At 60.7% G+C, this 115,343-nt stretch carries 100 protein-coding genes and 1 tRNA gene (2 of these 101 only partly in view); 59 read left to right on the top strand and 42 right to left on the bottom strand.

What is annotated here, in order from left to right:
- The 4 genes from ACYSTU_RS10440 to ACYSTU_RS10425 all read left to right on the top strand — a co-directional run.
- Positions 1-160: the 3' end of an MFS transporter gene (locus tag ACYSTU_RS10440; protein ID WP_498998097.1), read on the top strand. Its footprint begins 1,379 nt before the window's first position; only the last 160 of its 1,539 coding nucleotides appear in the window; the start codon falls outside the window, past its left edge; the stop codon is at positions 158-160.
- Between the two features lie 27 nt (positions 161-187).
- Positions 188-1,255, top strand: a complete 1,068-nt coding sequence (locus tag ACYSTU_RS10435) for an HlyD family secretion protein (RefSeq protein ID WP_498998090.1) — start codon at positions 188-190, stop codon at positions 1,253-1,255.
- Positions 1,252-2,820, top strand: a complete 1,569-nt coding sequence (locus ACYSTU_RS10430) for an efflux transporter outer membrane subunit (RefSeq protein WP_498998087.1) — start codon at positions 1,252-1,254, stop codon at positions 2,818-2,820. The genes ACYSTU_RS10435 and ACYSTU_RS10430 overlap by 4 nt, the downstream gene beginning before the upstream one ends.
- A gap of 78 nt (positions 2,821-2,898) precedes the next feature.
- Positions 2,899-3,153 carry a DUF2789 domain-containing protein gene (locus ACYSTU_RS10425; protein ID WP_123444125.1) on the top strand — a complete coding sequence of 85 codons (255 nt, stop codon included), beginning with the start codon at positions 2,899-2,901 and terminating at the stop codon, positions 3,151-3,153.
- Here the strand turns inward: ACYSTU_RS10425 and ACYSTU_RS10420 are convergent.
- Entirely contained in the window at positions 3,141-3,422 is a 282-nt protein-coding gene (locus tag ACYSTU_RS10420; protein WP_498998080.1) for a type II toxin-antitoxin system RelE/ParE family toxin, read from the bottom strand. The two genes, ACYSTU_RS10425 and ACYSTU_RS10420, sit on opposite strands and share 13 nt — an antisense overlap.
- Positions 3,419-3,697, bottom strand: coding sequence for a hypothetical protein (locus ACYSTU_RS10415; protein ID WP_016772267.1), 279 nt, complete (start codon positions 3,695-3,697; stop codon positions 3,419-3,421). The genes ACYSTU_RS10420 and ACYSTU_RS10415 overlap by 4 nt, the downstream gene beginning before the upstream one ends.
- A 195-nt stretch (positions 3,698-3,892) precedes the next feature.
- Between ACYSTU_RS10415 and ACYSTU_RS10410 the strand changes: the two genes are divergently transcribed.
- The 11 genes from ACYSTU_RS10410 (at position 3,893) to pgaD (ending at position 18,046) form a co-directional block, all read left to right on the top strand.
- Positions 3,893-4,321, top strand: coding sequence for a MarR family winged helix-turn-helix transcriptional regulator (locus ACYSTU_RS10410; RefSeq protein ID WP_016772266.1), 429 nt, complete (start codon positions 3,893-3,895; stop codon positions 4,319-4,321).
- Positions 4,318-6,381 carry an FUSC family protein gene (locus tag ACYSTU_RS10405; RefSeq protein WP_217879115.1) on the top strand — a complete coding sequence of 688 codons (2,064 nt, stop codon included), beginning with the start codon at positions 4,318-4,320 and terminating at the stop codon, positions 6,379-6,381. The genes ACYSTU_RS10410 and ACYSTU_RS10405 overlap by 4 nt, the downstream gene beginning before the upstream one ends.
- Positions 6,378-6,587: a DUF1656 domain-containing protein gene (locus ACYSTU_RS10400; RefSeq protein ID WP_016772264.1), complete on the top strand. Its 210-nt coding sequence runs from the start codon at positions 6,378-6,380 to the stop codon at positions 6,585-6,587. Before ACYSTU_RS10405 ends, ACYSTU_RS10400 begins: the two co-directional genes overlap by 4 nt.
- Positions 6,584-7,471 (top strand): efflux RND transporter periplasmic adaptor subunit, encoded by an 888-nt coding sequence (locus ACYSTU_RS10395; RefSeq protein WP_016772263.1) that lies wholly within the window; start codon positions 6,584-6,586, stop codon positions 7,469-7,471. The genes ACYSTU_RS10400 and ACYSTU_RS10395 overlap by 4 nt, the downstream gene beginning before the upstream one ends.
- Positions 7,468-8,910 carry an efflux transporter outer membrane subunit gene (locus ACYSTU_RS10390; RefSeq protein ID WP_136494188.1) on the top strand — a complete coding sequence of 481 codons (1,443 nt, stop codon included), beginning with the start codon at positions 7,468-7,470 and terminating at the stop codon, positions 8,908-8,910. Before ACYSTU_RS10395 ends, ACYSTU_RS10390 begins: the two co-directional genes overlap by 4 nt.
- 93 nt (positions 8,911-9,003) lie before the next feature.
- Positions 9,004-9,639 (top strand): NADH:ubiquinone oxidoreductase subunit N, encoded by a 636-nt coding sequence (locus ACYSTU_RS10385; protein WP_071174014.1) that lies wholly within the window; start codon positions 9,004-9,006, stop codon positions 9,637-9,639.
- A 290-nt stretch (positions 9,640-9,929) separates the two neighbouring features.
- Positions 9,930-11,435, top strand: a complete 1,506-nt coding sequence (locus ACYSTU_RS10380) for a YdgA family protein (RefSeq protein ID WP_016772258.1) — start codon at positions 9,930-9,932, stop codon at positions 11,433-11,435.
- Positions 11,436-11,671: 236 nt separating this feature from the next.
- Positions 11,672-14,152, top strand: coding sequence for a poly-beta-1,6 N-acetyl-D-glucosamine export porin PgaA (gene pgaA, locus ACYSTU_RS10375; protein WP_498998061.1), 2,481 nt, complete (start codon positions 11,672-11,674; stop codon positions 14,150-14,152).
- A 12-nt stretch (positions 14,153-14,164) separates the two neighbouring features.
- Positions 14,165-16,162: a poly-beta-1,6-N-acetyl-D-glucosamine N-deacetylase PgaB gene (pgaB, locus tag ACYSTU_RS10370; protein ID WP_110644743.1), complete on the top strand. Its 1,998-nt coding sequence runs from the start codon at positions 14,165-14,167 to the stop codon at positions 16,160-16,162.
- 1 nt (position 16,163) lies between these two features.
- Entirely contained in the window at positions 16,164-17,519 is a 1,356-nt protein-coding gene (gene pgaC / locus ACYSTU_RS10365) for a poly-beta-1,6-N-acetyl-D-glucosamine synthase (RefSeq protein WP_056786973.1), read from the top strand.
- Positions 17,516-18,046 carry a poly-beta-1,6-N-acetyl-D-glucosamine biosynthesis protein PgaD gene (pgaD, locus tag ACYSTU_RS10360; RefSeq protein ID WP_016772255.1) on the top strand — a complete coding sequence of 177 codons (531 nt, stop codon included), beginning with the start codon at positions 17,516-17,518 and terminating at the stop codon, positions 18,044-18,046. The genes pgaC and pgaD overlap by 4 nt, the downstream gene beginning before the upstream one ends.
- Before the next feature lie 99 nt (positions 18,047-18,145).
- Here pgaD and ACYSTU_RS10355 read toward each other — a convergent pair whose 3' ends face one another.
- On the bottom strand, positions 18,146-19,669 hold the full coding sequence (locus ACYSTU_RS10355; RefSeq protein WP_498998045.1) for an FAD-dependent oxidoreductase: 1,524 nt from the start codon (positions 19,667-19,669) through the stop codon (positions 18,146-18,148).
- Between the two features lie 139 nt (positions 19,670-19,808).
- On the opposite strand from ACYSTU_RS10355, the gene ACYSTU_RS10350 reads away from it, so the two are divergent.
- Both ACYSTU_RS10350 and ACYSTU_RS10345 read left to right on the top strand, forming a co-directional pair.
- On the top strand, positions 19,809-20,369 hold the full coding sequence (locus ACYSTU_RS10350; RefSeq protein WP_016772253.1) for a YbhB/YbcL family Raf kinase inhibitor-like protein: 561 nt from the start codon (positions 19,809-19,811) through the stop codon (positions 20,367-20,369).
- 46 nt (positions 20,370-20,415) lie between these two features.
- On the top strand, positions 20,416-20,685 hold the full coding sequence (locus ACYSTU_RS10345; RefSeq protein ID WP_016772252.1) for a hypothetical protein: 270 nt from the start codon (positions 20,416-20,418) through the stop codon (positions 20,683-20,685).
- A gap of 77 nt (positions 20,686-20,762) precedes the next feature.
- On the opposite strand, the gene ACYSTU_RS10340 is transcribed toward ACYSTU_RS10345, so the two are convergent.
- Positions 20,763-20,839: transfer RNA gene (locus ACYSTU_RS10340), tRNA-Arg, on the bottom strand.
- A 432-nt stretch (positions 20,840-21,271) separates the two neighbouring features.
- On the opposite strand from ACYSTU_RS10340, the gene gabD reads away from it, so the two are divergent.
- The 3 genes from gabD (at position 21,272) to ACYSTU_RS10325 (ending at position 25,523) form a co-directional block, all read left to right on the top strand.
- Positions 21,272-22,714 (top strand): NADP-dependent succinate-semialdehyde dehydrogenase, encoded by a 1,443-nt coding sequence (gene gabD, locus ACYSTU_RS10335; RefSeq protein ID WP_024011131.1) that lies wholly within the window; start codon positions 21,272-21,274, stop codon positions 22,712-22,714.
- A gap of 185 nt (positions 22,715-22,899) precedes the next feature.
- Positions 22,900-24,177, top strand: a complete 1,278-nt coding sequence (gene gabT, locus ACYSTU_RS10330; RefSeq protein WP_016772251.1) for a 4-aminobutyrate--2-oxoglutarate transaminase — start codon at positions 22,900-22,902, stop codon at positions 24,175-24,177.
- A gap of 134 nt (positions 24,178-24,311) precedes the next feature.
- Positions 24,312-25,523: an HDOD domain-containing protein gene (locus ACYSTU_RS10325; RefSeq protein ID WP_122698857.1), complete on the top strand. Its 1,212-nt coding sequence runs from the start codon at positions 24,312-24,314 to the stop codon at positions 25,521-25,523.
- A 135-nt stretch (positions 25,524-25,658) separates the two neighbouring features.
- On the opposite strand, the gene ACYSTU_RS10320 is transcribed toward ACYSTU_RS10325, so the two are convergent.
- Positions 25,659-26,648 carry a GGDEF domain-containing protein gene (locus tag ACYSTU_RS10320; protein WP_130902991.1) on the bottom strand — a complete coding sequence of 330 codons (990 nt, stop codon included), beginning with the start codon at positions 26,646-26,648 and terminating at the stop codon, positions 25,659-25,661.
- 195 nt (positions 26,649-26,843) lie between these two features.
- Positions 26,844-28,028 (bottom strand): delta-9 fatty acid desaturase DesA, encoded by a 1,185-nt coding sequence (desA, locus tag ACYSTU_RS10315; RefSeq protein ID WP_016772248.1) that lies wholly within the window; start codon positions 28,026-28,028, stop codon positions 26,844-26,846.
- 147 nt (positions 28,029-28,175) lie between these two features.
- On the opposite strand from desA, the gene dibA reads away from it, so the two are divergent.
- From dibA to ACYSTU_RS10285, 6 genes are all read left to right on the top strand, one after another.
- Positions 28,176-30,095, top strand: a complete 1,920-nt coding sequence (gene dibA, locus ACYSTU_RS10310; protein WP_498998028.1) for a phosphodiesterase DibA — start codon at positions 28,176-28,178, stop codon at positions 30,093-30,095.
- Between the two features lie 298 nt (positions 30,096-30,393).
- Complete coding sequence (oscA, locus tag ACYSTU_RS10305; RefSeq protein ID WP_007917682.1) at positions 30,394-30,576, top strand: sulfur starvation response protein OscA; 183 nt, start codon at positions 30,394-30,396, stop codon at positions 30,574-30,576.
- A gap of 139 nt (positions 30,577-30,715) precedes the next feature.
- Positions 30,716-31,729, top strand: a complete 1,014-nt coding sequence (locus tag ACYSTU_RS10300) for a sulfate ABC transporter substrate-binding protein (RefSeq protein ID WP_498998022.1) — start codon at positions 30,716-30,718, stop codon at positions 31,727-31,729.
- Positions 31,730-31,901: 172 nt separating this feature from the next.
- Positions 31,902-32,720 (top strand): sulfate ABC transporter permease subunit CysT, encoded by an 819-nt coding sequence (cysT, locus tag ACYSTU_RS10295; RefSeq protein ID WP_016772245.1) that lies wholly within the window; start codon positions 31,902-31,904, stop codon positions 32,718-32,720.
- Between the two features lie 12 nt (positions 32,721-32,732).
- A complete protein-coding gene (cysW, locus tag ACYSTU_RS10290; protein ID WP_007917679.1) occupies positions 32,733-33,605 on the top strand; it encodes a sulfate ABC transporter permease subunit CysW in 873 nt (290 codons plus the stop codon).
- Between the two features lie 3 nt (positions 33,606-33,608).
- Positions 33,609-34,598, top strand: coding sequence for a sulfate/molybdate ABC transporter ATP-binding protein (locus tag ACYSTU_RS10285; RefSeq protein ID WP_056786991.1), 990 nt, complete (start codon positions 33,609-33,611; stop codon positions 34,596-34,598).
- Positions 34,599-34,680: 82 nt separating this feature from the next.
- Here ACYSTU_RS10285 and ACYSTU_RS10280 read toward each other — a convergent pair whose 3' ends face one another.
- On the bottom strand, positions 34,681-35,205 hold the full coding sequence (locus ACYSTU_RS10280) for an Mpo1 family 2-hydroxy fatty acid dioxygenase (protein WP_073471486.1): 525 nt from the start codon (positions 35,203-35,205) through the stop codon (positions 34,681-34,683).
- Between the two features lie 84 nt (positions 35,206-35,289).
- Between ACYSTU_RS10280 and ACYSTU_RS10275 the strand changes: the two genes are divergently transcribed.
- A complete protein-coding gene (locus ACYSTU_RS10275) occupies positions 35,290-35,967 on the top strand; it encodes a Crp/Fnr family transcriptional regulator (RefSeq protein WP_122698853.1) in 678 nt (225 codons plus the stop codon).
- A gap of 159 nt (positions 35,968-36,126) precedes the next feature.
- Here ACYSTU_RS10275 and uraH read toward each other — a convergent pair whose 3' ends face one another.
- Both uraH and ACYSTU_RS10265 read right to left on the bottom strand, forming a co-directional pair.
- A complete protein-coding gene (gene uraH, locus ACYSTU_RS10270) occupies positions 36,127-36,537 on the bottom strand; it encodes a hydroxyisourate hydrolase (RefSeq protein WP_039756340.1) in 411 nt (136 codons plus the stop codon).
- An 11-nt stretch (positions 36,538-36,548) separates the two neighbouring features.
- Entirely contained in the window at positions 36,549-37,034 is a 486-nt protein-coding gene (locus tag ACYSTU_RS10265) for a GlcG/HbpS family heme-binding protein (RefSeq protein ID WP_122611176.1), read from the bottom strand.
- Between the two features lie 136 nt (positions 37,035-37,170).
- Between ACYSTU_RS10265 and ACYSTU_RS10260 the strand changes: the two genes are divergently transcribed.
- The 4 genes from ACYSTU_RS10260 (at position 37,171) to ACYSTU_RS10245 (ending at position 40,805) form a co-directional block, all read left to right on the top strand.
- Positions 37,171-37,851, top strand: coding sequence for a heavy metal response regulator transcription factor (locus ACYSTU_RS10260; RefSeq protein ID WP_041477440.1), 681 nt, complete (start codon positions 37,171-37,173; stop codon positions 37,849-37,851).
- Positions 37,841-39,229, top strand: coding sequence for a heavy metal sensor histidine kinase (locus ACYSTU_RS10255; RefSeq protein ID WP_498998004.1), 1,389 nt, complete (start codon positions 37,841-37,843; stop codon positions 39,227-39,229). Before ACYSTU_RS10260 ends, ACYSTU_RS10255 begins: the two co-directional genes overlap by 11 nt.
- Positions 39,230-39,340: 111 nt before the next feature.
- Positions 39,341-39,589, top strand: a complete 249-nt coding sequence (locus ACYSTU_RS10250) for a helix-turn-helix domain-containing protein (RefSeq protein WP_024011140.1) — start codon at positions 39,341-39,343, stop codon at positions 39,587-39,589.
- Entirely contained in the window at positions 39,582-40,805 is a 1,224-nt protein-coding gene (locus ACYSTU_RS10245) for a type II toxin-antitoxin system HipA family toxin (protein ID WP_498998000.1), read from the top strand. Before ACYSTU_RS10250 ends, ACYSTU_RS10245 begins: the two co-directional genes overlap by 8 nt.
- 3 nt (positions 40,806-40,808) lie before the next feature.
- Here the strand turns inward: ACYSTU_RS10245 and ACYSTU_RS10240 are convergent, their stop codons facing one another.
- Positions 40,809-41,813: an AraC family transcriptional regulator gene (locus ACYSTU_RS10240; RefSeq protein ID WP_125918259.1), complete on the bottom strand. Its 1,005-nt coding sequence runs from the start codon at positions 41,811-41,813 to the stop codon at positions 40,809-40,811.
- 100 nt (positions 41,814-41,913) lie between these two features.
- Between ACYSTU_RS10240 and ACYSTU_RS10235 the strand changes: the two genes are divergently transcribed.
- A complete protein-coding gene (locus ACYSTU_RS10235) occupies positions 41,914-42,984 on the top strand; it encodes a fatty acid desaturase (RefSeq protein WP_498997995.1) in 1,071 nt (356 codons plus the stop codon).
- 178 nt (positions 42,985-43,162) lie between these two features.
- On the opposite strand, the gene ACYSTU_RS10230 is transcribed toward ACYSTU_RS10235, so the two are convergent.
- The 3 genes from ACYSTU_RS10230 to ACYSTU_RS10220 are packed head-to-tail and all read right to left on the bottom strand — an operon-like array spanning position 43,163 to position 47,198.
- Positions 43,163-44,773: an arylsulfatase gene (locus tag ACYSTU_RS10230; protein WP_498997992.1), complete on the bottom strand. Its 1,611-nt coding sequence runs from the start codon at positions 44,771-44,773 to the stop codon at positions 43,163-43,165.
- Between the two features lie 14 nt (positions 44,774-44,787).
- Positions 44,788-45,603, bottom strand: a complete 816-nt coding sequence (locus ACYSTU_RS10225) for an ABC transporter ATP-binding protein (RefSeq protein WP_498997988.1) — start codon at positions 45,601-45,603, stop codon at positions 44,788-44,790.
- Positions 45,600-47,198, bottom strand: coding sequence for an ABC transporter permease (locus ACYSTU_RS10220; protein WP_498997985.1), 1,599 nt, complete (start codon positions 47,196-47,198; stop codon positions 45,600-45,602). Before ACYSTU_RS10220 ends, ACYSTU_RS10225 begins: the two co-directional genes overlap by 4 nt.
- A gap of 397 nt (positions 47,199-47,595) precedes the next feature.
- On the opposite strand from ACYSTU_RS10220, the gene ACYSTU_RS10215 reads away from it, so the two are divergent.
- The gene (locus tag ACYSTU_RS10215) at positions 47,596-48,609 is read left to right on the top strand and encodes an ABC transporter substrate-binding protein (protein WP_110602250.1); all 1,014 of its coding nucleotides are present in this window, start codon (positions 47,596-47,598) and stop codon (positions 48,607-48,609) included.
- A gap of 143 nt (positions 48,610-48,752) precedes the next feature.
- On the opposite strand, the gene ACYSTU_RS10210 is transcribed toward ACYSTU_RS10215, so the two are convergent.
- Positions 48,753-49,673, bottom strand: coding sequence for a LysR family transcriptional regulator (locus ACYSTU_RS10210; protein WP_039756363.1), 921 nt, complete (start codon positions 49,671-49,673; stop codon positions 48,753-48,755).
- A 182-nt stretch (positions 49,674-49,855) separates the two neighbouring features.
- Between ACYSTU_RS10210 and ACYSTU_RS10205 the strand changes: the two genes are divergently transcribed.
- Positions 49,856-50,776 (top strand): TauD/TfdA dioxygenase family protein, encoded by a 921-nt coding sequence (locus ACYSTU_RS10205; RefSeq protein ID WP_024011146.1) that lies wholly within the window; start codon positions 49,856-49,858, stop codon positions 50,774-50,776.
- Positions 50,777-50,929: 153 nt separating this feature from the next.
- Here the strand turns inward: ACYSTU_RS10205 and ACYSTU_RS10200 are convergent, their stop codons facing one another.
- Entirely contained in the window at positions 50,930-52,546 is a 1,617-nt protein-coding gene (locus ACYSTU_RS10200; protein ID WP_476312179.1) for an alkaline phosphatase family protein, read from the bottom strand.
- Between the two features lie 208 nt (positions 52,547-52,754).
- On the opposite strand from ACYSTU_RS10200, the gene ACYSTU_RS10195 reads away from it, so the two are divergent.
- Complete coding sequence (locus tag ACYSTU_RS10195; RefSeq protein WP_498997971.1) at positions 52,755-53,621, top strand: hypothetical protein; 867 nt, start codon at positions 52,755-52,757, stop codon at positions 53,619-53,621.
- A gap of 75 nt (positions 53,622-53,696) precedes the next feature.
- Here the strand turns inward: ACYSTU_RS10195 and ACYSTU_RS10190 are convergent, their stop codons facing one another.
- Complete coding sequence (locus tag ACYSTU_RS10190; protein WP_498997968.1) at positions 53,697-54,641, bottom strand: LysR family transcriptional regulator; 945 nt, start codon at positions 54,639-54,641, stop codon at positions 53,697-53,699.
- A gap of 165 nt (positions 54,642-54,806) precedes the next feature.
- Between ACYSTU_RS10190 and ACYSTU_RS10185 the strand changes: the two genes are divergently transcribed.
- The 11 genes from ACYSTU_RS10185 (at position 54,807) to ACYSTU_RS10135 (ending at position 65,908) form a co-directional block, all read left to right on the top strand.
- Positions 54,807-57,167 carry a TonB-dependent receptor gene (locus ACYSTU_RS10185; protein WP_264364344.1) on the top strand — a complete coding sequence of 787 codons (2,361 nt, stop codon included), beginning with the start codon at positions 54,807-54,809 and terminating at the stop codon, positions 57,165-57,167.
- A 407-nt stretch (positions 57,168-57,574) separates the two neighbouring features.
- Positions 57,575-58,384: an energy transducer TonB gene (locus tag ACYSTU_RS10180; RefSeq protein ID WP_264364345.1), complete on the top strand. Its 810-nt coding sequence runs from the start codon at positions 57,575-57,577 to the stop codon at positions 58,382-58,384.
- Positions 58,385-58,429: 45 nt separating this feature from the next.
- Positions 58,430-59,155, top strand: coding sequence for a MotA/TolQ/ExbB proton channel family protein (locus ACYSTU_RS10175; protein WP_041477454.1), 726 nt, complete (start codon positions 58,430-58,432; stop codon positions 59,153-59,155).
- Between the two features lies 1 nt (position 59,156).
- On the top strand, positions 59,157-59,558 hold the full coding sequence (locus ACYSTU_RS10170) for an ExbD/TolR family protein (RefSeq protein WP_024011153.1): 402 nt from the start codon (positions 59,157-59,159) through the stop codon (positions 59,556-59,558).
- Between the two features lie 201 nt (positions 59,559-59,759).
- Complete coding sequence (locus ACYSTU_RS10165; RefSeq protein WP_498997957.1) at positions 59,760-60,341, top strand: alpha/beta hydrolase; 582 nt, start codon at positions 59,760-59,762, stop codon at positions 60,339-60,341.
- A 51-nt stretch (positions 60,342-60,392) separates the two neighbouring features.
- Complete coding sequence (locus ACYSTU_RS10160; protein ID WP_024011155.1) at positions 60,393-61,325, top strand: sigma 54-interacting transcriptional regulator; 933 nt, start codon at positions 60,393-60,395, stop codon at positions 61,323-61,325.
- A 167-nt stretch (positions 61,326-61,492) separates the two neighbouring features.
- Positions 61,493-62,290 carry a MetQ/NlpA family ABC transporter substrate-binding protein gene (locus ACYSTU_RS10155; RefSeq protein WP_024011156.1) on the top strand — a complete coding sequence of 266 codons (798 nt, stop codon included), beginning with the start codon at positions 61,493-61,495 and terminating at the stop codon, positions 62,288-62,290.
- A 664-nt stretch (positions 62,291-62,954) separates the two neighbouring features.
- Positions 62,955-63,620: an amino acid ABC transporter permease gene (locus ACYSTU_RS10150; protein ID WP_016772220.1), complete on the top strand. Its 666-nt coding sequence runs from the start codon at positions 62,955-62,957 to the stop codon at positions 63,618-63,620.
- On the top strand, positions 63,601-64,260 hold the full coding sequence (locus tag ACYSTU_RS10145; RefSeq protein ID WP_498997949.1) for an amino acid ABC transporter permease: 660 nt from the start codon (positions 63,601-63,603) through the stop codon (positions 64,258-64,260). The genes ACYSTU_RS10150 and ACYSTU_RS10145 overlap by 20 nt, the downstream gene beginning before the upstream one ends.
- A complete protein-coding gene (locus ACYSTU_RS10140) occupies positions 64,257-65,039 on the top strand; it encodes an amino acid ABC transporter ATP-binding protein (protein ID WP_264364350.1) in 783 nt (260 codons plus the stop codon). Before ACYSTU_RS10145 ends, ACYSTU_RS10140 begins: the two co-directional genes overlap by 4 nt.
- Entirely contained in the window at positions 65,036-65,908 is an 873-nt protein-coding gene (locus ACYSTU_RS10135; protein ID WP_498997942.1) for a transporter substrate-binding domain-containing protein, read from the top strand. Before ACYSTU_RS10140 ends, ACYSTU_RS10135 begins: the two co-directional genes overlap by 4 nt.
- 118 nt (positions 65,909-66,026) lie before the next feature.
- On the opposite strand, the gene ACYSTU_RS10130 is transcribed toward ACYSTU_RS10135, so the two are convergent.
- Positions 66,027-67,187: an AAA family ATPase gene (locus ACYSTU_RS10130; protein WP_498997939.1), complete on the bottom strand. Its 1,161-nt coding sequence runs from the start codon at positions 67,185-67,187 to the stop codon at positions 66,027-66,029.
- 146 nt (positions 67,188-67,333) lie between these two features.
- Between ACYSTU_RS10130 and ACYSTU_RS10125 the strand changes: the two genes are divergently transcribed.
- From ACYSTU_RS10125 to ACYSTU_RS10110, 4 genes are all read left to right on the top strand, one after another.
- Positions 67,334-68,437 (top strand): efflux RND transporter periplasmic adaptor subunit, encoded by a 1,104-nt coding sequence (locus ACYSTU_RS10125; protein ID WP_024011162.1) that lies wholly within the window; start codon positions 67,334-67,336, stop codon positions 68,435-68,437.
- Positions 68,434-69,498 (top strand): efflux RND transporter periplasmic adaptor subunit, encoded by a 1,065-nt coding sequence (locus tag ACYSTU_RS10120; RefSeq protein ID WP_498997935.1) that lies wholly within the window; start codon positions 68,434-68,436, stop codon positions 69,496-69,498. The genes ACYSTU_RS10125 and ACYSTU_RS10120 overlap by 4 nt, the downstream gene beginning before the upstream one ends.
- Positions 69,495-72,557, top strand: coding sequence for an efflux RND transporter permease subunit (locus tag ACYSTU_RS10115; RefSeq protein ID WP_016772213.1), 3,063 nt, complete (start codon positions 69,495-69,497; stop codon positions 72,555-72,557). Before ACYSTU_RS10120 ends, ACYSTU_RS10115 begins: the two co-directional genes overlap by 4 nt.
- A gap of 89 nt (positions 72,558-72,646) precedes the next feature.
- Positions 72,647-74,899 (top strand): glycoside hydrolase, encoded by a 2,253-nt coding sequence (locus ACYSTU_RS10110; protein ID WP_498997930.1) that lies wholly within the window; start codon positions 72,647-72,649, stop codon positions 74,897-74,899.
- A 1-nt stretch (position 74,900) separates the two neighbouring features.
- Here the strand turns inward: ACYSTU_RS10110 and ACYSTU_RS10105 are convergent, their stop codons facing one another.
- Together ACYSTU_RS10105 and ACYSTU_RS10100 are read right to left on the bottom strand one after the other, a co-directional pair.
- Entirely contained in the window at positions 74,901-75,527 is a 627-nt protein-coding gene (locus ACYSTU_RS10105; RefSeq protein WP_071174050.1) for a class I SAM-dependent methyltransferase, read from the bottom strand.
- 105 nt (positions 75,528-75,632) lie between these two features.
- The gene (locus ACYSTU_RS10100) at positions 75,633-75,989 is read right to left on the bottom strand and encodes a DUF6124 family protein (RefSeq protein WP_016772210.1); all 357 of its coding nucleotides are present in this window, start codon (positions 75,987-75,989) and stop codon (positions 75,633-75,635) included.
- 457 nt (positions 75,990-76,446) lie between these two features.
- Between ACYSTU_RS10100 and ACYSTU_RS10095 the strand changes: the two genes are divergently transcribed.
- Complete coding sequence (locus tag ACYSTU_RS10095; protein WP_498997924.1) at positions 76,447-79,254, top strand: RHS repeat domain-containing protein; 2,808 nt, start codon at positions 76,447-76,449, stop codon at positions 79,252-79,254.
- 182 nt (positions 79,255-79,436) lie between these two features.
- Here the strand turns inward: ACYSTU_RS10095 and ACYSTU_RS10090 are convergent, their stop codons facing one another.
- From ACYSTU_RS10090 to ACYSTU_RS10040, 11 genes are all read right to left on the bottom strand, one after another.
- Complete coding sequence (locus ACYSTU_RS10090; protein WP_039756400.1) at positions 79,437-80,081, bottom strand: methionine ABC transporter permease; 645 nt, start codon at positions 80,079-80,081, stop codon at positions 79,437-79,439.
- Positions 80,071-81,192 carry a methionine ABC transporter ATP-binding protein gene (locus ACYSTU_RS10085; protein ID WP_498997921.1) on the bottom strand — a complete coding sequence of 374 codons (1,122 nt, stop codon included), beginning with the start codon at positions 81,190-81,192 and terminating at the stop codon, positions 80,071-80,073. The genes ACYSTU_RS10090 and ACYSTU_RS10085 overlap by 11 nt, the downstream gene beginning before the upstream one ends.
- A gap of 2 nt (positions 81,193-81,194) precedes the next feature.
- Complete coding sequence (locus ACYSTU_RS10080) at positions 81,195-82,004, bottom strand: MetQ/NlpA family ABC transporter substrate-binding protein (RefSeq protein ID WP_016772206.1); 810 nt, start codon at positions 82,002-82,004, stop codon at positions 81,195-81,197.
- A gap of 126 nt (positions 82,005-82,130) precedes the next feature.
- Positions 82,131-83,489 (bottom strand): LLM class flavin-dependent oxidoreductase, encoded by a 1,359-nt coding sequence (locus ACYSTU_RS10075; protein WP_498997915.1) that lies wholly within the window; start codon positions 83,487-83,489, stop codon positions 82,131-82,133.
- The gene (locus ACYSTU_RS10070) at positions 83,489-84,688 is read right to left on the bottom strand and encodes an SfnB family sulfur acquisition oxidoreductase (protein ID WP_016772204.1); all 1,200 of its coding nucleotides are present in this window, start codon (positions 84,686-84,688) and stop codon (positions 83,489-83,491) included. Before ACYSTU_RS10070 ends, ACYSTU_RS10075 begins: the two co-directional genes overlap by 1 nt.
- Positions 84,689-84,715: 27 nt before the next feature.
- Positions 84,716-85,957: an SfnB family sulfur acquisition oxidoreductase gene (locus tag ACYSTU_RS10065; protein ID WP_217879140.1), complete on the bottom strand. Its 1,242-nt coding sequence runs from the start codon at positions 85,955-85,957 to the stop codon at positions 84,716-84,718.
- Between the two features lie 263 nt (positions 85,958-86,220).
- Positions 86,221-86,985 (bottom strand): hypothetical protein, encoded by a 765-nt coding sequence (locus tag ACYSTU_RS10060; protein WP_136492448.1) that lies wholly within the window; start codon positions 86,983-86,985, stop codon positions 86,221-86,223.
- 459 nt (positions 86,986-87,444) lie between these two features.
- A complete protein-coding gene (gene tcyN, locus ACYSTU_RS10055) occupies positions 87,445-88,194 on the bottom strand; it encodes an L-cystine ABC transporter ATP-binding protein TcyN (RefSeq protein WP_076565047.1) in 750 nt (249 codons plus the stop codon).
- Positions 88,195-88,198: 4 nt separating this feature from the next.
- Positions 88,199-88,864, bottom strand: a complete 666-nt coding sequence (tcyL, locus tag ACYSTU_RS10050) for a cystine ABC transporter permease (RefSeq protein WP_016772200.1) — start codon at positions 88,862-88,864, stop codon at positions 88,199-88,201.
- Entirely contained in the window at positions 88,864-89,664 is an 801-nt protein-coding gene (gene tcyJ, locus ACYSTU_RS10045; RefSeq protein ID WP_016772199.1) for a cystine ABC transporter substrate-binding protein, read from the bottom strand. The genes tcyL and tcyJ overlap by 1 nt, the downstream gene beginning before the upstream one ends.
- A gap of 347 nt (positions 89,665-90,011) precedes the next feature.
- Positions 90,012-91,010 (bottom strand): D-cysteine desulfhydrase, encoded by a 999-nt coding sequence (locus ACYSTU_RS10040; RefSeq protein ID WP_016772198.1) that lies wholly within the window; start codon positions 91,008-91,010, stop codon positions 90,012-90,014.
- A 190-nt stretch (positions 91,011-91,200) separates the two neighbouring features.
- Here ACYSTU_RS10040 and epsC point away from each other — a divergent pair, with 190 nt between their 5' ends.
- Together epsC and betT are read left to right on the top strand one after the other, a co-directional pair.
- Positions 91,201-92,127: a serine O-acetyltransferase EpsC gene (gene epsC, locus ACYSTU_RS10035; RefSeq protein ID WP_016772197.1), complete on the top strand. Its 927-nt coding sequence runs from the start codon at positions 91,201-91,203 to the stop codon at positions 92,125-92,127.
- A gap of 397 nt (positions 92,128-92,524) precedes the next feature.
- Positions 92,525-94,486, top strand: coding sequence for a choline transporter BetT (gene betT / locus ACYSTU_RS10030; protein WP_160768576.1), 1,962 nt, complete (start codon positions 92,525-92,527; stop codon positions 94,484-94,486).
- A 213-nt stretch (positions 94,487-94,699) separates the two neighbouring features.
- On the opposite strand, the gene ACYSTU_RS10025 is transcribed toward betT, so the two are convergent.
- Positions 94,700-95,737 (bottom strand): LacI family DNA-binding transcriptional regulator, encoded by a 1,038-nt coding sequence (locus ACYSTU_RS10025; RefSeq protein ID WP_016772195.1) that lies wholly within the window; start codon positions 95,735-95,737, stop codon positions 94,700-94,702.
- A gap of 203 nt (positions 95,738-95,940) precedes the next feature.
- On the opposite strand from ACYSTU_RS10025, the gene ACYSTU_RS10020 reads away from it, so the two are divergent.
- The 3 genes from ACYSTU_RS10020 (at position 95,941) to mgrA (ending at position 100,718) form a co-directional block, all read left to right on the top strand.
- Positions 95,941-98,166 carry a TonB-dependent receptor gene (locus ACYSTU_RS10020; protein ID WP_110602213.1) on the top strand — a complete coding sequence of 742 codons (2,226 nt, stop codon included), beginning with the start codon at positions 95,941-95,943 and terminating at the stop codon, positions 98,164-98,166.
- Between the two features lies 1 nt (position 98,167).
- The gene (locus tag ACYSTU_RS10015) at positions 98,168-99,487 is read left to right on the top strand and encodes an LLM class flavin-dependent oxidoreductase (RefSeq protein ID WP_498997894.1); all 1,320 of its coding nucleotides are present in this window, start codon (positions 98,168-98,170) and stop codon (positions 99,485-99,487) included.
- Between the two features lie 193 nt (positions 99,488-99,680).
- A complete protein-coding gene (gene mgrA, locus ACYSTU_RS10010) occupies positions 99,681-100,718 on the top strand; it encodes an L-glyceraldehyde 3-phosphate reductase (protein ID WP_016772192.1) in 1,038 nt (345 codons plus the stop codon).
- Between the two features lie 130 nt (positions 100,719-100,848).
- Here the strand turns inward: mgrA and tauD are convergent, their stop codons facing one another.
- From tauD to ACYSTU_RS09975, 7 genes are all read right to left on the bottom strand, one after another.
- Positions 100,849-101,691, bottom strand: coding sequence for a taurine dioxygenase (gene tauD, locus ACYSTU_RS10005; RefSeq protein ID WP_498997887.1), 843 nt, complete (start codon positions 101,689-101,691; stop codon positions 100,849-100,851).
- A 144-nt stretch (positions 101,692-101,835) separates the two neighbouring features.
- A complete protein-coding gene (gene tauC / locus ACYSTU_RS10000; protein WP_136492445.1) occupies positions 101,836-102,669 on the bottom strand; it encodes a taurine ABC transporter permease TauC in 834 nt (277 codons plus the stop codon).
- On the bottom strand, positions 102,666-103,460 hold the full coding sequence (gene tauB / locus ACYSTU_RS09995) for a taurine ABC transporter ATP-binding subunit (protein WP_110602205.1): 795 nt from the start codon (positions 103,458-103,460) through the stop codon (positions 102,666-102,668). The genes tauC and tauB overlap by 4 nt, the downstream gene beginning before the upstream one ends.
- A gap of 15 nt (positions 103,461-103,475) precedes the next feature.
- A complete protein-coding gene (gene tauA, locus ACYSTU_RS09990; RefSeq protein WP_076565061.1) occupies positions 103,476-104,453 on the bottom strand; it encodes a taurine ABC transporter substrate-binding protein in 978 nt (325 codons plus the stop codon).
- Positions 104,454-104,782: 329 nt separating this feature from the next.
- Positions 104,783-106,366, bottom strand: coding sequence for a glutamate--cysteine ligase (gene gshA, locus ACYSTU_RS09985; RefSeq protein ID WP_498997879.1), 1,584 nt, complete (start codon positions 106,364-106,366; stop codon positions 104,783-104,785).
- Between the two features lie 304 nt (positions 106,367-106,670).
- A complete protein-coding gene (locus ACYSTU_RS09980) occupies positions 106,671-107,054 on the bottom strand; it encodes a PaaI family thioesterase (RefSeq protein WP_016772188.1) in 384 nt (127 codons plus the stop codon).
- The gene (locus tag ACYSTU_RS09975) at positions 107,054-109,378 is read right to left on the bottom strand and encodes a Tex family protein (RefSeq protein WP_498997875.1); all 2,325 of its coding nucleotides are present in this window, start codon (positions 109,376-109,378) and stop codon (positions 107,054-107,056) included. The genes ACYSTU_RS09980 and ACYSTU_RS09975 overlap by 1 nt, the downstream gene beginning before the upstream one ends.
- Before the next feature lie 358 nt (positions 109,379-109,736).
- Between ACYSTU_RS09975 and ompR the strand changes: the two genes are divergently transcribed.
- Together ompR and ACYSTU_RS09965 are read left to right on the top strand one after the other, a co-directional pair.
- Entirely contained in the window at positions 109,737-110,477 is a 741-nt protein-coding gene (gene ompR, locus ACYSTU_RS09970; RefSeq protein WP_016772186.1) for an osmolarity response regulator transcription factor OmpR, read from the top strand.
- A gap of 114 nt (positions 110,478-110,591) precedes the next feature.
- Positions 110,592-111,905, top strand: a complete 1,314-nt coding sequence (locus ACYSTU_RS09965) for an ATP-binding protein (protein ID WP_016770645.1) — start codon at positions 110,592-110,594, stop codon at positions 111,903-111,905.
- Positions 111,906-112,018: 113 nt separating this feature from the next.
- Here the strand turns inward: ACYSTU_RS09965 and rimK are convergent, their stop codons facing one another.
- Genes rimK through rimA form a run of 3 tightly spaced genes read right to left on the bottom strand, consistent with a single transcriptional unit; the run spans position 112,019 to position 114,196 of the window.
- Positions 112,019-112,924, bottom strand: a complete 906-nt coding sequence (gene rimK, locus ACYSTU_RS09960; protein WP_024011184.1) for a 30S ribosomal protein S6--L-glutamate ligase — start codon at positions 112,922-112,924, stop codon at positions 112,019-112,021.
- The gene (gene rimB, locus ACYSTU_RS09955) at positions 112,921-113,400 is read right to left on the bottom strand and encodes a retropepsin-like aspartic endopeptidase RimB (protein ID WP_016772184.1); all 480 of its coding nucleotides are present in this window, start codon (positions 113,398-113,400) and stop codon (positions 112,921-112,923) included. The genes rimK and rimB overlap by 4 nt, the downstream gene beginning before the upstream one ends.
- A 16-nt stretch (positions 113,401-113,416) precedes the next feature.
- On the bottom strand, positions 113,417-114,196 hold the full coding sequence (gene rimA, locus ACYSTU_RS09950) for a S6 modification regulatory phosphodiesterase RimA (RefSeq protein ID WP_016772183.1): 780 nt from the start codon (positions 114,194-114,196) through the stop codon (positions 113,417-113,419).
- A 116-nt stretch (positions 114,197-114,312) separates the two neighbouring features.
- Between rimA and ACYSTU_RS09945 the strand changes: the two genes are divergently transcribed.
- Positions 114,313-114,720: an RNA-binding S4 domain-containing protein gene (locus ACYSTU_RS09945; protein WP_016772182.1), complete on the top strand. Its 408-nt coding sequence runs from the start codon at positions 114,313-114,315 to the stop codon at positions 114,718-114,720.
- A gap of 97 nt (positions 114,721-114,817) precedes the next feature.
- On the opposite strand, the gene ACYSTU_RS09940 is transcribed toward ACYSTU_RS09945, so the two are convergent.
- Positions 114,818-115,343, bottom strand: partial view of a phosphatase PAP2 family protein gene (locus ACYSTU_RS09940; RefSeq protein WP_016772181.1) — the 3' portion only. 275 nt of this gene lie beyond the right edge of the window; 526 of the gene's 801 nt are visible here — the last part of the coding sequence; its start codon lies beyond the right edge, outside the window — the gene reads right to left on this strand; it ends in the stop codon at positions 114,818-114,820.

The following is a 115,343-nucleotide window of genomic DNA, read 5'->3' as shown; positions in this document are numbered from 1 at the left end:
CGATCACAGCGATCCGGGCCTCGCTCACCGCGTGCATGAGCAGGCGGTGGTGCTGACTTCGTCCGATTTGTACCTGTGCATGGCCGGCGTCGCCGTGGCTTTGATCCTGCTGATTTTCTGGCTGCCGACGCGGATTTATCCGCCGCGCGCGCCGACCTGATCGCTGTACTGAAACTGAAGGTTTTTTATGACTCAATCCAAGCAAAAACTCGCGGTGGCCGTGGCTGCCGCGCTGGCGGTGGGCGTGCTGGTATATCTGGCAATGCCCGGGCTGTTCGGCCAACGCACCGAGCAAACCACCAACGACGCCTTCGTCTCCGCCGACTACACGCTGGTGGTGCCGCGCGTGGCCGGGTTCATCAAGCAGGTGCTGGTCGAAGACAACCAACAGGTCAAGGCCGGGCAGTTGCTGGCGCTGATCGATGACCGTGATCTACGCGCAGCGGCGGAAGCGGCGGATGCGCAAACCCTGGTCGCGCGGGCGCAGTTGCAGAACGCCAACGCGACTCTCGAGCGGCAGGCTTCGCTGATCGCGCAGGCGCAGGCCACCGTGGTCTCGGCCAAAGCGGAAATGGCTTTTGCGCAGCAGGAACTGAACCGCTACAACCATCTCGCCGGTGTCGGCGCTGGCACCGTGCAGAACGCGCAGCAGGCGCGCACGCGCATTGATCAGGCCTCGGCGCGCCTCGACACCGCGACCGCGAAGCTGGCGGCCGAACGCAAGCAGGTCGAGATTCTCACCGCCCAGCGCAACGCCGCCGACGGCAATCTGAAACACGCGCAGGCTGCGCTGGAGATTGCCAGTTTCAACTTGTCCTATACGCGCATCACCGCGCCGCAGGACGGCATGATCGGCGAGCGTGCGGTGCGCGTCGGCGCCTACGTCACGCCGGGCAGCAAGCTGTTGGCGGTGGTGCCGTTGCAGCAGGCCTATGTGGTGGCCAATTTTCAGGAAACCCAGTTGACCGACGTGCAGCCCGGGCAGGATGTGCAAGTCCGAGTGGATAGTCTCGGTGGCGAAGCCCTGACCGGCCGCGTCGAGAGTATTGCGCCGGCAACTGGCGTGACCTTTGCGGCGGTGAAACCGGATAACGCCACCGGTAATTTCACCAAGGTTGTGCAGCGGATTCCGGTGAAGATCGTGCTGGAACCGGGCCAGCCACTGGCTGAGCGCTTGCGGGTGGGGATGTCGGTCGAGGCGAGTATTGATACCGCCAGCTCAACGGCGTCCGGGCGCGAGGTGACGCAGCGATGATCGGTGTTGAATTGGCTGTCGCCTTCGCGAGCAGGCTCGCTCCCACATTTTTTAATGCGTTCCCCCTGTGGGAGCGAGCCTGCTCGCGAAAAAGCCAGTGGCAGCAGCTAACCTTCAGTGCCTTGCTCACAATGAGTCTCACCGCCTGCACTGTCGGCCCAGACTTCCAGAAACCCGAAGCCCCTCAGCCTGCCGACTGGGCCAAACCGAGCCAATCCGCCCCGAGCCAGGCCGTCAGCGAACCCCTGAACGAACGCTGGTGGGAAACCTTTCAGGACACGCAACTTTCCGCGCTCACCCAACGCGCGCTGAACAACAACCTCGACCTGCAGCTGGCCAGCAGCCGCCTGCAACAAAGCCGCGCCGCGCGTCAGGTGATCACCGCCGAGCGTTATCCGAACAGCACCGCCACCGGCAGCTACGGGCGCAAACGCAACAGTGGCAAAGGCTTGAACGATCCATCGGGAAATAACGGCGACGAGGCCTTCAACCTGTGGGATGCCGGCTTCTCGGCGTCATGGGAACTGGACTTCTGGGGCCGCGTGAGCCGTGAAACCGAAGCCGCTGATGCCAATCTCGAAGTGGCAGAAAACGACCGTCGTGACGTACTGCTGACCGTGCTCGCCGACACCGCGCAAAACTTCATTCAGCTGCGCGGCGTGCAGAGCACCCGCGCCGTCACCGAGCAGAACCTCGACGTCGCCCGCCACAGCCTGAAACTCTCGCAGCTGCGGCTGGCCGATGGCGTGGCCACCGATCTCGACGTCGCCGAAGCCGCCGCGCAAGTCGCCGCCATCGAGGCACGGCTGCCGGCGCTCGAGCAGCGTCAGGCGCAACTGATCAACGCGATCAGTCTGCTGATGGGCGAACCGCCGCAGGCCCTCGCTCAAGCGTTATCCACAGACGCGGCAGTGCCGCAGTCGCCACTGCAAGTCGCCATCGGCCTGCCGTCGCAATTGGCCGAACGCCGCCCGGATATCCGCCAGGCCGAAGCGCGTCTGCATGCGGCCACCGCCAACATCGGCGTGGCCAAGGGCGATTTCTATCCGCGCATTACCCTGTCCGGCAACCTCGGTTCACAGGCCATGCAACTGAGCGATTTCGGTTCATGGGGCTCGCGTGCCTTTGCCATCGGCCCGCAATTAAGCTTGCCGTTGTTCGACGGCGGACGCCTGCGCGGCATGCTGCAATTGCGTGAAGCCCAACAGCAGGAAGCGGCCATCGCCTACCAGCAAACCGTGCTGCGCGCCTGGCATGAAATCGACGATCAACTGACCGCCTACAACGCCAGCCAGCGCCGTCGCGACAGCCTCGCCGAAGCCGTGCATCAGAACCAGATCGCCCTGCGTACTGCGCAACAGCAATACGTCGAAGGCGTGGTCGATTTCGTCAACGTCCTCACCGTGCAGAGCGCCTTGCTCGCCACGCAGGAGCAATGGGTAGAAAGCTCCACCGGCGTTTCCCTGGCGATGATCGGTTTGTACAAGGCGCTGGGCGGCGGATGGCAGTCGGTCTATCCGGCAGCGCAACTGGCCGCAGGCTCACTTGACGTCGCGAGACCCTGAACCCGCCGCGACAGCTATGATCAACTCCACTGCAGCGAACGGCGCAACGCCGGACCTGAATTGCAGAGGAGTTGCATCATGGAAAATCCGCAGCACAGTCTACCGGCCCTGTTCAAACAACTCGGCCTCGATGACGATCCGACCGGCATCGACAAATTCATCGCCAGCCATTCGCCGCTCAAGCCGGATTTGCATCTGGCTGACGCGTTTTTCTGGACGGCAGGTCAGGCGCAGTTTCTGCGCGAGGAGATTCTGGATGATGCGGATTGGGCGGAAGTGGTGGATCAGTTGAATGTGATGTTGCGTAAGGGGCGGGCTGATTACTTCGGCTGAGGCCAAGTCCGTGCCGTATGCACCAGCGCCATGATCCAGACGGCATCTCTCTCCGTTTGATAGACAAGACGGTAACTGGGATGCGGAATCACCTCACGCGTACCGGCAATAATGCCGGCACGGCCAATCAACGGATTGTCGCAAAGGCGATGAACCGCTTCGCTGAAGCGCAGATCCATTTCGATGGCCGCTCTTGGGTTGGCGGCCTGCAAGTAGTCCCAAATGTCTGCACGATCCTGTGCGGCGGCTGGCGTCCATATGATTTTCATAGGTGATCTTCTGCCTGCCTGCGCTTTGCCGCGAACGCTGCTTCTACGTCTTCGTTGTTCAATCCGTCTCCGGCACGTACGGATTCCCGAGCGATTTCAACCTTGCGTTGCAGGAACGCTTCATATTCGCGGGCCTCTCGCTGGGTTTGAACATACTGACGCATCATGTCTCGCATGATTTGCGACGCCGGCCGGTGTGCCGCTTCGGCTTCCGCCATGAACTCCTCCCGCAGCTCCGGCTCCAGTTTCATTGTGAAAACGGCTTGTTTTGACATGTTGGGCTCCTGAATTTGGTGATGACAACGTATATACCTTGTCAGTATCGAAGGAGATAGCTTTGAGTCAGGTAGGGCGACTAACGGAGAGATTTGTTTCAAAACTTGACTGAAATTCCCCTCCAATGCGATATTGATAGTTAGCAAACTAACAGTGTCCGTTATCCCGTGTCCGATTCCCTCGACAGTCTCCAGATGAACATCAGCAGCGCCATGGTGGTGGCCGCCCGGCATTGGCGGAAGATCTGCCAGACCACGCTGGTCAACTATGGAATTTCCGAAGCCTGCGCCGTGCCCTTGTTGATGATCGGCCGCTTGGGCGAGGGCGTGCGTCAGGTACAAGTCGCCCAGGCTGCGGGGATGGAGAGTCCTTCGCTGGTGCGCTTGCTCGATCAGCTGTGCCACGCCGGTTACGTCTGTCGCACCGAAGATGCGCAGGATCGCCGGGCCAAGTGCCTGAGCCTGACCGATACCGGCCGCGAGCTGGTGCAAGCGGTGGAGGCCGAGCTGGTGCGCTTGCGCCACGAAGTGCTGGAAGGCATCGAACGCAGCGATCTGGAAGCTACGCTTCGGGTACTGAGGGCTTTTGAGGCGGCGAGTTCGCCTGTGGTGGTCAACTCTTGAACGGTTTTTTCACTGGCATGCCGCCGGCCCGTGACTGGTTTTACGGGGTCCGTACTTTTGCAGCGTCGATGATTGCGCTGTACATCGCCTTGCTCATGCAAATGCCGCGTCCGTATTGGGCGATGGCCACGGTGTACATTGTCTCCAGCCCGTTTCTCGGCCCGACCAGTTCAAAAGCGCTGTACCGCGCGGCGGGCACTTTCCTGGGCGCGGCGGCGGCGGTGCTGTTCGTGCCGATGTTCGTACAGAGCCCCTATGTGCTGGTGGTGGTGATCGCGTTGTGGACCGGCATTCTGCTGTTCATGTCCCTGCATCTGCGCACCGCCAACAGCTATGCGCTGATGCTGGCCGGTTACACCTTGCCGCTGATTGCCCTGCCGGTGGTCGATAATCCGCTGGCGGTGTGGGATGTGGCCGAGGCTCGTACCGAAGAGATTTTCCTTGGCATCGCCGTCGCTGCGGTGGTCGGTGCGATGTTCTGGCCGCGTCGGCTGGCGCCGGTGTTCAACGATGCCGTGAGCAAGTGGTTCGCCGATGCGACGAGCTACAGCCTGAAGTTTCTCAGCCGCGATGTGCAGCCGGAAGAAGTCACCGCGCTGCGCATGGCCATGGTCGCCAATTTCAACAGCCTCGAGTTGATGATCGGCCAGTTGCCCCACGAAGGCGCGCGGCCACAAACCGTGCGCAACACCAAGGAACTGCGCGGGCGGATGATTCACCTGTTGCCGGTGATCGATGCCCTCGAGGATTCGCTTTACGCCCTCGAACGTCGCACCCCGGAACTGGTGGAGAAATTCCAGCCGTTGCTGACCGCGACCCGGGAATGGCTGGGCCACGCGGACGCCAATCTCGAGCGCTGGCAAGCACTCAGAGATCAACTTGACGCGTTGCAACCGAGCGCCGAAGCGCTGGAGGAGCGCAAGCAGTTGCTGTTCTCCAACGCCATCTACCGCCTCGGTGAATTCATCGATCTGTGGCAGGACTGCCGCAGCCTGCAGGATGCGATTCTGTGCGAGCGCCAGGACAGCTGGCGCGCGGTGTACCGGCACTGGCGCCTGGGCCGGTTGACGCCGTTCATCGATCGCGGGCTGATGCTTTACTCGGTGACCTCGACCATTCTGGCGATCATTGTTGCTTCGGTGCTGTGGATCCTGCTCGGCTGGCCGGACGGCGGCAGCGCGGTGATCCTGGCAGCGGTGGCGTGCAGCTTCTTTGCCTCGATGGACGACCCGGCGCCGCAGATTTACCGGTTCTTTTTCTGGACCGGGATGTCGGTGCTGTTCGCCAGCCTTTACCTGTTTCTGATTCTGCCCAACCTGCACGATTTCCCGATGCTGGTGCTGGCGTTTGCCGTGCCGTTCATTTGCGTCGGCACGCTGACCGTGCAGCCGCGATTCTACCTCGGCATGCTGCTGACGCTGGTCAATACCTCGTCGTTCATCAGTATTCAGGGTGCTTACGACGCGGACTTTTTCGCCTTTGCTAACTCCAACCTCGCCGGGCCGCTGGGGCTGTTGTTCGCTTTCATCTGGACGCTGGTGGCGCGACCGTTCGGCGCCGAGCTGGCGGCCAAGCGTCTGACCCGGTTCAGCTGGAAAGACATCGTCAGCATGACCGAGCCGGCCAGTCTCGCCGAGCATCGACATTTGGGCGTGCAGTTGCTCGATCGGCTGATGCAGCACCTGCCGCGTCTGGCCCTGACCGGTCAGGACACCGGCATCGCCATGCGCGAAGTGCGTGTCGGTCTGAATATGCTCGATCTGCTTGCCTACACCCCGCGCGTCACTGGCGTGCCAAACGCCCTGCTGCGACAAGTGGTGAGCGAGGTCGGCGAGTATTTCCGCGCGTGCCTCAAAGCCGACGAACGCCTGCCGGCACCGAGCGGTCTGCTGATGACACTCGATCGTACCCGCCGAGCGCTGAACGGCCAGGGCGACGATGAAACCCGTCGACACCTTTTGCACGCCTTGAGCGGTCTGCGTCTGGCCTTGCTGCCCGGCGTCGAGTTCGTCTCCAGCGCCGAGCCCGAAGAACCGCTGCCCGATGGAGCGCCCCTATGATCGGTGATCTGGATATCAGCGGCATTTTCCTGCCGACCCTGCTGGTGCTGATGGGCATTACTTACGTGCTGTTTTTGTTGGTGCATGGCGTGCTGCAACGCCTGCACTTTTACCGTCTGGTCTGGCACCGGGCATTGTTCAACGTGGCGCTCTACGCCGTGCTGCTGTACGGCGTGGACTCACTCAGTCGATACCTGATGACATGAAAAAACCGTTTCTGACCATCGGTCGCGTGGTCCTGACCCTGCTGATCGTGACTTTTGCCGTTGTCCTCGTCTGGCGCATGGTGATGTATTACATGTTCGCGCCGTGGACGCGCGACGGCCACATTCGCGCCGACATCATCCAGATCGCCCCGGACGTGTCCGGGTTGATCCAGCAGGTCGAGGTAAAGGACAACCAGTTGATCAAGCGTGGCCAGGTGCTGTTCAGCATCGACCAGGATCGCTTCAAACTGGCCCTGCGCCAGGCCAAGGCCGCCGTTGCCGATCGCGAAGAAACCCTCGCCCAGGCCCAGCGTGAAGCCAAGCGTAACCGTGGCCTCGGCAATCTGGTGCCGGCCGAACAGCTGGAAGAAAGCCAGTCGCGCGTCGCCCGTGCACAGTCGGCATTGGCCGAAGCCTTGGTGGCGGTCGACAGTGCGCAGCTCAACCTCGATCGCTCGGTGATCCGCAGCCCGGTCGACGGTTACGTCAACGACCGCGCGCCGCGTCCGCAGGAATTCGTCACCGCCGGGCGCCCGGTGTTGTCGGTGGTCGACAGCAACTCCTTCCACATCGACGGCTATTTTGAAGAAACCAAACTCGACGGCATCCACGTCGGGCAATCGGTGGATATCCGCGTGATCGGTGACCGCGCGCGGTTGCGCGGACATGTCGAAAGTATCGTCGCCGGTATCGAAGACCGCGACCGCACCAGCGGCAGCAACCTGCTGCCCAACGTCAACCCGGCGTTCAGTTGGGTTCGCCTGGCGCAGCGGATTCCGGTGCGCATCGCTTTTGATGAGGTGCCGGCCGACTTCCGCATGATCGCCGGGCGTACCGCCACTGTGTCGATCATCGACGATCAGCATGAGGAGCCGCAGCCATGAGCAGGGCCTGGTTGATCGCCGGGTTGGGCGTGATGCTCTCGGCCTGTCAGATGATCGGCCCGGATTATCAGGTGCCCACTGACGCGGCGGTGCAGCGCAAGGATATTCAGGGTGAGCTGGCAGTCGCCGGCAAACCGGTAATCTCGGCGCCGGTGCCGGCGGACTGGTGGCGGCTGTATAAAGACCCGCGCCTCGATCAACTGGTGCAGCAGGCCATGGCGTCCAACACCGATTTGCGTGTAGCGGCGGCGAACCTGTCGCGGGCACGTGCTCAGGTGGATGAAGCCGAGGCCGCTGGTGGCTGGAGCGGCGGGGTGAAAATGGGCGCGCAACGTTTGCAGGAATCCGGTCAGGCGTTCCTGCTGCCGGAGAAAGTCCCGGTGGCCAACATTGCCGATATTGGCATCAGCGCTTCGTACCAGTTCGACCTGTGGGGCACCTTGCAACGCGGCATCGAAGCGGCCAAAGCCAATGCCGATGCGACTCAGGCCGCCGCCGACACTGCGCGTATCACCTTGGTGGCGGACGTGGTTCGTGCTTACACCCAAGTCTGCGCAGCCAACGAAGAGCGGGAAATCGCCGAGCACTCTCTCGATCTGCAATCGCAGAGCACCACGCTGATCCAGCGCCTGCGCGATGCCGGGCGGGGCGACGAGACTCAGGTCACCCGTTCGCAGACCCAATTCAAATCCCTGCGCGCCGACTTGCCGCGCTATGAAGCAGCGCGTCAGGCCGGGCTGTTCCGTCTGTCGATGCTGCTGGCCAAACCGGTCGAACAGTTGCCGGCAGGTACCGCCAGTTGCGCCGAGTTGCCGAAGATCGCGCAACTGGTGCCGGTCGGTGACGGCGCTGCGCTGCTCAAGCGCCGTCCCGACATTCGTCAGGCTGAACGGCGCCTCGCGGCGGCAACCGCCGGCATCGGCATTGCCACCGGCGAGCTGTACCCGGACATCAGCATCGGCGCGACCATCGGCACCGTCGGCATCATTGATGACCTCGGCGATCCGTCGACCAACCGCTGGGGCTTTGGCCCGTCGCTGAGCTGGAAAGTACCGACCAACGGCGCCCGTGCGCGCATTCGTGAAGCCGAGGCCAACACTCAAGGCGCGCTGGCGCATTTCGACGGCGTGGTGCTCAACGCCATCCGCGAAACGCAGACCGGTCTGGCCCAGTACAGCGCGCTGCTGCAACGCCGCGATGCGCTGGCCGAAGCCGAGCAGTCGGCCAAGCTCGCCGCCGAGCAGACGCACCGCTTCTTCCAGGCCGGCCGCGAGTCGTTCCTTGCCGACCTGCAAGCAACCCGCACCTACACCGATGTCACCGCGCAACTGGCCGCCGCCAACACCCAGGTCGCGATGAGCCAGATCGATTTGTTCCTCGCCCTGGGCGGTGGCTGGGAAAGCGGACGAACGAACACCTCGAGCGCCAGCAAACCCTGAGGCCGTTGCTATGCTTTGAAGTGTTGGAGGGGCGCCCCATGCCAAGCGCTCCTGCAATGCACATTGCTCGTGCTGGCCCAGGGGAAACCAATAATGAAAAACCCTTACGCTCTCGGCTTCTGGTGCGCTCTGGTCGCACTGGTGCTGCTCTCGGCCACGTATTTCTACGGGATCATGCTGGCCCACCAGATCGACACGGCGATGATCTTTCTCGACAGCGCCGTTGCGCTGATCGCGGTGATGGCGATCGTCGTCGTCGCGTGGACCTCGATTCAGCTGCAACGGGTCAAGAAGCGCCAGCTCGAACGGGGCCGGATGCTCGTGCTGATCTGGGACACCAAAGTCGCCCTGCGCCGGGTCGAAACGGTGTTCGACCGCTACTTCTGGGGCAGTTACTGGCAGCCCGGGCGAACCTTCGCCGAAGTCATGGGCGAGCTCACCGGCACGCCGCTGGAAAAAAGCCTCGAAGCCCTGAAGAAGCAATGCCTGGAACTCGACAAGCAGATCGCCGATGACGGCTGGCACTGGCTGAACAACGCCCGCGAGCTGTCCGACGTCGCCACGGCCATGGCCCGCGAACGCTATCAGCTGGATTTCTGCGATGTGCGGGCGGATACCACCGGCGGAGCGGTGATCGATCGCGACTTTGAAGTGCTGGTGTATACCTGGACCGCGCGGCTGAAGAGCTTTGATCATCAGCTGGATGAAATCGAGGTTCAGTATTCCTGATTTGCTGTGAATCCACCGACCTGTTCGCGAGCAGGCTCGCTCCCACAGGTACGGCACTGTCCTGGTGGGAGCGAGCCTGCTCGCGAAGAGCCCGCAAAAACACCGAAACTCTTCGCTCCTGCCGACTGTCCATTCCCCCCTTAGACACTCTTTAACCTTTAAACATTGGGCCGTCTTCCGCGCCCGGTGCTAATCTCCACCGCTTAATTGCGCACAGTCGAGCCGTGACCCGATCCCGGGTTCAAGGAAGACGACTTCATCCACAGCCACGGAAACCGATCAGGTCATTCATGAATAAATCAGCAGGCGTGCTTCTCGGAATTGTTGTTGCCATTGGCGCGATCAGCGCAGGCGGGGCCTGGTACACCGGGACCAAGATCGAAGGCGTACTGAACAACGCCGTGACCAACGCCAACAAAGAGTTGCAGACCGCCATGGCCGGCTCCAACGGCACCGCGTCGCTGGAACTGGTGTCGCTGGAACGCCACACCTTCACCAGCACCGCGCACTATCGCCTCAAGGGCGAGGGCGAGATGTTCGGCGATGCGCCGGTCGAGCTGCTGTTCGTCGACCACATCGAACACGGCCCGCTGCCGTTCTCGCGTCTGGTTTCGCTGAAGTGGCTGCCGGTCATGGCCACCAGCAACTATGAGCTGGAAAAGAGCCCGTCCACGGAAAAATGGTTCGCCGCCACCAACGGCGCCGCGCCGCTCAAGGGCGTGACCAACATCGGTTACGACGAATCGACCACCAGCACTCTGAATCTGGTGCCGTTCGAAACTGCGCTGGATGAGCAGTCGAGCCTGAAGTTTTCCGGTCTGAGCATGGACATCGCCGCCAGCGCCCAGGCGCAGAAGGTCAAGGCCGACGGCTACATGGATAACCTGAAACTGGTCACCGTGTCGGAAGACCAGGCGCCGGTGCAGGTCGAGCTCAACGGCCTGACCCTGGCCAGCAACCTCGCCAAGAGCAGCTACGGCTACTACACCGGGGAAAACACCCTGGAAGTGACCAGCAGCAAAACCACCTTCGGCGCCAAGCCGATGGTGCTGGGCGTGAAGAACTTCGAAATGAAGAACCGCACCGAAGAAAGCGGCAGCAACGCCTCGGGGCGTGCCGACTACAAAATCGGCGAAGTGACGCTCAACGACAAGAAAGTCGGTTCGGCGGCCATGGCCATGAGCCTGAAGAACCTCGACATTCCGTCGACCATGTCGCTGATGCAGATATACCAGACCAAATTGCAGCCGTACGAAAAAGCTGCCGCCGAGGCCGCTGCGCAGGGGTTGCCGGCACCGGAGCTGAATCTGACCGAAGCGGAAAACGCCCAGGTCAAAGCCGATCTGCAGAAGTTGCTGGCGGCCGGCCCGCAACTGGCGCTGGAGAATCTGTCGTTCAACACCGCCAACGGTGAAAGCCGCGCCAATCTGGTGATCGACCTGACCAAGCCGCAATCGATGGACCTGCCGCCGGATCAACTCGGCAAGCAACTGATCGCGCTGCTCGACCTGAACATTCAGGTGTCCAAGCCGATGCTCGTCGATTTGCTCAGCGTGCAGGCGCAACTCGATGGCCAGACTGACGCCAAAGCCATCGTCGATCAGTCCAAGGAAGCGGCGGACATGTTCGCCGGCATGGCGGTCGGCTCGCAATTGGCTGTCGCCGACGGCACCAACGTGGTGACCAAACTGCATTACGCGGCCAATCAGGTCGAATTCAACGGCCAGAAGATGACCGTCGAGCAGTTCATCGGCTTCCTCATGAGCAAGTTTGCCGGCGTCACCCAAGAGCAATAAGCCCACCGCGCGCCCTCCAGACGCCCGGCCCCTGTGTAAACAGGCGCCGGGCGTTTTGCTGTACGGGTTTTGTACAGACAGGCCGATTCTGAACAATTATTGCGTTGTGAAAATTCGACTACGCTTGCGTGCAGACTGCCTCACCAAGCTTGGCCGAGGGCTGTCATCGTCGGCCACCGTTACGAATGGGCAAGGAGGGCATTGCGACCCGGCTGGCCATGTAAGGATGCTGACAAATGCCGCGTATTGATGGCCCTGTATTACATCGTGGTTTGCGCCCTTTGTTCCGATTCGCCCTGTGCAGCCAGTTGCTCTGGCCAGTGCTGGCGTTGGCCGACACACCCTACGACGAGATGGTGCGCGATGCCCGCGCCGGGCACTACACGCCTGCGCTGACGGTTTTGCGTCAGGTGCCGCCGGGCCAGGCCAGCGACGGCCAGGTCAGCGATCACCTGCAAATCGCCAGTTGGGCCGGGCTCGATGCCGAAGTGGTCAAGGTCTATGAAACCCAGGGTCGCGACCGCGTCCTGCCGGTGCAGGCACTGACCGCCGCCGCGCGTGCCTATCGCAACCTCAAGCGCTGGGATCAGGCCACCCAGGTCTACAACAAAGCGCTGGCGCTGGAGCCGGACAACGCCGACCTGCAACTGGGCCTCGCGCTGACTCAGGCCGATGCCGGCAAGCCCGATCAGGCCGTCACCCGCGCGCAGGCGCTGGTCGCCGCCAAACCCGACGATCCGTCACGCCGCCTGGCCTTGGGCTATGCCCTCGGCCGCGCCGGCAAACAATACGATGCGCTGTTTGAATTCGATCAAGCCTTCATCCGCGCCGGCAACAAACCGGAAGTCGCCCGCGAGTACGTGGTCGCGCTGCAAAAGGCCCGTCTGCCTGAACCGGCGCTGCGTCTGGCCAGTCAACGTCCCGGCCTGATTGATCCGGTGACCTTGCGCCGGCTCGAAGGCGATCTCGCCGCCGAACGCGTGCGCCTTGCCGAACTGGCCACCCGCAGCGAAAAGGAACGCTATGTCATTGCCGACCGCGCGCTGGCCGATTACGACAAATTGCTCGCAACCTGGACGCCCGACGCCACTGCCCACGATGACGTGACGCGCTGGCGCATCGACCGCATGGGCGCGCTCAAGGCCCGCGCGCGCACTGCCGACGTCATCAGCGAATATCAAAAGCTGCAAGCCGAGGGCGTGGATATTCCGACTTACGCCCTGCGTTGGGTGGCGGCGTCTTATCTGGATCAACGCGAGCCTGAGATTGCCACCGATCTGTATCGCCAGGTGCTTTCGGCGCCGGACGCCGATGTCGGTGATCGTCTCGAAGACACCACTGCGCTGTACTACGCCCTGCTGGAAAGCGACCGCGCCGACGAAGCTCGCAAGGTCGCCGAGGACGCAGCGAAAGCCCAGCGTCCGCGCGTCGAACTCAAGGGTTTGCCGGTCGGCAACCCCAACGACGAATGGATGGACGCCCAGCAACTCGCCGCCCAGGCCGGCACCTACGGTTCCGATCTTCCGCACGGCGAAGAGCGTTTGCAGACGCTGGTCGATCAGGCGCCGGGCAACCTTGGCTTGCGTCTGGCCCAGGCCGATCTCTACCTCGCCCGCCAGATGCCGCGCCGCGCGGAAAGCCAGCTCAAGGAAACCGAGAGCATGGCCCCGCGCGATGCCGGCCTGGAAGTCGCTCAGGCGCGCACCGCGATGGAGTTGCAGGAGTGGCGGCAGAACGATGCGCTGGTCGACGACGTGGTCGCGCGCTATCCGGACAACCGCCAGGTGCAGCGCCTGGCTCGCGAACGGGAAGTGCATGACATGGCCGAACTGCGCGTCGAAGCCTACGGCGGCAAGGCCAACGGTGGCGGCAGCGGCGATGCCGGTGCGGTCAGCGGCAGCCGAGATTTCGGTATCCAGAGCACCCTTTACAGCCCACCGATCAACGAAGACTGGCGGGTGTTTGCCGGCGCCGGTTATGCCACCGGTGATTTCGCCGAAGGCACTGGCCACCATCGTTTCCAGCGTGTCGGCCTGGAACGGCGCACCCGTGACATGACCCTCGAAGCCGAGGTGTCGAATCACGATTACGGCTTCGGTGACAAACAAGGCGCACGCCTGGCGATAGCCCGCGACATCAACGATCACTGGCAGTACGGCGGCAGCCTCGAATACCTCTCGGCGGAAACGCCGCTGCGCGCGCTCAACAGCGACATCAAGGCCAATGGCGGCAGTGCGTTCCTGCGCTGGCGCGCCAACGAAAGCCGCGAGTGGCGCGTGTCGGTCAGCCCGTCGCACTTCAGCGATGGCAACAACCGCGTCGAAGCCTTGGTGACCGGGCGCGAGGGCATCTACACCGCGCCGAACATTCAGGTCGACGCCGGCCTGGAAGTCGGCACCAGCCACAACTCGAAATCCGACGACGTGCCGTACTTCAATCCGAAGTCGGACTTCAGTGTGATGCCGCTGGTCAACGTCAACCACGTGCTCTACCACCGCTACGAGACTTCCTGGAGCCAGCAATTCCAGGCCGGCGCGGGCACCTACAGCCAGCGCGACCACGGCACCGGCGGCATGGCATTGCTCGGTTACGGCCAACGGTACGCCTGGAACGACGTGTTCGATGTGGGCGGCATGTTCAGTGTGATCAACCGGCCTTACGACGGTGATCGGGAAACTGATCTGCGTCTGCTCGTCGACCTCACTTTCCGCTTCTAGAAGAGTTTGAAGATGCCTTTTATCTCGCGTTTCATCCTTCTGCTGGGAGCGCTGCTGATCAGCGCCTGCGCCCAGCAAGCCCCGGCCTTCGCGCCGCCCTCCGAGCGCCCGGTCGCGGCCAGTGAACAACCGTGGCCAAAAAACCATGTGCTCGGCATTGCCTACCACGATGTCGAAGACCGTGATCCCGATCAGGCCGTGGTGGCGGTGCGCACCGAGCGCATGATCGAGCAGCTCGCCTGGCTGCGCGAGAACGGCTACAAACCAGTGACCGTCGACCAGATCATGGCCGCGCGCAAGGGTGGCCCGGAGCTTCCGGCGAGAGCGGTGCTGCTCAGTTTCGACGACGGTTATGCCAGCTTCTATACCCGCGTGCTGCCGGTGCTGCGCGCCTACAACTGGCCAGCCTTGCTGGCGCCGGTGGGCACCTGGATCGACACGCCGCTCAATCAACCGGTGGATTTCGCCGGCACGCCGCGTAACCGTGACAACTTCCTGACCTGGCAGCAGATCCGCGAAATTTCCAAGTCCGGTCTGGTAGAGATCGCCGCTCACACCGATGCCAACCACAAAGGCATCCTTGGCAACCCGCAGGGCAACCTGCAGCCGGCCGCCGCGACCCGGCGTTATGACCCGGTCACCAAACGCTATGAATCCGAAGCCGATTTCCAGGCACGCATTCGTACCGACGTGAAGAACATTTCCGAGAAGATCCGCAAGGCCACCGGTTACAAACCACGGGTCTGGGTCTGGCCGTACGGCACCGCCGACGGCACCTCGCTGACCGTGGTCGGCGAGGAGGGCTATGAAATGGCCCTGACGCTGGACGACGGCCTCGACACCCTCGATAACCTGATGAGCGGGCCGCGCTTTCTCGTCGCGTCCGATCCTGACGGCGAGCATTTCGCCAACAGCATCGTCTCGGTGCAGGCCGAAGCGCCGATGCGCGTGGTGCATGTCGATCTCGACAACGTCTACGACCCGGACCCGGCCCAGCAGGACATCAACCTCGGCAAACTGGTGCAGCGCATGGCTGATCTGGGCGCCAGCACGGTGTTCCTGCAAGCCTTCGCCGATCCCAAAGGCGATGGTCTGGTGCATTCGCTGTACTTCCCCAACCGTCACTTGCCGATGCGCGCGGACCTGTTCGACCGCGTCGCCTGGCAGTTGCGCACCCGTGCCCATGTGAAAGTCTTTGCATGGATGCCGGTGCTGAGTTTCGAACTGGATTCGAAACTGCCGCGTGTAACCCGCTGGGACCCGAAAACCGCCATCACCTCGGTCGACCCGAAGCAGTACAAACGCCTGTCACCGTTCAATCCCGAAGTGCGCAAGATCATCGGTGAAATCTATGAAGACGTGGCGCGGCTGACCTCGGTCGACGGCATTCTCTACCACGACGATGCGGTGCTCTCGGATTTCGAAGACGCCAGCCCGGATGCCTTGAAGGCCTATGCCGCTCAAGGTCTGCCGGGTTCGATTGCCGCGCTGCGCGACGATCCGGCGGCGATGCAACGCTGGACGCGTTTCAAGAGCCGCTACCTGATCGACTTCACCAACGAACTGACCGCCAAGGTCCGTGCGATTCGCGGCCCGCAAGTGCTGACCGCACGCAACATCTTCGCCGAGCCGATGCTCAATCCTGAAAGCGAAGCGTGGTTCGCGCAGAACCTCGATGACTTCCTCGCCACCTACGACTGGACGGCGCCGATGGCCATGCCATTGATGGAAAAACAGACGCTGGCCGAGTCCGGCCCGTGGCTGGAAGAACTGGTTGCCACGGTGAAGAAACGTCCCGGCGCGCTCAACCGCACCGTGTTCGAATTGCAGGCGCGTGACTGGAACCAGAAGGATCAGGCCGATATCGACGCCGTGCATCTGGCGGACTGGATGGGCCGGCTCAAGCGCCAGGGCGCAACCAGTTTCGGTTACTACCCGGACAACTTCCTCGACAACCTGCCAGACCTGAAAACCGTAAGGCCTGCACTCTCCAACAAATGGAATCCATAACATGCTGGATAGACTGTTAGCCCTGCTTGTTCTGGCGATTGTCCTTGGCGTTCCGCTGGGGCTGATCTTCCTCGTGACCGGCCAGTTCCTGATGTCGTTCGTGTTCTTCTACCCATTGTTCATGTCCGGGTTGTGGATCGCCGGCGGCCTGTATTTCTGGCTGCACTGGGAGCGCCACTGGCCATGGCAGGACGACACGCTGCCGCCGCCGCTGGAAGGCGAGCCGCTGATTTCGATCCTGATTCCTTGCTACAACGAAGGCGATAACGCTGCCGATACCATTTACGCGGCGCTGGCCCAGCACTACCCGAACATCGAAGTCATCGCGATCAACGACGGCTCCAAGGACAACACCGCCGAAGTGCTCGATGCGCTGGCCAAGGAAGATCCGCGACTGCGGGTTCTGCATCTGGCGGAAAACCAGGGCAAGGCTGTGGCTCTGCGCATGGGCGCGATCGCTGCGCGCAGCGAGTATCTGGTGTGCATCGATGGCGACGCCTTGCTGGCGCCGAACACGGCGGCGTACCTGGTCGCGCCGATGCTGGATAACGCACGTCTTGGCGCAGTGACCGGCAACCCGCGGATCCGCACGCGTTCGACCTTGATCGGGCGGGTGCAGGTCGGCGAGTTCTCCTCGATCATCGGGCTGATCAAACGTACGCAACGGGTGTTCGGGCGCATCTTCACCGTCTCCGGCGTGATCGTCGCGTTCCGTCGTACTGCGCTGAACCGGGTCGGCTACTGGAGCCCGGACATGATCACCGAAGACATCGACATCAGCTGGAAGCTGCAACTGGATCACTGGAGCATCTTCTACGAACCGCGTGCGCTGTGCTGGATTCTCATGCCGGAAACCCTCGGCGGCCTGTGGAAGCAGCGTCTGCGCTGGGCTCAGGGCGGCGCCGAAGTGCTGTTCAAGAACATTCGCGGCATCTGGCAGTACCGCCATCGCTACCTGTGGCCGCTGCTGTTCGAATACTGCCTGTCCACCGGTTGGGCGTTCACTTTCCTGCTGTCGGTGATTTTCTGGGGCATGGGCAAGTTCATGGTCATGCCCGACGCGATCGCCGTCGATCACCTGATGCCGCCGGCCTTCACCGGTCTGTTGCTGGCGTTTGTCTGCCTGGTGCAGTTCGCTGTCAGCATCATCATCGATCGGCGCTATGAACCGGGTCTGGGCAAGACCATGTTCTGGGTGGTCTGGTATCCGCTGGTGTTCTGGCTCGTCAGTCTGCTGACCACCCTGGTCAGCTTCCCCAAGGTGTTGTTCAGCCAACACAAAAAACGCGCGCGCTGGGTCAGTCCTGATCGGGGTATCAAACCGCTGGGCGACGACCAGGAGGAAGTCATCAAATGAAAATTATCCGGACTCGCCAACGGCCCTTTCTGGTGGTGATCGACGTGATCCTCACCGTCCTGGCCTGGGTTGGCCTGCTGTTCCTGCTGGTACGCGGGTTATGGCCATTGATCGAAACCAGCGGCGGCCCGCGCATCGATCATTCGGCGTTCGATGCCTTGGGGACTCTGCAGGTTTATATGTGGGTGGCGCTGGTCAACGCGGTGATCCTGATCGGCTGGGCGCGTTACCAGCAACGCAAAAGCCGCAGCTTCGCCCAGCGCCGTTTGCCGTCACCGGTGATTGGCGATGAAGGTCTGAGCAAGAGTTTCAAGCTGTGCGACGAGCGTTTCCAGAAACTGCGCACGCCGGGGGTGATGACCATTCACAACGATCAGGACGGCGACATCAGCCATGTAGAAACGCATTTGTGGCCGCTTCAGCAGCAAGCACTGCCGGCGCCGCTGGCACCTTTGGAGCATCCACGGGTGATCTTTCTGCATGCCGAAGAAGACGACAGTCGCGAGCCGGTGAAACGCCTGACCTGAACTCCACACGGCCTGTGTAGGAGCTGCCGAAGGCTGCGATCTTTTGATCTTTTTCCAAAGTCAAAAATCGCAGCCTTCGGCAGCTCCTACAGGTCGTTGTCAGGCCTGGATCAGCGTCCAGGCCTCTTTCATTTGCAGAGGTTGCTTCATTCGCTCGGCCAGCAGCGCCATTGCGCGTTGCTTGTCGCAGGCCACCGCCGCAACGACGATGCCGTCTTTTGCAAACAGGCCAATGAACGGCGGCTGTTCCGGCTCACCGCTGAATTCGACCTCGTCCCATTCCTGCGCGTGACCGAGATAGTCGTAGTTCTTGCCAAAGTGGTAGGTCCAGAAAAACGGCACATCCAGATAATGTTCCTCGCCACCGAGCATGTTGGCCGCAGCGATGCGCGCGTGTTGCTGGGCCAGGCGCCAATGCTCGATACGGGTTGGCTGGCCGTTCAACGGAAACGTGGCGATATCACCGATGGCCCACAGGCCATCGCTGACGCGCATGCCGTCATCGACACGCAACGATTGGTCTTCTTCCTTGGGCAATGAGTCGAAAGGCTCGGTGGCCGGGTGAACGCCGACGCCGACGAGAACCAGATCCGCTGCCAAGCGCAGACCGTTGTCGAGCAGCACGCCCTCGACCTTGTCCTCGCCAAGGATCTGCGTAGCCTCGTGTTCGCTGATGAACTTCACCCCGTGCTCTTCGTGCAACCCGCGAATCGCCTTGCCCACGGCCTCGCCGAATTGCTTGGCAAACGGGACTGCGTGGCGTGCCAGCACGGTGACGTCGAGGCCGAACTCGCGCAGGGCTGACGCGCATTCGAGAGCAATAAAACTGTCGCCGATGATCACCGCGCGCTGGCCCGGTTGAGCGGCGTTGATGATCTGTTCAGCCTGGGCTTTCGAACGCAGGACGAAGACGTTGGCCAACTCGGCACCAGGCAGCTTCAACGGATTGGGCGCGCCACCGGTGGCGAGTACAGCGGCGTCGTAGCGCAGGATGCCGCCGTTGTTCAGATGCAGCGTTTTGCCTGGGGCGTCGAGTGAAGTTACTTCGCCTTGCACGCGCTCAATCCGTTGCGCTTGATAGAACGCCTCATCGCGTAGCGGCGGCACTTCTTTCGGTGACATCTCTCCAGCGAGAACAAATTTGCTCAACACCGTACGGTCGTAGCCCGCATCCGGTTCGCCATCGACCAGCACGATGCGCCCGCCGAAACCCTTCTCCCGCAACGCCGCCGCGCAAGCCGTGCCCGCCGCCCCGGCGCCGACCACCACGAACGTTCTTGGGTCGTCAGCGGGCGGGGTGTGCGGATCGGGCAGGGGCTGGTCATCGACCCAGACTTCATCGCCGCGCAACTCCAGCGGATAGCGTTTGAGACTGTCCAGTGATGGCGGCTCGCACAGGCCGCCGTCCTCGGCACGGTACGCGGCTTTGTGCCAGGGGCAGATCAACCTGCCGTGACACAACGCCCCCTCGGCCAACGGCGCTCCGGCGTGTGGACACAGGCCCTGAAACGCCCGCAACTCGCCGTTGGCGCGCAGCAGGACGATCTTGCAGTCGCCGATTTCGACTTGCAGGCCACGGTCTTGCGGGACATCGGCGAAGCGGGCGACACGGTGCAGGGACATTTTCGGCTTCCTCGCAGGCATTTCTCTTGTGAGTTGGCGGCGCCGCGCGAGGTTCAGCCATTTGCTACTGCCAAGGCACGAACGGTACAGCTATAGTTTGCGGGCCGACGACGGCCTCACTGCACAAGGTGCTCCCGGAATGACCCGATTGACCTCTCTCAACCCATGGCTGGCGGCCATCGCCGTGACCCTTTGCGTGCAGTTCCCGGCTCAGGCCCAGGAGCGCTTCACCCTGAGCATCCCCGGCGTGTCGGATAACCGTCTGTTCACCTCGGCCGCTGCCAGCGACGCACCCGGTTGCGGCGGCAAAAACCAGTCGCCGGCGCTGAGCTGGAACGCCGGCCCGGCCGGTACCCAGAGTTACGCCATCGTCATGCACGACCCGGATGGCCAGAAAGGCCTGGGCGTCGATCACTGGATTCACTACGGCATCAAACCCACCACCCACCAGATCGCGGCCGGCGTCGGTGCCAAATCCGCGCTCGAAGGCGTCGGCGGCACCAACAGCAAAGGCAACACCCATTACATGGGCCCATGCCCGCCAGTGGGCGACAGCGCGCACCACTACATCATCCAGATCTACGCCCTCGACCTCGCCCCGGACGCCCTGCCTGCAGGCCTGACCCGCGCCGAGCTGATGGAAAAAATCAAAGGCCATGTGCTGCGTAACAGCAGCGCGGTGCGGCGTTATCACCGCTGAGGTTCGGCCGCTCACGGGCGGCTGACTGCTCTGATTCCCCAGCCATTTGGCATTGCCCCGCGAAAACGCGCACTATCGAGCCATTGCCAATGCGCTGGAGGACACCGTGGCAGCAAAAATCGACCGCATCGCCCAGCTACTCAACTGCCCGGAAAAGGGCGAACAAATGCGGCGTGCAGTAACCGAGACACGTAAGGAATTTCTGCTGAATCAGCCGGAAGAAGACCTCGTTGAAGAAGACGAGGTATTTGACGAGGCTGAGGAGGAGGGGGATGACGACGATGAATATGACGAGTTTGACTGGACGACGGAGTGACGTCGTTCCAGCGATCTTGTCATCGCCCACAAAAAAGCCCCGGACCATCACAGTCCGGGGCTTTCTCGTTTGATTCATGGTGCACCAGGCGGGATTCGAACCCACGACCCCTGCCTTCGGAGGGCAGTACTCTATCCAGCTGAGCTACTGGTGCAGCGGGCGACATCATACCTAGGTCGGCTCGGGGCGTCCATGCCGGGTTTGGCGGGTTTTGTCAGTGTGCGTGTCGGTGCAAATCGCTGCATTCCTTAAAGCGGTAACGTCCTGCAAAACCCTCGCTTGGCGCTTTGCCGGGGTTGATCTAAGGTTTTTCCTGCGGCACGGGTTTTCAGTACGTTGATCTGAAAAGCGGCATTTTTGTTCTTTTTTTCGAACGACCTATTGTCCTTTACCCCCTTTGAACCTACGATCCGTTTGAGATTTCAAACGCTCTTTGGCGGGATGTTGCAGCGCAAGTGCGCCCGGTCGTGCACTGTTGATGCGCCACAATCCGCTCACTGATTTCCCTGACGGCAGCCTTGCGAGGCGCCTTTCTACAATCATAATTTGCTCCGCGCAGGCCGCGGTGCTGTTAAGGAAAGCCGACATGCAGCTTAAAGACACCCAGTTGTTCCGCCAGCAAGCCTTCATCGATGGCGCTTGGGTCGATGCCGACAACGGTCAGACGATCAAGGTCAACAACCCGGCCACCGGCGAAATCCTCGGCACCGTGCCGAAGATGGGCGCCGCTGAAACCCGCCGTGCCATTGAAGCCGCTGACAAAGCGCTGCCGGCCTGGCGTGCGCTGACCGCCAAAGAGCGTGCCGGCAAGCTGCGTCGCTGGTTCGAACTGATGATCGAGAACCAGGACGACCTCGCGCGCCTGATGACCCTCGAGCAAGGCAAGCCGCTGGCCGAAGCCAAGGGCGAAATCGTTTACGCCGCATCGTTCATCGAGTGGTTCGCCGAAGAAGCCAAGCGCATCTACGGTGATGTGATTCCAGGCCACCAGCCGGACAAGCGCCTGATCGTGATCAAGCAGCCGATCGGCGTCACCGCTGCGATCACCCCGTGGAACTTCCCGGCGGCAATGATCACCCGCAAGGCCGGCCCGGCGCTGGCCGCCGGTTGCACCATGGTGCTCAAGCCAGCATCGCAAACTCCATTTTCCGCTTTCGCCCTGGCCGAACTGGCCCAGCGCGCGGGCATTCCTGCGGGCGTGTTCAGCGTGGTCTCCGGCAGCGCTGGCGACATCGGCAGCGAGCTGACCAGCAACCCGATCGTGCGCAAACTGTCCTTCACCGGCTCGACCGAAATCGGTCGCCAGTTGATGGCCGAATGCGCCAAGGACATCAAGAAAGTCTCGCTGGAACTGGGCGGCAACGCGCCGTTCATCGTGTTCGACGACGCCGATCTGGATAAGGCCGTCGAAGGCGCGATCATTTCCAAGTACCGCAACAACGGCCAGACCTGCGTCTGCGCCAACCGTCTGTACATTCAGGACGCGGTCTACGATGCGTTCGCCGAGAAGCTGAAAGTGGCGGTGGCCAAACTGAAGATCGGCAACGGTCTGGAAGACGGCACCACCACCGGCCCGCTGATCGACGAAAAAGCCGTGGCCAAGGTTCAGGAACACATCGCTGATGCCGTAAGCAAAGGCGCCACCGTACTGGCGGGCGGCAAGGCGATGGAAGGCAATTTCTTCGAGCCGACCATCCTGACCAACGTGCCGAAAAACGCGGCCGTGGCCAAGGAAGAAACCTTCGGTCCGCTGGCGCCGCTGTTCCGCTTCAAAGACGAAGCCGAAGTAATCGCCATGTCCAACGACACCGAATTCGGTCTGGCTTCTTACTTCTACGCGCGTGACCTCGGCCGTGTGTTCCGTGTCGCCGAAGCGCTGGAATACGGCATGGTGGGCGTCAACACTGGGCTGATCTCCAACGAAGTCGCGCCGTTTGGCGGCATCAAGGCTTCGGGCCTGGGCCGTGAAGGCTCCAAGTACGGCATCGAAGACTACCTGGAAATCAAATACCTCTGCCTGGGCATCTAAGCCGGGAAAGGGATCGCTGCAAACGCAAAGGGCACGAGAGCGCTGTCCCTTTGCGTCGTTTCAAACGGGAATTTTCTCTGCGGCCAGGAACGCCGTGGCAGTCGATCATCGCATGCTGCCACCGCCGATTTCTCCCGCTTCATCCTTGAACCACGCCGCCCGATGAGCGGCGAATGAGGACTGTAATGAGCAAGACTAACGCTGAACTGATGGCCCGCCGCACCAATGCCGTACCTCGTGGTGTTGGCCAGATTCACCCGATCTTCGCCGAGTCGGCAAAGAACGCCACCGTGACCGACGTTGAAGGTCGTGAGTTCATCGACTTCGCCGGCGGTATCGCTGTACTGAACACCGGCCACGTGCACCCGAAAATCATCGCCGCCGTGACTGAACAGCTGAACAAGCTGACCCACACCTGCTTCCAGGTGCTGGCCTACGAACCGTACGTTGAGCTGTGCGAAAAAATCAACGCCAAGGTGCCGGGTGATTTCGCCAAGAAAACCCTGCTGGTCACCACCGGTTCCGAAGCCGTCGAAAACGCCGTGAAGATCGCCCGTGCCGCCACTGGCCGCGCTGGCGTGATTGCCTTCACCGGCGCTTACCACGGTCGCACCATGATGACCCTGGGTTTGACCGGTAAAGTTGTGCCGTACTCGGCGGGCATGGGCCTGATGCCAGGCGGCATCTTCCGCGCGTTGTACCCGAACGAACTGCACGGCGTGAGCATCGACGATTCGATCGCTTCCATCGAGCGCATTTTCAAGAACGATGCCGAGCCGAAAGACATCGCTGCAATCATCATCGAGCCGGTGCAGGGCGAAGGCGGTTTCTACGTCGCGCCGAAGGAATTCATGAAGCGTCTGCGTGCGCTGTGCGACCAGCACGGCATCCTGCTGATCGCTGACGAAGTGCAGACCGGCGCTGGCCGTACCGGCACCTTCTTCGCCATGGAACAGATGGGCGTTGCCGCCGATCTGACCACTTTCGCCAAGTCCATCGCTGGCGGCTTCCCGCTGGCCGGCGTGTGCGGCAAGGCCGAGTACATGGACGCCATCGCTCCGGGCGGTCTGGGCGGCACCTACGCCGGTAGCCCGATCGCTTGCGCCGCTGCGCTGGCAGTCATGGAAGTGTTTGAAGAAGAGCAATTGCTGGACCGCTGCAAGGCTGTCGGCGAGCGCCTGGTCACCGGTTTGAAGGCGATTCAGGCCAAGTACCCGGTCATCGGTGAAGTGCGTGCGCTGGGCGCAATGATCGCGGTCGAGCTGTTCGAAAACGGCGACAGCCACAAGCCGAACCCGACTGCCGTGGCCGCTGTGGTGGCCAAGGCGCGTGACAAGGGCCTGATCCTGCTGTCCTGCGGCACTTACGGTAACGTGCTGCGTGTGCTGGTTCCGCTGACGTCGCCGGACGAGCAACTGGACAAAGGCCTGGCGATCATCGAAGAGTGCTTCTCTGAACTCTGATCCGCTCGTGTGACCCGCTCGACAAAAACCCGCTTCGGCGGGTTTTTTTCGCTCCTTGAAACACATCGGACGGGTTTGCGCTGTATCGAATCGCCAGCATTGGCTAAGGTTCAGGCATTGCAAGGAGAGCGCGCATGACTGCCGTTGATTTACCCGCCGTACCCCGGGTGCTGATTGCCGAGGCTGATCCCTGGTCCCGTGACCTGCTCAAACAAGTGCTGCTCAATGTGCGCTGCGATGCGCGCCTGGATTTGTGTGCCGATGGCCAGCAGGCAATGTCGTTGCTCAGCGAGGTGCCCTATGACTTGGCCATCGTCGATTGGGAGCTGCCTGGCATCGACGGATTGCATGTGCTGCGCAGCGTCCGCCAGCGCAAACGCAATCCGCCGCTGCCGTTCATTCTGATGAGCAGCCGCAACGACAGCGCCAGTGTGCGCGAAGCGATTCCGCTGGCGCCGACGGCGTACCTGACCAAACCGTTGAACATGGAAGGCCTGACCGAGCGCTTGCAGGGGTTGCTGCTCAACGCTGGCGAAGCAGTGGTTTGCGAAGTGCCGGCACTGGCGCCGGGCATGACCCTGTCGGTGTTCCTTGAGCGGCGTCGCGAGCAGGCCGATGGCGCGCCGTTGATGACCGACGTGCAAGTGGCGGTCAAGCGCAGCCTCAATCCCGAGGGGCTCGACCTCAAGCTGCTGGAGGAAGAGGTCCGCACCGATCCGCAGATTACCGCCGTGCTGATCGCTGCCGCCAACAGTGCCGCGCAACACTACGGCGCGCCGGTGCAAACCCTGGCCCAGGCGCTGCACCGACTCGGCACCGGGCAGAGCATGAACCTGATTCTCGGCCTGGCGCTCAAACGCAGCGCGCGGCTCAGCGATCCATGCCTGGCGGATTACGCCGAGCGCTATTGGGGGCTGTCACTGCACACGGCGGAATACGCCCGCACGCTGGCGCGCCTGCTCGATCTGGATCAGGAGCGCTGCTATTGCGCGGGCATGCTGCATCGGCTCGGCGATCTGGCGCTGCTGCGCTGCTTGCAGGAGTGGCAACAAGCCGGCGGCGAGCTGGACGAGTTGCAGGAGGTCGGTGAAGCGCTAGCGAAGTTTGGCGCTTCTTATGGCTCGGCATTGCGCACCCGCTGGCGTCTGCCGCTGGAGTTGCGCGAGTTGATTGCTTCGGCCTACCAGCTCGGTGGTGGCGTTTACAGTCGCGAGGCGCTGGTGATGCACATGGCCGCGCAGATGGCGCGGCTGACCGAGCATGAAGGTGTCGAGGAGCTGGCGAAGAGCCGGACGGCGCGGTTGCTCAAGATCGGGCTACCGGAGTTGATGCGGATGCGCAAATGACAGATCACCACATTCCAATGTGGGAGCGAGCCTGCTCGCGAAGGCGCCAGCGCAAGCAACATTTTTGTTGAAGGTGCAGGCCTCATCGCGGGCAAGCCCGCTCCCACAGGAATTGCTGCAGCCACAAAATACGGGTCAGGCCGCAATGATCCGGTTCTTGCCCTGCCGTTTCGCCTCGTACATCGCCGCATCCGCGCGGGCGAACAGGCTGTCCAGGCTCTTGTCTTCGTCGGTGAGGTTGGTCAGACCCTGGCTAACGGTGATGCTGAATGCTTGGCCGTCGTGGTTAAAGCGCAGTCGCTGGATCTCCTGTTGCAGGCGCTCTGCCACTTGCACCGCCATCTCCGGCGCACAGCCGGGGAACACCGCGGCGAACTCCTCACCGCCAATCCGTCCGAACAGGTCGCCACGGCGCAATGAGCCGCGCCCGCATTCGGCGATCCGTTGCAGCACATTGTCGCCTTCGGGGTGGCCGTAGCTGTCGTTGATCACTTTGAAATCGTCGATGTCCAGCAGCAGGAAGGCCAGCGGTGTGCCTTGGCGGCGGGCCTCGGCGAACTCGCGGTGGGCGCATTCGAAGAAGTGGCGGCGGTTGCTGCTTTGCGTCAGCACATCGGTGGTGGCCAAGCGTTGCAGCTCGGTTTCCATGTGTTTTTTGTCGGTGATGTCTTCGGCGATGCCGACGATGATCACCGGCTGCCCGGGCTCGTCCTGGCGATTGATAAAGCATTTGTCGCTGAGCCAGCGCACCTGGCCATCGGCCGCGATGATGCGGTACTCGCGATCTTCCACCGCACCTCGGTGCAGGACTTCGGCGAGGCTCTGCTCGGCGTACTCCAGATCATCGGGGTAAATGCTGTCGCGCCATTGGTTGTAGTCCGCCAGCAGAAGCGCGGCGGAACGGCCGAAGATCCGTTCATAGGCCGGACTGACGTACAAAACCTGGCGGGTTTCCCAGTTGAAAGCCCAGAGCACGGCGTTGACGCTGACCAGCAGCGAACTGATCAATTGTTCGCGCTCGCTCAGGCGCGCGACTTCGCCCTGCGCATGCATCAGCGCCATCAGCGTTTGCGCGGCCTCTGGCCATTGGGTGTAGGTTGTGTCTTTCTGGTTGTTGTTGACCATCGGCACAAATCTCAAAGGGCGCGCCGCAATGTCGACAACGGCCACAGGACAGCCCGCCGGGATGGCGAAGTGTCTTTGAGATAGAGGATTTTCGGCGAAGTTCCCGGCCATTACCGAGTCCCGCCGGGCGGCGGGGTTAAGGAGGCGACGTGTGCAACGAGGCTGCGATCTTCGCGATCGCAGCCTCGTTGCCGGTCAGGCAGTCGCAGGACGCAGCGAGTAGGTTTTCAGCTGGTCAGCAAAGTCACGCAACGACTGAATGCCACTGGCCTCCGCCTCGTGAATCCATTCCTTGATGGCGGCCAGCATGTCGTGGCCATTGGAACTGGTCTTGACCCAGATCTGCTGCAAAGCCAGGCGTTTCTCGTAGATCACTTTCAGCGCATGGCTGTGTTCGAGCATGGTCTGGATGCGCAAGTGATGACGGTCTTCCAGCAGGCTGGTTTCCCGCGACAGCAGGCGTTTGGCCCGGTGGAACTGGTGGCGCACCGAATGATCGACCTTGGCCAGCTCTTGCTTGACCAGCGGGCCGATCACCAATTTGCGGTACTGGGCCATGATCTGGAAGCGGTTGTTGAGGATCGCCATGGCGGTGTCCATGTCCAGGCTGCCCTTGCCTTCGACGCGGTGGGCAATCGGTGCGACCCGCTGCACCTTGGCCAGGCGCAGGAAGCAGAAGACCTTGATCCACGCCCAGCCGAGGTCGAACTCCCACTTCTTCACCGACAGCTTGGCGGAGTTGGGGTAGGTGTGATGGTTGTTGTGCAGCTCTTCGCCGCCGATCAGGATGCCCCACGGCACCAGATTGGTTGCCGCGTCACGGCATTCGAAGTTGCGGTAGCCGACGGCATGGCCCAGACCGTTGATCACGCCAGCGGCCCACACCGGAATCCACATCATCTGGATCGCCCAGATGGTGATGCCGATGGTGCCGAACAGCAGCAGGTCGATTACGCCCATGATCGCCACGCCCAGCAGCGGATAGCGGCTGTAGACGTTGCGTTCGATCCAGTCTTCCGGGCAGTTCTTGCCGTAGATGCGCAGGGTTTCCGGGTTCTGCGCTTCGCTGCGATACAGCTCGGCGCCGGTGCGCAGCACGGTGGACAGGCCCTTGATGACCGGGCTGTGCGGGTCATCTTCGGTTTCGCATTTGGCGTGATGTTTGCGGTGGATGGCGGTCCACTCGCGGGTGTTCTGCGCCGTGGTCAGCCACAGCCAGAAACGGAAAAAGTGCTTGAGACCCGCATTCAGCTCGAGCGAGCGGTGGGCCGAGTAACGGTGCAGATAGACCGTGACGGCAACAATCGTCACATGGGTCATCAGCAGGGTGACCGCGACCAGTGACCAGGCCGACAAGCCAAGAAAACCTTCGTACCACATAGGCTATAGGGCCCTCGATAAAGATAAAAACAGCCGTTGCATTATCACTAAGCACACAGATAAAACCAGTCGCCCTTTCAGATAAGAAGTCGCTGAATGTTTCTTGACCTATAATTCCAACCTTTTTGTAGGGACATGGACGACCGAATGTCTGCGACTTACCGCGATGCCTTGCGTGCAGCGCTGCTCTACCTCGTACTCGCCGCCGTGTGGCTGCAGGTTTCCGATCATTTATTAAGCAGATTCTTCGATAACTCCAGTGCGCTGGCGCGCTGGCAACTGATCAACGGTTATTTGCTGGCAGCGGTCAGCGCCGGGCTGATTTTTCTCGCGCGGGCGCGGCTGTGTCGGTTTCTCGGCATCGGTGCCCGCCTGCGCGAGCGCCACAGCGACCGTGAGCGCCTGCGTCAGGCTGCCGCCGTGTTCGATTGCACCCGCGAAGGTGTGCTGGTTACCGACCATCGAGGGCTGATCGTCCACGTCAACCGCGCCTTTATCGAGATCACCGGTTATCGGCGCGACGAAGTCATCGGCCAGCAGCCCAGTCTGTTCAAGTCCGGTCATCATCCGCCGGGCTTCTATCAGGCGATGTTTGCCACCCTTGAGGCTGAAGGTGAATGGAGCGGCGAGATCTGGAACCGGCGCAAGACCGGCGAGATTTATCCACAGTGGCAGACCATTCGGGTGATTCACGATGATTTCGGCCGGCTCAGCCATTACGTGGCGGTGTTTTCCGATATCAGTGCGATCAAGGATTCCGAGTCCGAACTCAAACACTTGGCGCATCACGATCCGTTGACCGATCTGCCCAATCGCCTGCTGTTCAGCGACCGCGCCGAGCAGGCGTTGGCTTCCGCGCAGACACACAAACGTGGCTGCGCGCTGCTGATGCTCGATCTGGATCATTTCAAGATGATCAACGACAGCCTCGGGCATAACGTCGGCGACCGATTGCTCAAAGCGGTGGCGACGCGGTTGCAGGCATTGTTCGGCCCCGGCCTCACCCTCGCACGGCTCGGCGGTGACGAGTTCGCGGTGCTCGCGGAAAGTTGTCCACAGCCGGCCCAGGCCGCCGCGCTGGCGCAACGGACTCTGGACGCCTTGAAGGAGCCGGTGCTGGTAGATGGCAATCAACTGTTCATCAACGCCAGCATCGGCATCAGCCTGTTTCCCAGCGATGCCCTCAGCGCCGAGCAGTTGTTACGCAACGCCGACAGCGCGCTGTTCAAGGCCAAAAGCAGCGGACGCAATGGCTACGCGCTGTATACCGAAGAGCTGACCGCCCATGCCCAGCAACGGGTCGAAATCGCCTTCGAGCTGCGCCGTGCACTGGAGCAGGAGGAGTTGCGCGTCTACTACCAACCGGTGCATGACCTGCACAGCAGCCGTCTGATCGGCGTCGAGGCACTGGTGCGTTGGCAGCATCCACAGCGCGGTCTGGTGTCACCGGCAGAATTCATTCCGATTGCCGAGCGTACCGGGCTGATCGCCGAGATCGATGCGTGGGTGATGCAGCAGGCCTGCCGGCAGATGTGCCAATGGCAGCAGAGCGGCGTGGTGCTGGCGTTCGTCGCGGTGAATGTCTCCTCGCGGCTGTTTGCCCGGCGCGAGTTGTACCAGCAGGTGGCGCAGGTGCTCCACGACACCGGGCTGGATCCGGCGTATCTGGAGCTGGAAGTTACCGAAAGCGCGGTGATGGACGATCCCGAAGTGGCGCTGGAACAGATGCATCGCTTGCGCGAGCTGGGTGTACGTCTGGCTATTGATGATTTCGGTACTGGCTATTCGTCGCTGCTGCGGCTCAAGCGCCTGCCGGTGCAGAAGCTCAAGATCGATCAGGGCTTCGTTGCCGGGTTGCCGTGGGATGAGGATGACGTGGCAATTGTCCGGGTGATCATCGCGCTGGCGCGGAGCATGGGTATGCAGGTGCATGCCGAGGGGATCGAGCAGGCTGAGCAGGCGGCATTTCTGTTGGCGCAGGAATGCGATCTGGGGCAGGGCTACTGGTTTGGGCGGCCGGTGTCTGCGGATCGGCTTGATTGGGCGAAAACGCCATTGATAGGCTGAAAAGACCTATCTGGCTATCACCGACCTTGTGGTGAGGGGATTTATCCCCGTTGGGTCGCGTAGCGGCCCCAAGAAATGGGACTGCTACGCAGTCCAACGGGGATAAATCCCCTCGCCACAAGTTCTCTTGACGAGTTCAAATCAGCGCAAACCCCTTGCCCTCGCTCATAATGTTTTCTAGTTATATAAACATTCTTAAATAGTCTTTTTAAGAATATCCATGCCTCTCTTATATTGCTCCCACGCCGAACGCAGTGCCGCCCACTGCCAGGCAAATCCCCTTCAAAGGAGCAGCACCATGAGCGCATCCCTTCGCAGCGTTGACGGTCAGGACGAAAGCACCATCTTGCGGGAAATCCAGAGCGCCCTGCGCGATCTGCGGTTCGGCGCGGTGGAGATCACTGTGCACAACGCGCAAGTCGTACAGATCGAACGCAAAGAGAAATTCCGTTTGCAGCAACCCGGTAAGCAACCGGGCTGAAATCAAAAGATCGCAGCCTTCGGCGGCTCCTACAGGGGGCTGTGTGCAGGAGCTGGCCAAGGCGGCGATCTTTGAAACGGGACCGATTCCAGCAATACATAAGAACAAGCCACCACCAGGAATTCCAGGAGCTTTCACCATGTCGTCGATTCGCCGTTATGCTTTGGCCGCGCTGGCCAGTGCCGTTTTTGCCGGTTCCGCCGTTGCCAAGGATTACGAGCTGCTCAACGTGTCGTATGACCCGACGCGGGAGCTGTATCAGGAATACAACGCCGAATTCATCAAGTTCTGGCAGCAGGATCATGCCGGCGACACGGTGAAAATCCAGCAGTCCCATGGCGGTTCGGGCAAGCAGGGCCGTGCGGTGATCGACGGTCTGCGGGCTGACGTGGTGACCCTGGCCCTGGCTGGCGACATCGATGAAATCGCCAAGCTCGGCAAGAGCCTGCCCGCCGACTGGCAGAAGCGTCTGCCGGAAGCGAGCACGCCGTACACCTCGACCATCGTGTTCCTGGTGCGCAAGGGCAACCCGAAAGGCATCAAGGACTGGGGCGATCTGGTCAAGAACGACGTTTCGGTGATCACGCCGAATCCGAAAACCTCGGGTGGCGCGCGCTGGAACTTCCTCGCCGCTTGGGCCTATGGCCTGAAAGCCAACGGCGGAGATGAAGCCAAGGCGAAGGAATACGTACAGACTCTGTTCAAGCACGTGCCGATCCTTGACACCGGCGCCCGTGGTTCGACCATTACCTTCGTCAACAACGGTCAGGGCGACGTGTTGCTGGCCTGGGAAAACGAAGCGTTCCTGGCGCTGAAAGAAGATGGCGGCGCAGACAAGTTCGATATCGTCGTGCCGTCGCTGTCGATCCTCGCCGAACCGCCAGTGGCGGTGGTCGACAAGAACGCCGACAAGAAGGGCAACGCGCAGATCGCCGAAGCCTACCTCAAGCATCTGTACAGCCCGGCCGGCCAGGAAATCGCCGCGAAAAACTTCTATCGTCCACGTGACAAGGACGTAGCGGCCAAGTACGCCCAGCAGTTCCCGAAACTGGAACTGGTAACCATCGACAAGGACTTCGGCGGTTGGAAATCCGCGCAGCCGAAATTCTTCAACGACGGCGGCGTGTTCGACCAGATCTATCAGGCGCAGTAATCTGACTTCAGCCACACAGCAAGCCTGAAGCCAGGCGCGGCAAATGTGGGAGCGAGCCTGCTCGCGAAAGCGGAGTGTCAGACGACCTAGAGTTGATTGATACTCCCTCTTCGCGAGCAAGCTCGCTCTCACATTGATGCGTTCAGCGGAATGCTTTTAACCAGGGACTCTTATGTCGCGTCGTATCTCCCCCGTCATACCCGGCTTCGGGCTGACGCTGGGTTACACCTTGGTGTACCTCAGCCTGATTGTGCTTATCCCGCTGGCGGCGATGTTCGTCCACGCCGCCCAGCTGACCTGGGATCAGTTCTGGACGATCATCTCCGCGCCGCGTGTGCTGGCCGCTTTGAAGCTGAGCTTCGGCACCGCGCTGTGCGCGGCGATCATCAACGGCATCATCGGCACGTTGCTGGCCTGGGTGCTGGTGCGCTACACCTTCCCCGGGCGCAAGGTGATCGACGCGATGATCGATCTGCCGTTCGCCCTGCCGACCGCTGTGGCCGGTATCGCGCTGACCGCGCTGTACGCGCCGGCCGGGCTGGTCGGGCAATTTGCCGCTGACCTCGGTTTCAAGATCGCCTACACCCCGCTGGGCATCACCCTCGCACTGACCTTCGTCACGCTGCCGTTCGTGGTGCGCACGGTGCAGCCGGTGCTGGCCGATATTCCCCGTGAAGTCGAAGAAGCGGCGGCGTGCCTGGGTGCTAAGCCATGGCAGGTATTCCGCCACATTCTGGTGCCGGCCTTGCTGCCCGCCTGGCTGACCGGGTTTGCGCTGGCGTTCGCGCGTGGCGTCGGCGAGTACGGTTCGGTGATTTTCATTGCCGGCAACATGCCGATGAAAACCGAGATCCTGCCGCTGCTGATCATGGTCAAACTCGACCAGTACGATTACACCGGCGCTACCGCCATCGGCGTACTGATGCTGGTGGTTTCCTTCATCCTGTTGCTGCTGATCAACTTGCTGCAGCGGCGCATCGAAACCCCCTAAGGAGGCGCGAACATGTCCCAATCGTCCATTGCGGCCGCCTCTTCGGCCAACGCTGCGCGCCGTGGCAGTGCCACTTCGCGCAGAATCCTGATCGGTCTTGGCTGGCTGATTTTTTTCCTGTTTCTGTTGCTGCCGTTGTTCATCGTGGTGTCGCAGGGTTTGAAGAATGGCCTCGGTGCGTTCTTCACCGCGATCTTTGAGCCGGACGCGCTTTCGGCATTGAAACTCACCGTGTTCGCGGTGCTGATCTCGGTGCCGCTGAACCTGGTGTTCGGCGTCAGTGCGGCATGGTGCGTGAGCAAATACTCGTTCCGTGGCAAGAGCATGCTGGTCACGCTGATCGACTTGCCGTTCTCGGTGTCGCCGGTGATTGCCGGTCTGGTCTACGTGCTGATGTTCGGCGCTCAGGGCCTGTTCGGGCCGTGGTTGCAGGATCACGACATCCAGATCGTCTTCGCCCTGCCGGGCATTGTGCTGGCGACGATTTTCGTCACCGTGCCGTTCGTGGCCCGTGAGCTGATTCCGCTGATGCAGGAACAAGGCACCCAGGAAGAAGAGGCCGCGCGCCTGCTCGGGGCCAATGGCTGGCAGATGTTCTGGCACGTCACCGTGCCCAACATCAAGTGGGGCCTGATTTACGGCGTGGTGCTGTGCACCGCGCGGGCCATGGGTGAGTTCGGTGCGGTGTCGGTGGTTTCCGGGCACATTCGCGGGGTGACCAACACCTTGCCGCTGCACGTCGAGATCCTCTACAACGAATACAACCACGTGGCCGCGTTCGCTGTGGCAAGCCTTTTGCTGATCCTGGCGCTCTTCATCCTGCTGCTCAAGCAGTGGAGCGAAAACCGTATCAACCGCCTGCGCGCCAGCGCCGCGGAGGAATAATTCATGTCGATCGAAGTGCGTAACGTCAGCAAGAATTTCAACGCGTTCAAGGCGCTGGACAACATCAGCCTGGATATCCACAGCGGTGAGCTGGTCGCGCTGCTTGGCCCGTCGGGCTGCGGCAAAACCACCTTGCTGCGCATTATTGCCGGTCTGGAAACCCCGGATCAGGGCAACATCGTTTTTCACGGCGAGGACGTTTCCGGCCACGATGTGCGTGATCGTAACGTTGGTTTCGTGTTCCAGCATTACGCCTTGTTCCGCCACATGACGGTGTTCGACAACGTCGCGTTCGGCCTGCGCATGAAACCGAAAAACCAGCGCCCGAGCGAAAGCCAGATCGCCACCAAGGTTCACGAACTGCTGAACATGGTGCAACTGGACTGGTTGTCGGATCGCTACCCGGAGCAGTTGTCCGGTGGCCAGCGTCAGCGTATCGCGTTGGCCCGTGCTTTGGCGGTGGAGCCGAAAGTGCTGCTGCTGGATGAACCGTTCGGCGCCCTCGATGCCAAGGTGCGCAAGGAACTGCGGCGCTGGTTGGCGCGGCTGCACGAAGATATCAACCTGACTTCGGTGTTCGTGACCCACGACCAGGAAGAAGCGATGGAAGTCGCCGACCGTATCGTGGTGATGAACAAGGGTGTGATCGAGCAGATCGGCTCACCGGGCGACGTCTACGAAAACCCGGCCAGCGATTTCGTTTATCACTTCCTTGGCGACTCGAACCGCCTGCTGCTGAGCGACGACAACCATGTGCTGTTCCGCCCGCACGAAGTATCGTTGTCCAAGCATGAGCTGGAAGATCACCACGCCGCTGAAGTGCGCGATATCCGCCCGCTGGGCGCGACTACCCGGGTGACCTTGAAAGTGGAGGGGCAGACCGATCTGATCGAAGCGGAAGTGGTCAAGGATCACGACAGCCTGATCGGTCTGGCCAAGGGTGAGACCTTGTTCTTCAAGCCGAAGGTCTGGCAGAAAGTCGCCAATATTTAAAGGCAAAAGCTTCGCGAGCAGGCTCGCTCCCACAGGGAAAACTCATTCCAAATGTGGGAGCGAGCCTGTTCGCGAATACGATCTAGACAGCAGCGCGATTCGGATTGACCCGCACCACCCCCGCCCGCAACTCGATCTCTTGTTTCAATTCCTGCCGCAGCCCGAGCAAGAACGCCAGCTCGGCCACGACAAACAACGGCCCGACAATCAGCCCGCTGATGTCATCGACAAATGCTGGTTTGCGCCCTTCATAGTGATGCCCGACAAACTGGATCACCCAGCCGATCACGAACATCGCCAGGCCGCTGCTCAGCCAGACCAGGGTGCTCTGTTGCGCCAGTGCATGCCCGGCCCACACCGACAGCCCCATCAGTACGGTCATCAATACACCGAGCTTCAACTCCAGACGCAGGTAAAACCACGCCGAGGCCAGCGCCACCACAACGGCCGGAGATATCCACAGCCCGCCCAGCTCCCACTGCGGCCGTGACAGCAGCACCGCCACCGCCACCACGATCAGCGGAATGCCGATAAAGTGGCTGGCGATGTTGCGCGGGTCACGGTGGTAGGCGGCGTATTGACTGAGGTGGTCGACGAGGCTTTTCATTGTTGTTCCTCCAGTGGGGTTGAATGCATCATCCCTCGGGATCCGCGTTCGCTCTGTCGGGCAGGCGACACTCCAGGAGTGGTTATGCAAATTCGTGCACGGTTGCTCAGCGGCCAGTGGTTCAGTCATCTGCCTGCATCTTTTCAGGATAGCCTGCTGGCGTTGGCCCGGGAGCGGCGGCTGACGGCGGGGCAACGGCTGTTCCAGCGTGGCGATGCGCCGTGCGGTCTGTACGCGGTGCTCGATGGCGCAGTGCGTATCGGCGCGGTGAGCGAGCAGGGCAAGGAGGCGTTGTTGAGTCTGGTGGAGGCGCCGCACTGGTTCGGCGAAATCTGCCTGTTCGACGGTCAGCCACGTACCCATGACGCCTATGCGGTCGGGCCGTGTACCTTGCTGAATATTCCCCAGGCGGCGTTGCTCAAATTGCTCGACGAACAGCCGCAGTACTGGCGGCATCTGGCGCTGCTGATGAGCCACAAATTGCGCCTGGCCTTCATCAATCTCGAACAGCTGAGCCTGCTGCCAGCCCCGGCACGTCTGGCGCATCGCTTGCTGATGATCGCCGAAGGCTACGGCGAACTCGACGCACCGCGTCGGGTGCTGCAACTGCCGCAGGAGCAGTTGGCGGCGATGCTGTCGCTGTCGCGGCAGACCACCAATCAGATCCTCAAGGATCTGCAGGGGCAGGGGATTATCGGGTTGGCTTACGGCGAAATCGAAATCCTCGATGCCGCAAGACTGCGTGCTCTGGCCACGATCTGAAAACTGAAACCGATCCAATGTCGGAACTGGCACCTGTGGCGAGGGGATTTATCCCCGCTGGGGCGCGAAGCGGCCCTGAAAAAGGGACTGCTGCGCACTCCAGCGGGGATAAATCCCCTCACCACAAAGGCTCACTCCTACAAAGGATCTGCGTTTGGATTACGAACCGCGATAGGTCGAGAAACCGTACGGGCTCAGCAGCAGCGGGATGTGGTAGTGCTGATCTGTCTGCTTGACCTGAAAGATCACCGGAATTTCCGGGAAGAACGTCTCGTGCTTGATCTTCTGGTAGTACTCGCCGGTCTTGAACACCACGCGGTATTCACCTGCTTCAAAAGGCTGTTTGGCCGGGAAAAGCTCGGCGATCCGCCCTTGCTCGTTGGTGGTGCCTTGGGCCAGTGGTTGCCAGTTTTCGCCGACGTGTTTTTCCAAGGTGACATTGATGCCCGGTGACGGCAGGCCGTTTTCCAGGTTGAGCACGTGCACGCTCAGCGGATTGCCGGCGGCCAGCGCCAGGCTGGAAACAGCGCTCAGGCCGAGCACGGCGAGGGTCATGCGCAGGGTGGTCATGGTGTATCTCCTTAGTGGGAACGGGTGATGCTCAGGCCGGCTTTGTCGGCGGCGGCGCGGGCGCAGTTTTCGTCTTGTTCACCGCCGCCGGAACCGGCCACGCCCATGGCGCCGACCAGTTCGCTGCCGGCGAACAACGGAATGCCGCCGCCGAGCAAGAGCAATTCATCGAGGGTGTTGAGGTTGGCGGTTTCCGGGTTGCTGCGGGCGCGCTCGGCGAACAGCCGCGTCGGCGTCTTGGTCGACAGCGCGGTGTAGGCCTTGCGTTGGCTGGCGGCGGTGTTGTGCGGCCCGACGCCGTCACCACGCAACGTCACCAGCAAGTTACCGCCACGGTCGAGCACCGACACCGTGCCGGTGCAACTGCTCATCGCCTTGTCCGCCAGCCAGCGTGCGGTTTTCAGGTCGAGATCGGCGTGGCGCGGCAGTTCTGGCGTGGCACTTGCAGCGCCGCTGAGGCCGAGGATCAGGCTGGCGACAAGGTATTTGACGGTCATGTGCAGGCTCCGATTGAGAAGGTCTGCACCTTAACCGGCGCACTTCGTCAGAACCCCGTCAGGCGGATTACAAGTTTGTAATGGGCAACGGCGCCGAACACGCCTAGCCTGTGTGCCTGATCAATCGAGGTGTGCCATGCGTTTGCTGGTCGTAGAAGATGAAGCCAAAACCGCCAACTTCCTCGCCAAGGGCCTGGGCGAGTCGGGTTTCGCCGTGGATGTTGCGCTCAATGGCCTCGACGGCCGCTATTTTATCGAGCAGCAGGAATACGACCTGATCATCCTCGACGTGATGCTGCCCGGTCTAAACGGCTGGCAATTGCTCCAGCTGATCCGCCAGCGCGGCGCTACACCGGTGCTGTTTCTCACCGCCAAGGACGCCATCGAAGACCGCGTCCGTGGTCTTGAGCTGGGCGCTGATGACTACCTGCTCAAACCCTTCGCCTTCGCCGAACTGCTCGCGCGCGTGCGCACGCTGCTGCGGCGCGGGCCGATGCGCGAAGCCGAGTCGTACAGCATCGCCGACCTGGAAATCGACGTGCTGCGCCGCCGGGTCAGTCGCGGCGGCCAGCGCATTGCCCTGACCAACAAGGAATTCGCCCTGTTGCAGCTGCTCGCCAGCCGCCAGGGCGAAGTGCTTTCGCGCACGCTGATCGCCTCGCAGGTGTGGAACCTGAATTTCGACAGCGACACCAACATGGTCGAAGTCGCCGTCCGGCGTTTGCGCGCCAAGGTTGACGATCCGTACATGCCGAAACTTATCCACACCGTGCGCGGCGTCGGTTATCAACTGGAAGCGCCGGACGATGTGGAGTAAGTCGATCGCCTGGCGATTGGCGCTGGCCTTCGCCATGGTCTGCGCGCTGGTGCTGAGCGCAATCGGCGTGTTTCTCTACCGCTCGCTGGCCTCTGAATTGGCCTTTCGTGACGACATGGCCCTGCTCGGTCGCCTCGAGCAAGTGCGCGCCTTGCTCGCCGACAGCGACAGCCTCGACGCTTTGCAGGCGCGGCCACGGTTGTATCAGAACATGCTCGGTAATCTCGACAGTCTGCTGCTGGTGCGCCGGGCCGACGGCTCCAGCGTGATCGCGATCAACCCGCGCCAGCGTGAATTGCCGGCGCTCAATGCATTAGCGCGAGAGCAAATGCCAGAGCGCCGTGACGTGCTCACCTGGCAGGCCAGTGACGGCGCTGAGCTGGCCTTGCTGTCCGGCCAGGCGCAAGGCCCCAACGGTGAAACCCTCACGGTGATCGCCGGCAAAGTGCTCAGCGAGCGCGAGCAGATGCTCGGCAGTTATCGCCTGCGTCTGTATCTGTCCGTCGGCCTCGGCGCGTTGCTCGCTTTTGCTCTGGGCCTGCTGTTGCTGCGGCGTGGCTTGCAGCCCTTGCATCAGTTGAGCGAAGCGGTTCGCAGTATCGATCTGCGCAGCCTCGATCGACGCCTGCCGGTCGACGGCACGCCGAGCGAACTGCGCGAACCGGTGCACGCGCTCAACACCATGCTGGCGCGGCTGGACGACAGCGTGCAGCGCCTGTCGCAGTTCTCCGCCGACCTTGCCCACGAAATCCGCACGCCGCTGCACACCTTGCTGGCCAGCAACGGCCAGGCGCTGAACCATCCGCGCAGCACGGCCGAATATCAGGAAGTGCTGGCCTCGAACATGGAAGAGTTCGAACGGCTCAAGCGCATGGCCGAGAACCTGATGTTCCTCGCCCGCGCCGAACAGGCCGAACGTGCGCTCAATCTGCACACACTGGACTTGCGCAACGTCGGCGACGAACTCTGCGATTACTTCGAAGCCCTGGCCGATGATCGCAATCTCCAGCTGCAAAACCGCATGCACGGCGAATTGCTCGCCGACCAGCAACTGCTGCAACGCGCCCTCGGCAACCTGCTGGCCAACGCCGTACGCCACGCCGACCCCGGCACCCTGATCAGCCTGCAACGCCGTGATGAACCGGGTATGTGCTGGCTGCAAGTGCACAACCACGGCCCGGTCATCGCGCCTGAGCATCTGGGCAAACTGTTTGACCGCTTCTACCGCGTCGATCCTTCACGTGCGGAACCGGGAGATTCGGGTGGGCTGGGTTTGGCGATCGTGCAGTCGATCATGCAGTTGCATGGCGGGCAGGTGCGGGTGAGGAGTGACGCCGACGGCACTGTTTTTGAGCTGGGGTTTGTGGGGCGGTGTTAAGACGTTAGCGATGGCTGACCATCTACGCTAAGCTCATTTAATTGCATTCTTTATGATGCATTTTAATTTCTAGGTGGATTTTGCATTGTAAGCAATGCATTTGGGGCGGTGATGGAAAAAATTGGCGACTTGATTAGAAGCTTGCGTAAGGCCGAAAAGCTGTCCCAACAAGCTTTGGCGCAGCAATACGGCATGAGCCGCGCAACAATCTCGGGGATTGAAAACAACACAATCTCGGAAATCGGTTTGCGCAAAGTCGAAGCCATTCTTAACGGATTCGGCTACGAATTGGCCGCAATCCCCCGCGCCTCTCGACGTCCGACACTCGACACGCTGCGCAAGGTGAACTTCCATGACTGAGGTATTGGACCGCTTGCAAGTCTGCGTCGGCGGCCATGAGGTTGGAAGATTGGGGCGCGGGAACGCAGGTGTCGACAGCGTGTTCAGCTATCGGGACGATGCGATTGATGAAAATGCCGTTTCGCTGACCATGCCGACACGCCTGGAAAGTTATGGTTGTGAACGCGGCATCCATCCGATATTCGAGATGAACCTGCCTGAGGGTGCGTTGCGCGATGAGTTGATGCGGCGGTTCAGCAAAGCCGTGCGCGGCTTCGATGACTTCGCTTTGCTAGGTATCGTCGGCCCGCATCAACTCGGGCGTCTTTCGATCACGAGCGCATCGACAATTGATCGTCCGCCTGAAACCTCGCTCGCTGAATTATTGGTTCATGATGGTGCGCAAGGTTTGTTCGAAGATCTTTTGCAGACTTACGGGCAGTATTCCGGGGTTTCAGGCGTGCAGCCCAAAGTATTGGTGCGTGACAGTGCCGCTGCAATAGACCGACTGACGCACCGAGGCTCGACTCATCTGGTCAAAGCCTTCCGTGCCGAAGAGTATCCCGAGCTGGCAACCAACGAATTTTTCTGCATGCGCGCTGCGCAACTTTGTGGCCTCGACGTGCCGCATTTCGAACTCAGCGAGCATGGCAAATTTCTCGTCATCGAGCGTTTTGACTTGAGCGACACCGGATACCTCGGCTTCGAAGACTTTTGCGTGCTCAACGGCTGGCCGTCGAAGGCCAAATACGATGGCTCTTACGAAGGAGTCGCACGGCAGATCAAGGCGTTTGTTTCGCCCTCATTACTCAAGCGCGCACTGGAAGCTTTCTTCAAGATTGTCGTTTTATCGGCGGCATTGAAAAACGGCGATGCCCACCTGAAAAACTTTGGCGTGCTCTATGAGGATTGTGGCGAGCACTCATTGATCAGGCTGGCTCCGGCGTACGACATCATCACCACGTCGGTGTACATCAAGAGCGATAGCATGGCACTGCTGTTGGGCGGTTCGAAGGCGTGGCCCAAGCATAAAATGCTTACCAAGTTTGGTCGTACGGCCTGCAATCTAAGTGAAGCGCGTTGCAATCAGTTACTGCAAATGGTCGCGCAGGGTGTACAGCAAGCGCTGGGCGAAATGGCGGAGTACAGCGCAAATCATCCTGCCTTCGCAGAGGTGGGCGCTGCAATGATCGAACAATGGTCGGCCGGTCTGGCGCGCAGCCTGCGCAACAGTTGAAACTCAGCGCAACTGATCCCGAAACTGCCCCGGCGTCATTCCTGTCCAGCGCTTGAACGCGCGGCTGAAGCTGCTGGTGTCGGCGAACCCCAGCAGATAGCTGACTTCACTCAACGAGCACTGCGGGTCGCGCAGGTGCAGCAGCGCGAGGTTTTCACGGCTTTCGTTGAGCAGGGTGTCGAAGCGACAGCCCTCATCCGCCAGATGCCGCTGCAGGCTGCGCAGGCTCAGGTGCAAGGCCTGGGCGATGCGTTCGGCGCTCGGTTCGCCTTCGGGCAGTTGTTCTTCAATGGCATCGCGCACCTTGCGCTCCCAGGTCAGCGGTTTGAGCTGGGCGAGGGTGCGTTTGAGTACGGCTTCGTTGTGTTCGGCCAGTTCCGGGTTGGCGTCGTCGAGGTGGCTGTCGAAGTCGCCGAGGGCGAATTCCAGGCGGTCTTCGGCGGCGCAAAAATGCACCGGCGCGCGGAAGACTTTGTGCCATTGCTGGGCGTCGCTCGGTTCGGGGCGGCGCAAGTACACCGCCAATGGTGCGTAATCACGGCCGAGGCGATTGCGGCAGGTGCGCACGTAGATCGCCGCGAAGGCGTCGATGGCTTCGACGGCCGGCGCCGGGTTGCCGGGCGGGATTTTCAGGCGGAATTGATAGCGGTCTTCGCTGCGGCTCAGCTCCAGTTCCAGCGCATCGCTGACCACCGGGTGATAGCGCACGATGCGCTCGAACACCTCGCGCAAGCTGCCGCTGGCCACCAGTGCATAACCGAGCGCGTGGAAGGTGGTCGGGCTGACGAAACGCGACACGCGCAAGCCCAGCGCCGGGTCGCCGCTGGCCTGCACGGCGAGTGCCCACAGGCGCGTGGTACCGGACAGCGGATAGCGCGCATTGGGGTCGTCCATCAGCGCTGGGTCGAGCCCGGCCTGTTGGCACAAGGCAAGGCTGTCCAGCCCGAGCGCGTCGAGTTGTTTGCGCAAGGCGCGGGTCCAGCTGGCGAGGGAGGTCGGTTCCTTCATGCGGATTGGCGCGTCCGGTCAACAGGTTGGCGTTCTTGGCTAGCGCGGATCGAACCCCGGCAAGGCACGATGCATTCATCTTAGACCCGAGGATGGAAGCATGGACGGTACTTCTGCAAGCCCTGAACGACTGAATGCGGCGCAGCGCTCGGCACATATTCGCCAAGTGGTGCTGACCAAAGGTGCGCAATTGCGTGAGCGCTACCCGATTCTTCGGCATCAGGATGCCCTCGGTGCGGGGATTCTGGCGTTCGCGCTGGCCGGGATGATCGGCTCGGCGGCGCTGTACATCACTGGCCATATGGCCTGGTGGGTGTGCCTGCTGTTCAATGCTTTTTTCGCCTCGCTGACCCATGAGCTGGAACACGACCTGATCCACAGCATGTACTTCCGCAAGCAGCGCGTGCCGCACAACCTGATGATGGGCCTGGTCTGGCTGGCGCGACCGAGCACGATCAATCCGTGGATCCGTCGTCATCTGCACCTCAACCATCACAAGGTTTCCGGCACTGAAGCCGACATGGAAGAGCGCGCAATCACCAACGGCGAGCCGTGGGGTTTTGCCCGTCTGCTGATGGTTGGCGATAACGTCATGTCGGCGTTTATCCGCCTGCTCCGCGCCAGGACCTGGGCACACAAGTGGAGCATCGGCAAACGCGTGCTCAAAGTCTACGCACCGCTGGCGCTGCTGCATTGGGGCGCGTGGTATGTGTTTCTCGGCTTTCACGCGGCCAATGGCATCGCGCATTTGCTGGGCTCGCCCATCGAATGGTCGGCCACCACGCTGTCGGTGATGCAGGTGGTCGATATCGCCGCCGTGGTGATCATCGGCCCGAATGTGTTGCGCACTTTTTGCCTGCACTTCATCAGCTCGAACATGCATTACTACGGCGACGTCGAACCGGGCAATGTGCTGCAGCAATGCCAGGTGCTGAACCCTTGGTGGCTGTGGCCGTTGCAAGCGTTCTGCTTCAACTTCGGCAGCAGTCACGGGATTCATCATTTCGTGGTCAAGGAGCCGTTTTACATTCGTCAGATGACCGTGCCGGTGGCGCACAAGGTGATGCGCGAGATGGGCGTGCGCTTCAATGACTTCGGCACGTTTGGCCGGGCGAACCGGTTTGTGCGCGGAGATGAGGAAGTGGTGTCCGGGGAGGCGGTGGAGGCCTGACAGATGCCCCTCACCCTAACCCTCTCCCAGGGGAGAGGGGACTGATCTAGCTGTTTATGCTGGATACATCGACCTGAAATTTCGAGCCGACCTCAGGTTGGAAAAGCATGAAGATCTGCTCCCTTTCCCCCTCTCCCTCAGGGAGAGGGCTGGGGTGAGGGGGGCTTTTGATCTTGGTTCAATCCGGCTGAAACGGCGAAGCACTGAGGATCACTCCGGTCTCTTCCACATACCGCTGCCAATGCCCGATCAAGTCAGTGAGTTTCTGCGGCTGACTCAACGCCAGATCATGAATCTCCCCTGGATCGCTCGCCAGATCATAAAGCTGCCAGGTCGCCGGACCGACCGGTCCGGGAATCCACACCGCCTTCCACGACCCTTGGCGAATCGCCCGGCGTCCGAACAATTCCCACCCTGTCACGGTGTGTTCGTCATGCACCTGCGCGGTCTCGCCGGACAGGAAGCCCAGCCATGATTTACCGCGCAGTGGCGCCACCGCTTTGCCTTTCCACTGTTTGCCCGGATGCCGCACGCCAGCCAGATCGAGAATGGTCGGGGTGATGTCCATCACCGTGCCGAAACCATGGCTGATCTGCCCTTTCAGCGGCAGTTGCGGATAGTGCAGCAGCGCCGGCACGCGGATCCCGCCCTCGGTGGTGAAAGCCTTGAACAAGCGTGACGGCGCGGTTGCCACTTGCGCCCAGTTCGGCCCGTACCAGACGTAGGAATTGGCCCGGCCGATGTTGTCGAGGCTGTTGTCGTAATGCTGGTTGAGGTAGGTCATCAGCTCCGGGCCGAACTTGGGGAACGCTTCCAGCAGCGCGCCTTCGGCCCCGTTGTCGGACATGAACAGGATGAACGTGTTGTCGAGCTGTCCCTGCTGGCGCAGGTAATCGATGACCCGGCCGATGTTCCAGTCCATGCGCTCGACCATCGCCGCGTAGACCTCCATGGCTCGTGCGGAAATCTGCTTTTGTTCATCGCTCAACGCGTCCCACTGCGCGCTGAGCTGAATCAGCGGGTGCGGCTCGACTTCCGCGTCGATCAGGCCCAGCGCCTTGAGTTTTTCCAGGCGTTCGAGGCGCAGCACTTGCGGGCCGGCGTCATAACGGCCACGGTATTTCTCGACGATCTCGGCCGGTGCCTGCAGCGGCCAGTGCGGCGCGGAGAAGGGCAGGTAAGCGAAGAACGGCCGGGTCTGATCGCGCTCCCTGAGGTACTGCAGCAGCTTGTCGCCGAAGGCATCGGAGGAATAGAAATCCTTCGGCAACACGTCAACAAACTGATCGTCCTCGATGTACAGCGCCGGGGTGGATTTCAGCAGGCCCGGCGTTTGCTCATCGTAGGTCGGCTCGAAACCATAGTGGTTGGCAGCGCCCGGCAACAGTGAAAACGAGCGCTCGAAACCGCGCGCATGAGGCGCCAGTTCGGCCTTAAGACCGAGATGCCATTTACCACTCATCAAAGTTTGGTAACCAGCCTCACGCAGCAGCTCAGGCAGCGCGACGACGCGGTCGTTGAGGTAGCCCTCGTAACCGGGTTTGCCGATCAGTTCCGGGGTCAACGCTTCGGCCATGGTGCCAATACCGGCGATGTGGTGATCGGTGCCGGTCAGCAGCATCGAGCGCGTCGGCGAGCAGGTCGGTGCGGTGTGGAAATCGGTCAGGCGCAGGCCGTTCTCGGCCAGCGCATCGAGGTTCGGCGTAGCGATTTCGCCGCCGAACGCGCCGATGTCGGAAAAGCCCAGGTCGTCGGCCAGAATCACTAGAAAGTTGGGACGTTGCGGCATCGCGAAACTCCTGTTCAGCAGGCAATGAACGTCAGCGGCAGATCGCGGATCTGCACCGCTGCGCTCGGTTGGTAATGGTCATCACTGGTCAGCTCGTGCAGCAGTTCTTCGCGCAGCTGATGAAAGTCGTAACCGCTGCGTTGGCGCGGGTGCGGCAGGGCGATGTCGACCACTTGCTTGATCCGCCCCGGACGCGGCTCCATCACCACCACGCGGTCGGCCATAAAAATCGCTTCCTCGACATCGTGGGTCACCAGAATCGTGGTGATCTGTGCCCGCTCGCGGATCGCCAGCAGCTCGTCCTGCATTTGCTGGCGGGTCAATGCGTCGAGGGCGCCGAAGGGTTCATCAAGTAGCAGGATGCGTGGGCTGGCGACGAGGCCGCGCGCGATCGCCACGCGTTGCGCCATGCCGCCGGAGAGTTGATGCGGATAGGCCGCGGTGAAATCGCTGAGGCCGACCAGCTCGATAAAGTCTTTGATGCGTTGTTGCTTCTGCGCTCCGCTCAGCGGTTCATTGACCAGACCCAGGCCGATGTTGTCGGCGACCGTCAGCCACGGAAACAGACGATGTTCCTGGAAGACGATGCCGCGCTCGCCGCCGATGCCGCTGACGGCCTTGCCATCGACACTGATCTGCCCGCGAAACTCGGTGTCGAGGCCGACCAGCAAACGCAGCAAAGTGGATTTGCCGCAGCCGCTGGAGCCGACGATGGCGACGAACTCGCCCTCGGCAATGTCCAGGTTGAATTCGCGGATCGCCTCCAGTTCGAAACCGTTGACGGCGAAGGATTTGCCTACGTGGTTGAAGCTGACAATCGGTGCGTTCATGCGTGTCTCCAGCGGGTCGCGCGAATTTCCAGGCGTTGGCCGATCAGGTTGAGCAGGGCGCCGGTGAGGCCGACCAGCAGCATGCCGGCCATGATCAGATCCATGCGCAGCAGCTGCTGCGCGCCGATCATCTGGCTGCCGATGCCGCCATTGGACGGCATGAAGTATTCAGCGCCGATGGTGCCGAGCCAGGCGTAGATCAGGCTCAATCTGAGCCCTGCGAAGATCCCCGGCGCAGCACCGGGCAGGACCAGTCGACGCAGGCGCTGGCCGAGGCTCAGGCGCAGCACTTGCGCGGCTTCGTTGAGTTGCGGCGACAGATTGGCGATGCTGCGCTGGGTGGCGATGAACAGCGGGAAGAAGGCGGCGAGAGCGACGAACACCCACTTGGCCAGTTCGCCGAGACCGAACCACGCGGTGAGCAGTGGCACCCAGGCGAAAATCGCGATCTGCCGCAGTGCGGCGAGTGTCGGGCCGAGCAGGCGTTCGCTGAGACGTGACAGGCCGAGGAGCAAGCCCAGGGCGAAACCGAGGCCGCCACCGATCAGCAAGCCGCCCAGGGTGCGGCTCAGGCTCAGCGCCATGCCGTTGACCAGCGTACCGTCGAGCAGTCCGTCCCATGTCGTGCTCAGCACAGCCGCAGGGCTGATCAGAATATTCGCGTCGACCCAGTGCTGATCATTGGCGTGTTGCCAGAGCGCCAACAAGCCCAGCGGCAACAGCCACGGCTGCAGGCGCTGCCAGCCCTGATAGCGCGGGCCGCGTGTGATGTGCGCGGTGGCCGGGTGCGGCCAGTGCACCAGTCTGCGGTCGAGCAGACCGATGCCGCGATCCATGGCCACGCCGATCAGACCGATGACCACGATGCACACGAACACGATGTCGAGCATGAACAACTGCCGCGCCCAGACCATCAGATAGCCGATGCCTTCGCTGGAGGCCAGCAGCTCGACCGCCAGCAACGAGGTCCAGCCGGCGGCGAGTGCCAGGCGCACGCCAGCCATGAACGCCGGCAGCGCAGCGGGAAGCACCAGACGACGAATCAGCAGATGCGCCGGCAGGCGCAACACGGCGGCGGCTTCGCGCAGTTTCGGTTGTGCATCGCGTACGCCAACCAGTGTGTGCAAGGTCACCGGCACCACAATGGCCTTGATCAGCACCACCAGTTTCAGCAGTTCGCCGATGCCAAAAAACACCATGAACAGCGGAATCCACGCCAGCGTCGGCACCTGCGCCAATCCAGCGAATGTCGGAAAAACCAGGCGCACCAGACGTCGACTGAAACCCAGTGCGGCGCCAAGCACCGCGCCGGTCGAAACGCCTGCCAACAAGCCCCAGAACAACCGTTGCAGGCTGATCCACAAATGACTCCACAACTCGCCTTGGGCCAGTTCCACAGCGCTGCTCCACACCAGCGATGGCGCCGGCAGGATCTGCTCGCTCATCCACTGATTACGCGCGGCCAGCCACCACAGGACGAACAGGCTGACGGGCAACAGCCAGGGCAACAGGCGTTGATTCAGGCTCGGCCAGGTGCGACGGCTTTTCAGTGGCGGCGCGGCCAGCGGCAGGCTGAGCAGAGATTGACGGGCCATGGGTGACCTCCGTTGTCGGGTTGCATGGCGAACCGCTTTTCATGTGGGAGCGAGCCTGCTCGCGAAATGGCTGTTTTAAGGCAGCATTGATGGCGGCTGGCATGGCCTCTTCGCGAGCAGGCTCGCTCCCACATTGGGTTTCGTCATATATGAAACTGATCTAACAGCGTTGCGTTAGATGCTATCGGGAGATAAGCGAATCCATTTAAGGCTTGCCTGCTTACGCGCATCCAATGCATTCGAAGAATATTTTCGATGCTGTTAATGCATATCGCGCTGCAAGCCGCACACGCCCTCACTTAGGTCATATGGATATAAAAATGTGCATTTATAGTATTTAAGTGAAGGTATGCATCCAGCCTACTTTCGGCTCCTCAGCGATCAAGGAGCCGCACCCATGAACCTTCCCTTCAAACGAATCATCAGCCGGCTGGCCGCCCCGGCGCTTGCAGGCTTTCTTGCGCTTGGCGCCCAAGCCGAAGAACTCAAGGAAATCCGCATCGCCGTGCCCGACCTCAGCGCCGGCACTCAACACAGCGGCGGCGGCATCGTCGATGTGCTGCGCGATCAGCAGATCTTCGAAAAGGCCTTCGCCGAGCAGGGCATCAAGATCCAGTGGAGTTTCTTCAAGGGCGCCGGGCCGGTGATCAATGAGGCGTTTGCCAATGGGCAGGTCGATCTGGCCTATCTTGGCGATCTGGCCGCGATCATCGGCAAATCCAATGGTCTGGACACGCGCCTGCTCAGCGCCACGGCGCGTGGGGTCAAGCAATACCTCGGCGTGGTGCCCGGCTCGGGAATCAAGACCCTGCAGGATCTCAAGGGCAAACGCGTGGCGATCTTTCGCGGAACGGCAACGCAACTGTCGTTCGATGCGGCGCTGGCCAGTCAGGGCCTGAGCGAGAAGGATCTGAAGGTGATCAATCTGGATTTCAACGCGGCGGTCTCGGCGCTCGCGGCCAAGCAGATTGATGCCTCGTGGGGCAGCTCCGCGCTGAGTGCCTTGCAAGCCAAAGGCCTGGCGGAATTGCCGCTCAACACCAAGGACCTTGGCGGCGCTGGCAGCGTGCAGGCGGTGTTGCTGGGTAATGGCAAGTTTGTCGACGCCCATCCAGAGGTCATTGCGAAACTGCTCAAGGCGCAGCAGCAAGCGGTCGAGTGGCTGACTCAGGACAGCAACAAGGATGCGTATGTGCAGCTGGTATCAGGGCTGGCCAGTTATCCGCCGGTGATTCTGGCTCAGGATCTGAAGGACCAGAATCTCAGCGAGATTTTCCCGTCGACACTGGATCCGGTGTTCTTGAGCGGCCTGCAGGACAAGGTCGACCTGGCGGCGCAGCAGAAGCTGATCCGCAAGCCGTTCAAGGTCAGCGATTGGGTGGCGCCAGAGCTTTCTGCAGCCAGGCTTTAGATCTCCAGCGTCTTTCCAGATCGTTCCCACGCTCCGCGTGGGAATGCAGCCGAGGACGCTCCGCGTCCTTTGTGACGCAGAGCGTCACGGGTTTCATTCCCACGCAGAGCGTGGGAACGATCGGCGTGTGCCACGAAGGTTTTTCAGACGGCGACGCTGACGTCCTGCCGATCCACCGCGACCAACGTCTCGATCATTGCCCTCGCCGCCGGCGACAACCGGAATCCGGTGCGGCTGACGATGCCGCAGCGGGCGTTCATGCTTTCGAGGTTCTGCGGCAGGTTGCGCCAGTGCAACAGCACCAGCGAACCCTTGGCGACATCCTCAATAAACGCCTCCTCCGTGCCGACGCCGATTGCATTGGATTGCAGCACCACTTTGACCAGTGCCGGAAAGTGCTCGGTCTCGATGGTCGGCGAGAAATCGATGCGCCCGCTGAGGTTCGCCAGCAGCTTGCGAATGCCTGGCGGGATCAGGGTGGCGGCCAGGGGAAAGTCGAACATGTCGTTGGTCGACAGGCTTTCCTTGGCCAGCAACGGATGCCCCGGCCGGCAGAAAAACACCCCGCGCTTGGGCGTCAGCGGTTGCGTCTGGAAATTAGGGTCGGACTCGAAATGGCGGATATCGGCGATGAAGAATTCAATCTCTTCGCGGCTCAGCGCGCGGCTGAGTTTTTCCCAGTTATCCACCTGAAAACAGGTGCGCACTTTCGGATGCGCATTGATGAACTGCGCCACCGCATCGGGCACCAGTTTCACCGCTGGCGCCGGCCCGCAACCAAAATGCACTTCGCCGGCGTCAAGCTTGGTCATTTGCGTCACTTCAGCGCTGAGCAACGCTGCGCCCTGCACCAGGCTCAAGGCATGTTGCAGCACCACCTGGCCCTCGGGCGTCGGACGCAGATCCTTGTTGCCACGATCGACCAGCACGCAACCGAACTCCTGCTCCAGCCCCTGAATGCTGCGGCTGAACGCCGGTTGAGTGATGCCCATGGCGTCTGCCGCACGGACAAAACTGCGGTGTTCGTTGAGGGCGATGAAGTAGCGCAACTGGCGAAGATCCATATGCTTTTCCGGCATCCTAAAAATAGCTCGAAGGCATTTGCGACGAGGGTTGCTTGAGGTTTTAAATGCAAGCTCTTATTCCGTCAACGAAGCATATGAATATCTATTAGATGTAATTGGAATATAGATAGAGCGTTGTTTCGCTGCCGCCAAAACCGCAAACCGTCGATGAGGGTCTTCCCATGAGCAATGCCGCACTCGCCGTAAAACCCGTTTCTCACGCGCTGGAAATTCACCCGGTAGCCGGTCGTATCGGTGCCGAAATCCGCGGCGTGCATCTGTCCGGTGAGCTGGACGCCGCCACTGTCGAAGCCATCCAGCAAGCCTTGGTCGAATACAAAGTGCTGTTCTTCCGCGAGCAGACGCAACTCGACGATCAGCGTCAGGAAGCCTTCGCCCATCTGCTTGGCGAACCGGTGGCACACCCGACCGTGCCATCGCGCGAAGGCACCCGTTACCTGCTCGAGCTGGACGGCGCCGAAGGTCAGCGCGCCAACTCCTGGCACACCGACGTGACTTTCGTCGACGCTTACCCGAAAGCCTCGATCCTGCGCTCGGTGGTCGCCCCGGCCTTCGGCGGCGATACGCTGTGGGCCAACACCGCAACGGCATACAGCGGCTTGCCGAGCGAGCTGCGTGAGCTGGCCGACAAACTGACCGCTGTGCACAGCAACGAGTACGACTACGCCGGTGCGAAGCCGGACGTCTCGGCAGAGAAGCTGGAGCGCTATCGCAAAGTCTTCACCTCGACTGTCTACGAAACCGAGCACCCGGTGGTGCGCGTGCACCCGATCAGCGGCGAGAAGAGCTTGCTGCTGGGGCATTTCGTCAAACGCATCAAAGGTTATTCACAGGCAGATTCGGCACACCTGTTCGGTTTGCTGCAGAGCCATGTGATCCGCCAGGAAAACACCGTGCGCTGGCGCTGGCAGGCTGGAGATGTGGCGATCTGGGACAACCGCTCGACGCAGCATTACGCGATTGATGATTACGGCACCCAGGATCGCGTGGTGCGCCGGGTGACGCTCAAGGGCGAGGTGCCAGTGGGGGTGAGTGGGCAGCGAAGTCAGACCATCAAAGGTCCGGATATCGTCGGCGTCTGATTGGCCTCTTCGCGAGCAGGCTCGCTCCCACATTGATCGTTCCCACGCTCTGCGTGGGAATGCCTCAACGGACGCTCTGCGTCCGGTTTTGGGACGCGGAGCGTCCCGGGCTGCGTTCCCACGCGGAGCGTGGGAACGATCATTTGATCACAGCTACCACACACCAATCTGAACAACCTTCTCGGTTTCCGGCTCACCATAACGAAACCGCTGCCCGCGCAAATCGATCTCCGGATGGCTGATCGTCGTCCGCCGCTTCAATCCACGCATCCACTCAAACAGATACCCCGCATGCTCCTCGCGCATCGCCGCGTACGCCGGGTCCTCACCCAGATCATTCAGCTCCTGCGGATCATTCAACAGATCAAACAACTGCGGTCTAAACCCGTCGTACGCCAGGTATTTCCAGCGCTCGCTGCGCACCATGGTCATGCGGCACCGGTCGATCGGCTGGCCGAGGCGTTCCCGCGCCGGGGCCTGGAAGGCGTAGTCGTATTCGCTGATCGCATAGCGGCGCCAATCGGGATTTTCCCCGTGCAGCAGCGGGATCAAGGAACGCCCTTCCAGCCGGTGTTCCGCGCCCGCTAATCCCAACGCTTGAAGAAACGTCGGCAGCGCATCGATGGTTTCCGCCAGCCGCTCATCGACAGTGCCGCGAGTGACATCCGCCGCCGCCCGAGGGTCGCGCACGATCAACGGCACGCCCACCGCCTGCTCGAGCAAAAACTCCTTCTCACCGAGCCAATGATCGCCAAGGAAATCGCCGTGATCGCTGGTGAACACGATCAACGTGTCATCCCAACGCCCGTTGCTCTGCAGAAAATCGAACAGCCGCCCCAACTGATCATCCACTTGCTTGATCAGGCCCATGTACGTGGGGATGACAGTCAATCGTACTGAATCGCGGGAAAAGTTGAGGCTTTCCTCATGCTGGCGAAAGGCAATGTATACGGGGTGTTTGCTGGCTACGGAGGGCGCCGCGCGGACCGGTTGAAGAATCGATTTCGTACTGTACAAGGCGTGGTACGGTGCCGGTACGATGTAAGGCCAATGCGGTTTGATGTACGAGAGGTGTAAACACCAGGATTTCTCGCCTTGCTCAGCGATGAAGTCGATGGCCCGATTTGTAGTGTAGACAGTCTCTGAGTGTTGCTCGGGAATTCGTGCTGGCAAATTCGCATGACGCATTTTCCAGCCGCTGAGGATTTCACCGTTCTCGCCTTCGGCGGCATTCGCCCAGTCGTGCCAGGGATTGTTGCCATCGAAGCCCTGCGCGCGCAGGTATTGGGTATAGGGCGCGGATTCGCGCTTGTCGTCGAATGACGGATCGTCGGGGTAGATACCGTCGTGGCGCAGGTACGGTTCGAAGCCGACCTCATTGAGCAACTCGGCTTGCGCGCTTTGCGGGTTGATCGCCAGACGCTGCAAGGCGTCGACATTGGCCGTCGCATGGGTCTTGCCGACCAGCGCGGTGCGGATGCCGTGAGGTCGCAGGTAATCGCCGATCGTCAATTCATCCAGCGGCAACGGCACCGCGTTCCAGGCCACTTGATGGCTGCTGACATAGCGCCCGGTGTAGGCCGACATCCTTGAAGGACCGCAAATCGTGCCTTGGGTATAGGCACGGCTGAAACGCACCCCTTGAGCGGCGAGGCGATCGATATTCGGTGTATGCAGATGCGGGTGGCCGTAGCAGGACAGGTAATCGCGGCGCAGTTGATCGCACATGATGTACAGCACGTTGCGCACGGGGTTGGATGGGGTGGGCATGGAGTTCACCGGTCAGTGGGACAGGTGAGACATTTCGCTAGACGTGGGGGTGTTCGGCAAGTGCATTTGGGGAATGGGTTTTATGCAGGGAGTGCATAAAAAACTCTCCACCGATTTACCTTACTGTCACCTGTAACTTCTGACAGTAGACACTTCTTTATCCATGACCCGAGTATGAAAGCACCTCACCGCTATGGAAACTCTGGAAATGAATAAGCCTAGAGAGACAAATACGCCGACTTTACCCCCACCGACAATTCGTACGCCTCAGACTGGCGACCAGTTCCTCACAAAAAAAATCCCTGTATCAGGCTCCAGCACTTTGAAACCACCGGCGAAAGTCTGGGTGTATTTTCACAAAGGATGGTGGGAGCCCAACAGTCAGTTCGAGGTTAGGGAGGACGGAACATGGGAAGGCATCCTGGACTGGAAATTTGCCATGCCTTATGGCAGCAACAGCATCGTTGCCAGGCATGAACAGGGTATGGAATATTCTGAAGATACCGCGCCTGTCACCTTTACCATCAAGTTGCCGGTTGTTCAGTTCACTCATCCCCCTGAGGAAGGGCACGTAGGTCAAGGGACCTCTTTCGCTGGGACAGGTCAGCCTGGGGCGGACGTTACGGTGGTTATGTCCGACGACGAAAGCAAGGTGCTCGGTACCGGGCCTGTGTATTCGACATCCGAGTGGCACGTTGGCGGGAGCGGTGACGTCGTTCTTAGGCCCGGTAAGACGTGTGTCAAGGCCCAGTCATGCATGAACGGGGAATGTGTATGGACCGAAGCTCACTGTTTTTTTGTCAGGCCGTCGCAACCCACCATTCGTTTGCCATACCCAGGAGAAGTTGACTCGCATGTTGAAGTCAGCGGACTCGGTCACCCTGGCGCCTCGATGGAGGTCTGGTTGATCGGTAACCCTTCGATGAGCTTGGGCAAGGGCGTGGTGGATGATGAAAGTTGGACGTGGAACATTCCTGTCCATCTTCCAGCCGGGGATTGCGTGATTGAGGCTGTGCAGACCGTTAGCGAAGTTGCATCCGTTCCTAGCGCATCTCGCACCTATCACGTGAAGTGAATAGCAATCTGAAATTGTTGTTCCGCATGGGGCAAGCAGTGCCTTCTGCCCCCAGGTGGACCTTGGAAGTGGTGCTTAGACCGCGAGCCGATCCAGCGAGCAAACCTCCTCATCCTGCTGATCAATCGCTTTTATCTGCTCGATCATCGCCTCGGCCAGCGGCGACAGCCGATACCCCGCGCGGCTGACAATGCCATAGCGGGTGTACAGCTCCTCCAGGTCATCCGCCAGGCCTTCGATCTTCAAACAGACCAGCTCACCCTTGGCCAGATGCAGCGCATCGGAATACGCGCCGACAATTCCGATCGCCTCCGAGCGCAACACCACACTCAATAGACTCGAGCCGTTTTCGCATTCCACATTCGGGGTGAAATCCGGACGACCGCTGAGGTCGACGATGACCTTGCGCAGGTTCGGCGGGCGGATGCTGACCGCCAGTGGATAACTCAGCAATTGCTCGGCAGTGATGCGTTCAAACGCCGTCAGTGGATGCCCGGCGCGGCAGCAGAAATGCCATTTGCGTGCCCGCAAGCGGTAGGTCTGGTAATCCGGGTCGGCCTCGAATTGCCGGGTATCGGCGACGAAAAATTCGAACTCTTCGCTGAGCAGGCGTTTGCTCAGGCTCTGCCAGTCATCGACCAGAAACTGTACGCGCGCCTTCGGGTAGCGGCCGATGAATGCGCCGATCGCGCGCGGGATCAATCCACCGGCTGGCGCCGGCCCGCAACCAAAGCGCAATTCCCCGGCTTCGAGGCCATTGAACTGGCTGATCTCATTGGCCATCTGCTGCGCACCGCTGACCAGTCGCCGTGCATGTTCGAGCAGCACCTGGCCCTGTTTGGTCGGCGGCAATTCCTTGCGCCCACGGTCGACCAACTGGCAGCCGACGCTGTGTTCCAGTGTTTGGATGCTGCGGCTGAATGCCGACTGCGACAGGTTCACCGCCTGCGCGCCAGCGACAAAGCTGCGTTGCTCAACCAGAGCGATGAAGTGACGCAATTGGCGCAAGTCGATATGCATTTTTCACATAAAAAATATCCGGGAAATGCATTGGATATGCATTAGGTCGACTCCTTATAAAGGCAATCTCTTATGCAGTAAATATTTGTAAATCCATAAATAAATAACTGAAAAGAATATGCAGCACTGAAGATGTCTGTGTGTTTTTTGACCAGGAGCCGCGCCATGAGTCCGTTGAATCTCGCGTTACCCCCATCTCCCCGACGGCTCAAACGCCTGCCTTTGGCGCTGTTGCTGGCAGGCAGCGCCAGCTGGACTCACGGCTATGCCGCCGAAGCCGAAACCCCTCCGCCCGTCCCCGCAGGCACAGCGGCGGCCAACGGTTCGCAGCTGGAAACCGTGACCGTCACCACGCGCCGCCGCGAAGAAAGTTCGCAAGACGTGCCGACGCCAATGAGCGTGGTCAGTGGGCAGAATCTGGAGACGCAACGGGTTTACCGGATTCAGGACTTGCAGCAACTGGTGCCCAGCGTCAACGTCGCTTACATGCATGCGCGCCAGTCCAGCGTGTCGATCCGTGGCCTCGGTAACAACCCGGCCAGTGATGGCCTGGAAGGCAGCGTTGGCCTGTACATCGACAACGTTTATCTGGGCCGTCCGGGGATGGCGGTGTTCGATCTGATGGACATCGAGCAGCTCGAAGTCTTGCGCGGTCCGCAAGGCACGCTGTTCGGCAAGAACACCACCGCCGGGGTTATCAACATCAGCACCCGCGCGCCCAGTTTCACGCCTGAACGCAGCATCGAAACCTCGGTCGGCGAGGATGGGTACTTCCAGACCAAGGGTACGATTTCCGGACCGCTCAACGACCAGCTGGCCGGGCGCTTCTCGGCGTATCGCACGCGCAGTGACGGCGACATCAAGAACGAATACGACGGCCACGACCTCAACGGCGGCTCCCGCGAGGGCTTCCGCGCGCAGCTGTTGTTCAAGCCCAATGAAGATTTCAATCTGCGCTGGATCGGCGATTACAACGAAGAAGATTCCAGCGCCGGCACTCGCGTGTTGTACAACACAGGGCCGACCATCAACGGCGTCAACCTGTATGAATCGCGGGCCAGTGCAGCCGGGGCAACGCTGGTCAACGGCCGGCATCGCAAGGTCAATCTCGATAACGACCAGCACGTCACCGTGCATCAGGGCGGCACGTCGGTGGAAGCCAACTGGACGTTGCCGAGCGACTTCACCCTGACGTCGGTCAGCTCTTATCGTTTCTGGAATTTCACCCCGCGCAACGACGATGGCCTCAACGTGCCGGCCAGTTACAACGCCGGCGTGTCGGTGGAAGACAAACAGTATTCGCAGGAATTTCGCCTGGCCTCGCCCAAGGGTGAGTTCTTCGATTATGTGGTTGGCGCCTACTATTTCGGCTCGGATCTGGACAACAAATCCTTCTCCTATTACGGCCCGCAGGCCGACATCTGGAATGGCACCCCGGCGGGCAGCCTGGCCAATGTCACCAGCATCGGCAACGGCCATATCCAGACCGACAGTTTCGCCCTCTTTGCCCAAGGCACCTGGCACCTGAGCGAACGCCTGGATTTCACTGCCGGGGTGCGTGGCACCTATGAAGAGAAAAACGCCTCGGTCGGCCGCAACGCGCCGGTCGGCGGTGTAGCTGTGGCCGGCGCGGCAGCCAATGCGCGTCGGGGGCGTGCCGGCGTCTACGATTCCGGTGACTTGAATCAGTACAGCTCCAGCCCCTCGGGACTGCTCAACCTGAGCTATCGCATCACCGATGACGTGCTCGGTTACGCCACGCTGTCCCACGGCGAGAAATCCGGCGGGGTCAACCTCGCGGTCGGCTCCGCACCTACCGCTGGCGCCGACTCGTTACTGATCGGCACCGAGCGCGCCAACAACGCCGAACTCGGCTTCAAAAGCACCCTGTGGGATCGCCGCCTGCAACTCAACGCCAACGTATTCTGGACCCAGGTCAACGCCTACCAGACCAACGCCTATGACGCCGCCAACCGCGTGCAATACCTGACCAACGCAGGCTCGGTGCGCTCGCGTGGCATCGAGTTCGAAAGCACCTGGGTGCCGCTGCGTGGCCTGACCCTGAATTTCAACGGCTCGTACAACGACGTCAGCTACCTCTCGTACAAGGATGCACCGTGCCCGCCGGAAGTCAGCCAGGCCCCGGGTGCACCGGCCTCCTGCGATCTCAGCGGCCATCAAGTCGTCGGCGCGTCGAAATGGATCGGCAACGCCAATGGCGAATACAAATGGAATCTGGATAACGGCTTCGAACCCTACGTCACCGGCAGCTACGCGTTCCGCTCCAAAGCGGTGGGCACGGTCGAGGATTCCGATTACGGGCAGATCCCCAGTTACGCGGTGGTCAACTTTTCTACTGGCCTGCGCGGTGATTTCAATCAGGGCCAGTGGGATGTCTCGCTGTGGCTGAAAAACGCCTTCGACAAAACCTACTACACGACTCTGTGGACCGGCGGCAACGGCGGCTATGAAGGCCTGCTCGGCACGCCACGGACCCTGGGTGTTACAGGACGCTACGACTTCTGATCGGGCTATCAAGGCGCTGACCTGGAGATGGCCGTTCAACCAGTCCTCAGCGGCGCCGGCAAGCAGACGCAGCTGATCGACAGCGACGACGGCAATGGCGCATGACGTCGGCAATCAGCGAACCAAAAACAGCCTTTCAAGGCGTTAACGGATGCCGTAGCCGAATACTTTTCATGCCGTAAAAGCATGGCGTTTATGGCAGATCGCTGCAGCCCTTGTGGTGCGCGGCTTCGGTGAAAACGGGCGATTTGCATATTCCTTGAAGGCCTATGCATAACGTCAAAGATTACTTTCGGTGATAAGCGTGCAAGCCCAATGATTACCCCCATCGACTACGCCGTGGGTTCAAGAATGGCGGGTCGATCGCTTTGGCTCGTAGAACGAAAGAGACCGCAGGGAGTTGAACAATGGGCAATGTCCAAACCGCCGCCAGCGCAGGGGAATTGCTGTGGCGGCACACGCCGAGTGGCGAACTGGTCGATCTTGGCCGGCCGCACCGTGTGCCGTTGGGACAGTTGCGTTTGCAACGTGCGCCCAAGGGCATTTTGAGTCGGCGCGAAACCCTTCTGCTCGGTGTCCTCGCGCTGGTGGTGCATGGCGCGGTGATTTACTGGGTCAGCCAGAAACCGACGCCGGTGCTGCCGGTGGTGCCGCCGGAAATTCCGCCGATGACCATCGAGTTTTCACGCCCGGCTCCGCCCGCGCCGCCGGTTGATGCGCCGCCACCACCGGTGCCCGTGGTCGAGCCGCCACCGCCAGTGGAGGACGAGTTGGCGGTGAAACCGCCGCCGCCCAAGCCGATCGCCAAACCCAAACCGGTGGTGAAACTGCCGCCCAAACCCGCGCCGAAGCCGGTAGAGCAGCCGCCAGCGCCAACGAAACCGGCAGCCCCGGTCGCAGCGCCAGCGCCCCCCGCGCCACCGGCACCTGCGCCCGTTACCCCGGCTTCAGCCAATGCGGCATACCTGAAAAACCCGGCGCCGGAATATCCGTCGCTGGCCCAGCGTCGCGGTTGGGAGGGCACGGTGTTGTTACGGGTGCATGTGTTGGCCAGCGGCAAACCGGGCGAGATTCAGATTGCCAAAAGCAGTGGCCGCCAGCAGCTCGACGACGCCGCGCTCAACGCTGTGAAGCGCTGGAGCTTCGTCCCGGCCAAGCAGGGTGATGTCGCCCAGGACGGCTGGGTCAGCGTGCCCATCGATTTCAAGATTCATTAAACCGAAACCAAATTCGCGCGAAATGTTTACACGAGGGAACACATCATGACGTTACTGGCATCTCCACTGGAATCCATCGAAAGCGCGGTGATCTGGCTGCTGGTGGTTTTTTCCGTCGCCACTTGGGGCCTGGCGTTGCTCAAGGCTGTGCAGTTCGGTCGTTTGAAAGCGCAGGATCGGCGCTTTCATAAACGTTTCTGGGCGGCGTCGAGCCTGGATGCCGCGGCAGAGTTGAGCGAAACCCAGCCCGGCGCCGCAGCGCGAGTGGCGCAGGCCGGTTATGCGGCGATCCAGGTGGGCGAGGCGCCGCAGGCAAATGACCTGAGCCAGGCGATCAACCATCAGGATCGCCTCGAACGCGCCTTGCGCCAGCAGATCGTGCGCGAGCGCCGTTCGCTGGAAACCGGTCTGGCGGTGGTCGCGAGTATTGGCAGCACCTCGCCGTTCATTGGTTTGTTCGGCACGGTGTGGGGAATCATGGAAGCGTTGAAAGGCATCAGCGCCGCTGGTTCGGCAAGCCTGGAAACCGTGGCCGGCCCGATCGGTGCGGCACTGGTCGCGACTGGCGTGGGGATCGCCGTCGCGGTGCCGGCGGTGCTGGTTTACAACTACTTTCTGCGCCGTCTGAAATTGACCGCAGCGGATCTCGATGACTTCGCCCACGACTTCTACAGCCTGGCGCAGAAGAGCGCGTTCCGCGTGCTGATCCACCCGACCGCACACAAGGTGGCAACGTCGGGCAACGCGGCAAAAGTGAAGGAGGCGTCCTGATATGGCCTTCTCCACGCAAGACACGGATGAGGTGCTCAGCGAAATCAACGTGACGCCGCTGGTAGACGTGATGCTGGTGCTGCTGGTGGTGTTTATCGTCACCGCGCCGCTGCTGACCAACGCGATCCCGATCAACCTGCCGAAGACCGAAGCGGTGGCACCGGTCGAGCAGAAGGATCCGCTGGTGGTGAGCATCGACGGCGCCGGCAAGCTGTTTATCAACAAGGACCAGATTCAGCCCGACTTGCTGGAATTCAACCTCAAGTCGGCCAAGGCCAAGGACCCGGAAGTGCGCGTGCAATTGCAGGCCGATGACGGGGTGAACTACGGCGAAGTGGCGCGAGCCATGGCTTCGATCGAACGGGCGGGGATTACCAAGTTGTCGGTGATTACTGCGCGGTGACAGGTTTTTGCTTTTCCGGGGCCGTCTCCTTGGCAGGGTGCGGCCCTTTTTTTATCCCGCGTTATTGCCACAACACACTCACCCTGTGGGAACGCCTCATATGCATTATGGGTATTAATAAATAGCTTCTTATTCCTTAACGAATATAACTCCCATCCCTATACTCGACCCGGAACAGACACGCCGCAGGAGAGCTTCCCCATGCGCAACGAATCAATCCGCTACCTGATTGTGCCGGGCTGGCAAGGATCGCCAGAAGATCATTGGCAAAGCCACTGGCAGAACAGCCTGCCGAACAGCGCGCGGGTCGAGCAGACCGATTGGCTGACGCCGCGCCGTGAGGACTGGGTCGCCGCGCTGGCCGAAGCGATTGCCGCCGACAGCACGCCGGTCATTCTCATCGCTCACAGCCTCGGTTGCATCACCGTTGCTCACTGGGCGGCGACTGCGCCGTTGCAGTACCTGCGTCAGGTGCGCGGGGCGTTGCTGGTCGCGCCGGCCGATGTCGAGCGTCCTGCCTGCGCGCCAGCGCTGCGCAACTTCGCACCGATTCCGACGGACCTGTTGCCATTCCCCAGTCAGGTCGTCAGCTCCGACAACGACGCCGCCGTCAGTGCGCCGCGCGCATTGGAACTGGCGCGCAACTGGGGCGCGGAGGCGGGGATTCTCGCCGGGGCCGGGCACATCAACGTCAAGTCCGGGCATCAGCGTTGGGAGCAGGGGTTTGCCTATCTGTATCGCCTGCAAAACCGTCTGGAACATCAGGCCCGCCGTCGCGCCTGACCTTACTATTCAACGCCCCCGTCGGCTGGCGGTTTTGGGCGGGAGCCTGCCATGAGTCTCGAAACCTTCGGTCAGCCCTTGTTGACCTTTCCCGATGCGGAAAAAAGCCCCCTGAGCATTCGCGCCAAGGCGTTGGTGTTCGTCGACCCACGCTCGCGGCAATTGCGCGAGGAGTTGGAGCAGTTGGCTCCACGTTCGATTTCAGTGTTGATTCGTGGTGAGACGGGCACCGGTAAAGAGCTGCTCGCCCGGCATATCCACCGCGCCAGTGATCGCAGCGGGCTGTTCGTTTCGGTGAACTGCGGCGCGATCAGCCCGACCTACGCCGACGCCGAACTGTTCGGCTACGCCGCCGGCAGCTACAGCGGTTCGGCCAGCAGCCGCGCTGGCTGGTTCGGTTCGGCCAACGGCGGCACCTTGTACCTGGATGAGATCGGCGATCTGCCGCTGCCGATCCAGATCAAGTTGCTCGCGGCATTGGAAAACCACGAAGTCACCCGCGTCGGTGCGCATCAGCCGAGCCCTGTGGATGTGCGCCTGGTCGCGGCGACCAGCATCGATCTGGCCCAGGCCGTGGACGCCGGGAAATTCCACGAGCGACTCTATCACTACCTCAGCGAGGGTCATCTGGAGCTGCCGGCGTTGCGCGCGCGCACCGGCGACATTCTCTCGCTGGCCGAGTATTTCCTTGGCATCTACAGCCAGCGTCTCGACTTGCCCGTGCCGCTGATCAGCGAAGCCGCGCAGCACGTGCTCGAACAACACAGCTGGCCGGGCAACACTCGCGAACTGGAAAACGTCATCCACTTTGCCCTGCTGGTCAGCACCGGCGACGAAATCCTGCCGGAACATCTGAACCTGCCTGACGCGTCTGCGCCGCAGGTTCAGATCGAACGTCTGGTCAGGCAGACCCATATAGGTGGTAGCAGTGCAGAGCGTAAGGCCTTGAAAGACTGGCTGATTCGCTTGAGCGAGGCGGTGTGAGCGTTTTCTTCAACATGAACAAAATGGAATATGAAGCTGAATAAACGTTATTGTCCGGGAATAAAAAATCCGGGTATTGTCCGCCTCACGCCAGCGATATCACTTCACTGGCACACGTATTAAATGCCGTCGTCGATGACGACCGTGATTTTCGATAAGGACACTGCATGAAAAAGGTTCTGTTGTTTACCGCATTGGCGGCTGCTCTGACGGCATCTTTCGTCAACGCCGGCGAGAAACTGGTGGTTGCCGCAACGCCGGTGCCCCACGCTGAAATCCTTGAGCTGATCAAACCGACCCTGGCCAAAGAGGGCGTGGATCTGGAGATCAAGGTTTTCACCGACTATGTGCAACCGAACGTACAGGTCGGCGAGAAGCGTCTGGACGCCAACTACTTCCAGACCCTGCCGTACCTGAACAGCTTCAACCAAGGCAAATACAAGGACGACAAATCCAAGTACCTGGTGACCGTGCAGGGCGTCCACGTTGAACCGTTCGGTGGCTACTCGAGCAAGTACAAGACCCTGGCTGAACTGCCGGACGGCGCAACCATCGCCATCCCCAACGAAGGCAGCAACAGCGGCCGCGCCCTGATCCTGCTGCAGAAGGCCGGCCTGATCGAACTGAAAGATCCGAAAAACGCTCTGGCAACGCCGAAAGACATCGCCAAGAACCCGCATAACTTCAAGTTCAAGGAACTGGAATCGGCCCTGCTGCCGCGCGTTCTGAAGGAAGTTGATCTGGACATGATCAACACCAACTACGCGCTGGAAGCCAAGCTGAACCCGCAGAAAGATGCGCTGGTGATCGAAGGCGCTGACTCGCCATACGTGAACTTCCTGGTTGCCCGTGAGGACAACAAGAACAGCGACGCGATCCAGAAACTGGCCAAGGCCCTGACCAGCCCGGAAGTCAAAGCCTTCATCGAGAAGAAGTACAGCGGCGCGGTGTTGCCGGCGTTCTGATCTGACTTGAGTGAATCTGCTTCAGATGCAAAAACGCCGATGGCCTTGATGGTCATCGGCGTTTTTGTGTGTGCGTTAAAAAGCCCCTCACCCTAACCCTCTCCCAGAGGGAGAGGGAACCGATACGGGGATATTCGAGAGATACGCCGACCTGAACGTATCGCTCTGAATCCAGCATCGCTGAAGCCCAGCCAAGCCATAATCGCCAAGATCTTCCAGGTCGATGTACAACGCGAGACACCTCGGTCGGCCCCCTCTCCCTCCGGGAGAGGGCTGGGGTGAGGGGCTTTTGATTTACGCTGTGGTCTTCAACGCCCGTCTCAACGCCACCAGCAATTTCACAATGTCCTGCGGATCCAGCCGCTGCGGCACTTTTACGTCCATGTTGTTCTTCCTTGTGGTGAATGGGCCGGAGAGTCTGGCCAAAAGCTGTGGTTCCTTGGAGGTCTTTCGTGGAAAAAAGATCCGTCCTACAGCGCAAAGAAAAATAGCCGTCTTATTCCTTCCCGGCAAATCCACAGGATAGTTTTTTGGGTGATATCAATATGCTTTAAAGGTATTTAAATTATGGTTTTTATACCTATAAAGTCAGTGCCTGCCGGACGGCCATCCGCCGTCCATGGATTGCATCATCGCCGCTTACCAAGCAGCGTCAGGACGCTTCATGACTTTCGACTACGCCTTTATCCTCAGCACTCTGCCGGCTTTTCTCAAAGCCGTCGGCGTGACTCTGCAGGTCGGTTTGATTGCGATCGCCACTTCGCTGCTGGTGGCGCTGCTCAACGCGACGATTCTGGTGTTTCGCACGCCATACCTGCAAAAACTGGTCGGCCTCTACGTAGAGCTGGCGCGCAACACGCCGTTGCTGATTCAGCTGTTCTTCGTCTACTTCGCGTTGCCGGCGGTGGGGATCCAGGTTTCCGGTTTCACTGCGGCAATCATCACCATGACCTTCCTTGGTGGCGCCTATCTCACCGAAGTGCTGCGCGCCGGCATCGATGCGGTGCCCCAGGCGCAACTGGAATCCGGGCGGTCGATTGGCCTGTCCCACGGCCAGTTGCTGCGCTATGTGATCCTGCCGCAGGCGGGCATCCTCAGCTTGCCGTCGCTGTTCGCCAATTTCATCTTCCTGCTCAAGGAAACCACCGTGGTTTCGGCCGTGGCGGTGCCGGAAATCCTCTACACCACCAAGAGCTATATCGCGCTCTACTACAAAACCTACGAAATGCTCGCCGTGCTGACGCTGATCTGCGTGCTGCTGTTCTTGCCGCTGTCGCTGTTGCTCAGCCGACTGGAAAGGAGGCTCCAGCATGGCCAGTTCGGGTCTTGAGTTGCTGTGGATATCGTTGCCGCAACTGGCAAAAGGCGCCGGGCAAACCCTGTCGATCTCGTTTCTGAGCATCGCCATCAGTACGATCGGCGGTGTGCTCTACGGTGTTCTGCGCACTTTGAACGTAACGTGGTTGAACGCGATTCTGCGCATCTATCTGGAGCTGTTCCGGGCAATTCCGGTGCTGGTCTGGTTGTATCTGCTGTTCTTCGGTCTGCCGATTTTCTTCGGTCTGAGCCTGCCGAGCTTCTGGTGCGCGGTGCTGGTGCTGTCGCTGTGGGGCGCCAGCGAAGTTGGCGAGGTAGCGCGCGGTGCGCTGCATTCGTTGCCGCGCGGACAGCGTGAAGCAGGGCTGTCGATCGGCCTCAATGCAGCTCAACTCTATGGCTACGTGCTGCTGCCGCAAGCGTTCAAGCGCATGACGCCGCCGACCATCAATGTCTATACGCGGATCATCAAGACCAGTTCCCTGGCGGTGCTGATTGGCGTGGTGGATGTGATCAAGGTCGGCCAGCAGATCATCGAGCGCACCTACGAATCGGTACTGATCTACGGCGCATTATTCCTGTTTTTCTTTTTCATCTGCTACCCGCTCTCGGCCGCTTCGCGCGTGCTGGAGCGGCGCTGGACGAAAGCATGAGCGCACTGATCGAGTTTCACGGGTTCAACAAATTCTATGGCGCGCAGCAGGTGCTCGATGGCATCGACCTGCAAGTGCAGAGCGGCGAAGTGCTCGTCATTCTTGGTCCCAGCGGTTGCGGCAAAAGTACTTTGCTGCGTTGCCTCAATGGTCTGGAAGAGGCCCACAGCGGCAGCCTGAAATTCCTCGACCGAGAGCTGTTGGACAAGGCCACTGACTGGCGCGAAATTCGCCAGCAGATCGGCATGGTGTTCCAGAGTTATCACCTGTTCCCGCACATGAGCGTGCTCGACAATCTGCTGCTCGGCCCGCTCAAGGTTCAGAAGCGCCAGCGCCGCGAAGCGCAACAGCAGGCTGAAGCCCTGCTTGAGCGTGTTGGCCTGCTGGACAAGCGCGATGCTTTCCCGCGTCAGCTCTCCGGCGGCCAGCAGCAACGCATCGCCATTGTTCGCTCGCTGTGCATGAATCCACGGGTCATGCTCTTCGACGAAGTCACCGCCGCCCTCGACCCGGAAATGGTCAAGGAAGTGCTGCAAGTCATTCAGGGTCTGGCTCGCGAAGGCATGACCCTGCTGATCGTCACTCACGAAATGGCCTTCGCCCGCGCGGTGGCCGACCGCATCGTGTTCATGGATGCCGGGCGCATCCTCGAACAATCCCCCCCCGAGATTTTCTTTACGAACCCGCAAACCGCACGCGCGCAGCAGTTTCTGGAGAAGTTCTCCTTCGTTGCCACATCGCCAGAATCGAATCCGAAAAAGGAACTGGAACTGCTATGAAAACTGCCGCTTTGTTACTGCCCCTGCTCAGCCTCGCCTTGCTTGCCGGTTGCGGTAAGACCGAAGAGCCACCAAAGCCGAAAGTCGCCAGCGAAAGCCCCGCGCCCTCGGGTTATCTGGACAAGATCAAGGCCCGCGACAAATTGATCGTTGGTGTATTTACCGACAAGCCCCCGTTCGGTTTCGTCGATGAGGCCGGGCGCTACGTCGGCTTCGACACCGACATTGGCCGGCGCTTCGCCAAGGATCTGCTCGGCGACGAAAACAAGGTCGAGTTCGTCGCCGTCGAGCCGGCCAGTCGCATTCCATTTTTGCAGAGCGACAAGGTCGACCTGATCCTCGCCAACATGACCGTCACCCCGGAACGCAAGGAAGCGGTGGAATTCACCAACCCGAACCTCAAGGTGGCCGTGCAGGCGCTGGTGCCGCAGGGCAGTTCAGTGAAAAAACTGGATGATCTGGCGACGCGCACCACGATTGTCACCACCGGCACCACCGCGGATATCTGGCTGACCAAAAACCACCCGGACTGGAAACTGCTCAAGTTCGAGAAAAACTCCGAGTCGCTGCAAGCCTTGGCCAATGGTCGTGGCGATGCTTACGCGCAGGACAATCTGGTGCTGTTCAGCTGGGCCAAGCAGAACCCGGGCTATCGCGTGCTCGAGGAAAAGCTCGGAGCCGAGGCGCCGATTGCGCCGGCAGTGAAAAAGGGCAATCTCGAGTTGCGTGATTGGGTCAACAGCGAATTGGCCAGGTTGGGCGAGGAGAAATACCTGCTCAAGCTGTATGACCAATATGTGCGCAAAGAACTGAGTGATGACACCCGGCCCGAGAGTGTGATTGTTGAAGGGGGCAAGTGGCAGGGGTGATTGCCTGTTGATCGTTCCCACGCTCTGCGTGGGAATGCCTCCATGGACGCTCCGCGTCCAGTGACGCAGAGCGTCACGGGCTGCATTCCCACGCAGAGCGTGGGAACGATCGAATGGGCTAGTCTGGCCAATGCCACGCCGGCTCATCCAGCACCCGCTGCCCGACAATCCCGGTCTGGCCCAGCGTCTTCTCCAGCACGATGCAATTGCATTCCGGGTCTTCCTGCAACGCCGAGATCAGTCGCCGTGCATGTGACACCACCCACACCTGACACTGCTGCGAAGCGCGAATGATCAGCCGCGCCAGCGCCGGCAGCAGGTCCGGGTGCAGGCTGGTTTCCGGTTCGTTGAGCACCATTAGTGTCGGCGGTCGCGGTGTCAGCAACGCCGCAACCAGCAGCAGATAGCGCAAGGTTCCGTCTGACAATTCCGCCGCCGACAATGGCCGCAACAAGCCTTCCTGATAAAACTCGATAGCGAAGCGTCCACCGGCCAACGGCGCGATTTTCAGTCGCGCGCCGGGAAACGCATCGCTGATCGCCGCTGTTAACGCCTGCGGATCGCCAATCTCGATAATCGTCTGCAAGGCCGCCGCCAGATCGCGGCCGTCGTGGTGCAGCACCGGCGTGCGAGTGCCCAGTTGCGGCTGACGCACCGGCGCGTCGGCATCGCTGCGAAAGTGATCATAAAAGCGCCAGCGGCGGATGAATTCGCGCATCTGGAATACTTCCGGCGAGCTGCGCAGATTGCCGACCTGGTCGAACAGGCTGTCAAAATTCGGCGTGTGTTGCGCCAGCACATCCCAGGCGCGACCTTCGCGGGCGCGGATCATCGGACCGTTGCGATCGACCAGCAGGCTCGCCGGGCGAAACACCGGGCCGGCCCAGATGCATTCCCGCTTGATCTCCGGGTCGAGGGCAAAGCATGAAGTGCTTGGCTCCGGCAGGCCCAGGCCGATGGCGTAGCTGAAATCCTCGCCGGCGAATCCCAGTCGCAACCTTTTCACGCCGTGGCGCACCGTCGGCTCGATCGCCACCTCACCGTTGCGCATGCGTCGACTGATGGTTTCCGGTCCGGCCCAGAACGTCGAGTCCAGCCCGCCTTCACGCGCCAGCGCATTGACCACGCCGCCCTGGGCGGTTTCCGCCAGCAGGCGCAAGGCGCGATAGAGGTTGGACTTGCCGCTGCCGTTGGGCCCGGTAATCAGGTTCAGGCGCCCGAGCGGAATCACCAGTTTGTTGATTGAGCGGTAATTGGCCACCGCCAGGGTGTTGAGCATGAAATCCTTCTCCGGGTCACTGCGATACGCGGGCAGCATACCTTTAATGAGATAAATCTGGTGTTGGCGTCCGCAACCGTGGAACCCTGTTCTAAGCTCTGAAGTCGTATCGTCTCGACAGCAGCATTTAAGGCCAAGGAGTGTGCATGGCGGGTCCCGGATTGAAAGTGCTGATGGCCGTGAGCGCCATGGCGTTGCTCACCGCATGCGGCGACAAGAAACCTGCTCAGGAATACTTGCCACGAGTCTTTGTGCAAGAGGTCGAACCGGCCAACTACGCCGCCGCGGTGACCCTCACCGGTGATGTGCAGGCGCGGGTGCAGACCCAGCTGTCATTTCGCGTCGGCGGCAAGATCATCCAGCGCATGGTCGATGTCGGCGACCGCGTCACCGCCAAGCAGGTGCTGGCCAAACTCGATCCGAAAGATCTGCAGACCAACGTCGATTCCGCTCAGGCCCAGGTCGTCGCCGAACAGGCCCGCGTGAAGCAAGCGGCAGCCGCTTTCGTGCGTCAGCAAAAACTCCTGCCCAAGGGCTACACCAGCCAGAGCGAATACGATTCGGCACAAGCCGCGCTGCGCAGCAGCCAGAGCGCATTGAGCGCGGCGCAGGCGCAGCTGGCCAACGCCAAGGACCAGCTCAGCTACACCGCGCTGATCGCCGATGCACCCGGGGTGATCACCGAGCGCCAGGCCGAAGTCGGCCAAGTGGTGCAGGCCACCGCGCCGATTTTCAGCCTCGCCCGCGATGGCGACCGCGACGCGGTGTTCAATGTCTACGAATCGCTGCTGGCCGAGCGGCCGTCCGATCGCTCGATCGTGGTCAGCCTGCTCGACAACCCCGAGATCAAAACCACCGGTACCGTGCGTGAGATCACGCCATCGGTGTCGGCGCAATCGGGCACCGTGCAGGTCAAGGTCAGCCTCGACAAGCTGCCGCCGGGCATGCAGCTCGGTTCGGTGGTCAGTGCCACCGCTAAGGGCACCGGCAAATCGGCGGTGGAACTGCCCTGGTCGGCGCTGACGAAAAACATCAGCGACCCGGCGGTATGGCTGGTCGATGACAAGGGCGAGGCGCAGTTGCATACGGTCACGGTCGGCCGCTACCTGACCGGCAAAGTGATCATCAGCGAAGGCCTCAAGGGCGGCGAGAAAGTCATTGTCGCCGGCGGGCAACTGTTGCACCCCGGCATGAAAGTCGAGATTGCCGAAAACACCTACAAGGATCTGCAACCGGGAGCGCAGCCATGAAGCGCTTCGGCCTGTTGTGCATGGCGTTGCTGCTGGGCGCCTGCTCGGAAAAGGAAACCCCGCCGGAACCGGTACGTCCGGTGCTGTCGGTCACGGTCAAAGCCCTCAACGAAGAAAGCCTCGGACGCTTTGCCGGCAGCATTCAGGCGCGTTATGAGAGCAACACCGGTTTCCGCGTCGGTGGGCGCATCGCCAGCCGCAACGTCGATGTCGGCGCCGAGGTGCAGAAGGGCACCTTGCTCGCCACTCTCGACCCATCCGACCAGCAGAACCAGTTACGTTCGGCCCAGGGCGATCTGGCGAGAATCCAGGCGCAACTGATCAACGCCCAGGCCAATGCACGTCGTCAGCAAGCGCTGTTTGATCGCGGCGTCGGTGCCCAGGCGCAACTGGACGTCGCCAATACCGATCTGAAAACCACTCAGGCCTCGCTTGATCAGGCACGCGCGGCGGTCAGCCAGAGCAAGGATCAACTGAGCTACACCGAGCTGCGCTCCGATCACAAAGCCGTGGTCACCGCGTGGAACGCCGAAGCCGGGCAAGTGGTAACTGCCGGGCAACAAGTGGTGACGCTGGCGCAACCGGACATCAAGGAAGCGGTGATCGATCTGCCCGATACGCTGGTCGATCAGTTGCCCAGCGACGTGGTGTTCTCGGTGGCTGCGCAGCTCGACCCGAGCATCAACACCACGGCGATCATCCGCGAGATCGAACCCCAAGCACAAAGCGCCACGCGCACCCGCCGCGCGCGCCTGACCCTGTCGGATACGCCGGACGGTTTCCGCCTCGGCACCGCGATCAGCGTGACCCTTAGCTCGGCGATCAAACCGCGCATCGAACTGCCGCTGACGGCGTTGCAGGAAATCGACGGCAAAACCCGCATCTGGGTGATCGATACGCAAAACAAAACCGTCAACCCGCGCGACGTCAGCGTGGTCAGCCGTGGCGACAACAGCGTGGTGCTGGCCGGTGGCGTGCAGAATGGCGAGCGCGTGGTCAGCGCCGGCGTCAACAGTCTCAAACCCGGACAATCGGTAAAACTTGACGAGGACAGTCAATGAAAGGCTCTTTCAACCTCTCCGAATGGGCCCTCAAGCACCAGTCTTTCGTGTGGTACCTGATGTTCGTCGGGCTGCTGATGGGGGTGTTCTCGTACTTCAATCTCGGCCGCGAAGAAGACCCGTCGTTCACCATCAAGACCATGGTGATCCAGACCAAATGGCCGGGCGCGACCCAGGAAGAAACCCTCAAGCAGGTCACCGACCGCATCGAGAAAAAACTCGAAGAGCTCGATTCCCTCGACTACGTGAAAAGCTACACCCGCCCCGGCGAGTCGACGGTTTACGTGTACCTGCGCGACACCACCAGCGCTGAGGACATTCCGCAAATCTGGTACCAGGTGCGCAAGAAGATCGACGATATTCGCGGCCAGTTTCCCCAGGGCATTCAGGGGCCGGGGTTCAACGATGAGTTCGGTGACGTGTACGGCTCGGTCTACGCCTTCACCGCCGATGGCCTGACCATGCGCCAGTTGCGCGATTACGTGGAACAGGCGCGCGCAGAAATACGCAGCGTGCCGGGGCTGGGCAAGATCGAAATGGTCGGCCAGCAGGACGAAACGATTTACCTGAACTTCTCCACGCGCAAACTCGCCGCACTGGGTATCGACCAGCGCCAAGTGGTGCAGAGCCTGCAATCGCAGAACGCAGTGACTCCGGCCGGGGTGATCGAGGCGGGGCCGGAGCGGATCTCCGTGCGCACCTCGGGCCAGTTCGAGTCGGAGAAGGATCTGGCCGAGGTCAATCTCAAACTCAACGATCGCTTCTATCGTCTGGCCGACATCGCCGAGATCAGCCGTGGCTACGTCGACCCGGCGACACCGGAATTCCGCTTCGACGGCAAACCGGCGATCGGCCTGGCGATTGCCATGCAGAAGGGCGGCAACGTTCAGGAGTTCGGTAAGGCGCTGCACGAGCGCATCGACCAGCTCACCGCCGACTTGCCGGTGGGCGTCGGCGTGCACACCGTTTCCGATCAGGCGGTGGTGGTGGAAGAGGCCGTCGGCGGTTTCACCAGCGCACTGTTCGAAGCGGTCATCATCGTGCTGGTGGTGAGTTTCATCAGCCTCGGCGTGCGCGCCGGTCTGGTGGTGGCCTGCTCGATTCCGCTGGTGCTGGCCATGGTCTTCGTGTTCATGGAATACAGCGGCATCACCATGCAGCGGATTTCCCTCGGCGCATTGATCATTGCCCTCGGTCTGCTGGTGGACGACGCGATGATCACCGTAGAGATGATGGTCACGCGCCTGGAAATGGGCGAGAGCAAGGAGCAGGCGGCGACGTTCGCCTACACCTCGACCGCATTCCCGATGCTCACCGGTACGCTGGTGACTGTCGCCGGTTTTGTGCCCATCGGCCTCAACGCCAGTTCGGCGGGTGAATATACGTTCACGCTGTTCGCGGTGATCGCGGTGGCGATGATCGTCTCGTGGGTGGTCGCGGTGTTCTTCGCACCAGTGATCGGCGTGCACATCCTCAGCGACAAGGTGAAAGCCCACGATGCCGAGCCGGGTCGCGTCGGTCGCGCCTTCAACGGTGGTCTGTTGTGGGCCATGCGCAATCGTTGGTGGGCGATCGGCGTCACCGTGCTGTTGTTCGTGCTGGCGGTGTTCTGCATGCGCTTCGTGCAGAACCAGTTCTTCCCCGCTTCCGACCGCCCGGAAATTCTCGTCGACCTGAACCTGCCGCAAAACGCCTCGATCGACGAAACCCGCAAAGCGGTGGACAAGCTCGAAGCGACGCTCAAGGGCGACCCGGACATCGTGCGCTGGAGCACTTACATCGGTCAGGGCGCGATCCGTTTCTACCTGCCCCTTGATCAGCAATTGCAGAACCCGTACTACGCGCAGCTGGTGATCGTCAGCAAGGACTTCGAAGCCCGCGAGGCACTCAGCCAGCGCTTGCGTGAGCGGCTGCACAAAGACTTCGTCGGCATCGGCAGCTACGTGCAGGCCCTGGAAATGGGCCCGCCGGTGGGGCGTCCCATTCAGTATCGAGTCAGCGGCAAAGATGTCGATCAGGTGCGCAAACATGCCATCGACCTGGCCACTGAACTGGACAAGAACCCGCACATCGGCGAGATCATCTACGACTGGAACGAGCCGGGCAAAGTCCTGCGCATCGACATTGCCCAGGACAAGGCGCGGCAACTCGGGCTGTCCTCAGAAGATGTGGCCAACTTGATGAACAGCATTGTCAGCGGCTCGCCGTTGACCCAGGTCAATGACGACATCTACCTGATCAACGTGGTCGGTCGCGCGGTGGATTCCGAACGCGGCACGCCGGAAACCCTGCAGAACCTGCAGATCGTCACGCCGAGCGGCACCTCGATTCCGCTGCTGGCGTTCGCCACCGTGCGCTATGAACTGGAACAACCGCTAGTCTGGCGTCGCGACCGCTTGCCGACCATCACCATCAAGGCCTCGGTGCGCGACGAGATTCAGCCGACCGATCTGGTGAAATTGCTCAAGCCGTCGATCGACGCTTTTGCCTCGAAGCTGCCGGTCGGCTACAAAGTCGCCACCGGCGGTACGGTCGAGGAAAGCGGCAAGGCCCAGGGGCCGATTGCCAAGGTGCTGCCGCTGATGCTGTTCCTCATGGCGACGTTCCTGATGATTCAGTTGCACAGCGTGCAGAAGATGTTCCTGGTCGCCAGTGTTGCGCCGCTGGGGTTGATTGGTGTGGTCCTGGCGCTGGTGCCGACGGGCACGCCGATGGGCTTCGTGGCGATCCTCGGGATTCTTGCGCTGATCGGCATCATCATCCGCAACTCGGTGATTCTGGTGACGCAGATCGATGAGTTCGAGCAGAAAGGCTATGCGCCGTGGGACGCGGTCGTGGAAGCGACCGAACACCGGCGCCGGCCGATCCTGCTGACCGCAGCGGCAGCGAGCATGGGCATGATCCCGATCGCCCGCGAAGTGTTCTGGGGGCCGATGGCTTACGCAATGATTGGCGGCATCGTCGTGGCGACGCTGCTGACGCTGTTGTTTCTGCCGGCGCTGTATGTCGCCTGGTACAAGATTCGCGAGCCGCAAAAGGATGAAAAGCCGGCGCAGTGAGATAGCCCCTGCGATCTTTGGGAAAGGTCTGACTTACAGGGTGAGCTGACTGCGCTAACGTCCCTTCTTCATTCGAAGAGGGACGTGCCATGTCGACTGTTTCCGGCTGGTTACGCGGATGGTTGCTGCTCGCTGGCTTGAGCCTGTCGCCGGCAGTACTGGCCGAAGTGCTGCTGGAAAACCAGCTTTGGCGGGTGCAGGTCGATCCTGCGACGCTGGCGGTGCGCGTTGAAGTCGCCGGCGCTGCGCCGGTGCAAGCCTCGGCCGGTGTGCTGCGGCACAAGGTCAGCGACATGGTCAGGCGCGGCAATCGCATCGAATGGCAATGGGACGACGGGCGATGGTTGCTCAGTGTTGACCTGGACCAGCGTGACCTGACGTTTTCGATTACGGCTAGCTCGCCCTCGCAGATCGAGTTTATTCATCAGCCCGCCAGTGCAATGGGCCAGGCGCTGATCTGGCCGCTTGCCGAAGGGCGCTACGTGCCGCGCGGTGACCGGGTGTGGCAGAAGTTCCTGCTCGCGCAGGGCGCGCTCGATACCACCCAAGACCTGAGCCTGCCGCTTTGGGGGATGGAGTACGAGAAGTTCAGCCTGCACTGGCTGCTGACCAACCCTTACAACAACCAACTGCGCTTCAAGACCAATGGTGATGCACTGGGGCTGTCGGCCCGGCATCGATTCACATCGCTTGAACCCTCAAAACCGCTGACCTTCAGCCTGTTTCTCGGGACTCTCGATTCCTTGGCTGGGGCCAAGCGCTACAAGCAGTGGCTCATCGATAGCGATCAATTTGAAACCTTGGCGAACAAGCTGATCAAGACCCCGCAAGCCGCCAAGCTGATCGGTGCCGCGCATGTCTATCTATGGGGCAACGACCTGCTCGGCCCTGACGATGTGCGCAACTGGCCGCTGCTGATTGCCCGGTTGCGCGGCTCGGGTGTGCTGGTCAGTGAACTTCGGGCCGCGATGGATCCTGAAGCGCTGCGGTTGCTCGCCAGCGAGACCGTACTCAATCGCTATCAACAGACTGTGATGCTGCGCAGTCTCAATCGCGCGCTGAACGTTCAGGCGCGCAAAACCTGGCAGGCGCGTGCGGTACCGGACATGCAGGCGCTGGTCAACGGGTACGCCGAGGTGCGCGAGCAGCTGGCCGTTGTTCTGAAGGATACGCTGGCGCCTGATCCTGCGCGCTGGGGGCGCACCTTGTCGCGGCGAACCATTGAACGCTTGCAGGGCGCAGGACTTTCGCGTTTATGGCTTGGGCTCGGCGAGGGCTGGGAAGGTGGACTCTGGCACCCGGAGACGGTGCGCGCCGCCGTCTCTGCGGGATATCTGATTGCCCCCTATGACTCCTACGAAACCGCGTTGCGCGAGGACGAAAATCCGGACTGGGCCACCGCGCACCTCGGCGATCGGGCCAATACCGAGTGCGCGATCGTGGAGGAAAACGGTGCGCTGAAAAGCGGGTTTCAGCAGTCCGGTCACTATACCGATCCGCGATGTGTGCGACCGTTGCTTGAGCGGCGCATCGATGCAATCCAGAAGGTTGCCGGGTTCAACAGCTGGTTTCTCGATGCCTATGCCGCTGGGATGCTCTTTGACAGTTATCGTCCCGGCGCACCGATGACCCAGGCGCAGAATGCCGCGGGCAACGTCGGAGCATCGCGCTGGATCAGCGAAGTGTTGCAGCTGCCGAGCGGCTCCGAGGATGGCAATGCGGCCACCGCTCAAGGGGTTTTGTTCGCACATGGCATGCAGACGCCAGTGATCGGTTGGGGCGATCGCGACATGCATCAGCCGGGCACAGCGGACTTTTTCGTCGGCCAATGGTACCCACCGGAGCAGCCAGCGGTGTTCTTCAAACCGACCCGGTTGAAGGCTGACTACCAACGCGTTCATTTCGCCCCCGTCAGCCGTTTACCGTTGTATCAGGCGGTGTTCCACGGCTCTGTCATCACCAGTCATCACTGGTTGTTCGATAACCTGAAACTGAGCGACGTGCGGGTGGAAAACGAGCTCACCCAGTTGCTCTACAACGTACCGCCGCTGTACCACCTGAGTGCGGCCAGCCTTGATCAGCGCTTGCCGTTGATCGTGCGTCAGGATCGATTCTTTCGTCCGCTGCACGAACTTCTGGCGACGCAAGCGCTGACCGCTTTTGACTGGTTGAGCGAGGATCGCCTGGTCCAGCAGACGACGTTTGCCGACGGCACGCGACTGCTGGCCAATTTCGACGCCGCTCCACGCAATTGGCAGGGCCGGACGTTACCGGGACACAGCATGACTGCACTGTTGGCGGACGGCAGCGTCAACCGGTATCAGGTACAAGCGGCGCCCTGATTCAGACTTTGCGCCACACGCTCGCCAGCCACGGCTGCTGTTCGCGCGGCAAGCCCGCAGGCCGGTAATAATGCTCCAGCTCGACAAAACCCGCCGCCGTCAGCAACCCGCGCCAGGCCTCGAGATCGTGATACGAGCCATAGCGCGGCCCGTTCCAGCCCTCTTGGTTGTCGCCTCGCGGATTGGAACTGAACAGCACGCCACCCGGTTTCAAAGTGCCGTGCAGTTGCCGTAGCACTTGCGGCAACACCTGCAATGGCACATGAAACAGCACGGCATTGGCGAAGATGCCGTCGAAGCGCTCGGCCGGCAGATCAAGTTTCAGAAAGTCCTGCTGCCAGACTTCGCAACCGCTGTCCTGGCGGGCCATGCGCGCGAATTCCTGTGAGCCATCAAGGCCGATCGCGACGTGGCCCATGCGCGTGAAGGTTTGCAAATCCCGGCCCGGCCCGCAGCCGAAATCGAGAATCGTGAAAGGTGCTTCACCGTGAATGTGGCGCAGCAAGGCCTCGATGTTCTGGCTGACATCGTGGTCGCGCGTGCCTTCGCGGAAATCCTCAGCCACCGAGTTGTAGTGACCGAGGGTAGTGGCGGTGATCTGTTCGAGGTCGCTGGGGGTTTGCTTCATGATCGGCGCTGTATTGGCGGTGTGAGGGCGGACTATAAGCTTTTTCACCGGCAAAAAAACGCCGCCTGCGCTGGGGCCAGTGCAGGCGGCGATGGGTGCCAGGTTTCAGTGCTGCTTGGCTCCCAGACAATCGATCGAGCGGTCCATCATCGCTTTGGCCATTTCCAGCAGATGCCAGACCGAGAACACCATGGCCCGATCCGCGCCCCCGAGCTGGTCACCGCATTGATGGACGGTCACCGAAGCGCAGCGCAGCAGATCGGCAACATACAGTTGGGCGTCCTCCAGCGTCACATCTTCGCTGATGCTGTAGACGCGTTTCTGTCCAGCCAACGTGACCTGATTGCCGGCCAGATGTGAGTCGACGGCGCGGCACAGTGCAGAGCGATCCTTGAGCAAATCCTCGGTGAACCGCTTGCTTGAGGTAAGGCTGAGTGGCGGATCGGCAAGTTTCTTTTCCATGGGTAAACTCCTGACTTCAAGTGGGAGCCAACCATTTCGCGACTAAACGAGCAGGACGGCGGCTGCACGCGGATCAGTTGCCGGCCGGACAACTGAATCCAGTCACCGCAAAACAGTGACGACCGGAGATTAGCTACAGGATATTTCGGGTACAAGCGGGCAAATTATTCTAGGAATCGTCCTGCAAACCCGCGTGCTTCGGGCTGGCGAAACGACAAAAGTGGTGTAGGAAGCATCTGATTTTTGCGAAGGGCGTTGCCCAAAATACTGCGATCACATGGGCCTGGTTGATGGCCACCTGCCGCCTTCGACCTTAGCGCTTATTCAGCCCCCGCGCCAGCCTGTCTGAATGGCCGCATGGGTGCGCAAACCTGAATGCAACTGGTAGTTCTTACAGTATCGGGACGGAGAAAACTGGTTCAGTCTCAGCGTATAGACATCAGGGACTCGCGTAGCCGTGAATACCCGCCATGACACCGCCACTCCGACCTTGTCGGTCATTGACCCGCGCGCACTGGTGGTTCGCAGCGTTGCCTATTGCCGACACCCGGATAAAGCCGACATCGAATCGCGCATTACCCGGCAGATCTTTGATGAGGCGGGGCGTCAGGTAGCGTCTTGGGATCCGCGTTTGTACGGCGTTGCGCCCAAGCCGAATCTGGCCACGATCTACGCGTTGAGCGGTCAAGCGTTACTCGCAGACAGCGTCGACGCCGGTTGGCAGGTGCGGCTGTTGAATGAAGCGGGTTCGATGTGTTCCGGCTGGGATGCGCGGGGCAGTCAGAGTCATCGCCAATACGATGATCTGCAGCGACCGCTAGCCCTCACCGAGCAGGCGCACGACGGGCAGCCTCGCGTGGTCGAGCGCTGGACCTATGCAAAAGCCACCGATGATCGTGCGCTGCACAACCAGTGCGGTCGAGCGATCCGCCACGACGACCCGGCCGGCAATCGGCACTTTGATCACTATGGCCTCGGCGGTGCAGTGGTGGTGGAGTCGCGACGTTTTTTGATCGAACTCGAGACACCTGACTGGCCACTCGATCCCGACCGCCGGGATGACTATCTCGAGGAAACAACCTACGTCACCCGGCAGACTTTCACTCCAACCGGCGACTTGCAGCATCACACCGACGCGGTTGGAAACCTCAGAACGCAGCATTACAACGTCGCCGGGCAATCCTGCGCGACCTGGTTGCAGGCCGGCGAGGGCAGGCAGCCGAAGTGCCTGGTCAGCGCCATTCGCTACAACGCGCAGGGTCAGATCGAAAGCGAAACGGCCGGCAACGGAGTCATCGCCCGTGCCGAATACAGCCGCGATGACGGCCGGTTGCTCAGACTGCTCGCCAGTGTCGGCACGCACCCTCCGTTGCAGGATCTGAATTACGTCTACGATCCGGTGGGCAACGTCATCAGCCTGGAAGACAAGACTCAAGTCGTATCCTGGTTCAATAATCAGCGCATCGATCCGGTCAGTCGTTATCGCTACGACAGCCTTTATCAACTGATCGAGGCCAGTGGTTGGGAAGTCAGCCAGAACAGCCATGGTCCGGCCTTGCCGGAGCTGCTGCCCACACCACTGGACCCCAATCAACGGCGCAACTACACGCAGAAATTCGACTACGACGCAGCGGGCAACCTCATCACTCGCCAGCATAGCGGTGCGCCGGGTTTTTCGATGTACACCTCCCAGCGCAGCAACCGAAGCCTGGCGCAGCGTGACGATGGTTCTTTGCCCGGGGAATCGGAGATAGCGCTGGGATTTGATGCGGCGGGCAACCAGTTGGAGTTGCAACGCGGTCAGGCCATGTACTGGAACGTACGCAATGAGTTAAGCCGGGTTGTGTTGGTGAAGCGTGCGAATGAAAGCGATGACTACGAGTGTTATGGCTGCGACGAGCCGGGCCATCGGTTGCGTAAAACGACTGTCAGCCAAGCGTCCGGTCAGACGCTGACGGTAGAAGTTCGTTATCTGCCGGGGCTCGAGATTCATCGCGAAGTCGGTGGTGTCGAGCGACATGTCGTCAATGTCGACACCGGGCGCAATCAGGTACGACTGCTGCACTGGCCAAGCGCGGTGGACGGAGACCAACTGCGTTACAGCCTCAGTGATCATCTTGGTTCCAGCACGCTGGAATTGGATGATGGTGCGGGGATTTTGACTCAGGAGCACTATTACCCGTTTGGTGGCACCGCGTGCTGGGCGGGTAAAAATGCATTGGCGGCGAAAAACAAAACGATTCGTTACTCAGGCAAAGAGCGGGATGCGACCGGTCTTTACTATTATGGCTATCGTTATTACGCGCCGTGGTTACAGCGGTGGTTGAACTCCGATCCTCTTGGTGATATTGACGGCCCCAATCGTTATTTGTTTACGGTTAATAATCCGGTGTCCAAGTTGGACTTTTTTGGTGCGAACTCCACGCCTCCGCTTGATGTGGCTCATGCTTACGATCTCATGTTCAGTGAGGGTGAAGTATGGGACGGATTGAGTTTGGTATCTGAAAGTGGAGTTGACACGATTGCACGTGTCTCCTGTGCTAATGTTATTCTCTTGGATAGCGAGGTTGATAGTGAGCGACAAAGAAAGCTTGTTAAGAGTTTTTCGCGTTTTTCGATTGATGATTATTCAATTACGCATTTCAGTAACGCAGATTTTACTGATCAGGATGGAGTTCATTTCAAAACGTTATTCACGTTGCGAAGCGAAAGAACCAAAGAGGATTATCTGGGTAACTCAGGAACAATTAATATTTCGCGTTATGGAAATCACGATTTTGTTTTTTTTGCCCTGGACGCTGGTGCTCAGCCCCAAAAGACCACCTCAAAATTCGGGGAGTTTCGCTACCACGCATCTTTCGCAGCCTTGAATGCCAAGTATCAATATACGCATATGGAGATAGGAGACTTATTGAGACCGAACTCTCGAGATATTAGTATTGGGCGAGCCAAAAGCTTGCCTTGGTTAGCTGCCGCCAGTGACGATGAGTTAATGGATTTTAAAAATAGAGCGGGGCTTCGGCCTGACAAAGAGAAAGATTTGTTGTTTTACGGAAAGGATATGCTTCAAGGTTTGGGTTTGAAAGTTGCCGTGGATCTCGGGTCTCTGAACGATCTCGTACAGGAGGCGGTGATTGAGTGGGCTGATGGGGATCGTACAATTGATAATATAACCGAAATAATTAATGTTTTTTATCGTCCGCAAATTTTGGTTCCGGGAGGGATCAAGTTCAGGGGCGGTGAATTTATATTGCGCAAGCCTTAGAGTTCAGGTTTATTGCCTATCCGCTAGTAGTGCCCTGCTCCACTCGTTTGTCGTTGTAAGCGACGTGCACCAGCGGAGCAAAGTCGAAGATGCAAATGTTAGTTGCGGGTTTGACGTAGCAGTTGGTAGTCGGCCGGTTTTAGTGTTGGCTCACTTCACGTAGCCAACATCACAAGATTTGCTCACCGCTTATTCAGCCCCCGCGCCAGCCTGTCGCCACCCAACTGAATCACCGCCACCAGCGCCACCAGCAAGACAATTACCGTCAACATGATCTGGCTATCGAAGCGCTGATAACCGTAGCGGTAAGCGATATCCCCCAGCCCACCAGCACCAATTGCCCCAGCCATGGCCGACGAATTGATCATCGTCACCAGGGTGATGGTGAACCCGCCGACGATCCCCGGCAGCGCCTCGGGCAGCAGCACATGCCAGACGATATGCCAGCGCCGGCAACCCATGGCCTGTGCGGCTTCGATCAGACCATGATCGACCTCGCGCAGACTCACTTCGGCGATCCGCGCGAAGAACGGCGTTGCGGCGATTGTCAGCGGCACCACAGCGGCCCACACGCCATAGGTAGTGCCGACGATCAGGCGGGTGAACGGAATCAGCGCAACCATCAGGATCAGGAACGGGATCGAGCGGAACAGATTGACGAATGCACCCAGCGCACGGTTCAACAGCGGCGCCTCATAGATCCCGCCCTTGTCACTGGTGACCAGAATCACCGCCATGGGAATCCCCACCAGCAGCGCGATCAACGAGGACACGCCAACCATCAGGAAGGTGTCGATAAAACCCTGCAGCAAGCGATCAAACCACATAGCCCAATACCTCCACTCGTTGCGCCCATTGCCCGGCGCGTTCGCGCAATTGCTCGGCGCTGAACGCCGAGCCGCTGACGGCCAGTAAAAGCTGCCCCAGCGCATGACCCTGAATCCGTTCCACGCCGCCCTGAAGCAGCTTCACTCGGCCACCCAACGCCGCAAACAACGCGGCCAGATCCGGCTCATCAGCGGCACTGCCGGTGAACTGCAAACGCAATACCACCGCTGCATCAGAAGCCGTGGATTGCGCCTGCAAGCGGCTTTGCAGTTCTTCCGGCAAGGCGTGTTGCAGCGGTGCGAGCAAGGTCTGGCTGACTGCGTGTTGCGGATTGCCGAGCACTTGCCATACCGGGCCTTGCTCGACCACATGACCGTGCTCGAGCACGACGACGCGATCGCAGATCTCGCGGATCACTGCCATCTCGTGAGTGATCAGCACAATGGTCAGGCCCAGGCGGTTGTTGATCTCGCGCAACAGGCCGAGGATCGACTGCGTGGTCTCCGGATCCAGCGCCGATGTCGCCTCATCGCAGAGCAGAATGTCCGGGTCATGCACCAGCGCGCGGGCAATGCCGACACGCTGTTTCTGCCCACCGGAGAGCTGCGCCGGATAAGCCTTGTGCTTGCTGTGCAGGCCGACCAGTTCAAGCAGTTCGCGGACCTTGTTGTCGCGCTGCTCCTTCGGCACGCCGGCGACTTTCAGCGGCAACTCGACGTTCTGCCAGACGGTCTTGGCCGACATCAGATTGAAGTGCTGGAAGATCATGCCGATGCGCCGGCGCAGGGCGACGAGGCGGTCTTCATCGAACTGGCCGATATCGACCTGATCGATCAACACACGTCCTGAAGTCGGCTGTTCGAGACGATTGATCGTGCGAATCAGCGACGACTTGCCGGCGCCGCTGCGGCCGATGATGCCGAACACTTCGCCGCGTTGAATCGCCAGGTCGATGCCCTGCAAAGCCGCGACCGGACCTTGCCGGCCGTTGTAGGTTTTGCCCACGTCGATAAAGCGTACGTGGGCGCGATTCAACTCGGGGTGCAGCTCGGTTTTTTCAGCATTGTGTGGCTCTGGAAGCTCCAGTCGCCGTTGGATCGCTGCGGTCATGTTCAGCTTTCCCAGCCGGCCTGGTAGAGCTTGCCGTGGGCCTTGTCCAGTGCCGCGCGAACGGCCGGTGAATGCTGATAGATGTCGACGAACTTGATCAGGCGCGGGTCGGTTTTGCTCTTGGGCTGGATGACGAACTGGATCACGTATTCCTTGTGATCGAGACCGTCGAACAGCAGCGCCGAGCCGGCATCGAAGGTCTTCGCCAAGCGAATATAGGCTGGATAACCCTGGACCAGGTCGGCGTCGTCATAGGCGCGCACCAGTTGCACGGCTTCGACCTGAAGGATCCTGATTTTCTTCGGATTGGCGACGATGTCGTCCTCGGTGGCTTTGTAGCCGACGCCCGGTTTCAGGGTGATCAAACCGGCCTTGGCGAGCAATTGCAGACCGCGACCGCTGTTGATCGGGTCGTTGGCGATGGCGACGCTGGCGCCTTCGGGCAGTTCATCGAAGCTTTTGTATTTCTTCGAATACAGGCCGACGTTGTTGATGATCCCAGGAGCGAATGGCACCAGATCGAAACCGGACGCGGCTTTGGCATTTTCCAGGAACGGGATGTGCTGGAAGTAATTCACGTCGATGTCGCCAGCGGCGAGGCTGACGTTGGGCGCGATCCAGTCGGTGAACTCCACCAGCTCGACTTTCAGGCCCTGTTTGGAGGCTTCTTCGACGGCGGCTTCCAGCGGAATGGCGAAAGCGGCGGTGGTGCCGATTTTCAACGGGGCGTCGGCGGCGAAGATAGCCGAGCTGAACAGGCCGAAGGCCAAGGCCAGTGCTTTGACTGGGTGGGACAGGTTTTTTTTGGTCATGGTGGTTTTTCCAGTCAGTGCATAAGATTTGTGGTGTCTGTTGTGGCCTCATCGCTGGCAAGCCAGCTCCCACAGGTTTTGTGTGCGCCGCAGACCCTTGTGGGAGCTGGCTTGCCAGCGATGCTTTTAGCGTCGGTACGAAGAGCCGGTATGTTGTTCAGGCAACTGCGCCTCGCCGTGAAACAACTTCTCGCGCAAGGTCCCGCTGTCATACGCAGTCTTGTACGAGCCGCGCCGCTGCAACTCGGGAATCACCAGTTCGATGAAATCGACATAGCTTTCCGGGGTGACGATGCGGGTCAGGTTGAAGCCGTCCAGACCGGTTTCGGCGATCCACGATTCGAGTTCATCCGCCACTTGCTCGGGCGAGCCGACCACGGTGATGTAACGACCGCCGAGGGCGTGCTGGTCGAGCAATTTGCGCCGGGTCCAGTCATTGTTCTGCAGGTTTTTTGTTGCCGATTGAATGGCGTTGCTCTTCACGTACTGGATCGGTTCGTCGATTTCGTACTGGGCAAAGTCGATACCGGCGGAGGCGGAAAAATGCGCCACGCCGGCCTCGGCGCTGGCATAGCTGAGGTACTCGGCATGCTTGGCCCACGCTGCTTCTGCGGTGGCGCCAACGATTACATTGAGGCCCATGAACACCTTGATGTCTTGAGGATTGCGTCCGGCTTCGACGGCGCTGGCGCGGACGTTGTCGACCTGCACTTTGGTCGATGGTTTGTTCTGGCCGCTGATGAACACGCACTCGGCATGACGCCCGGCAAACAGCAAGCCGCGGTCGGAGCTACCGGCCTGAAACAGCACCGGCGTGCGCTGCGGTGACGGTTCGCAGAGATGATAACCCTCGACCTGATAGAACTCGCCCTGGTGCTCGACCTTGTGCACTTGGTCCGGGTTGGCGTAGATGCGCTGCTCGAGGTCGTTGCGCACCGCGCCGTTTTCCCAGCTGCCTTCCCAGAGCTTGTACAAGACCTGCAGATATTCTTCGGCCTGGTCGTAGCGGCGGTCATGTTCGACCTGCTCGTTGAGACCCATGGCTTTGGCGGCGCTGTCCAGGTAACCGGTGACGATGTTCCAGCCAACGCGGCCGCGACTCAAATGATCGAGCGTCGACATGCGTCGGGCGAACAGATACGGCGGTTCGTAAGTGAGATTGGCAGTCAGGCCAAAGCCGAGATTTTTGGTGACGGCGGCCATCGCTGAAACCAGCAGCAGCGGATCGTTGACCGGCAACTGGATCGACTCTTTCAGCGTGACGTCCACCGAGTCCTGGTAGACGTCGTAGACGCCGACGATGTCAGCGATGAACAAGCCATCGAACAATCCACGCTCAAGCAACTGCGCCAGTTCGGTCCAGTACTCGATCGTGTTGTAGCGGGTCGAGGTGTCGCGCGGATGCGTCCACAGGCCGTGATTGATGTGGCCGATGCAGTTCATGTTGAACGCGTTGAGCAGAATCTTCTTTTTCGCAGCAGTCATCAGATCGTCCCTCGCAGCGGAGGGTTTTCATCGTTGAGGTAGTAATTGCCCACGGCGTGATATTTCCAGCGCACCGGGTCGTGCAGGGTGTGCACGCGCGCGTTGCGCCAGTGCCGGTCGAGGCCGTGTTCACTCAGCGTCGCCTGGCTGCCGGCCAGTTCGAACAGCGTGCTGCCGGCGGCGAGGGAAATTTCCGTGCTGATCGCCCGCGCCTCGGCAACCGCGATCGACGCGGCGGCGACGGTTTCCGCGTTGGTTTCGGCTTGCGCGGCATCGAGGATTTCGCCGGCACGTTCGAGCAAGGCTTCGGTGGCGTGCAGCCGAATGCTCAAGTGGCCGAAGCTCTTCAATGTCAGCGGATCTTCGGTGGCCGTGTCGTTGCCGGAATCGATCCACGGACGGGTCTTGCTGCGCACGAAATGCAAGGCGTCTTCGTAAGCAGCGCGGGCAATGCCGGTGTCGATGGCGGCGTGGAGAATCTGCGCCAGCGGGCCGACCGTGGTCGGGCGCTCGAAAGCGCTCTGGAACGGCAGCACGTCTTCCGCCGCTACATACACATCTTCGAACACTACCGAGCCGCTGCCAGTGGTGCGCTGGCCGAAGCCGCTCCAGTCGTCGATCACCGTCAGGCCCTTGCTTTCGCGCGGGAGGAAGGCCAGTTGCTGTACGCCGTTTTCATCGACCACCGACGTCGGAATGCGCTGCGCGTAAATCGCCCCGGTCGAGTAGAACTTGCGACCGTTGATTCGATAACCATAACCATCACCATCGCGGGTGAGACGGGTGACGCGGTCGTGAGCGGTTCTGGTGCCCAATTCTGCCAAGGCATTGCCAAAGCGCTGGCCGGCGAGCACCTCGGCGTACAGGCGCTGTTTCTGTTCATCGCTGCCATTCACGCGCAGCACTTCCAGTGCGTAGAAATGGTTCTGCGGAATCTGCCCGAGCGAGCCGTCGGCCTGAGCGATGAGTGCGATGACTTTGCCCAGGGTGACGTTGGATACGCCCGCGCCGCCATATTCTTTCGGCACGCTGATGCCCCACAGGCCGGAGCGGGAAAACACTTCCAGCTCGGCCAATGGCAGGCGGCGTTCGCGGTCGCGCAGGGCGCTGTCGCGTTTGAAATCTTCGGCCAGGTCGCTGGCGACGATCAGGGCTTGCTCATCGCTGGTGATGAGCGCGACGTGATGGGAAAGCGTCATAGGGGGTTCTCCAGATGACTGGTCGTCTCAGATCCAGGAATGGCGAGCCGGCAAAGTGCCGTTCAGGCGATAGGCGCCGACCGTGTGATATTTCCAGCGCACCGGGTCGTGCAGGGTGTGCACGCGGGCGTTGCGCCAGTGGCGGTCGAGATTGAATTCGGCAAGGGTCGCGCGGCTGCCGGCCAGTTCGAAGAGCTTTTCGCTGGCCAGCAGCGAAATCTCGGTGGTCAGCACTTTTGCTTCGGCCACGGCGATCGAAGCGCGTGCGGCGGATTCGGCAGTCAGCGGCGCGGCGTGGACTTCATCGAGCACTTTGCCGGCCTTGCGCAGCAGCGCTTCGGCGGCGTGCAGTTCGATTTTCAGTTTGCCGATATCGGCGATCACGTAGAGGTCATCGCTGGCGCGCTCGACCTTGGCGTCGATCCATGGCCGTGCGCGGGTTTTGACGAAGTCGATGGCGTCGTCGATGGCGCCACGGGCGATGCCGGCGTCAATGGCCGCTTGAATCAGCTGCGACACTGCGCCTTGGGTGTTCGGCTTGTCGTTGATCTTCCAGTTGTCGATGACCAGGCTCGACTCGACGCGCACGTTGTTCAGCAGGATCGTGCCGCTGGCCGTGGTGCGCTGACCGAAGCCCGACCAGTCATCGACGATGCGCAAACCCGGCGTGCCGCGACGGACGAAGGCCAGCACCTGTTTACCGTCATCGTTGAGCGCTTTCACCGCGACCCAATGCGCAAACAGCGCGCCGGTGGAGTAGAACTTCTGGCCGTTGATTACGTAATCGTCGCCGTCGGCGCTGATTCGCGCCTTCAGTTCCAAGGTGTTTTTCGTGCCACGTTCCGGTCCGGCATTGCCGATGCGCCAGCCTTCCAGAACACTCTGGAACAGCTGCTTTTTCTGCGCTTCGGTAGCGGTGCCGAGCAGCAGATGGATGATGCCGAACTGGTTCTGCGGGATCTGCCCGAGCGCCGGGTCGGCGGCAGAAATGATCGCGAATACTTCGGCCAGCGTGACGAAGGAAACTTGCGGGCCACCGTACTCACGCGGGATGGCAATGCTGCCCAGACCGCTGCGGGTGAACTGTTCAATTTCCGACCAAGGCAGCTTGCGCTGCCGGTCGCGTTTGGCCGCCTGCACTCGGGCGGCTTGCGCCAGATCAAAGGCGGCCTTGATCGCTTGAGCGTCGTTGCGCAGTACTTGCGCGGGCAACAACAGCGGGGCGATGTCCAGATCGGACTGCACGTTGGCATCTGCAAGACTGGACATCAGTGCCGCTCCCTGGCTGCACGCAATGCCCTGGCGATCTGCACTGGGGTGATTGTGTTCCGGACCATACCTACCTCACATCTCATGAAAAACGTCGCGATGGCGACGATTGAAAGAATGTCCGGTGGTCCGGTGCATATACCCTAAGCGTGTATAAAAATTAAATAAACTAACTTTTAGGAATATGTATAGAAGGGTGAATGTTCGGCTTGGTTAACGAGGGTCAGGTGAGAGATAACTGACCTCCCACCCCTGAGCAGGTCTCACTTGGTAGGTGATTCAGCGGCCTTGAATTCGGGTTTCCACGGGACTTTTACGTACGGATTCACGCAACCGATTTTCAACGTGCGCGGCGGTGCCCAGCGCGAGTTGTTACCGACCCGATCGAGGATGCAGTACGTCACGTCCAGCCGCAGATCCTCGCCTGCTTCGACGATGACAGTCGGTGGTATCCAGACCTGAATCGGCAGGCCGACATCCGCTGCCGTGACTGGCGCCAGATCCATGCGCACATCGCCCCAGCGCAGGGTGATGGCGTCGTCTTCGGCCATGTTCAGATAAGGCTCGATGGTCAGCGGCACGCCGCGTTTGATCTGGCTGGGATTCACGCCCTGACGGCGAATCGCTTCGGGGATGATCACTGGTGCCAGTTGCTGATTTTCGTCTTCGCACTGCCCAGTGGGCTGGCCACCAGGGCAATCGAGTTTGACCTGCACCCGAGTCGCCGCCGACAGTGCCGGACCCTGGCCGACCTGCATCACGCGGTAGTGAATGCGCGCGGTGCCATTGGTGATGAAACTCTCCGGCACCCGCAGGCTGACCGACTCGCCCACATCGGCCGCGCTGAGGACTTTTGACGCGACATAGCATTTGTCCCAGAACAGTTCGATCAGATCGCCAACGTCCATGTCGCAGTAGGGCGGCACGTCGATGAGCAGGTGAGCTGCTGTTGCCAGGTTAATGCCGGTTTTTTGTGCGCATGCCAGCGTTGGCGCTGCAAGTTCGGGTGTATGCGAAGTGCGGGTCATCGGTTTCTCTCCTTGAAGTCTTGCAGCGAAATCCGTTTCTGGAAAAAAAAGGCGCGAATCAACTGGCAATAAAAGCGACAAGTATTTGCTCGGTATTAGTGCGGGTTATTTGAACTAAGGGGCGCCGGTTGCCGACTAGATAAAAGTCTGCGGAGAGGGGTGTCAATAGAGGGGGTTAGTTAATGCGTAAATTACAAGTTAATCAGAAAGCTCCTACGTCACCGAGGCACTAAGCCTAGGTGTAAGCGCGAAATCAGCTACAGATAAACAGCGGTTTCGCGACGTTTTGTGCGGGTTCGTTCACCGGCAAACGTATGGAAATATGACGAATCGAGAATGTGCGTCATCGTTGCGCAATGTATATCTGCGCGCACAAGTAATAAATGTTCAGAAGAATGAAATACCGGGGCAGGGATAACTTCCGTCCGTGGAAGTTGAGGGCTGTGGCAGAGAAAGTTCTCAGGCGTGATTCAGAAACTTGCTGAGAAACTGTTTGGTGCGTTCTTCTTTCGGGTTGGCAAACAGTGCCTTGGCTTCACCCTGTTCAACAATTACGCCCTTGTCGAAAAACACCACGCGATTGGCCACGTCACGGGCAAAACCCATTTCGTGGGTGACAATCACCATCGTGCGATTTTCTTCGGCAAGACCGCGAATGGTCGCCAGCACTTCACCGACCAGTTCCGGGTCGAGCGCTGAAGTCGGTTCGTCGAACAGAATCACTTCCGGCTCCATCGCCAGCGCCCGGGCAATCGCCACGCGCTGTTGCTGGCCACCGGAGAGACGGCGCGGGTAGGCGTCCTCTTTGCCGGCAAGCCCCACTTTGGTCAACAGCTTTTTACCCAGAGCAACTGCCTGGTCGCGCGGCATCTTCTTGACCACGATCGGGCCTTCGATGACGTTTTCCAGGGCGGTGCGATGGGGAAACAGGTTGAAGTTCTGGAACACGAAGCCGACGTGCTGGCGCAGGTTGCGCACCAGACTTTGCTGCTGGTTCAGCGGGCGGCTGGTATCGATTTCGATATCGCCGACCTTGATCCGGCCGCTGGTGGGTTCTTCGAGGAAATTCAGGCAACGCAGGAACGTCGTTTTCCCCGAGCCGCTGGGGCCGATGATCGCGACGACTTCGCCTTCCTTTACCTCAAGGTCGATGCCGTTGAGCACGACCTGACCCTTGAATTGCTTGGTCAGTTTTTCCACGACAATCATCGCGTCAGGACTCCTGGTCGTGCCGATTGACCCGCTCTTCCAACTTGTTCTGCAAGTGCGAAAGCACCGTGGCCAGAATCCAGTAGATCAGTGCGGCGGCAAGATACATGGTGAAGACTTCGAAAGTCCGGGCGGTAATCAGCTGCGCCTGACGGAACAGCTCCGGCACCTGAATGGTCGCGGCCAGCGCCGTGTCCTTGACCAGCGAAATGAAGCTGTTGCCCAGCGGCGGCAAGGCCGTGCGCATCGCTTGCGGCAGGATGGCCCGGCGCAGGGTCTGCGCGCGGGTCATGCCGATACTCGCAGCAGCTTCCCACTGACCGCGTTCGATCGAACCGATCGCGGCACGCAGGATTTCACAGGCGTAGGCGGCCATGTTCAGCGAGAAACCGATCAGCGCTGCTGGCAGCGGATCAAGCTCCATGCCCAATTGCGGCAAGCCGTAATAGATCACGAACAGCTGCACCAGCAACGGCGTGCCGCGAAAGAACGACACGTAGATGCGGGCCAGCCAACTGACCGATTTGAAGCGTGACAGACGCATCAGCGCGAGGCCGAAGCCCAGCAGCAGACCGAAGAACATCCCGCCGAGGCTGAGGACTACCGTGTAGTACGCGCCCTTCAACAGAAAGGGCGCGGAATCCAGCGCGAGTTGGAAAGCCTCTTCCATTATTTAGTGACGTCTGCGTTGAAGTACTTCTTCGACAGTTTCTCAAGGGTGCCGTCGGCACGCAGTTCATCCAGAGCCTTGTTCACCGCAGCCAGCAGTTCCGGCTCGCCTTTGCGCAGGGCGATACCGGATTCCTGACGCGAGAAGGCCTCACCGGCTGCGACGGTTTTCGGGGCTTTCTTGGCGTATTCGAGGGCAGCCAGACGGTCGATCAGGATGGCATCGGTACGACCGTTGTTGAGGTCGGCGAACTTGGTCGGATCATCGTCGTAGGTGCGCACGTCAGCACCCGGCACGTTGGCGCGAACCCACTGCTCGTAGTTGGTGCCCAAGCCGACACCGACTTTCTTGCCGGACAGGTCAGCGGCAGTCTTGATGTTCAGCGCCGACTCTTTGCTTTTCAGCACGAGGGCCTGGATGCCGGACACGGTGTAGGGTTCGGAGAAGTCATACTTCTTCTTGCGCTCGTCGGAGATGGTCACTTGGTTGACCACCAGATCCAGACGCTTGGATTCCAGCGCGGCGAGGATGCCGTCCCATTTGGTCGGCTGGATCTTGGCCTTGACGCCGAGCTTTTGCGCCAGCGCTTCGGACAGCTCGACTTCGAAACCGGACAGCTTGCCGTTCTCGTCGACGTAGCTGAACGGTGGGTAAGTGCCTTCCAGGCCGACGTTGAGCACGCCTTTGTCCTTGATCTGTTGCAACTGCTCACCGGCCACTGCCTGACCGATCAGGCCAGCGCTGAGCGCAAGACCCAGCGAACCGACCAGCAGAGTGCGACGTAGTGCGGAAAAATTCATGACAAGCCCCTGTGTTTTCTTATGGAAGACGCTTAAGGAATGTAGGCAAATTGGTGATTTGAACGACAGCGCTATCCTGCCTTAAAGCAGCTTAAGCGTCTCGCCCGAAATTCGCCTGCGGCGAGACTATAAGATGTCTGTTTTAGACTTGAAAATACTAGATTGTGTTTCTTTTAGGGTTTTTTGGAATATGCGTCCGTTCAGTTGTGGCGAGGGGATTTATCCCCGTTCGACTGCACAACAGTTGCAAAGTCCTGCGACGTGTACTCACTTGCGAAGGCAAGGGGCCGCTCCACGACCCAACGGGGATAAATCCCCTCGCCACAGGTATCTGCAATCTGCAGTGATCATCTTGTCAGAAAATCCTTGTAGGCAAACAACGCCGGCGCGCCGCCGGTGTGCAGGAAGATGATCGGGCCGTCATCGAAGCGCTGCCGGCCGATCCCGTCGAGCAGACCGGCCATGGCCTTGCCGGTGTAGACCGGGTCAAGCAACAGACCTTCCTGTGCGGCCAACAGTTTCACCGCCGCCAGCGTTCCGGCATTCGGCTCGCCATAACGCGGGGCGAAATATTCGTCCCACAGCTCGACCTTGAAGCTGGCCGGCAACTCGACGCCCAGCAGCTCTGCCGTGCGTTCGGCCAAACCCTGCACCTTCGGGCGCTGATCTTCTTCACTGCGCGAAACGGTCACGCCGATCACCGGCAGTTGCGGCAGCGCCTGACTCAGCGCCAGCCCCAGACCACTGTGGGTCCCGGCACTGCCCGACGCCAGCAACACAGCGGCGAAATCGAGGCCGCTGTCCTTGATCTGCTCAGCCAGCTCCAGCCCAGCGCGCACATAACCCAGAGCACCAAGGGCGTTGGAGCCGCCGATCGGCACCAGATACGGCTTCTTGCCGTTGCTGCGCAGGCGCACGGCCAGTGCGGCCAGTTGTTCGTCGGCATTATCGAGGTTGTCGACCAGTTCGACCTTGGTGTCGAACAGATCGAGCAGCAAGCGGTTGCCGTTGCCGGTGTAATTTCCGTCATCGGTGCCCAGCGGATTTTCCAGCAGCGCCACACAACCGAGGCCGAGTTTCGCCGCCAGTGCGGCGGTCTGGCGCACGTGGTTCGATTGCAGCGCACCGGCCGTGATCAGCGTGTCAGCACCTTGCGCGAGCGCGTCAGCGGCGAGATATTCGAGTTTACGCAGCTTGTTGCCGCCCATCGCCAGCGGCGTCAGGTCATCGCGTTTGATGTACACCTCGCGACCGAGCCAGGTGGACAGGCGTTCGAGTTTTTCCAGCGGCGTGGGGTGGCTCAGCAGTTCGAGACGGGGGAAGCGTTGCAGCTGTTGTTTGATCATGGGTCCGTACTGGCGCAGAAGAATGAAAGGACTATAGGCACGCGTTTTTGCCCGGGCAACCGCCAATCGCTTATAGCCAAATGGACTGAGGCCAGCACTATCGGTTCTTAATTCGTCGGCAAAGGCATGCCGTAAAGTAGGCGCCGATGACGCGGCCAGACAGTCCGGCCGCCCGTGAGGAGTCTTTACCGTGAGCGAGCGTTCCAGCCATTGGCAATTGCAGACCATCGTCAGCCAGCTGCGCAGCGCGCGGGATCAGTGGCGCGCACTGAATGGCCGGGCTTCAGGGGAGCAGGGCGGCCGCGAATTGCCATCGCGAGCGGCGATGGCGGAAATCCTCGAGGCGCTGTGTGGCGCGCTGTTCCCGATGCGTCTGGGGCCGGTCGATCTGCGTGAAGAAAGTGAAGATTTCTACGTCGGCCACACGCTTGATGTAGCGCTGAATGCCTTGCTGGCGCAGACGCGCCTGGAGTTGCGTTACGTTGCCCGCCACAGCGCGCAGGACGACAGTGAAGTCGAAACCCGCGCCATTCAGATCGTGCAGGATTTCGCCTTGGCCTTGCCGGGCCTGCGCACGCTGCTCGACACCGATGTGCTCGCGGCCTATCACGGCGACCCGGCGGCACGCAGCGTTGATGAAGTGCTGCTGTGCTATCCGGGCATTCTTGCGGTGATTCACCATCGCCTGGCGCACCATTTATACCGTGCAGGGCTGCCGCTGCTGGCGCGGATCAGCGCGGAAATCGCGCACTCGGCGACCGGCATCGATATCCACCCGGGCGCGCAGATCGGCCGCAGCTTCTTTATCGATCACGGCACCGGTGTAGTGATTGGCGAAACCGCGATCATTGGTGAGCGAGTGCGGATTTATCAGGCGGTGACCCTGGGGGCCAAGCGCTTCCCGGCGGATGAGGACGGCCAATTGCAGAAGGGCCATCCGCGTCACCCCATCGTTGAGGATGACGTGGTGATTTACGCCGGGGCGACGATTCTCGGACGGATCACCATCGGCAAGGGCTCGACCATTGGCGGCAACGTCTGGCTGACACGTAGCGTGCCGGCGGGGGCGAATCTGACGCAGGCGAATCTGCAGCATGATGACGGGACGCAGAAGTAAGTCTTGAATCTGTGTTGTTGTATCGGGCCTCTTCGCGAGCAGGCTCGCTCCCACATTGGAATGCGTTTCAGATGTGGGAGCGAGCCTGCTCGCGAGATTTCCAGGCCGGATCAAGGTAGTGGCCTTAAGCCAATTCATCAGTGAACGAATCTCTCCAAACCCGCGTCATACCCCTCTTTGGGCGCTGTAGGAAACCTACCGCCCAGCCCTGCGATTAGTCCTTACCACCCCATTCATGTTTAACTTGAACGTTCATTCAAGTTAAACCGGTGGTTCGCTGCCCGCTCACAACAGGAGGCTTGCCTTTGCTGAGTCCGATCATTTCAGCCACGTTTCAACCCTTCGAGGTGCACGTTTCATGAGTGCATCGTCTACCCCCGCCAGCGGTCTGGTACGCATGAATCCGCCGGTGTTCTACTTCGCCGCGACGGTCATTCTGCTGTTTGGTCTTGTCGTCATCGCCATCCCTGAGCAGGCCGGCGCCTGGTTGCTGGAAGCGCAAAACTGGGCGGCCAACACGGTCGGCTGGTACTACATGCTCGCGATGACCCTGTATCTGGTCTTCGTGGTGGTCACCGCCTTATCCGGCTACGGCAAGATAAAACTCGGTGCCGACCACGACGAGCCCGAATTCAGTTACCTGTCCTGGGCCGGCATGCTGTTCGCCGCCGGGATCAGCATCACGCTGTTTTTCTTCTGCGTTTCCGAACCGCTGACCCACATGCTGCAGCCGCCGCAAGGCGAGGCCGGCACGGCGGACGCGGCGCGCCAGGCCATGCAGATTCTGTTTCTGCACTGGGGCCTGCATGGTTGGGGCGTGTTCGCCTTCGTCGGCATGGCACTGGCCTATTTCGCTTATCGGCACAATCTGCCGCTGGCCCTGCGTTCGGCGCTGTATCCGCTGATCGGCAAACGCATCAACGGCCCGATCGGCTATGCGGTGGACGGCTTCGGCATCATCGCCACGGTGTTCGGTCTTGGTGCCGACATGGGCTTCGGCGTGTTGCACCTCAACTCGGGCCTGGATTATCTGTTCGGCATCGCCCACACCCAGTGGATTCAGGTCGGCCTGATCACGCTGATGATGGGCGCGGCGATCATCGTTGCGGTCTCCGGTGTCGATAAAGGCGTGCGGGTGATGTCCGACATCAACATGCTGCTGGCCTGCGGGCTGCTGCTGTTCGTGTTGTTTGCCGGGCCGACACAGCACCTGCTCAACACGCTGATCCAGAACGTCGGCGACTACCTCGGCGCCCTGCCGATGAAGAGTTTCGACCTCTACGCCTACGACAAACCGAGCGACTGGCTGGGTGGCTGGACAGTGTTCTACTGGGCCTGGTGGATTGCATGGTCGCCGTTCGTGGGCCTGTTCATCGCGCGGATCTCCCGTGGCCGCACCATCCGTGAATTCGTCTTCGGCGTGCTGTTGATCCCGCTCGGTTTCACCCTGGCGTGGATGTCGATCTTCGGCAACAGCGCCTTGGACCAGGTGCTCAATCACGGCATGAGTGCGCTGGGCATGTCGGCCATCGACAATCCGTCGATGAGCATTTATCTGCTGCTGGAAACCTACCCATGGAGCAAGACCGTCATCGCCGTGACGGTGTTCATCAGCTTCGTGTTCTTCGTGACGTCTGCGGACTCTGGCACCGTGGTGCTCTCGACCCTGTCGGCGAAGGGCGGCAACCCGGATGAAGACGGGCCGAAATGGCTGCGGGTGTTCTGGGGCGCGATGACCGCGCTGATCACCAGTGCGCTGCTGTTCTCCGGCAGCATCGATGCGCTGAAGTCGGCGGTGGTGCTGACCTCGTTGCCGTTCTCGTTGATTCTGCTGCTGATGATGTGGGGCCTGCACAAGGCGTTCTATCTGGAGTCGCAGAAGCAGATCGCGCAGCTGCATTCGCTGGCGCCGGTCTCCGGTTCGCGGCGTGGCACCGGCGGCTGGCGGCAGCGCCTGAGTCAGGCCGTGCACTTCCCGTCCCGCGACGAGGTGTACCGCTTCATGGAAAGCACAGTGCGCCCGGCAATCGAGGAAGTGACCGCCGTGTTCGTCGAAAAAGGTCTGCACGTCGTCACTCAGCCGGATCCGGCGCATGACAACGTCAGCCTGGAAATCGGTCATGGCGAGCAGCATCCGTTCATCTATCAGGTGCAGATGCGCGGCTACTTCACGCCATCGTTCGCGCGCGGCGGCATGGGTTCCAAGCAACTCAACAATCGCCGCTACTACCGCGCCGAAGTGCACTTGAGCGAGGGCAGTCAGGACTACGATCTGGTCGGCTACACCAAAGAACAGATCATCAACGACATCCTCGACCAGTACGAACGGCACATGCAGTTCCTGCATCTGGTGCGTTGATCCAACGGCTGAGCGCCGAGAGTTTTTTACGCCTCGGCGCTCAGCACTATGAACAGCACCACCGCCGCCACCGGGGCAAGCCCGCTCCCACAGGGTTTTGCGCCGTTCACAGATTTTGTATCCAACACTGAAACCTGTGGGAGCGGGCTTGCCCGCGAAGGGGCCACCTCGGTATGACCTAGAGCATAGCCAATCCAGCCCCCGCCATATTCATCAGATGCTTTCGCGCTCGATCACTTGGCATCGCAGCAGATTCAGCCGCTGCACTTTGTCGCTCGGCAACACGCCAAGGCTTTCCAGCACGCGTGTCGCGGCGAGTACACCGATCTCCAGTGCCGGTGGTTTGATCGTGCTCAGACTGGGCAATAACATCTCGGCAAACGGGTAATCGCCGAAGCCGAGCACGGCGCAGTCTGCGGGGATTTTGATACCCGCGCGCTGTCCGGCGAGGAGACCTCCGGCGGCGAGGTTGTCGTTGGCGAAGATGATCGCGTCGGGGCGTGGTGAGGCGTTCATCAGGGCGTCCATCGCTTGCTTGCCGGCTTCGAACGGCGCGCGGTCGGCGTCCGGGGCGAAAATCCATGGCTCACGTCCTGCTTCACGCACAGTGGCGGCATAACCATCGCGGCGCTCCAGTGCACTGAAGTCGCCCGGCGCACTGTTCTGTACGAAAGCAATGCGTTGGTAGCCTTTCTTGAGCAAATGCCTTGCTGCCGTCACGCCCACTTCGAAGTGCGAAAAGCCAATCTGCATGGGCTCGCGCTCCGGCTGGTAATCCCAGGTTTCGATGACCGGAATATCGGCCTCGGCGAGCATCTTCTCGGTGCCTTCGCTATGGAAGTGGCTGGTCAGCACCAGGGCTGCCGGCGACCAGCCGAGAAAGGCGCGCACGGCATTTTCTTCCTGCTCGATATCGAAATAACTCGACGCCAGCAACAGTTGATAACCGTGACGACTGAGGGTATCGCTGAAGCCCTGGATCGTGTTGGCGAAGATCGGCCCGGAGATGTTCGGAATGACCATGCCGACGATTTTCCCCCGCGCCGAGGCCAGACCACCCGCGACCAGATTAGGCACATAACCGAGCTCGGCGACCACCGCCGCAATGCGCTCGCGCCGCTCAGGCGAAACCTGCTCGGGCTGATTGAAATACCGCGACACGGTAATCGCCGACACCCCGGCTGCACGCGCCACGGCGTTCAGCGTCACACGTCCGGCGCCCCGGCGTTTACGCGGCTTTTCAACGTTCAAGACTCGATCCTTTCTAAAAACCAAATCGCATATAAAAGTAATTTTTCAGTATTGGACGCTCTATAGCCAGATCGCCAATATTCGCGATGTTAGCGCTAACAATGCGTGTTGTCTGCTACTCGCTCGAGCGAATGCCCACGACAGATTCAGGCGCTGTCGTCACAGAACGGCAGCGGTTCAGGGCCATTTTCGAGCGAACATCTATGCGTAATTTTCTTGGGGCATTACACACACTGACGCAGTCGATTCGCGCGGCGGGCTGGATTTTTACCGGGCTGGCGGCGCTGCCGCTGCCCACGGCGTTTGCCGCTGACAGCAGCGATCAGGAACCGACGCTGAAATCCGTCACGGTGACCGCGACTCGCCGCGAAGAGTCACTGCAAAAAGTACCGGTGGCGGTTTCCGTGCTCGACGGCGAACAGCTCGAACGCGACAACCGCAACGGCGTGGCGAGCATCGTTCAGCAAGTGCCGTCGCTGAATTTCCGCACCGGCGCCTCGAACAAGGACACCTCGTTATTCGTGCGCGGCGTCGGCACCATTTCCACCTCGCCCGGCGTCGAGCCGACCGTCGCCACGGTCATCGACGGCGTGGTGTATGCGCGTCCCGGCCAGGCCACGCTGGATCTGCTCGATCTGGAGCGCGTCGAAGTGCTGCGCGGCCCGCAAGGCACGCTGTTCGGCAAGAACGCCTCGGCCGGTGTACTCAACATCACCAGCAAAGCACCGACCGTCGAGACCCACGGCTATATCGATCAGGCGTTCTATAGCGGCAACGAAAGCCGCAGCCGTTTCGGCCTTGGCGGCAGTCTGATTCCGGACACGCTGAAGGGCTCGATCAGCACGCTGTTCGGCAGTTACGACGGCAATGTCGACAACCAGCACAACGGCCACGAGGTCAACGGTTACAACCATCGCGGCGTGCGCGGCAAACTCGAATTCACTCCGAATGACGACATCACCTTCACCCTGATCGCTGACTACATGCAGTCCCACGACGACGCGCCCAATGGCGTCGTCAGCCAAGCGTTGACGCCGGCCTTCGGCAACGCGCTGAGTCCGGTGAATGCGACCAGCCACAATCGCGACATCAACACCGACACCCGCTCTCACATCGAGGACATCAACAAAGGCCTGTCCGGCCAGCTCGACTGGCAACTGGGTGATTTCACGCTGACGTCGATCACCGCGTGGCGCGGCTGGGACAACACCCAGTATCAAGATGGTGATCGCCTCGGCACCGTGACGGCGGCGTTCCCCGGCACCGCCGACAAGGGCGATCTGGCCTTCGACCAGTATTCGCAAGAGCTGCGGCTGGCCTCACCGAAGGGCGAGTTTCTCGAGTACGTCGGCGGCCTGTTCTACATGCACGGCAAGGACGACGAGACCTATCAGCGCACCCTCACGACCACCACACGCACCGACCGTGGCGTTGCCGATTACAGCACCACCAGCGACAGCTACGCGGTGTTTGGTGAGAGCACGCTGAACTTCACTTCGCACTTTCGCGGCATCGCCGGCCTGCGCTACACCCACGATGATCTGGAATACGATCACCGTCGCGTTTCAACATCAGCAACCACCGTCAGCGGCATTCAACCGGCGGCCAGCAGCTCAGGTTCGGTGGACGAAGATGGCTGGTCCGGTCGCCTCGGTTTGCAGTACGACCTGAGCGATACCGTCACCACGTACCTGACCTATTCGCGCGGTTACAAAGGCCCGGCGTACAACGTGTTTTTCAATATGCAGCCGCGCGACACCGAAGCGCTGAAACCGGAGACCTCCAACACCTGGGAAGCGGGGATCAAAGCCACCTCCTGGAACAACCGCCTGACCACCAACCTGGCGATCTTCCACAGCGAGTACGACAACTATCAGGCGAACTTTTTCGACACCGTCGCCGGGCAAGTGGTGACGCGTTTGATCAACGCCGGCAGCGTCACCAGCGAAGGCGTCGAACTGGATTACGCCCTGCAGGCCACCCAGCAATTGAAGTTCTCCGGCGCACTGGCCTACACCCGCGCACGCATCGACGAATTCGCTTGCCCGGCCGGCGCGGCGGCGTCGTGCAACGTCAACGGCAAACCGTTGCCATTCAGCCCGGCCTGGAAAAGCTACGTGCGCGCTGACTACACAATTCCGCTGGACAACGGTCTCGATATCGAACTGGGCACCGACTACAGCTGGCAAAGCGAAGTGCAGTACGACATCAGCCAGAACCCAGATACCAAACAGGGCGCTTTCGGGCTGTGGAACGCCAGCGTCGCCCTGGCCGATTACAGCAATGGCTGGCGCGTCGCGCTGCTCGGCAAGAATCTCGCCGACAAGTCCTATTCGCCGTTGCTGGCCAGTGGCGGTAGCTACATCTATCGCGCCGTGCCTCGCGATGACGAGCGCTACTTCGGCGTGCAATTGCGCAAGGATTTCTGAGATGAGCAGACAGATGAAACTCGGTGCATTTCTCATGGCCACCGGGCATCACGTGGCGGCGTGGCGGCACCCCGATGTGCCTGCGGATGCGGGGCTGGATTTCGCCCACTACAAACGTCTGGCGCAGATCGCCGAAGCGGCAAAGTTCGATGCGCTGTTTGTCGCCGACAGCGTCGCCGCACCGACCGAAGATATCGCCAGCCGCATGGCGCGCTCCGATCACTTCGAGCCGCTGACCTTGCTCTCGGCACTGAGCGCGGTGACCGAGCACATCGGCCTGATCGCCACGGCCACCACCAGTTACAACGAGCCGTACCACGTGGCGCGCAAGTTCGCCTCGCTCGATCACTTATCGGGCGGACGGGCCGGGTGGAATCTGGTGACTTCGGACAACGCCGCCGAGGCGCTTAATTTCGGCCGCGACGCACACATCGGCCATGCCGAACGCTACAGCCGCGCCCGTGAATTTCATCAGGTGGTCACCGGGCTCTGGGACAGTTGGGAAGACGATGCCTTCCACCGCGACAAGGCCAGCGGCGCCTATTACCACCCGCACAAGCTGCATGTGCTCGATCATGTCGGTGAACATTTCCGTGTCAAAGGCCCGCTGAACGTCGCGCGCTCGCCGCAGGGGCAACCGGTGATCGTCCAGGCCGGTTCTTCCGAAGCCGGGCGCGAACTGGCGGCGCAAACGGCGGAATTGGTGTTCACCGCGCAGACATCGCTGGCCGCCGCACAGTCGTTTTACGCTGATATCAAGGGACGCTTGGCCAAGTTCGGGCGCAGCACCGATTCGCTGAAAATCATGCCCGGTGTGTTCGTGGTGGTCGCTGCTACCGAGGCTGAAGCGCAGGAAAAGTGTGAAACGTTTCAGCAATTGGTCGAACCCGAGGTGGGCGTCGCGCTGCTTGGGCGTATGCTGGGCAACTTCGATTTATCGAAGTACCCGCTGGACGGGCCGCTGCCGCCATTGCCGCTGACTGACAGCGGTCAGCAGAGCCGACAGAAATTGCTGACCGAGCTGGCCGGGCGGGAGAACCTGACCCTCGCCGAGCTTGGTCGCAGGATCGCTGGCGGGCGGGGGCATCACAGCCTGGTCGGCACGCCGGCACAGATTGCCGATTGCCTGCAGGAGTGGTTCGAGCAAGGCGCGGCGGACGGCTTCAATGTGCTGGTGCCGCACCTGCCGGGTGGGCTCGAAGATTTCGCCAACGGCGTAGTGCCGGAACTGCAACGGCGTGGCTTGTTCAGAACCGAGTATGAAGGGCGCACGTTGCGGCAGAACCTGGGGCTCGCCCGACCTGTAAACCGCTTCGCATGATTGATGGGGCCTTTGTGGTGAGGGGATTCATCCCCGTTCGGCTGCGAAGCAGTCGTAAAACCAGCGCACTCGGTACACCTGATTCACCTAGGTTTCAGGTTTTGGGGCGGCTTTGCCACCCATCGGGGATAAATCCCCTCGCCACAAAGGTGTCCGGTTTCTGATGACTAAAAGACAGACAAGAGAGGATTCGATGACATACACCGCTGCCGAAAACCGCTATGACTCCATCCCTTACCGCCGCGTCGGTCGCAGCGGTCTGGTGCTGCCGGCATTGTCGCTGGGCCTGTGGCACAACTTTGGCGACAGCACGCCGATCGAGACCCAGCGTGCCTTGCTGCGTACCGCGTTCGATCTGGGCATCAACCATTTCGATCTGGCCAACAACTACGGCCCGCCGTATGGCAGTGCCGAGATCAATTTCGGTCGCCTGCTGCGCGAAGACTTCAAGCAGTATCGCGACGAACTGATCATTTCCAGCAAGGCTGGCTGGGACATGTGGCCCGGCCCGTACGGTCAGGGCGGCGGCTCGCGCAAATACGTGCTGGCCAGCCTCGACCAGAGCCTGCAACGTCTTGGTCTCGACTACGTGGACATCTTTTATTCGCACCGCTTCGACCCGGACACTCCGCTGGAGGAAACCGCCAGCGCCCTCGCCACCGCCGTGCAGCAGGGCAAGGCGCTGTACATCGGTATCTCGTCTTACTCAGGCGTGAAAACCCGCGAGATGGCCGCGCTGCTGAAAGAGTGGAAAGTGCCGCTGCTGATTCATCAACCGGCGTACAACCTGCTCAATCGCTGGGTGGAAAAGGATCTGCTCGATACCACCGATGAACTCGGCACGGGCGTCATCGCCTTCACGCCGCTGGCGCAGGGTTTGCTCACCGACAAATACCTCAACGGCGTGCCGGCCGATGCGCGAGTCAATCGTCCCGGCGGCGGCTCGTTGCAGGCTTCGCACTTGTCCGAGGCCAACATCGCTCACGTGCGAGCGTTGAACGAGATCGCCCAGCGTCGCGGCCAGAGTCTGGCGCAACTGGCCCTGGCGTGGACACTGCGTGATCCACGAGTGACCTCGGCACTGATCGGCGCGAGCCGGCCGGAGCAGATCATCGAGAACGTCGGCGCGCTGAAGAATCTGAATTTCAGTGCTGAAGAGCTGGCGGAGATTGATCGGTTTGCCCAGGAGGGCGGGATCAATCTGTGGGAGAAGCCTTCGACGGCCGAATAAGCCGCTTAGAGGATCGTTCCCACGCTCTGCGTGGGAATGCCGCCCGGGACGCTCCGCGTCCCATCTAAAGCCGAACGCGGAGCGTCCGTTGATGCATTCCCACGCGGAGCGAGGGAACGATCATCAGCGATCACTTGAAGAACGGCACATCCCCCAACACCGTCGCCCGCTGCATCACCCGCCGCGCCGGTCGGTAATCGTCCACCGCGTAATGCTGGGTCACGCGGTTGTCCCAGAAGGCAATATCGTCTTTCTGCCAGCGCCAGCGAATGGTGAATTCCGGTCGCGTCGCATGGGCGAACAGAAACTTCAGAATCGCCTCGCTTTCGTTTTCCGACAGCTCGTTTATCTTAGAGGTAAACCCTTCATTGACGAACAGTGAGCGCCGGCCGCTCACCGGGTGCGTACGGATCACCGGGTGCGACAGCGGTGGATTCTTGCGCCGTGCTTCTTCCCACTGCGCCAGCGCTTCAGGCGTGTTGCCGTAGCGCTCGAGCGGAAACGAACGAGTGAAATCGTGGGTGGCGGTCAGACCTTCGAGCAGGGTTTTCATCGGCGCCGACAACGCTTCATATGCCGCGATCCCGCTGGCCCACAACGTGTCGCCACCGAACTCCGGCAGCAACTTGGCGCTGAGCACTGCGCCCATCGCCGGCGTCGGCAGGAAGGTCACGTCGGTGTGCCAGATCGCGTTATCGCGCACGTCGGTGACGGCGGTATCAAGAATCAGCACTTCCGGTTGTTCCGGCACGTTCGGGTAAATCGGATGAATGTGCAGGTCGCCGAAATAATGCGCGAAACGTGCCTGCTGTGCCGGCTCGATCGGCTGATTGCGGAAGAACAGCACCTGATACTTGAGCAGCGCCTGCTCGATGGCGTCGCGGTGTGCCAGGCTCAGCGGCTGGCTGATGTCGACGCCGCTGATCTGCGCACCGAGGGCCGAGCTTAACGGGGTGATGTTGAGGGTGCTCATGGTCGTTCTCTTCGAATTCGGAGTGTCATGCTTTTGTGGGAGCGAGCCTGCTCGCGAATGCAGAGTGTCAGGCGACAGTGCAGTGACTGATCTGACGCTTTCGCGAGCAGGCTCGCTCCCACAGGGGAATTTTCACAAGGCGATTTAGTGCGCCTGGCCGTGCCACGGCACCAGTCTGCGCTGCAATGCGCGCAGGCCCATTTCCATGGCGAAGGCGATCAGGGCGATGACCAGAATTCCCAGCACCACGACATCTGTGACCAGGAATTGCGCAGCAGACTGCACCATGAAGCCCAGGCCACTGGTGGCCGCGATCAGTTCAGCGGCGACCAGCGTCGACCAGCCAACCCCCAGGCCAATGCGCACGCCGGTGAGAATGTCCGGCAGGGCGCTGGGCAGAATCACGTGGCGAATCAGCTGCACGCGCGTCGCGCCCAACGACTGCGCCGCGCGCAGTTTTGCCGGGTCGACGGTACGCACGCCAGTCGCGGTGGCGATGGCAATCGGCGCAAAAATCGCCAGATAGATCAGCAGCACTTTCGACAACTCGCCGATGCCGCACCAGATCACGATCAGCGGCAGATAGGCCAGCGGCGGGATCGGGCGGTAGAACTCGATCAGCGGATCGAGCACACCGCGGGCAATGCGGTTGGCACCGATGGCAATGCCCACCGGCACGGCGGTCAGAATCGCAAAAGCGAGACCCAGGCCGATGCGGCTCAGGCTCGCGCCGAGGTGCTGCCACAGCGTCGAATCCATGTATCCGGAAGTCGCCAATAGCCAGCCTTTTTGCAGCACGGCAGAGGGCGGTGGCAGAAACAGCGGTTCGATCATCCCGGTCGCGGTCACCGCCCACCAGATCGCCAACAGGCCGAACAGGGTCAGCAGGCTGATCCAGCGAGTGCTGAGGCTGCGGCGCACCGGGATGCTCACCGAACGTGTTTTCACCGCCGCAGCGGAAACGTCGTAACTGCTCATGCGCGCTCCTGCCGGGGTACGGCGCTGCGTTGCGAGAAGACTTTGCTCAGCACGTGCTCGCGGGTTTCGATAAAACGCGGATCGGATTTGATCGCACGGGCCGACTCGCCAGCGGCATAACGCTGACCGAAATCCAATTGCAGACGCTCGACGATCTGCCCCGGATTCGGCGCCAGCAGAATCAGGTCCGTGGCGAGGAACACCGCTTCTTCAATATCGTGGGTAATCAGGAAAACCGGCTTGGCCGTGCGTTGCCAGACTTGCAGCAACAGCTCCTGCATCTGCTCGCGAGTGAATGCATCAAGCGCACCGAACGGCTCGTCCATCAGCAACACGCGCGGGTCGGCGGCGAGGGCGCGGGCGAGGCCGACGCGTTGTTTCTGGCCGCCGGACAATTGCCAGATGCGCCGCTCTTCGAAGCCGGCGAGATCGACCAGCGCGAGCATTTCCCGGGCGCGCTGTTCGCGTTTGTCCTTGCCGACACCGGCCAGTTCAAGGCCGAAGGCGACGTTGGCCAAGACGTCCTGCCAGGGCAGCAAGGCGTCGTCCTGAAACACCACGCCACGTTCGGCGCTCGGGCCTTTGACTGGCACGCCGTCAAGGGTGATGCGTCCTGAACTCGGTTCGACGAAACCGGCAATCAGGTTCAACAGCGAAGTCTTGCCACTGCCGGACGGGCCGAGGGCGACCAGCAATTGCTGCGGCCCCAGGGTCAGAGAAATATCCGCCAGCACCGGCTCCGGGCTGCCCGGGTACTGTGCGCTGATGCGCTCCAGCTGTAGCAAGGCCATCGCTGTATCTCCCGATCAGTTGGTGATGTATTTGGCGCTGACGTAAGGCGCGTAGTCCGGCAGGACGGCTTCGACCTTGCCTTGCTCCTTGAGGAACGCGGCAGTGTCAGTGATGGCTTTGGTGGTCGGCGCGCCGAGATCACTGACCTGATCCGCCGCCAGCGGGTAGACGTTGCCCTGCAGCAGCAATGGGATGTCGCTGGCCTTGGCGCCGGATAGTTTGACCAGTTTGTCGACGTTGCTCTGGTTGGCCAGCCAGGCCTGCGGATCCTTGCGGTAATCGGCATAGGCGTCGAGGGTGACCTTGGCGAACGCGGTGACGATTTCCGGGTGCTTCTCGGCGAAGTCCTTGCGCACGATCCACGCATCGAAGGTTGGCGCGCCGAACTTGGCCAGCTCGCCGGAGGTGATCAGCACTTTGCCGTTTTCCTTGGCCACGCCCAGTGCCGGATCCCACACGTAAGTGGCGTCGATATCGCCGCGTTTCCACGCCGCGATGATCGCTGGCGGCGCGAGGTTGAGCACGGTGACTTTCGACGGGTCGATGTTCCAGTGCTTGAGCGCGGCGAGCAGGCTGTAGTGCCCGGTGGACACGAACGGCACGGCGATTTTCTTGCCGATCAGATCCTGCGGAGTCTTGATGCCGGAGCCGTCGCGCGCGACCAGTGCTTCAGCGGCGCCGATCTGCGTGGCAATCAGGAAGGTTTCGACCGGCACTTTGCGGGTGATCGCGGCGGTCAACGGACTCGAACCGAGGTAGCCGATCTGCACATCGCCGGACGCGATGGCGGCGATGATATCGGCGCCGTTATCGAACTTGCGCCAGCTGATATCGGCCTTGGTAGCTTTCTCGTAGGCGCCGTCGGCCTGCGCGACTTTGGCCGGGTCGACGGTGGTCTGGTAGGCGACGGTGAGATCGGCCGCCTGGGCCAGGAAGCTTGCAGCGGCCAGCGAGGCGGCGGCGAGCAGGCGAAGCGGGAAATTCAGTTTCAATTGAGAGCTCCAGATCAGGCGACCGAATGTCGGCATGAGTGGAGACTAAATGATCTAAGAATCGCGAAATAAATAACGTTTTCGAATGAGCTTATGAGCGGAAAAATCTAAGGATAGGAGAGGGTGTGGGGATTTCGGATGATTCGTTCGACGTCAGAACTTTGCCCCCTCACCCCAGCCCTCTCCCCCAAGGGGGCGAGGGGGAAAGGGAGTTGATCTTCATGCTTTTCAAGGCCTGAGTTCGGCCCGGTATTTCAGGTCGGTGTAGCTCGCAAGAACAACGCGGTCAGTCCCCTCTCCCTTTGGGAGAGGGTTAGGGTGAGGGGCTTTTAATTGCTGATGGCGAGAATACTCGCCTGATACGCGCCGACAAACACATCGAAATCGCCGACTTCGTTCTGCTCAAGCTCGGTCTGCTGCGCCAGCGACGCGCGCGCCAGTTCTTCAAACCTCGCTTGCTCGTCAGCTGCCAACGGCTCGCTGCGAAAGAACTCGGCATGGGCCTGGCTCTGGCGCAGGGAGAATTGGGCAAAGCTTTCCTTGTGCTCAGCCATGGCCGCCAGTACCTGCGCCGATGGCGTCAGGGACGGGTCGTTGACCTTGGCCAGTTGCGCATCCAGCGCCTTGCTGTGGGCATCGCCGCCGACGCTCTGATCGAGCATCGCCGCCAGCGGAGCAATCTGTTCCAGCAGTTCAGCGGCCCATTGCTTCATTTCGACCGACTCACCATCACGCTGCAATTGCAGGCCCGGACGGCGACCTTCCTTGACCACGCTGAGGAAGTTCGAGGTGGCGTTGCCGCACGAAGTGTTGGTCAGCAGCGGGCTGTCGTTCAGCGCGCAGTACAGCAGGAAGGCGTCGATGAAGCGCGATTCGGTGAGGTCGATGCCCATCGGCAGGAACGGGTTGATGTCCAGGCAGCGCACTTCGACGTACTGGATGCCGCGCGCCATCAACGCCTGGATCGGCCGCTCGCCGGTGTAGGTCACGCGTTTCGGGCGGATGTTGGAGTAGTACTCGTTTTCGATCTGCAGGATGTTGGTATTGAGCTGCACCCACTCGCCATCCTTGTGCGTGCCGACTTCCACGTACGGCGCGTAGGGCGTGGCCACCGCTTCGCGCAGGCTGTCGGTGTAGCTCGCCAGATCGTTGTAGCACGGTGTCAGGCCGGCCTGGGCGTTGCTCTGATAACCGAGATCGCTCATGCGCAGGCTGGTGGCGTACGGCAGATAGAGGGTGTCCGGATCGAGCTGTTCGAGCTGATGCGAACGCCCGCGCAAGAAACCGGCGTCCAGCGCCGGCGAGGCACCGAACAGGTACATCAGCAGCCAGCTGTAGCGACGGAAATTGCGAATCAGCGCGATGTAGGACACCGACTGGAAATCGCGATCGGTGCCGACGAAACCTTCGGCCTCGCGCAGCAATGGCCAGAGTTGTTCCGGCAGGGAAAAGTTGTAGTGAATCCCGGCAATGCACTGCATGGTCTTGCCGTAACGCAGGGCCAGGCCCTTGCGATAGACGTATTTGAGCTGACCGATGTTGGAGGTGCCGTAGTAGGCAATCGGGATGTCTTCCTCGGCCGGCAACGGGCACGGCATCGATGGACTCCACAGGTACTCGTTGCCGAGTTTGCTGTAGGCAAAACGATGAATCTTGTCCAGGCTCGCCAGCGTGTCGGCAGGATCCGGCAGGGCGGGCGTGATGAATTCCAGCAGCGACTCGGAGTAGTCGGTGGTGATCTGTTCGTTGGTCAGCGCGGAACCCAGGGCTTCGGGGTGCGGCGTTTGCGCCAGGCGACCTTCACTGGTCACACGCAGGCATTCACGTTCGATACCGTGCAGGCACTGCTTGAGCAGAGAGAGGTTAGCGCGCTCGCCAAGCAGAGCCAGGCGGCGGTTGAGAAGTTCGCTCAATTTGGATTCCTTCACGCGTCAGTCGCCCCAATATGGGGGTGGGCAGGACGGTCTACAAGGGTGAAGTTGAAACTGGCGTTATCGCCTGGTTTTTCGGGCCTGTCAGCCCCCGTTGAATCGCCAACTTCATTCCCTGAATCTGGCGGATGCACGCGAACTGTGGGAGCGAGCTTGCTCGCGAAGGCGGAGTGTCAGGCGACTTGAGGCTGACTGAAATGCCCTCTTCGCGAGCAAGCTCGCTCCCACAGAAAAGCTCGACGCTGCGATCACAGCGCCGAAATTAACTCAAAATGATGAGCAACATCTACAGGACAGCGAAGGTGCCTTGCGCTTTTGCGACCAGTTTGTCGCCCTGCACCACCTCGGCTTCGACCACCAGCGTGCGCCGGCCCGGGTGGATCACCCGCGCCGTGCACAGCACCTCGCCATCGGAAACGGCGCGGATGTAGTTGATCTTGCACTCGATGGTCGCGCTCTGCTGATCGAAGCCATGGCTGCTGGAACAAGCCAGGCCCATGGCGATGTCGACCAGACTGAACAGCGCGCCACCGTGCAGCTTGCCGCCACGGTTGCGCAGTTCGGGCTCAAGCGCCAGGGCGACTTGCGCCACCCCGGTTTCGAGACTGTGCAGGCGACAGCCCAACAGCTTGAAAAACGCGCTCTCGACGAGCCCGGCCGGCATGTCCATCAGCGTTTCTTCAACTGCTTGGCGTTGGCGAACAGCGAGGCCATCGCATTGTTCACCGGCGCGGCGGTGACGGTTTCCTTGCGTGGCGCATTGTTCGACGGCTGGCGTTGTGCCGAGCCCGGACGCGAGCCACGGGCGCCATCGATTTTCTCGCCCGGGGTGTCGCTCATGCGCATCGACAGGCCGACGCGTTTGCGCGGGATATCGACTTCCATGACCTTCACTTTCACCACGTCACCGGCCTTGACCGCTTCGCGCGGGTCCTTGATGAACTTCTCCGACAGCGCCGAGATGTGCACCAGACCATCCTGATGCACGCCGATGTCGACGAATGCACCGAACGCGGTCACGTTGGTCACCACGCCTTCGAGGATCATCCCCAGTTGCAGATCCTTGAGGTCTTCGACGCCTTCCTGGAACTCGGCGGTCTTGAACTCCGGACGTGGGTCGCGACCGGGTTTTTCCAGTTCTTGCAGGATGTCGGTGACGGTCGGCAGACCGAAGGTTTCGTCGGTGAATTTCTTCGGATCCAGACGCTTGAGGAACGCGGCATCGCCGATCAGCGAGCGAATGTCGCGGTCGGTTTCAGCGGCAATGCGCTGCACCAGCGGATAGGCTTCCGGGTGAACCGCCGACGAATCCAGCGGATTGTCGCCGTTCATCACGCGCAAGAAACCGGCGGCCTGTTCGAATGTTTTTTCGCCCAGACGCGCGACTTTCTTCAGCGCTGCACGAGTCTTGAACGCGCCGTGTTCGTCACGGTGAGCAACGATGTTCTGCGCCAGCGTTGCATTGAGGCCGGAAATCCGCGCCAGCAATGCCACGGAGGCAGTGTTCACATCCACGCCCACGGCGTTCACGCAGTCCTCGACCACGGCATCCAGACCGCGCGCCAGTTTCAGCTGCGAGACGTCGTGCTGGTACTGGCCGACACCGATGGATTTCGGATCGATTTTCACCAGTTCGGCCAGCGGATCCTGTAAGCGACGGGCGATCGATACGGCGCCACGGATCGACACGTCCAGATCCGGGAATTCCTTGGCCGCCAGTTCCGAGGCCGAGTACACCGAGGCGCCGGCTTCGGACACCATGACCTTGGTCATTTTCATCGCTGGATATTTTTTGATCAGTTCGATCGCCAGCTTGTCGGTCTCACGGCTGGCAGTACCGTTGCCGATGGCGATCAGATCCACCGAGTGCTTGGCGCACAGCGCGGCCAAGATGGCGATGGTCTGATCCCACTTGTTGTGTGGCACGTGCGGGTAAACCGTGGCGTGGTCGAGCAGCTTGCCGGTGGAGTCGACCACGGCAACCTTGCAGCCGGTACGCAGGCCCGGGTCGAGGCCCAGGGTCGCGCGCGGGCCGGCCGGAGCGGCCAACAGCAGGTCGTGCAGGTTGTGCGCGAACACGTTGATCGCTTCGGTTTCGGCACCGTCGCGCAACTCGCCCAGCAGGTCGGTTTCCAGGTGGGTGTAGAGCTTGACCTTCCAGGTCCAGCGCACCACTTCACCGAGCCATTTGTCCGCCGGGCGGTTCTGGTTCTGGATGCCGAACTGCTGAGCGATCATGCCTTCGCACGGGTGCATGGTGCCGGGCAGCTCATCGCCGACTTTCAGCGCGGAGCTGAGAATGCCTTCGTTGCGGCCACGGAAAATGGCGAGGGCGCGGTGCGAGGGCATGCTTTTCAGCGGCTCGTCGTGTTCGAAATAATCACGGAACTTGGCGCCTTCCTCTTCCTTGCCAGCGATGACGCGGGCACTGAGGATCGCTTCCTGTTTGAGGAAATTGCGCAGCTTTTCCAGCAGGCTGGCGTCTTCGGCGAAGCGCTCCATGAGGATGTACTTGGCGCCTTCCAGCGCAGCCTTGACGTCGGCCACGCCTTTTTCGGCGTCGACGAAGCGCGCGGCTTCGGTTTCCGGCGACAGGTTCGGGTCGTTGAACAAGCCGTCGGCCAGTTCGCCGAGGCCGGCTTCGAGGGCGATCTGGCCCTTGGTGCGGCGCTTCTGCTTGTACGGCAGGTACAAGTCTTCGAGACGGGTTTTGGTGTCGGCGAGCTTGATGTCGCGCTCAAGGGCAGGGGTGAGTTTGCCTTGCTCCTCGATGCTGGCGAGGATGCTGATGCGCCGTTCGTCGAGTTCTCGCAGGTAGCGCAGGCGCTCTTCCAGATGACGCAACTGGGTGTCATCGAGGCTGCCGGTGACTTCTTTCCGGTAACGGGCGATAAAGGGAACGGTAGAACCTTCATCGAGTAGCGCGACGGCCGCTTCGACCTGTTGTGGGCGTACGCCGAGTTCCTCGGCGATGCGGCTGTTGATGCTGTCCATAAAACCACCTGACATAGTATGAAAGCAGGCTCGCAGGCACGCAGATAATGGCCTGGAGGCTGATTGAGCGGCTGGAAAATTGCCGCTGCCTGGATCAAGAAGCTGCCCATTGACCCGTGAAATCGAACAGTTACTGCACAGGGCCGGAAAAAATACCGGCCACTTACGGTAACGATTCAGACGTTGCCTGGCGCAAAACGCCGCGCATTATAACCAGCGTTCTGTCATTCGGGGGCGTTGCAGGCTGTAGGCATAAACCCCGGTTTTCTGGCAGTGAAGGAAAAATCTGCTAACAATGCACACGGTGCGTATAACGACAGCTACGCCATAATGCGCGCCGAGCTAAAAGGAGCATCCAATGAGCAGCACTGCACAAACGGCTGAAGGCGAAAAAATTCTTATCGTTGATGACGATCCGGGGCTGAGCAGCCTGCTGGAGCGTTTCTTCGTCAGCAAGGGCTACCGTGCCCGTACCGTTCCGAACACCGAGCAGATGGACCGTCTGCTGGCGCGTGAAGTGTTCAATCTGGTCGTTCTCGACCTGATGCTGCCGGGCGAAGACGGCCTGACCGCGTGCCGCCGCCTGCGCAGCGCGAACAACCAGATTCCGATCATCATGCTCACCGCCAAGGGCGATGAGCTGAGCCGTATCAAGGGCCTTGAACTGGGCGCCGACGATTACCTGGCCAAGCCGTTCAACCCCGACGAGCTGATGGCGCGGGTCAAAGCGGTATTGCGCCGTCAGGCCGCACCGGTGCCGGGCGCGCCGGGCAGTGAAGACGAAAACGTCACCTTTGGTGATTACGTGTTGTCGCTGGCGACCCGCGAGCTCAAGCGTGGCGATGAAGTGCACATGCTCACCACCGGTGAGTTCGCGGTACTCAAGGCGCTGGTGATGAACGCGCGTCAGCCGCTGACCCGCGACAAGCTGATGAACCTCGCCCGTGGCCGTGAATGGGATGCGCTGGAGCGTTCCATCGACGTGCAGATCTCGCGTCTGCGCCGGATGATCGAACCCGATCCGTCGAAACCGCGCTACATCCAGACTGTCTGGGGCGTGGGTTACGTGTTCGTACCGGATGGCACCGCCACCAAGTGATCGGTGATTTGTAGGAGCGGGTCTGCAAGGCTCTGGCCGCACGGCCATTGCCACAGACTCGCAATCCGCAATATGCGAGCATTGCTCGCTCCTGCAAGTGTGTAGCGGTTAAAGATGAAAACCCCCGTCTGGTTCCCCCAAAGTTTTTTCTCCCGCACCCTCTGGCTGGTGCTGATCGTCGTGCTGTTTTCCAAGGCGCTGACCCTGGTTTATCTGTTGATGAACGAGGACGTGCTGGTGGATCGCCAATACAGCCATGGCGTCGCTCTGACGCTGCGCGCCTATTGGGCCGCCGATGAGGAAAACCGCGCAAAAATTGCCGATGCCGCGACCCTGATTCGTGTGGTCGGCGCCGGTGTGCCGGAAGGTGAACAGCACTGGCCGTACAGCGAAATCTACCAACGTCAGATGCAGGCGGAACTGGGTGCCGACACCGAGGTGCGTTTGCGCATGCACTCGCCACCGGCGCTGTGGGTGAGGGCACCGAGCCTGGGCGATGGCTGGCTGAAAGTGCCGCTGTATCCACATCCGCTGCGCGGCCAGAAAATCTGGAACGTGCTCGGCTGGTTCCTCGCCATCGGCCTGTTGTCGACGGCGTCGGCATGGATTTTCGTCAGCCAGCTCAACCAGCCGTTGAAGCGCCTGGTGTATGCCGCGCGGCAACTCGGCCAGGGCCGCAGCGTACGTCTGCCGATCAGTGATACGCCGAGCGAAATGACCGAGGTTTATCGCGCCTTCAACCAGATGGCCGAGGACGTCGAACAGGCCGGGCGTGAGCGCGAGCTGATGCTGGCCGGGGTTTCTCACGACTTGCGTACACCGCTGACGCGCTTGCGCCTGTCGCTGGAACTGATGGGCGATCACACCGACCTCACCGACGACATGGTCCGCGACATCGAAGACATGGACGCGATTCTCGACCAGTTCCTCGCGTTCATTCGCGATGGTCGTGATGAGTCAGTGGAGGAGGTGGACCTCAGCGATCTGGTGCGCGAAGTCGCCGCGCCGTACAACCAGAACGAAGAGAAAGTGCGCCTGCGCCTGGAACCGATCCAGCCGTTTCCGCTGCGTCGCGTGTCGATGAAACGCCTGCTCAACAACCTGATCGGCAATGCCTTGAACCATGCCGGTACCGGCGTTGAAGTAGCGGCGTATGTATCGGGAGATACCAGCGCGCCGTATGTGGTGCTGAGTGTGATGGACCGTGGCGCGGGAATTGATCCGTCCGAGCTTGAGGCAATCTTCAACCCCTTTACCCGAGGTGATCGGGCTCGCGGTGGCAAAGGTACCGGGCTGGGGCTGGCGATAGTGAAAAGGATTGCGGCGATGCATGGCGGCAATGTCGAATTGCGCAACCGGTCCGGGGGTGGACTGGAGGCGCGGGTGAGATTGCCGTTGGGATTGATGTTGCCCCGAGATGCAGTCTAGAAGCAGCTGCAAGCTACAAGCTACAAGCTACAAGCTACAAGCTACAAGCTACAAGCTACAAGCAAGAGCGCTTTTCACTTGCCGCTTGAGGCTTGCCGCTAGCAGCTGCTTCTCTAGCCCTTGCCCTTGGTGCGGGTCATATTCGGCCCGCCATTCTTTTCCAGGTGCTCGATGATGATCCCGGCGACATTCTTGCCCGTAGTGGTCTCGATGCCTTCCAGTCCCGGCGACGAGTTCACTTCCATCACCAGCGGTCCGTGATTCGAGCGCAGGATATCCACACCTGCCACCGCCAGCCCCATGACCTTGGCCGCGCGCAATGCGGTCATGCGTTCTTCCGGAGTGATCTTGATCAGGCTGGCGCTGCCGCCGCGATGCAGGTTGGAGCGAAACTCGCCCGGTTTGGCCTGGCGCTTCATTGCCGCGATCACCTTGTCGCCGACCACAAAGCAGCGGATATCCGCACCGCCGGCTTCCTTGATGTATTCCTGAACCATGATGTTCTGCTTCAGGCCCATGAACGCTTCGATCACAGACTCTGCCGCCGTCGCGGTTTCGCACAGCACCACGCCGATGCCCTGAGTGCCTTCGAGCACCTTGATCACCAGCGGTGCGCCGTTGACCATGGCGATCAGATCGGGGATGTCGTCCGGCGAGTGGGCAAAACCGGTGACCGGCAGACCGATTCCGCGTCGCGACAGCAGCTGCAGTGAACGCAATTTGTCCCGCGAGCGGGCGATGGCCACCGACTCGTTGAGTGGGAACACGCCCATCATTTCGAACTGACGCAATACCGCGCAACCATAGAACGTCACCGACGCGCCGATCCGCGGGATCACCGCGTCGAAACCTTCCAGCGGTTTGCCGCGGTAATGGATCTGCGGCTTGTGGCTGGCAATGTTCATGTAGGCGCGCAAGGTGTCGATCACCACCATTTCATGCCCGCGCTCGATTCCGGCTTCGACCAGACGGCGGGTGGAATACAGACGCGGATTACGCGACAGCACAGCGATCTTCATGCAACACCTGTGGAGGAGGTAGATACCGGGAACACCGGCTTGTCTTGTACATACTTGATGCCCGGATTGACCACCAACTGGCCATCGATCAGGGCTTTGGAACCGAGCAACAGGCGATAGCGCATGGACTTGCGGCAGGCCAGGGTGAACTCTACCGGCCAGACCCGATCGCCGAGGGCCAGCGTGGTGCTGATCACATAGCGCACTTGCGCATGGCCGTTGGAGCTCTTGATGGTTTTGCGCGTGACCAGCGGTGCTTCACAGCGCCGGTGACGCAACTGCACCACCGTGCCGAGGTGCGCGGTGAAGCGCACCCATTTCTCGCCGTCACGTTCGAACGGTTCGATATCGGTGGCGTGCAGGCTGGAGGTGCTGGCGCCGGTGTCGATTTTTGCGCGCAGGCCAGCGACTCCCAGGCCCGGGAGCGCCACCCACTCGCGCAGACCGACAACGGTCAAATGATCAAATGTCTTCAAAGAAAAAAACCAAGGGTTAACGCTTCCAGGCCTCATCCGGCACCTGGGCCAACGCTTTGAATGCGGGTCTGGCGAACCAGTAGCCCTGCATCAGAAATATTCCACAGTCCGCGAGGAAATCCCGTTCCCCGGCGCTTTCTATGCCTTCGGCAATGACTGTAACGTCCAACTCCGCACACATTGTGACAATCCCCCGCACGATCACCTGACGGACACGGTCCTGGTCAACGTCGCGGATCAGCGCCATGTCGAGTTTGATCAGGTCCGGTTGGAAATCAGCCAGCAGATTGAGCCCCGAATAACCGGCACCGAAATCGTCGATGGCGGTCTTGAAGCCGAATTCGCGGTATTCACGCAGAATATTGGTCAAATGGCGATAATTATCTACGTGCTCGATTTCCAGGGTTTCGAAAATCAGTCGGTCGATCGGAAAGTTGTGTTTGCGTGCGGCCTCCAGTGTGCTGCGAATGCATAGCTCTGGACGGTAGACGGCGTTGGGCAAAAAGTTGATCGACAAGTGTGTCTGCATATTAAGGCTCGCCGCGCCTTCGATAGCGCGGGTCCGGCAGAGCTGGTCGAAACGGTAGCGGTTATCTTCTGTAACCTGATTTAACACCGACAGTGCACCTTCCCCGGCCACGCCTCGCACCAGCGCCTCGTGGGCGAATACCGACTGGTCGCGCAGGTCGACGATCGGCTGGTAGGCGAAGGCAAAATCGAAGTCCAGCGGTTCGCTCTGCTGGCAGCCCTGGCAACCGCCCTTGGTTGAGGTCAACGAAGTTGGAAATTTAGTCACGCGATCACTCCAGGCCGGTCAGGCGGCGAAGATCACAGTCTATCTGGAGGGCCGAGTTCTTGCGCCCGACAGAAACGGTAGTACAGTTCCGACTACTGGCTGAGCGAGGAATTCATATGGGACAGAAGCAGGAGGAGGACGACAAGGTCCGTCTCGATAAATGGCTATGGGCAGCGCGTTTCTACAAGACCCGTGCATTGGCCAAAGCCGCCATTGAAAGTGGCAAGGTGCATTGCCGTGGCGAGCGCTGCAAACCGGGCAAGGAGCCGCGCATCGGTGATGAGTTCGAGATTCGTACCGGCTTCGAAGTGCGCACGGTGAGGGTCGAGGCATTGTCGATCGTGCGTCGTGGCGCACCCGAGGCGCAGACCTTGTATGCCGAGACCGAGGCGAGTGTTGCCAAGCGTGAAGCGGCTGCGGCAATGCGCAAGGCAGGGTCGTTGGGCGTGAGCACCGATGGCAAGCCGAGCAAGAAACAGCGGCGTGATCTGTTCAAGTTTCGCGGTAGCAGCAACGAAGATTGAAACGTTGTGCCGGCCTCTTCGCGAGCAGGCTCGCTGCCACATTCGATCGAGTCGTCTGTGGCAGCGAGCCTGCTCGCGAATCGAGTACGACGCGGTATCAGGCGCTACGCACCACACTCATCCGCGACACCATCGGCAGCTTGCCCAGCAACGCGAAAACCGGCGCGGTCAGCTTCAACCAGAAGTTCGCCGCGTGATAGGCAAACGGTGTGTAGTAACCCCAGCCCAACGCCCACACCGCCAGCAGCACGCCGCCGATGTAGTCGTCCTGACCCCAATGCGCGCCGGCCACCAGACGCGGCAGCATGAACAACACGGCCAGACCCCATACTGTTAGAAATTGTCCGACGGTGCGGCTGAACACGCCCATGAACAATGCCCAGATCAACAGCACTGAGGCATGATCACCGGGAAAACTCTGGCCGGAACGGTCCTTCAGCTCCCAGGTTTTTTCCAGATGCGGAAAGTAATCGCTGATGTGCACGGCGCCCTCAAGCACCATTGACGGGCTGCTGTGCTGCCAGCCCATGTGATCGGCGAATTTGGAAAACAGCGCGCGGATCACCACCATCAGCAGCAGGATAGAGAAAAAACCGAAGAACGCGCGACGCACGTCGATCGCC

It is taken from the genome of Pseudomonas glycinis, assembly GCF_054871425.1.
This window is presented reverse-complemented; position numbering and strand designations above follow the sequence as displayed.

Coding starts and splice junctions, on each gene's coding strand:
- oscA (WP_007917682.1), top strand. CDS start 30,394: ATGAGCGCATCCCTTCGCAGCGTTGACGGTCAGGACGAAAGCACCATC.
- tcyJ (WP_016772199.1), bottom strand. CDS start 89,664: ATGAATTTTTCCGCACTACGTCGCACTCTGCTGGTCGGTTCGCTGGGT.
- ACYSTU_RS10435 (WP_498998090.1), top strand. CDS start 188: ATGACTCAATCCAAGCAAAAACTCGCGGTGGCCGTGGCTGCCGCGCTG.
- ACYSTU_RS10180 (WP_264364345.1), top strand. CDS start 57,575: ATGGGCAATGTCCAAACCGCCGCCAGCGCAGGGGAATTGCTGTGGCGG.
- ACYSTU_RS10140 (WP_264364350.1), top strand. CDS start 64,257: ATGAGCGCACTGATCGAGTTTCACGGGTTCAACAAATTCTATGGCGCG.
- betT (WP_160768576.1), top strand. CDS start 92,525: ATGAATCCGCCGGTGTTCTACTTCGCCGCGACGGTCATTCTGCTGTTT.
- ACYSTU_RS10320 (WP_130902991.1), bottom strand. CDS start 26,648: ATGGTCAACAACAACCAGAAAGACACAACCTACACCCAATGGCCAGAG.
- ACYSTU_RS10020 (WP_110602213.1), top strand. CDS start 95,941: ATGCGTAATTTTCTTGGGGCATTACACACACTGACGCAGTCGATTCGC.
- ACYSTU_RS10280 (WP_073471486.1), bottom strand. CDS start 35,205: ATGAAAAGCCTCGTCGACCACCTCAGTCAATACGCCGCCTACCACCGT.
- ACYSTU_RS10130 (WP_498997939.1), bottom strand. CDS start 67,187: ATGCTCAACACCCTGGCGGTGGCCAATTACCGCTCAATCAACAAACTG.
- ACYSTU_RS10220 (WP_498997985.1), bottom strand. CDS start 47,198: ATGGCCCGTCAATCTCTGCTCAGCCTGCCGCTGGCCGCGCCGCCACTG.
- dibA (WP_498998028.1), top strand. CDS start 28,176: ATGTCTGCGACTTACCGCGATGCCTTGCGTGCAGCGCTGCTCTACCTC.
- ACYSTU_RS10090 (WP_039756400.1), bottom strand. CDS start 80,081: ATGTGGTTTGATCGCTTGCTGCAGGGTTTTATCGACACCTTCCTGATG.
- ACYSTU_RS10065 (WP_217879140.1), bottom strand. CDS start 85,957: ATGTCCAGTCTTGCAGATGCCAACGTGCAGTCCGATCTGGACATCGCC.
- ACYSTU_RS10260 (WP_041477440.1), top strand. CDS start 37,171: ATGCGTTTGCTGGTCGTAGAAGATGAAGCCAAAACCGCCAACTTCCTC.
- pgaD (WP_016772255.1), top strand. CDS start 17,516: ATGAAAATTATCCGGACTCGCCAACGGCCCTTTCTGGTGGTGATCGAC.
- ACYSTU_RS10430 (WP_498998087.1), top strand. CDS start 1,252: ATGATCGGTGTTGAATTGGCTGTCGCCTTCGCGAGCAGGCTCGCTCCC.
- ACYSTU_RS10175 (WP_041477454.1), top strand. CDS start 58,430: ATGACGTTACTGGCATCTCCACTGGAATCCATCGAAAGCGCGGTGATC.
- ACYSTU_RS10155 (WP_024011156.1), top strand. CDS start 61,493: ATGAAAAAGGTTCTGTTGTTTACCGCATTGGCGGCTGCTCTGACGGCA.
- ACYSTU_RS10400 (WP_016772264.1), top strand. CDS start 6,378: ATGATCGGTGATCTGGATATCAGCGGCATTTTCCTGCCGACCCTGCTG.
- ompR (WP_016772186.1), top strand. CDS start 109,737: ATGAGCAGCACTGCACAAACGGCTGAAGGCGAAAAAATTCTTATCGTT.
- ACYSTU_RS10325 (WP_122698857.1), top strand. CDS start 24,312: ATGACTGCCGTTGATTTACCCGCCGTACCCCGGGTGCTGATTGCCGAG.
- ACYSTU_RS10265 (WP_122611176.1), bottom strand. CDS start 37,034: ATGACCGTCAAATACCTTGTCGCCAGCCTGATCCTCGGCCTCAGCGGC.
- tauB (WP_110602205.1), bottom strand. CDS start 103,460: ATGGCCTTGCTACAGCTGGAGCGCATCAGCGCACAGTACCCGGGCAGC.
- ACYSTU_RS10240 (WP_125918259.1), bottom strand. CDS start 41,813: ATGAAGGAACCGACCTCCCTCGCCAGCTGGACCCGCGCCTTGCGCAAA.
- cysW (WP_007917679.1), top strand. CDS start 32,733: ATGTCCCAATCGTCCATTGCGGCCGCCTCTTCGGCCAACGCTGCGCGC.
- ACYSTU_RS10135 (WP_498997942.1), top strand. CDS start 65,036: ATGAAAACTGCCGCTTTGTTACTGCCCCTGCTCAGCCTCGCCTTGCTT.
- gabD (WP_024011131.1), top strand. CDS start 21,272: ATGCAGCTTAAAGACACCCAGTTGTTCCGCCAGCAAGCCTTCATCGAT.
- ACYSTU_RS10285 (WP_056786991.1), top strand. CDS start 33,609: ATGTCGATCGAAGTGCGTAACGTCAGCAAGAATTTCAACGCGTTCAAG.
- ACYSTU_RS10380 (WP_016772258.1), top strand. CDS start 9,930: ATGAATAAATCAGCAGGCGTGCTTCTCGGAATTGTTGTTGCCATTGGC.
- ACYSTU_RS10080 (WP_016772206.1), bottom strand. CDS start 82,004: ATGACCAAAAAAAACCTGTCCCACCCAGTCAAAGCACTGGCCTTGGCC.
- cysT (WP_016772245.1), top strand. CDS start 31,902: ATGTCGCGTCGTATCTCCCCCGTCATACCCGGCTTCGGGCTGACGCTG.
- ACYSTU_RS10355 (WP_498998045.1), bottom strand. CDS start 19,669: ATGTCCCTGCACCGTGTCGCCCGCTTCGCCGATGTCCCGCAAGACCGT.
- ACYSTU_RS10235 (WP_498997995.1), top strand. CDS start 41,914: ATGGACGGTACTTCTGCAAGCCCTGAACGACTGAATGCGGCGCAGCGC.
- ACYSTU_RS10210 (WP_039756363.1), bottom strand. CDS start 49,673: ATGGATCTTCGCCAGTTGCGCTACTTCATCGCCCTCAACGAACACCGC.
- ACYSTU_RS10390 (WP_136494188.1), top strand. CDS start 7,468: ATGAGCAGGGCCTGGTTGATCGCCGGGTTGGGCGTGATGCTCTCGGCC.
- tcyL (WP_016772200.1), bottom strand. CDS start 88,864: ATGGAAGAGGCTTTCCAACTCGCGCTGGATTCCGCGCCCTTTCTGTTG.
- ACYSTU_RS10250 (WP_024011140.1), top strand. CDS start 39,341: ATGGAAAAAATTGGCGACTTGATTAGAAGCTTGCGTAAGGCCGAAAAG.
- ACYSTU_RS10120 (WP_498997935.1), top strand. CDS start 68,434: ATGAAGCGCTTCGGCCTGTTGTGCATGGCGTTGCTGCTGGGCGCCTGC.
- uraH (WP_039756340.1), bottom strand. CDS start 36,537: ATGACCACCCTGCGCATGACCCTCGCCGTGCTCGGCCTGAGCGCTGTT.
- ACYSTU_RS10190 (WP_498997968.1), bottom strand. CDS start 54,641: ATGCATATCGACTTGCGCCAATTGCGTCACTTCATCGCTCTGGTTGAG.
- ACYSTU_RS10350 (WP_016772253.1), top strand. CDS start 19,809: ATGACCCGATTGACCTCTCTCAACCCATGGCTGGCGGCCATCGCCGTG.
- ACYSTU_RS10410 (WP_016772266.1), top strand. CDS start 3,893: ATGAACATCAGCAGCGCCATGGTGGTGGCCGCCCGGCATTGGCGGAAG.
- ACYSTU_RS10100 (WP_016772210.1), bottom strand. CDS start 75,989: ATGGAAAAGAAACTTGCCGATCCGCCACTCAGCCTTACCTCAAGCAAG.
- ACYSTU_RS10015 (WP_498997894.1), top strand. CDS start 98,168: ATGAGCAGACAGATGAAACTCGGTGCATTTCTCATGGCCACCGGGCAT.
- ACYSTU_RS10420 (WP_498998080.1), bottom strand. CDS start 3,422: ATGAAAATCATATGGACGCCAGCCGCCGCACAGGATCGTGCAGACATT.
- ACYSTU_RS10275 (WP_122698853.1), top strand. CDS start 35,290: ATGCAAATTCGTGCACGGTTGCTCAGCGGCCAGTGGTTCAGTCATCTG.
- ACYSTU_RS10070 (WP_016772204.1), bottom strand. CDS start 84,688: ATGACGCTTTCCCATCACGTCGCGCTCATCACCAGCGATGAGCAAGCC.
- ACYSTU_RS10215 (WP_110602250.1), top strand. CDS start 47,596: ATGAACCTTCCCTTCAAACGAATCATCAGCCGGCTGGCCGCCCCGGCG.
- ACYSTU_RS10425 (WP_123444125.1), top strand. CDS start 2,899: ATGGAAAATCCGCAGCACAGTCTACCGGCCCTGTTCAAACAACTCGGC.
- ACYSTU_RS10145 (WP_498997949.1), top strand. CDS start 63,601: ATGGCCAGTTCGGGTCTTGAGTTGCTGTGGATATCGTTGCCGCAACTG.
- tcyN (WP_076565047.1), bottom strand. CDS start 88,194: ATGATTGTCGTGGAAAAACTGACCAAGCAATTCAAGGGTCAGGTCGTG.
- ACYSTU_RS10160 (WP_024011155.1), top strand. CDS start 60,393: ATGAGTCTCGAAACCTTCGGTCAGCCCTTGTTGACCTTTCCCGATGCG.
- ACYSTU_RS10415 (WP_016772267.1), bottom strand. CDS start 3,697: ATGTCAAAACAAGCCGTTTTCACAATGAAACTGGAGCCGGAGCTGCGG.
- ACYSTU_RS10075 (WP_498997915.1), bottom strand. CDS start 83,489: ATGACTGCTGCGAAAAAGAAGATTCTGCTCAACGCGTTCAACATGAAC.
- ACYSTU_RS10385 (WP_071174014.1), top strand. CDS start 9,004: ATGAAAAACCCTTACGCTCTCGGCTTCTGGTGCGCTCTGGTCGCACTG.
- ACYSTU_RS09975 (WP_498997875.1), bottom strand. CDS start 109,378: ATGGACAGCATCAACAGCCGCATCGCCGAGGAACTCGGCGTACGCCCA.
- pgaC (WP_056786973.1), top strand. CDS start 16,164: ATGCTGGATAGACTGTTAGCCCTGCTTGTTCTGGCGATTGTCCTTGGC.
- ACYSTU_RS10060 (WP_136492448.1), bottom strand. CDS start 86,985: ATGACCCGCACTTCGCATACACCCGAACTTGCAGCGCCAACGCTGGCA.
- pgaB (WP_110644743.1), top strand. CDS start 14,165: ATGCCTTTTATCTCGCGTTTCATCCTTCTGCTGGGAGCGCTGCTGATC.
- ACYSTU_RS10040 (WP_016772198.1), bottom strand. CDS start 91,010: ATGATCAAACAACAGCTGCAACGCTTCCCCCGTCTCGAACTGCTGAGC.
- desA (WP_016772248.1), bottom strand. CDS start 28,028: ATGTGGTACGAAGGTTTTCTTGGCTTGTCGGCCTGGTCACTGGTCGCG.
- tauC (WP_136492445.1), bottom strand. CDS start 102,669: ATGAGCAGTTACGACGTTTCCGCTGCGGCGGTGAAAACACGTTCGGTG.
- pgaA (WP_498998061.1), top strand. CDS start 11,672: ATGCCGCGTATTGATGGCCCTGTATTACATCGTGGTTTGCGCCCTTTG.
- ACYSTU_RS10105 (WP_071174050.1), bottom strand. CDS start 75,527: ATGAAGCAAACCCCCAGCGACCTCGAACAGATCACCGCCACTACCCTC.
- ACYSTU_RS10185 (WP_264364344.1), top strand. CDS start 54,807: ATGAGTCCGTTGAATCTCGCGTTACCCCCATCTCCCCGACGGCTCAAA.
- ACYSTU_RS09945 (WP_016772182.1), top strand. CDS start 114,313: ATGGGACAGAAGCAGGAGGAGGACGACAAGGTCCGTCTCGATAAATGG.
- ACYSTU_RS10150 (WP_016772220.1), top strand. CDS start 62,955: ATGACTTTCGACTACGCCTTTATCCTCAGCACTCTGCCGGCTTTTCTC.
- ACYSTU_RS10205 (WP_024011146.1), top strand. CDS start 49,856: ATGAGCAATGCCGCACTCGCCGTAAAACCCGTTTCTCACGCGCTGGAA.
- rimK (WP_024011184.1), bottom strand. CDS start 112,924: ATGAAGATCGCTGTGCTGTCGCGTAATCCGCGTCTGTATTCCACCCGC.
- ACYSTU_RS09965 (WP_016770645.1), top strand. CDS start 110,592: ATGAAAACCCCCGTCTGGTTCCCCCAAAGTTTTTTCTCCCGCACCCTC.
- ACYSTU_RS10395 (WP_016772263.1), top strand. CDS start 6,584: ATGAAAAAACCGTTTCTGACCATCGGTCGCGTGGTCCTGACCCTGCTG.
- ACYSTU_RS10125 (WP_024011162.1), top strand. CDS start 67,334: ATGGCGGGTCCCGGATTGAAAGTGCTGATGGCCGTGAGCGCCATGGCG.
- ACYSTU_RS10200 (WP_476312179.1), bottom strand. CDS start 52,546: ATGCCCACCCCATCCAACCCCGTGCGCAACGTGCTGTACATCATGTGC.
- mgrA (WP_016772192.1), top strand. CDS start 99,681: ATGACATACACCGCTGCCGAAAACCGCTATGACTCCATCCCTTACCGC.
- ACYSTU_RS10300 (WP_498998022.1), top strand. CDS start 30,716: ATGTCGTCGATTCGCCGTTATGCTTTGGCCGCGCTGGCCAGTGCCGTT.
- ACYSTU_RS10085 (WP_498997921.1), bottom strand. CDS start 81,192: ATGACCGCAGCGATCCAACGGCGACTGGAGCTTCCAGAGCCACACAAT.
- ACYSTU_RS10245 (WP_498998000.1), top strand. CDS start 39,582: ATGACTGAGGTATTGGACCGCTTGCAAGTCTGCGTCGGCGGCCATGAG.
- ACYSTU_RS10110 (WP_498997930.1), top strand. CDS start 72,647: ATGTCGACTGTTTCCGGCTGGTTACGCGGATGGTTGCTGCTCGCTGGC.
- ACYSTU_RS10225 (WP_498997988.1), bottom strand. CDS start 45,603: ATGAACGCACCGATTGTCAGCTTCAACCACGTAGGCAAATCCTTCGCC.
- ACYSTU_RS10255 (WP_498998004.1), top strand. CDS start 37,841: ATGTGGAGTAAGTCGATCGCCTGGCGATTGGCGCTGGCCTTCGCCATG.
- ACYSTU_RS10115 (WP_016772213.1), top strand. CDS start 69,495: ATGAAAGGCTCTTTCAACCTCTCCGAATGGGCCCTCAAGCACCAGTCT.
- gabT (WP_016772251.1), top strand. CDS start 22,900: ATGAGCAAGACTAACGCTGAACTGATGGCCCGCCGCACCAATGCCGTA.
- ACYSTU_RS09980 (WP_016772188.1), bottom strand. CDS start 107,054: ATGGACATGCCGGCCGGGCTCGTCGAGAGCGCGTTTTTCAAGCTGTTG.
- ACYSTU_RS10165 (WP_498997957.1), top strand. CDS start 59,760: ATGCGCAACGAATCAATCCGCTACCTGATTGTGCCGGGCTGGCAAGGA.
- ACYSTU_RS10195 (WP_498997971.1), top strand. CDS start 52,755: ATGAATAAGCCTAGAGAGACAAATACGCCGACTTTACCCCCACCGACA.
- ACYSTU_RS10230 (WP_498997992.1), bottom strand. CDS start 44,773: ATGCCGCAACGTCCCAACTTTCTAGTGATTCTGGCCGACGACCTGGGC.
- ACYSTU_RS10170 (WP_024011153.1), top strand. CDS start 59,157: ATGGCCTTCTCCACGCAAGACACGGATGAGGTGCTCAGCGAAATCAAC.
- tauD (WP_498997887.1), bottom strand. CDS start 101,691: ATGAGCACCCTCAACATCACCCCGTTAAGCTCGGCCCTCGGTGCGCAG.